Raw genomic sequence first — 115,343 nt, forward strand, 5'->3', positions numbered from 1 at the left:
GTCATCCCGGAAACAACACGCAAGAGCGGGACAGCCCGGAGGAATAATCCGGACCGTCCACAGCGTCCTCGCTGTGTTTTCTTCAAAGGAACCTCGTCTCATGTACGAGACGGGGTATCAACATATCTGGCGTTGACTTTTGGCACGCTGTTGAGTTCTCAAGGAACGGAAGCTTCCTTCGAGACCGTTTCACCGGCCCCTCCGGGCTTTCCCTTCGTTGTGTTCCGACTCTATCAGACGCTTTCCAGTGCCTGACCCCCAGTCAGCGGGGTTTGTCTTTCGGGCTGTTCGGCCCTTCCGACGAGTGAGACTTTAGCGGACTTCGTTCGCTCCGGCCAAATCGGCCGGTCGGGCGAAAGCCTGCCTGCATTCCGTAAAAACACATCACGGGACGACAGCGAGGACGACGGCACAACGGCCGTCGACGCGGTCGAATCGAGATGGGTCCTGCGGGATGGCTGTCCGGGGACCGACCAGAGATCGGCGCTCACGTCGGACAACCCGAAGAACTTTACGCACGCCTGCCGGGTGTGTCAACCCCCGGTGGTCAGGGCCCTCGGCGGGCCTCCCGGGTGGAGGAAAACAGTCAGTCGAGGTCTTCCAGGCGGCCGCCGGCGTCGGGCTGGCTGGTCTCGACACGGCGGAGGAGGCGGATGAGCATGTCGCCGAGGGTGGCGCGTTCGGCCGTGGTGAGGTCCTGGAGGAGTTCGTCCTCGAAGGCCGCGGCCAGGCGCATGGTCTGGAGCCACTTCTCGCGGCCCTCGTCCGTCAGCTCGACGATGACGCGGACGCGGTTGGCCTCGTCCCGTTCGCGGGTGACCAGGCCCTCGGTGACGAGGCGGTCGATGCGGTGGGTCATCGCGGCCGGGGTCAGGCCGAGGCGTTTGGCCAGGTCGCCGGGGCCCAGCTGGTACGGGGTGCCGACAACGACGAGGGCCTTGAGGACCTCCCACTCGGCGTTGCTGATGCCCAGGTCGACGAGCTGCCGGCCGTACGCGACGTTCATCCGGCGGTTGAGCCGGCCCAGGGCGGTGACGACCTTCTCGACCTGGGGGTCGACCTCGGGAAATTCGCGCTGGTAGGCGGCGATCTGGGCGTCGAGGTCCAGTTCCTGGGGTGCCCCGGCGGAGCCTGCGGCTGAGGTCATGCTCCCGAGTATGGCACGAAAGGCTTTGCTCTAAAGCCCTTCGGCATGTACTCTTTAGCTTCGAACTTTAGTCGTCAAGTCTTCGAACCGAAGCCGTACCGATCGGGACCACCCGGAGGGAGAGCCATGACCACCGCCATGGGCGCCGCGCTGCGCCGTATCCAGCTGGGGAACGCCCTGAGCGCGTTCGGGAACGGCTTCACCGTGCCCTTCACCTTCGTGTACGTCTCGCAGGTGCGGGGGCTCGGTGCCGGGGTCGCGGGCGTGGTGCTGGCGGCCTTCGCCGTCGCCGCGCTCTTCGTGCTGCCCCTCACCGGGCGCGCCATCGACCGGCGCGGACCCGTACCGGTCGCCGTCGCGGGCACCGTGCTCGCGGCCGTGGGGTCGCTCGGGCTCGGGCTGTCCGGCAGCGAGGCCGTGGTGATCGCGGCCGCGGGCGCGCTGGGTGCGGGTATCTCCGTGGTGCAGCCCGCGCTCGCCACGATGATCGTCTGGTGCTCGACGCCGGCGACCCGGTCCCGGGCGTTCGCGACACAGTTCTTCCTGGCCAACCTGGGGCTCGGCGTCGGCGGGCTCATGGGCGGGCTGATCGTCGACACCTCGCACCCGTCGTCCTTCATCCGGCTCTTCGCCATCGAGGCGGCGATGTTCCTGGTACTCGGCGCGGTCGTCGCCACCGTGCGGCTGCCGCGTGCCGCCGCGGCGGACGAGCGGGTGCCGGGTGCCTCCGGCGGGGGCTGGCGGGTGCTGCTGCGGCACCGGGCCATGGTGCTGCTGTGCGTGCTCGGCTTCGTGCTGTTCTTCGCGTGCTACGGGCAGTTCGAGTCGGGGCTCTCCGCCTTCGCGGTGACCGTCACGCGGATCTCGCCCGCCATGCTCGGTGTGGCGCTGGCCGCGAACACGGCGGCGATCGTGCTGGCGCAGTTCGTGGTGCTGCGGCTCGTCGAGCGGCGGCGGCGCAGCGCGGTGATCGCGGTCGTCGGCCTGGTCTGGGCCGTGGCCTGGCTGGTCGCCGGGGCGTCCGGGCTGCTGCACGGGCACCACGCGGTGGCCGTCGTGGCGATCATCAGCACGTACGCGCTGTTCGGGCTCGGGGAGGCGATGCTCGCGCCGACTGTGTCGCCGCTCGTCGCCGACCTCGCCCCCGAGGGCATGGTCGGGCGCTACAACGCGGCGTTCGCGCTGGTCAAGCAGTTGGCGCTGGCGATCGGGCCCGCGGTGGGCGGGCTCATCGCGGCGGCGCGGGCGTACGACGTGTACGTGGTGCTGCTCGTGGGGTGCTCGCTCGCCGTCTCGGTGCTCGCCGTGCGGCTGGGCCGCGCGCTCACGGCCGAGCAGGACGCGCCGCACCGCTCCCGCGTGGTGGCCGTCCACCCCGCTTCCGACCCGGCCCCCGAACCGGCCCCGGTGGGCTGACCTTCCTTCTGCGAAGGGGGCACATCAGGGGCGCGTGGGGGTACCTCCCCCCGCGCCCCTGAAAACGCTCGCCCGGCAGGGGCAGGCGCACCCTCCTCACGCCCGGGAGAACGGGTGCCCGGCGGCGCAGCCGCGAGCCCCCTTCGCCTCAGCCCGGGAGGGCGAACTCGCACCACACCGCCTTGCCGCCGCCGGGCGTACGGCGGGAGCCCCAGGACGTGGCGATCGTTGCGATGATCGAGATGCCGCGGCCCGCCTCGTCGGCGGGCTCCGCGCGGCGGCGTCGCGGCAGGTGCTCGTCGCCGTCGGTGACCTCGATCACCAGGCGGCGGTCGGTGCGGCGCAGTCGCAGTCGCATGGGCGGGGTGCCGTGCTTGAGGGAGTTGGCGACGAGTTCGCTCACCGCGAGGACGCCGAGGTCGCGCAGTTCGACGGGGAAGCGCCAGGAGGCGAGGACGCCGGTGGCGAAGGCGCGGGCGCGCGGGGCGGCCTCGATGCCGCCGAGCAGGTCGAGAGAGGCGTTGCGGAAGACCTCGCCGTCGGGGAGGCCGGTGTGGTCGGGGTACTGGAGGACGAGAACGGCTACGTCGTCGTCGTGCTGGCCGGTGACGCCGAGGGCGCGCAGCAGGCGGTCGCAGATGACCTGGGGTGCGCCGGTGGCGCCGGCCAGCGCGCGCATGAGGGTGGTGACGCCGTCCTCGATGTCCTCGCCGCGGCGCTCGATCAGGCCGTCGGTGTACAGGACGGCGGTGCAGCCGGGGCCGAAGGGGACGGTCGCGGAGCTGTGGGTCCAGCCGCCGGTGCCGAGCGGGGGGCCGGTGGGTTCGTCGGTGCGCTCGACCGTGCCGTCGGGGTGGCGGATGAGGAGCGGGAGGTGGCCGGCGCTGGCGTAGGCGAGGCGGCCCTCGCTGGGGTCGTGGACGGCGTAGACGCAGGTGGCGATCTGGGTGGCGTCGATCTCGGCGGCGAGCCCGTCGAGCAGCTGGATGACCTCGTGCGGGGGCAGGTCGAGCCGGGCGTAGGCGCGTACGGCGGTGCGGAGCTGGCCCATGACGGCGGCGGCGCGGACCCCGCGGCCCATGACGTCGCCGATGACGAGGGCGGTGCGGCCGGCGCCGAGGGTGATCACGTCGTACCAGTCGCCGCCGACGGCCGCGTCGGTGCCGCCGGGCTGGTAGGTGGCGGCGAGGCGCAGGTCGTCGGGCTGTTCGAGCTGCTGGGGCAGCAGGCTGCGCTGGAGGGTGACGGCGGTCTCGTGGATGCGCCGCTCGCTCTCGCGAAGGCGTTCGGCGGACTGGACCTGGTCGGTGACGTCGGCGGCGAAGACGAGGACGCCGCGGCGGGCGGGGTCGGGGTCGTCGGCGTGGACGGGGGTGCAGGTGAAGGTGAAGTAACCCTGACGGGTGACGGCGGCGTGGTCCGCCCGGGTGACCTTGCGGGCCTTGACCGTGCGTGGGCGGCCGCTGCGGTGGACCTGGTCCATGAGCGGGAGCAGGCCGAGCTCGGAGAGTTCGGGCAGGGCGTCGCGGGCGGGAGCGCCGGTGGGGCGGGCGCCGAAGACGTCGGTGTAGGCGTCGTTGACGAAGCCGACGGTGTGGTCGGGCCCGTGGGTGACGGCGATGAGCGCGGGCAGCTGGCTGAGCATCGCGGCGACGGCCGCCCCGGCGCCGTCGAGGGCCGCCGGCAGGTCCTGCGCGGCGGCCGGGGTGCCGGGGTGACCTGCTGCGGAGGGGTCGGCGTGGCCGGCCGGGGCGGGGGCGGTCTCGGTGCCGCCTGCCGCGTTGCCCGCCGGTGCGGCAGCGGGGTCGGCGGTCTTGCCGCGGGCCGCCGGGACGGCTCCGCGTCGCTGTGTTCCGGGGAGCCGGGCGCTCCAACGCGTGAGGTTCAAACGTCCGATTCCTCGTATTTGTCACTCTTTGCAGGTGCTGCCGCACGGGTCGTCACCCGTCCAGTGTGGCCGAATGTGGGCCTGCGGGGGAATCGCGCCGTGGTGCGCCTGGCGCGAGCGGGGGCGCTCACGCCCGGGGCGGGTCGCTGTCGCCGCGGGTCGGACCGTCCGGGCCGCCGCCGCGGCCGCCGCCCGGACCCGCGTGACCGCCGGGGGTGTCGCCGTCGCGCCCCGCCGCGTGTTCGAACTCGGCGCGCGGATGCTCCAGCGAGCCGAGCGAGACGATCTCGCGCTTGAAGAGGCCGGACAGGATCCACTCCGCGAGCACCTTGGACTTGCGGTTCGCGGTCGGCACCCGGCTGAGGTGGTAGGCGCGGTGCATCAGCCACGCCGGGTACCCGGTGAAACGGCGCCCGTAGAGCAGGGCGACGCCCTCGTGCAGGCCGAGCGAGGCGACCGAGCCGACGTACTTGTGGCGGTAGTCGGTCAGCGGTTCGCCGCGCAGCTCGGCGGTGATGTTGCGGGCCAGCACCTTCGCCTGGCGGACGGCGTGCTGGGCGTTGGGCGCGCACAGGACGCCCTCGCGGTCGGCGGTGAGGTCGGGGACGGCGGCCGCGTCGCCGGCCGTCCAGGCGCCGGGGCGCGCGGTGACGCGCAGGGTGGCGTCGGCGCGCAGCCGCCCGCGGTCGTCCAGCGGCAGACCGGTCGCGGCGAGCAGCGGCGCGGGTTTGACGCCCGCGGTCCACACCACCGTCCTGGTCGGCAGCCGGGAGCCGTCGGAGAGGACGGCGACGCGGTGCTCGCAGGACTCCAGCCGCGTCTCCAGGCGGATGTCGATGTTGCGGCCGCGCAGCTCCCGTACGGCGTAGCGGCCGAGCTGCTCGCCGACCTCGGGGAGGATGCGGTCGGTGGCCTCGACCAGCACCCACTTCATGTCCTCGGGGCGGACGTTGTGGTAGTAGCGCAGGGCGTAGCGGGCCATGTTCTCCAGCTCGCCGAGCGCCTCCACACCCGCGTAGCCGCCGCCGACGAAGACGAAGGTCAAGGCCGCCTCGCGGACGTCCGCGTCGCGCGTGGAGGAGGCGATGTCGAGCTGTTCGAGCACGTGGTTGCGCAGCCCGATGGCCTCCTCGACGGTCTTGAAGCCGATGCCGTACTCGGCCAGGCCGGGCACCGGCAGGATGCGCGAGATCGAGCCGGGCGCGAGCACGATCTGGTCGTAGCCGATCTCGGTGGCGCCGCCGCCCTCCTCCTCGGTCGCGGGCGTGACGACGGCCGCGACGCGCTTGTCGTGGTCGACCGAGCGGACCTCGCCGGCGATGATCCGGCAGCGGTCCAGGACCCGGCGCAGGGGTACGACGACATGCCGCGGGGAGATCGATCCGGCGGCCGCTTCGGGGAGAAACGGCTGGTAGGTCATGTAGGGCTGGGGTTCGACGACCATGATCTCGGCCTCGTCGTGTTTCAGCCGCAGCTTTCGCTGGAGCTGCAACGCCGTGTACATGCCGACATAACCACCGCCGACCACAAGAATGCGCGGTGTGCTTGCCCTGGCCATGGCCGCCGACTCCGTCGTCATTGCTCCATGACGCAATGGGCGGACGCCGTTTGTCCACAGGGCGGACGGCGCGATTCACCGGAAGCGGCGTCCCCGCAGGCCGGGAGCCCTCGCTCGAGTGGGGTGATCATCGGGCAAACGCCGCAGACGCGGGAAGCCGCCCCGCCCTCGCGCGGAACGATCTCCTGTCCCACGGATCACACCCCCTTCATTCTTGACGCAGCCTCAACTATGTTCGTTTCTCGTAGTGCCGCGCGCTGACGCGCGGGCACGATCTTTAAGGGTGGGGAGTCTCCGGGGGGAGACATTCGGATTACCGGGGGAGACACATATGCATCTCGAGTACGCAAAATTGACATCTGCCGCGGCCGCGGACGGGGGTACGGGCCGGGCGGCACCCCTGCGGGTGGACGCCCAGCGCAACCTGGAGCACGTGCTCCGCGCCGCCCGTGAGGTCTTCGGCGAACTCGGCTACGGGGCACCGATGGAGGATGTCGCCCGGCGCGCCCGCGTCGGGGTCGGCACCGTCTACCGGCGCTTCCCGAGCAAGGACGTCCTCGTCCGGCGGATCGCCGAGGAGGAGACCGCACGGCTGACCGAACAGGCGCGTGCCGCGCTGGGCCAGGAGGAGGAGGCGTGGTCCGCACTGGCCCGCTTCCTGCGCACCTCCGTCGCCTCCGGCGCGGGACGGCTGCTGCCGCCGCAGGTGCTGCGGGTGCAGCCGCACGACAACCCGGAGGACGACGCGGCGCGGGTGCCGCAGCAGCGCGCCCGCTCCGGTGAGGACACGGTCCTCACCGGGGTGCTGCGCGAGCACGCCGCTTCCGCCGCCGCCCCGGCTCCGGTCCCGGCCCCGAGCCCCGCGCCCGTCGCGGGCGACGCGGTCGAGGAGCAGGACGGGATACGCACGCTGCTCGACGTGGTGGGCCAGCTCGTGGAACGGGCCCGCGCCGCGGGCGAGCTGCGGGCGGACGTGTCCGTCGCGGACGTGCTGCTCGTCATCGCGACGGCGGCGCCGTCCCTGCCGGATGCTGCGCAGCAGGCGGCGGCTTCGGCGCGGCTGCTCGACATCCTCCTGGAGGGCCTCCGCTCCCGCTGACCCCTCGCCGGGTGGGCGGTTCGCGCTGCCGCGCGGGGTACGCGTTTCCGGTGCGGCGGCGTGGGGCGAGCGTTGCGCTGCCGCGCGGGGTGCGCGTCTCCGGTGCGGCAGCGCCGTGGGGCGAGCGTTTTCGCTGCCGCGCAAGAGCACTCGTTTTTCAGGGGCGCGTGGGGGTACCTCCCAGGCGGGGCTCTGGGGGAGAACGGAGCGATAAGCCACGACGGTGGCGCGGGTCGTCACCGGCCCGAAGGGGCAGTTCGGTCCGCTCCGGACCACCGGCCGGTGGTGGGCTGAGCGCGCAGTTCCCCGCGCCCCTGGGAGTGCCCCGCGCGGCACGCGCGCGCCCGGAGGGTGCCCCGCACGGCACGCGCGCGCCCGGAGGGTGCCCCGCACGGCACGCGCGCGCCCGGAGGGTGCCCGGCGCGGCACGCGCGCCCCTGGTGGGTGCCCGGCGCGCAAGTGCGGCCTCGCGGGGTGGTGGAGGAACCGTGAACGATCGCCCACGGAAGGGTGGTTCCGTACGGGCCCGGGGCCCGCGGGGTCCCGGTTGTGCCACGCTTGGCCCGTGGATGAGGCCAACGGCGAGACCAGTGCCTCCGCTGCCGCGGAAAGCGGCGAGGAGGCGCCGCGCAGGGTCCCGGGTCAGCGCGACCCGGCGGCGCGTCCGGATCCGGGGTTCGCCGCGCAGCACCCCGCGGCTGACGGCACGTCGGACAACACGCCGGGCGGCGCGAGCGCGGAGTCCGAGCAGCCGGAGCGCTCCGACGCCGAACTCGTCGACCAGGTCCGGGCCGGCCGGGACAGCGCGTACGAGGAGCTCTACCGGCGCCACGCCCAGGCCGTACGCCGGTACGCCCGTACGTGCTGCCGTGACGCGCACACCGCGGAGGACCTGACCGGTGAGGTGTTCGCCCGTACGCTCCAGGCCATCCGGGGCGGCAGCGGGCCGCAGTCGGCGGTGCGCGCGTACCTGCTCACCACGGTGCGGCGGGTCGCCGCGTCGTGGGGCAGCAGCGCGCGGCGCGAGCAGCTCGTCGAGGACTTCGCCGTCTTCGCCGTCACCGCGGAGGGTGCGGGCGGCGGGGCCGTCGCCAGTGAGCCGGCCGCCGATGTGCGGGCCATGCGGGAGGCGGAGCGGTCGCTCGCGATCAAGGCCTTCCGGACGCTGCCCGAGCGCTGGCAGACCGTGCTGTGGCACACCGCCGTGGAGGAGGAGTCGCCCAGCGCCATCGCGCCGCTGCTGGGGCTGACCGCGAACGCCACGGCCGTTCTCGCGCACCGCGCGCGGGAGGGGCTGCGCCAGGCGTATCTGCAGGCGCACGTCAGCTCGGCGCTGACCCGGGCCGGGGACTGCGCGCGGTACGCCGACCGGCTCGGCGCGCACGCGCGCGGCGGCCTGCGGATGCGCGCCGACCGCGAGCTGAACCGCCATCTGAAGGACTGCGAGCGCTGCGCCGCGGCGTCCCTCGAACTCGCCGACCTGAACTCGACGCTCAAGGGGCTGCTGCCGGTCGCGTACATCGGCTGGTTCGCCGCCGTCTACGCCGCCAAGGCCGCGGGGGTCACGGTCGTCGCCGGGGGTGCGGCGGCGGTGGGCGCCGCGGGAGGGGCCGCGGCCGCCGCCGCGGGCTCCGGCTCCGGCGGATCCGCCGCTGCGGGCGGTGCCGCGAGCGAGGGGCTCGGGCTGCCCGCCAAGATCGGCATCGCGGCGGCGGTGGTGGTGGCCGCCGCCGCGACCGCCTTCGCCCTCACCGCGGGCGGCGACGGCAAGCCGAAACCGGAGGCCAGGCCGCCCGTTCCGGCGCCGCCCGCCGCGCCCGCGGCGACGACCCCGCCGCCGCCCTCCCCGGAGCCGCAGCCCAAGCCCGCGCCGAAGCCGCCTCCGCCCCCGGCGCCCGTGTGGACGACCCCGCCGCCGCCGAAGCCCGCCGCGACTCGCCCGGCGCCCCCGCCGCCCGCTCCGCGGCCGACGCACAAGCCGACGCCGAAGCCCTCCGAGCCGACCACGCCGCCGCCCTCCCCCGAGCCGACGGCGGCCCCGGTCGCGTACAAGGTCAACTCGCTGGGGATCAGCGGTCTGCCGGGCACTAAGGACGAGCCCACGATCCGCCTCGGCGGTCTCGCCTCGGGCAGCTGGTGGTGGGACCGCTGGGGGCTCCGCATCGCGGGCACGAGGTACGCGCACGGCATCAGCGTGCACGCGCCCTCGTCCGTGACGATCGACCTCAACCGTACGTGCGTCGCGTACGACGCGATGGCGGGTGTGGACGACCTGGGGCGGGGGCTGCGGTCGGGCGTCCGGTTCGCCGTCGACGGCGACGGCCGACGGCTCTGGACCTCGCCGGTCCTGCACGCCGGTGACCCCGCCGTACCCGTTCACGTCCCGCTCGCCGGCCGTACGACGATCACCCTGACCGTCACCCCGGAGGCTTCGCCGCACGCCCGCACGGGCCTCGCGGACTGGGCGGATTCCGTGCTCACCTGCACGTAGCGCGTCACCGCGCGGGTCGGCGAGCCGGCGGCGAGGCTCAGCTCTCGGAGGGCTCCCCCGGGGCGGGGACCGCGCAGGCGCCGTCGGCGCAGGAGTCGGCGTCCTCCGCGGCGGGGGCGGCGGATTCGCGGGAGATCTGTTCGAGCGCCTGGAGGAAGACGGACGTCTCCTGGCCGCCCTGGACCGCCCACTTGCCCTCGAAGACGAAGGTCGGCACGGCGGTGATGCCGAGCGCGCGGGCCTCGTCGATCTCCGCGAGCACCTCCTTGGTGAGGTCGTCGCCCGCGAGGAAGGCGGTGACGGCGTCGCGGTCGAGTCCGGCGGCGACGGCGGTGTCGGCGAGCTGCGCGCGGTCGCCGATGTCGAGGCCCTCGCCGAAGTGGCCGGCCATGAGCCTGCCCTTCAGTCGGGTCTGGACGTCGGGGCCGTAGGTGTCGAGGGCGAAGCGCAGCAGGCGGTGGGCGAGCAGCGAGTTGTTCTCCAGCACCGTGTCGAAGTCGAAGGTGATGCCCTCGTCGGCGCCGAGCGCCGTGACGCGCGCGTCCATGGCGCGGGCCTGCGGCCCGTACTTCGCCGCGAGCACGTCGTGGTGCGGGCGCGGCTCGTGCGGGGCGGACGGGTCGAGCTGGAACGGCCGGTAGACGACCTCGACGGTGGACGCCTTCGGGAAGGCCGCGAGTGCGCGCTCGAAGCGGGTCTTGCCCACGTAGCACCAGGGGCAGGCGATATCGCTGTAGATCTCGACCTTCACGGCGGTCTTCTCACTTCCGGTGGGGGCTGCGGCCGCGCTCCAGTATTCCTTGAAGCTTCAAGGGCATAAGGCAGCCGCCCGCCGCGGCTATTCCCCGGCGCGGTCCTCGCTGCCGGCGGGACCCGCCGGGCCCACCGGCCCCGCGGGCTCGACCGCGAGGGCGGTGATCAGGTCCGCCGCCGTCTGCGGATCGAGCGCCGCGCCCCGCTCCCGCGCCTCGGCCAGCCGCTCCGGCGGGAGGACGTCGGCCGTACGGGCGGCGATCGCGGCGGCGGTCTCGCGTTCGGGGACGCTGCGCGGCAGCGGGCCCCGTACGGTGTCGGCGGCGGACAGCAGCCGGGCCGCGGAGTACGCGTCACCGGCGGCGGACAGCGCCTCGGCAGCGGCGTCCAGCACCGCCCCGACGACCAGCTCGGTGCCGCCCGCCGCGAGGGCGAGCCGGAGCGCCTGGTCCAGCTCGGTGAGGGCCGCGCGGGGGCGGCCCTCCGCGACGGTGACGCGTCCGGACAGGCCCGCGAGGAGCGCGTGGAAGACCGGCGGCGGGGTGCCGTCGGCGATGTGCCCGGTGGCGAGCCCGCACATCCGGCGGGCCCCGGACACATCGCCCTCCCGGAGCCGCATGACGCCCGCGAGGTAGTGCACATAGGTGCGCGCGTCCCAGACGGTGTAGCGCTCGGCCGCCTCCTCCGCGCGGGCGAGCAGCCGCTTCGCCTCGGCGTCGTCGCCGTCGCGGTGGGCGATCTCGGCCGTCCGGGCGAGCAGGAAGGCGGATTCGGCGAAGGCACCCAGCTCGGAGCCGAGCCGCTGGGCCTCCTCCAGCTCGGCGCGCGCGGCCCGGTAGTCGCCGCGGGCCATCGCGATCTCACCGGCGGCGCCGTGCACCTGGGCGAGGATCCAGCGGTCGTGCAGCCGCCCGGTCAGCTCCGCGAGTTCGGCGCGCCCGGCGTCCGCCTCCGGCAGGCCGCCGGGCGAGTCGACGGCCATGTGGGTGTGCAGCAGCAGCGCTGTCGCCAGCTCCCAGTCGCCGCCGTAGGCGCGGCAGTTGGCGACGACGTCGGCGGCGTTGCGGCGGATCTCCGGGGTGCCGCCGAGCAGTTCCTCCGGGCCGCCGTGCACGACGTACGCGGTGAACGGCCAGATCAGGCCGGGGAAACGGGCCGCGTGCGGGCCGCCGTCCCGGTAGGCGCGCTCCAGGCGCTCGGCGAGGGCGAGCCACTGCGGAGTGGCGAACTGGTCCTCGGACGCCTGGTCGCTCTTGACGAAGAAGAGCACCATCGACGCGTCGGTGCGCTGCCAGTACAGCGGGTCCTCGGGATCCTCGGGCGCGGCCCCGCCGAGCGCGAGCGCGCGGCTGAGCCAGCCGTCCGCCTCGTCGCGGTAGTTGCGCAGCCACCAGAACCAGCCCATGGCCAGCACGATCGCGAGCGCGTCCGGCTCGTCGCCCGCCTCCATCGCGCGGTGCAGCGCCGCCCGGATGTTGTCCAGCTCGGTCTCCAGCACCTCCAGCCAGTGCAGCTGGTCGGCGCCGCGGAGTTGGTCGTCGGCGGCGCGGGCGAGGTCGCGGTAGTACGCGGTGTGCGCGCGGGCGGCGCGCGCCAGCTCGGCGGGGCGCGCGGCGGCGCGTTCGACGGCGTACTCGTGGATGGTCTCCAGCAGCCGGTAGCGGACCTGCGGGCCCTCCCCGGCAGCGCCGTTCCCGTTCTCCGGCTGCCGCAGGTCCGCCACGACCAGGGACTTGTCGACGAGCTGCGCGACCGTCTCCAGCGCGTGCGGGCCGCACACCGCCTCGGCGGCGTCCAGCGTGCAGCCGCCCGCGAAGACGCTCAGCGCGCACAGGGCGCCGCGCTCGCCCTCCGTGAGCAGGTCCCAGCTCCAGTCGACGACCGCGCGCAGCGTCTGCTGGCGCGGCAGCACCGTACGGCTTCCGCTGGTCAGCAGCCGGAAGCGGTCGTCGAGCCGCTGCGCGATCTGCTGCGGGGTGAGCGCCCGCAGCCGGGCGGCGGCCAGCTCGATCGCGAGCGGCAACCCGTCCAGGCGCCGGCAGATCTCCCTCACCGCCTCGTCCTCGGCCGCGCTCGCGCCGGCCGGGGCGCCGTTGCCCGGGGCGCCCTGGGCGTACGGGGCCGCGCCGGGGCGGACGGCGGCGGCACGTTCGGCGAAGAGGCGGTGGGCCGTCGGCAGCGGCAGCGGCTCGACCGGGCGGACCAGCTCGCCGGGAACGCCCAGCGGCTCACGGCTGGTGGCCAGCACCGTGACGGCGGGGCAGGCGGCGAGCAACTCGGCGGTGAGCGTCGCCGCCGCCCCGATCAGATGCTCGCAGTTGTCCAGCACGAGCAGCAGGCGGCGGGACGCGCAGTGCTCCAGCAGCCGCGCCACCGGATCCTCACCGTACGGCTCGGGGCGCATCGGCCCCGCGCCCAGGACATGGGCGTCGCGGCGGCCCAAGGCGTTCAGCACCGCGTACGGGATCGCGGCCGGGTCGTCGAGCGGCGCCAGCTCCGCGAGCCACACGCCGTCCGGGAACCCGGCGGCCGCCGCCTCCGCGGCCTCCTGCGCGAGCCGGGTCTTGCCCGAACCGCCCGAGCCGGTGAGCGTCACGAGGCGGGCGCGGGCGATCTCCGCGCCCAGGTCGCGCAGGTCGGTCTCGCGGCCGACGAAGCTGGTGAGGCGGGCCCGCAGGTTGCCCGCGGGCCGCGGCTGCCCGGCGGTCGCCCGCCGGGGGCCCGGCTCGGGCGGCTCGCCCTGCCGCAGCAGATCCGCGTGCAGGGCGCGCAGCTCCGGGCCCGGATCCGCGCCCAGTACGTCGGCGAGGGTCTCGCGGGCCTCCGCGAAGGCGACGAGGGCGTCCGCGGTCCGGCCCGTGGCGCGCAGCGCGGTGATGAGCTGCACGCGGAAGGCCTCGTCGAGGGGGTAGGCGAGGACGGCCTCGCGCAGTTCGGGCAGTACGTCCGCGGCGCGGCCGAGCGCGAGCTCCGCGTCCACCCGCAAACGCTGGGCGGTACGCCGCAGGGCCTCCGGGCGGGCGGCGGACACCACGCGCTCCGGGAGGTCGGCGAACGCGGGACCGCGCCACAGGGCCAGGCCGCGGGCCAGCACCTCCGACGCGAGCCGCGGATCGCCCGCCGCGAGGGCGTCCTCGGCCTCCCGGACCAGCCGCTCGAACACGAAGAGGTCGACCGCGTCGGGCTCGGCTGCCAGGCGGTAGCCGCCCGGCTCGGACGTCACCGCCTCCCGGCCGAGCGCCTTTCGCAGCCGGGCGACGAGTGCCTGGAGGGCGCCGGTCGCGTCGGCGGGCGGGGCCGCGGCCCACACGTACTCGATGAGAGTGTCCGTCGGGACGGGGCGACCCGGGCTGAGCGCCAGCGCGGCCGCGAGCGCCCGCACGCGCCCGCCGCCCAGCGCGACGGGAACGCCGTCGCCCCGCCTCGCCTCGGTGACTCCCAGCACGTAATAGCGCACTCCCGCATTCTCCCTTCTCTCCCCCGCCCATCCGCCGCGCGCGGCGGTCAGAGAGGGGGCTGCTTGCGCTCCGCACCTGCCCGCGGGGTACGCCGTGGCGGGACGTGCAGCGCCCTCCCCCCATGCTCTAGCCGGGGCGCCCCTGCGGGCCCGGTGCGACGGAGCCCGCGCCCCGACGGGACCGGCGGCGCCCCGCAGGAGCGGCGTGGGGGCACCCCCGGGCGGAGCCTGGGGGAGAACTGCGCGACCAGCCCCCACCCGCAGACGATCCCGGCGCGACAGAGCCCGGCACCCCGGAGGGCCGACCCTGGGCGCCCAGGGGGCCGTCAGCGTCAGGACGGGGCAGCGCCCGCGGGGCGCGGGGGCAGCCGCCTCCAGCGGGAGGCGTGACCGCGCCCGGCACCCCGCAGGGGCTAGCGGGGACGGGGGTCGTCGTCCTCGTGGGGGCCGAGGAGTTCGTCCGCGAGGGTGGGGAGGTCGTCGAGAGGTGTTTCCTCGGCCCAGTCGGGGCGGGGGCGGCGGACCGCGGGGAGTTCGCGGGTGCGCTCGGTCTCGGACGTCTCGGGGCGGAAGAGCCACGGCGGGACGCGGTCCGCCGGGTCGCTGTCCCGTGCCGTACCGGGGACGGGCGGCGGCGGGCCGGGCTCCTGCACCGCGGGGAGCATCGTGGTCGTCTCGTCCGACGACCCCCCACGCTCCGGCTCGTCGCGCTTGGGCCCGTCGCGCTTCGGCTCGTCCCGCTTCGGCTCGTCCCGCACGGCGGGCAGCACCGCGGTCTCGTCCGAACCGGAGTCGGCGCCGCGCTCGGACGGCTCCTGCACCGCGGGCATCACCGTCGTCTCGTCCGACGAGCTGTCGGACCCCTCCGGCTGCTCGGGCGGCACAACCGGCGTGACGACCGTCGTCGCGTCGTCCGGCATGGGCTCGGGCTCGGACTCCAGCTCAGGCTCCGGCTTGCGCTCGGCCTCCGCCGCACGCGCGGCCTCGGCGCGCAGCAGCGCCTCCTCCGCCTTGCGCTGCTTCTCCAGCCGCCGGGCCTCCGCTTCGGCACGCAGCCGGGCCTGCTCCTCGGCGAGCTGCTTCAGCCGGGCCTGCTCGGCCTCGCGCTCGGCTTCCTCCGCGGCGATGCGGGCGGCCTCGGCGGCGGCGAGCCGGTCGGCCTCCTCCTGGCGCCTGCGTGCCTCCTCCGCCTCCTGGGCGGCCTTGCGCTCGGCGATCTCCTGCCGGGCGGCCTCCTCGGCGGCGAGGCGGCGCTCCTCCTCCTCGCGGCGGAGCTTCTCCAACTGCTCGCGGCGCTCGCGCTCCTGCCGCTCCTCCTCGGCCTTGCGCGCAGCCTCCTCTGCGGCGAGGCGCGCGGCCTCCTCCGCGGCCTTGCGCTCGGCTTCGGCGCGGGCCTCGATCTCCTGCTCGGACAGCGGCAGCAGCTCGTCGAGCCGGTGCCGTATGGGGGTGGTGACGGCCTCGGGGTCCTGGCCGGCGTCGAGGACGAGGTAGCGGCCGGGGTCGGCGGCGGCGAGCGTCAGGAATCCGGCGCGGACGCGCTGGTGGAACTCCGGGGGCTCGGACTCCAGCCGGTCGGGCGCCTCCGTGAAGCGCTCGCGGGCGATCTCGGGCGTGACGTCGAGCAGCACGGTGAGGTGCGGGACGAGCCCTTCGGTGGCCCAGCGGTTGATCCGGGCGATCTCGGTGGGCGCGAGGTCGCGCCCGGCGCCCTGGTAGGCGACGGCCGAGTCGATGTAGCGGTCGGAGATGACGACGGCGCCGCGTTCGAGCGCGGGCCGCACGACGGTGTCGATGTGCTCGGCGCGGTCGGCGGCGTAGAGCAGCGCCTCGGTGCGGTGCGAGATGCCGCCGGAGGACACGTCGAGCAGGATCGACCGCAGCCGCTTGCCGACGGCAGTGGCGCCGGGCTCGCGGGTGACGACGACCTCGTGGCCCTTGGCCCGGATCCAGCTCGCGAGCGCTTCGACCTGCGTCGACTTGCCCGCTCCGTCACCGCCCTCGACGGCGATGAAGAAGCCGGTCGCGGCGGGCGCGGTGGCCGGGTCGGCGCCGCGCAGCGCCTCGCGCAGGTCGCGCCGCAGCGGTACGCCGCGGCGGTCGTCGGTCTTGCCGAGCACGAGCGCGGCGACGGGCAGCAGCAGCGCACCGACCAGCATCAGGGTGTAGGCGGCGCCCGCGTGGTCGAAGGTGAAGCGGCCGTTGTCGATGCGGTGCGGGCCGATCGCGGCGGCCAGCAGCGGTGCGCAGATCGCGGCGACGCCGAGCGCGGCGCGCGCGACGGCCTGGAGGTGCTCGGTGGTGCGGGCGCGGCGGCTCTCCTCCGCCTCCAGCTCGACCAGGGTGTGCCCGATGTTGGCGCTGACCCCGGCGGTGAGGCCGGCCAGCAGCGCGAGCAGCAGCATCGTCGTCGGGTCGGGCACGAGGCCGGTGAGCAGCAGGGCGATGCCGGTCAGGCCGATCGCGAGCGGCAGCAGCCGTCGGCGGGACAGGCCCGGCAGGACGCGCGGCGCGAGCCGGATGCCGGCGACCGTGCCCGCGGTCAGCACCAGGACCAGCAGCGCGAAGCCGGTGGGCCCGAAGCCCAGGGCCGCGCCGTGCAGCACCGCCACGGAGACGGCCGCGGCGACGGCGCCGGCGACGGCCGCGGTGGACAGCACCAGCAGCGGCAGCACACCGGTCCGGCCGTTCTCGGCGCCCGCGGGGCCCTTCGGCAGCCGCAGGCCCTCCAGGGGCGAGCGCGGCCGGGCCGCGGTGCCCGAGGGCAGTTCGAGCGCGGACAGCACGGCGATCGACGACGAGAACAGGCCCGCGGCGACGTACGACGACAGCGCGACCTGGTGCAGGTCGAACCAGTTGATGCCGGTCGCGATCAGCGTGTTGACGAGGGTGATGACGACCATGGCCGCGGCCGCGGCCGGCAGCGCGACAAAGCTGGTGCGCAGGTCGAGACGGTGCAGCGTGGCCAGGTGGTCGGGCGCGGGCCGCACCGAGGTGTCCCCCGGCGGCGGCAGCAGCACGGGTGCGGCGCCGTCCTTCGCGACGGCCCACAGCCTTTCGGCCGCGCCGGTGACGAAGACCGTGGCCAGCAGCCAGACGTACGCCTTGCCCGGTGTCCATGTCACCCACAGCGGGGCGATGATGAAGAGGGCGAGGCGTACGCCGTCGGCCCCGATCATCGTCCAGCGGCGGTCGAGCGGACCGCCCTCCGTCGTGGCGGCGGACAGCGGGCCGAGCAGCACCGCGCCGAACAGCAGCGTCGCCACGAGCCGGGCGGCGAAGACGGCGGCGGTCGCGAAGGCGACCCCGCGGTAGCCTCCGCCGAAGGCTCCGACTCCGGCTGCTGCCTGGACCGTCAGCCAGATCAGCACCAGCAGGCCGAGGCGGTCTGCGACCGCGCCGGTCATCTGGGCGTTCCAGAGCTTGCGCAACGGCGGGATCCTGAGCAGCGCGCGGACCGCGCGGTCGCGCGAATCCGCGGCGAGGTCGTCCGCGAACGCGGGCGAGACCTCAGCGGGCTGCGGCTGCGGGGTGGGTGGCGTCATTCCCTCAGCCTATCGCCCCGCCCCTCACCGCCGGGGTCCCCCCGTCACCCCCTGTGGACAACCTCCCGCCGGCACCGCGGGGCGCCTGTTCAAGGCCGCGGTCGTGCCCCCGGTCCGTCCGGCGGCGCGGCCACGGGCCCGCCACCGCCGGGAGGCGGTCACCGGCTACTCCGCGGGCGGCGCGGACTTCTTGGCGGCGGCCTTCTTCGCGGAGGCGGCCGTCTTCTTCGCCGCGGGCGCGGCCTTCTTCGCCGCGGTCTTCTTCGCCGGGGCGGCGGCCTTCTTCTTCGCCGGGGCCTTCTTCTTCGCGGGCCCCTTCGCCCGCTTCTCCGCGAGGAGTTCGTAGCCCCGCTCCGGGGTGATGGTCTCGACGTCGTCGTCGCGGCGCAGTGTCGCGTTGGTCTCGCCGTCGGTCACGTACGGGCCGAAGCGGCCGTCCTTGACGACGACGGGGCGCTCGCTGACCGGGTCGGTGCCGAGTTCCTTGAGCGGCGGCTTCGCGGCGGCGCGGCCGCGCTGCTTGGGCTGGGCGTAGATGGCGAGGGCGTCGTCGAGGGTGATCGTGAAGAGCTGGTCCTCGGTCTCCAGCGAGCGCGAGTCCGTACCGCGCTTGAGGTACGGGCCGTAGCGGCCGTTCTGCGCGGTGATCTCGACGCCGTCGGGGTCGGTGCCGACGACGCGCGGCAGGGACATCAGCCGGAGGGCGTCCTCGAGGGTGACGGTGTCGAGGGACATCGACTTGAAGAGCGACGCGGTGCGCGGCTTGACCGCGTTCTTGCCGGTCTTCGGGGTGTCCTCGGGCAGCACCTCGGTGACGTAGGGGCCGTAGCGGCCGTCCTTGGCGACGATGGGGCGGCCGGTGTGCGGGTCGGTGCCGAGTTCGAAGTCGCCGCTGGGGCGCGCGAAGAGCTCCTGGGCGTATTCGACGCTCAGCTCGTCGGGCGGCAGGTCGTCGGGGACATCGGCGCGGCGGTGGTCGTCCTCGCCGCGCTCGCCCTTCTCGATGTAGGGGCCGTAGCGGCCGACGCGCAGCACGATGCCGTCGCCGACCGGGAAGGAGGAGATCTCCCGGGCGTCGATCGCGCCGAGGTCCTCGACGAGTTCCTTGAGGCCGCCGAGGTGGTCGCCGTCGCCGTTCGCGGCGGAGGCGGCGGGGGCCGCGTCGGGCTCCTCCGTGCCGAAGTAGAAGCGCCGCAGCCACGGCACGGACTCGGCCTCGCCGCGGGCGATGCGGTCGAGGTCGTCCTCCATGGAGGCGGTGAAGTCGTAGTCGACGAGCCAGCCGAAGTGCTTCTCCAGCAGGTTGACGACGGCGAAGGACAGGAACGTCGGGACGAGCGCGGTGCCCTTCTTGAAGACGTAGCCGCGGTCGAGGATCGTGCCGAGGATCGTCGCGTAGGTCGAGGGGCGGCCGATCTCGCGCTCTTCCAGCTCCTTGACCAGCGACGCCTCGGTGTAGCGGGCGGGCGGCTTGGTCGAGTGGCCGTCGGCGTCGATCTGCTCGGCGGTGAGCGCGTCGCCCTCGGTGACCTGCGGCAGGCGGCGCTCGCGGTCGTCGAGTTCGGCGTTGGGGTCGTCGGCGCCTTCGACGTAGGCCTTGAGGAAGCCGTGGAAGGTGATGATCTTGCCGGACGCGCTGAACTCGGCGTCGCGCCCGTCGGTGGAGGTACCGGCGACGCGTACGGTGACGGACTGGCCGACGGCGTCCTTCATCTGCGAGGCGACCGTGCGCATCCAGATCAGCTCGTAGAGCCGGAACTGGTCGCCGGTCAGGCCGGTCTCGGCGGGGGTGCGGAAGCGGTCGCCGGAGGGGCGGATCGCCTCGTGCGCCTCCTGCGCGTTCTTGACCTTGCCGGCGTAGGTGCGCGGCTTGTCGGGCAGGTAGTCGGCGCCGTAGAGCTGGGTGACCTGCGCGCGGGCGGCGGTGACGGCGGTCTCCGACAGCGTGGTGGAGTCCGTACGCATATAGGTGATGAAGCCGTTCTCGTACAGCTTCTGCGCGACCTGCATCGTCGCCTTGGCGCCGAAGCCCAGCTTGCGCGAGGCCTCCTGCTGGAGCGTCGTGGTGCGGAAGGGCGCGTACGGCGAGCGGCGGTAGGGCTTGGACTCGACGCTGCGGACGGCGAAGGGCACGTCGGCGAGGGCGGCGGCCAGGGCGCGGGCGGCGGGCTCGTCCAGTTGGAGGACGGTCGCACCGGGCTTGAGGGCGCCGGTGGAGGCGTCGAAGTCGCGGCCCTGGGCGACGCGGCGGCCGTCGACGGAGACGAGCCGGGCGTTGAGCGTGGACGGGTCGCTCGCGTCACCGGCCCGGCCGGTGGTGAAGACGCCGGTGAGGTCCCAGTACTCGGCGGAGCGGAAGGCGATGCGCTCGCGCTCGCGCTCGACGACGAGCCGGGTGGCGACGGACTGCACGCGGCCGGCCGACAGCCGCGGCATGACCTTCTTCCACAGCACCGGCGAGACCTCGTAGCCGTAGAGGCGGTCGAGGATGCGGCGGGTCTCCTGGGCGTCGACGAGGCGCTTGTTCAGCTCGCGCGGGTTGCGGACCGCGGCCTGGATGGCGTCCTTGGTGATCTCGTGGAAGACCATGCGGTGCACGGGCACCTTGGGCTTGAGGATCTCCTGGAGGTGCCAGGCGATGGCCTCGCCCTCGCGGTCCTCGTCGGTGGCGAGGAAGAGTTCGTCGGAGTCCTTCAGGAGATCCTTGAGCTTCTTGACCTGGGCCTTCTTGTCGGCGTTGACGACGTAGATCGGCTGGAAGTCGCTGTCCACGTTGACGCCGAGCCGCGCCCACGGCTGGCCCTTGTACTCCGCCGGCACCTCGGCGGCCCCGTTGGGCAGGTCGCGGATGTGCCCGACGCTCGCCTCCACGACGTATCCAGGGCCGAGATAGCCCTTGATCGTCTTCGCCTTGGCGGGCGACTCGACGATGACGAGTCGACGGCCGGCCGGTGCGGTCTCGCGGGTCGGGGACAACTTCGCTCTTCTCTCCGGTTCGAAGGGGTGACGCTGCGGAGTGTGACCGTACCTCCCGGTCCCGTGTCAAACGGGAAAAGTCAACAACGCCATCCGAACGGTAACCCGACAAGCGGTCTGTCTGCCGCATGGACGGGTCATGTCAGAGCCGAAGGGGGCGGCGCGGACGCGGCGGGCCGCGGCGCGGGTGGCCGGATGCGTACCTGCGCGGCGGGCGGCCGGAACGGGGCACGGGCGGGGTGCCAGGATGGGTGCCGGGCAGGTGTCCCTGCGGACCGGAGGTGCCGGGGTGGACGGTGGCGGTGTGCGGCGGGCCGTACGGCATCGGGCGGCGGCGCCGCTGGGCGCGCTGGCCGCCGGGACGGCCGCGGCGGCGTATCTCTACCGCACGGATCCGCACCAGCCGGGCCACTGGCTGCCGCGCTGCCCCTTCAACTGGGCCACCGGCCTGCTCTGCCCGCTGTGCGGAGCCACCCGTACGGCGTACGACCTGCTGCACGCCGACCCCGTCCGGGCCTTCCACGACAACGCGCTGCTGCTGCTCTGCACGCCGCTGCTGCTGGCCGCCTTCGGGGGCTGGGCGTGGGCGGCGCTGCGGGGGCGGCAGTGGCGTGTTCGGGTGGGGCCGCGCGGGGCGGCGGCACTGGTGGTGGCGCTGGTGGCGTGGGGGGTCGTACGCAACCTGCGCTGAGCGCACCGGCGTACGCCCCCGCGTTCCGGCGGCGCCCTACCGCCGTGACGGCCTCCCCGCCACGGCTCAAGCGGCCTCCGGACGCGGCGTCAGGGGCTCCGCGTCATGGCGCCGGGGGCTCCGCGCACGGCGTCAGGGGCTCCGCGTCACGGCGTGACGGGCTCCAGGAAGCCCTGCTCGACCAGCATGCGGATCGCGGCGGGCGTGCGGTCCCGCAGCACCACCGGATCCTCGCCCAGCAGTTGGGCGATGGCGTCCACGATGCGCCCGGCCGGCAGCGTCCCGTCGCACACCCCGGCGAAGCCCGCGCCCACGGTGTCCACCTCGGTGGCCCGGCGCATGCCGCGGCCCGAGCGCAGCACGACGTGCTCGGGGTCCTCCGCGCCCGGCATCCCGACCTGCTCCTGCACCACCTCGGGGGCCAGGGTGAAGCGGGCGTCGAGCAGGTCGGCGTCGTCGTGGCGGCGCAGGAAGTCCTGCCGGGCGAACCAGTCCGCGATGTGCGGGCCGAGCGGCTGCTCCACCGGGTGCGGCCATTCCTCGGCGGTGACGGCGGGCCGCTCGGAGCCGGTCTTGCGCAGGGTGATCCAGCCGAAGCCGACGGCACCGACCTTGGCGTGCTCGAAGTCGTCCAGCCAGGCGTCGTAACGGGCCGCGTAGGCCGCCGGGTCGTCGCGGTGGTCGCCCCCGTCGCGCAGCCACAACTCGGCGTACTGCGCGACGTCCTGCACCTCGCGCTGCACGATCCAGGCGTCGCAGCCGCGCGGCACCCACTGGACCAGCCGTTCGCGCCAGTCCTGGCCCTCGATGTGCTGCCAGTTGGCCAGCAGTTGGCACCAGCCGCCGTCGGTGAGGTGGTCGGCGGCCTGCTCCACCAGGGTGCGGCACAGGTCGTCGCCGCCCATTCCGCCGTCCCGGTAGGTGAAGCGTCCGGCGGGGGAGATCACGAAGGGCGGGTTGGAGACGACGAGGTCGTAGCGTTCGTCGCCGACCGGCTCGAAGAGGCTGCCGCGGCGCAGGTCGGGCTGCCGCGCGCCGGAGAGCGCGAGGGTGAGGCGGGCGAAGTGCAGGGCGCGCGGGTTGACGTCGGTGGCCGTGACGCGGGTGGCGTGTCGGGAGGCGTGCAGGGCCTGGACGCCGGAGCCGGTACCCAGGTCCAGGGCGCTGCCCACGGGTTCACGGACGGTCAGCCCGGCGAGGGTGGTGGAGGCGCCGCCGACACCCAGCACCAGGTCGGCGCGGTCCACGCCGGAGCCGCCGGGCCCGCCGGACGTACCGCCGATGCCGCCCGCGCCGCCGACCGCGCAGCCCAGGTCGGAGACGATCCACCAGTCCGCGCCGCCGTCGCCCGCGTAGGGGCGCACATCGGCCGTGGCGCGGATCTCGTCGCCGTCGCGCACCAGCCAGCCGTCCGCGACGTAGCGGTCCAGCCCCGGCAGCGCGACGCGGACGCGGCCGTACGGGGCGGGGCGTTGCAGGAGGAAGAGCCGGACCAGGGTCTCCAGCGGGCTTCCGCCACGGGTGGCGCGCAGCGCGGGGACGGTCTCGGCGCGCGAGAGCGCCGCGTAGCCGACGGCACCCAGCAGGTCGAGGCAGCCGTCGGCGGTGAAGTCGGCGGCGAGCAGGTCGTCGCGCAGAGCGGCTGCGCTGTCGGGGGCGGGGAGGCGGGGCGTCGTCACGAAGGCCATTGTCTCGTCATCGGGCGGCTGCGGGCCACGGGACCGCCGGGTACGGCGGCGGACGTCCGCCTCGTGCGGCCCGCGGCGCCCACAGGCCGTACGGCGGTTACGGCGGTTACGGCGGTTAGGACATGGTCGGTGTCGGGGCCGTGGACGGGGACTGCGGGACGCTCTGGCAGCCGGGCTGCTTGGCCAGCGCCTTGCCCTGGTCGCCCTCGCGCAGCGCGCTGAGCGCCTTGTCGCCGTCGGTCGTCGCCTTCGAGAAGGAGTCCGACACGCCCTGGAGGCCCGTGGCGAACTTGGCCTGATCGGTGGTGTCCAGCCCGTCGACCTGCTTCTTGAGAGCCGCGTACTGCGTGGACAGCCCGCTGAAGGAGGTGACGGCGTTCTGCTGGAAGGTGTCGCCGTTGTCGCCGGGGGCCGGGCCCGCGGCGTCGAAGATGCCGGACAGCGACTTGTAGGCGTCGGAGATCTGCTGGAAGGCCGCGGAGTCGGCGGACTGCACGTCCTGCGGTTTGCCGCCGCTGTCGACCTTGGTCAGCGAGGTGTTGGCGTCGTTGATCTTCTTCGTCTGCGCCGCGGTCTGGTCGCACACGCCCTGCGCCCAGGTGTCGAGCTTCTTGCCCGTGTCGTCGCTGGAGCAGGCCGACAGCGGCGTCAGCGCCAGCAGCACGGCCGCGCCCGACAGCGCGGCGCGGCGTCCGTGGTTCAGCTTCACCGTTCAGGTCCCTTCCGTGGCGTCACGGCCCCGGAACTTACACGGGGAGGGGGTGGTGACCACGAATCCGGCGGGGACTTCGCGCTCATTCGTCCGCAATTCAAGCCGTTCGTAGCAAGACCGGGCACGGTATCGCCGACCTGCCCGTACGGCGGGCGCCCGGCCGGATGCCGGGACCCGCCGCGGGGCTGACGGTGTGGCAGAACTCACGTGGTGCCCGAGGACCTCCGGGCGTGTCGCACGGCCCTTCGGGGGGGCGTGCGGGTGGTGGTGCGTCAGGCCGGGCTCGCCGCGTCCCCCACCCGTTCGGCGCCGCCGCTCCCGGCGCTCCCGGGGCTCGCGTCCATGACGACGCCGCGGCGCCTGGACACGTAGACGGCCCCGACGACGACCACGACCGCGACCGCCGCGACGACGGTCCGCACGGCCGCGTTGGCGTCGACGCCGTAGCTGAACTTGACCACGGCCGGGGCGATGAGCAGCGCGACCAGGTTCATGACCTTCAGCAGCGGGTTGATGGCCGGACCGGCGGTGTCCTTGAACGGATCGCCCACGGTGTCGCCGATGACGGTCGCCGCGTGCGCCTCGCTGCCCTTGCCGCCGTGGTGGCCGTCCTCGACGAGCTTTTTCGCGTTGTCCCACGCGCCACCGGAGTTGGCGAGGAAGACCGCCATCAGGCTGCCCGCGCCGATCGCCCCCGCGAGGTACGACGCGAGCGAGCCGATGCCGAGGCCGAACCCGACCGCGATCGGCGCCAGGACGGCGAGCAGGCCGGGCGTGGCCAGCTCGCGCAGCGCGTCCTTGGTGCAGATGTCGACGACCCGGCCGTACTCGGGGGTCTCCGTGCCGTCCATGATCCCCGGGTGGTCGTGGAACTGCCGCCGCACCTCGTGGACGACCGCGCCCGCGGAGCGGGAGACGGCGCTGATGGCCAGGCCGGAGAAGAGGAAGACGACCGCCGCGCCGAACAGCAGCCCGACCAGGTTGTTCGGCTGCGAGATGTCCAGCGACAGCCAGCGCGCGTCGGACGCGCCCGGATGCGCCTTGCCGACGGCCGTGTCGACGGCCTCCTTGAACGAGCCGAACAGCGCGGTCGCCGCGAGTACGGCGGTGGCGATGGCGATGCCCTTGGTGATGGCCTTGGTGGTGTTGCCGACCGCGTCGAGATCGGTGAGCACCTGCGCGCCCTCGCCGTGGACGTCGCCGGACATCTCGGCGATGCCCTGGGCGTTGTCGGAGACGGGGCCGAAGGTGTCCATGGCGACGATGACGCCGACGGTGGTGAGCAGCCCGGTACCCGCGAGCGCGACCGCGAAGAGCGCGAGCCACACCGAGGTGCCGCCGAGCAGGAAGGCGCCGTAGACCGACAGTCCGATGAGCAGCGCCGAGTAGACCGCGGACTCCAGGCCGAGCGAGATGCCGGAGAGCACCACAGTGGCCGGGCCGGTGAGCGAGGTCTTCCCGACGTCCTGGACCGGGCGCCGGGCGGTCTCGGTGAAGTAGCCGGTGAGCTGCTGGATCAGCGCCGCGAGGACGATGCCGATCACGACGGCGACGAGCGCGAGCACGCGCGGGTCGCCGCCGTGCCCGGTGATGTCCGGGCCCACGCCGTGCAGGTCGGCGTAGGAGGAGGGCAGCGCGGTGTAGACGGCGACGGCGACACCGGCCGTCGAGATGAGCGCGGAGACGAAGAATCCGCGGTTGATCGCCGTCATGCCGCTGCGGTCGGAGCGGCGGGGCGCGACGGCGAAGATGCCGACCATCGCGGTGAGCACGCCGATCGCGGGGATGAGGAGCGGGAAGGCCAGGCCCGCGTCGCCGAAGGCGACCTTGCCGAGGATGAGTGCCGCCACAAGGGTGACGGCGTAGGACTCGAACAGGTCGGCCGCCATGCCGGCGCAGTCCCCGACGTTGTCGCCGACGTTGTCCGCGATCGTGGCGGCGTTGCGCGGGTCGTCCTCCGGGATGCCCTGCTCGACCTTGCCGACCAGGTCGGCGCCCACGTCGGCGGCCTTGGTGAAGATGCCGCCGCCGACGCGCATGAACATCGCGAGCAGCGCGGCGCCGAATCCGAATCCCTCCAGCACCTTGGGGGCGTCGGCCTTGTAGATCAGTACGACCGCGGACGCGCCGAGCAGTCCGAGTCCGACGGTGAACATTCCGACGACGCCGCCCGTGCGGAATGCGATCTTCATGGCCCGGTGCGACACGTCGCGTAAATCGGCGGGCGGTTCTCCGGGTTCCGGGGTCGCCGCTCTCGCCGCCGCGGCGACCCGCACATTGCTGCGTACCGCGAGCCACATTCCGACGTATCCGGTGAGCGCCGAGAATACGGCGCCGACGAGAAAGAAGATCGACCGGCCGATACGTTGCGAGGTGTCGTCCGCGGGCAGCAGCATGAGCAGGAAGAACGCGGCGACGGCGAAGACCGCCAGGGTACGGAACTGCCGTGCCAGGTAGGCGTTGGCACCCTCCTGCACGGCAGCGGCGATCCTCTTCATGGCGTCGGAACCTTCGTCCGACGCGAGCACTTGGCGCACCAGCACCGCGGCGAGTGCCAGGGCCGCGAGTGCGACCACCGCGATGATCCAGACGAGCAGCCGGTTTCCGTCCGTCAGTACCGGTATCGGATCCGCGGCAAGCGTCCGAGGGGTGAATAGCCCCGCCATTCGTCCTCCTTGACGTTTGGCGCATGGGCGTGCGGCTCCTACGGCTCGACAGTCGACAAAGCCGCGACGCTCAGGCGAGCTGAGCACGATGAGCGGATTGTAGGGAGCCGCGAAAGATCAAAAAAGGGTGCGCGTCGGGATCGGTCGGGAATTCCCACCGTAAATGACGCATCCGGCCAATCGGGCGCGTTTTCCGTCCCGCACGGGCGTTACGCGGGTTCCGCGGCGGAGGGGCTTCCGGCGGACGGCCTTACGCGGAGGGGGTCGGCCAGCTCATGCGGATGACTCCGCCGGCGGCGCCCTCGATGACCTCCACGTCGTCGACCAGACCGCTGATCACGGCCAGGCCCATCTCGCCCTCGTCGTCGGCGGCCTCGTCGCCACCGGAGTCCGGCGAGGAGCCGTGGGCGTTGCCCGGCACCTCGTCGGCCACCTCGATGGAGAACGTCTTCTCGTCCTCGTTGAGCATCACCCGCACCGGCGCCTCGACGCCGTTGCTGCGGTGCAGGCCCACGGCCCGGCTGCAGGCCTCGCCCACCGCGAGCCGCACCTCGTCGAGAGCCGCCTCGCCCACCCCCGCCCGGCGCGCCACGGCAGCCGCCACGAGCCGTGCTGTGCGCACATGCTCCGGCTGGGCGCTGAAGAGCAGTTCTACGGTGGGCATGGCCTCCCCCTCGGTTCCATGGGCAGACATCACACGGGCATCACAGGGGTCCGGACGGTGTACCCGTCCGGGACCCCTTCGCTCGGGCGAAGAATCAGTCGGTCGCCGCGACGGCCTCGTCCACCGAGGTGTGGATCGGGAACACCTTGGTCAGGCCGGTGATACGGAAAATCTTCAGGATGCGCTCCTGGTTGCACACCAGACGCAGCGATCCCTCATGCGCGCGCACCCGCTTGAGCCCGCCGACGAGGACGCCCAGTCCGGTGGAGTCGAGGAAGTCGACCCCTTCCATGTCCACGACCAGGTGGTAACTCCCGTCGTTCACGAGCTCCACCAGCTGCTCGCGCAGCTTGGGCGCGGTGTACACATCAATCTCGCCGCCGACCTCGACGATCGTGCGATCGCCGACGGTTCGGGTCGACAGGGACAGGTCCACGGATCCTCCAGCACCTTGCATCGACGCGACTCCCCCAGGGGCCTCCCCACCGAGGAGTAGGAGCCTTCTCCCACCGAAGGTAGGGGAAGGGCCCTCAGCCGCGATGGCATTCAATCACTTCACAGCGGGCCAGCACGACGCCTTCATGCGTTTGTCCGTCGCGCCGGTGACACACTGAGTGCCGATGGCCCAGGATCGTCTTCCGCAGTCGGCGCACGGGCGCCCGTCCCCCCGCACCGCTCTGGAGCGGCTCGCCACGGGGGCGGACAGGGCCGCGCGCATCACCCATACGGAGCACCTGCCCCCGCGGGTCGGACGTCATGCCTCATGGCCGCTCGGCATCCGGCCGGAGGTCGTGGCGGCGGTGGAGGCCGCCGGGATCCGCCTGCCGTGGGAGCACCAGGCCCGGGCGGCCGAGCTGGCGGTGGGCGGCGAGTCGGTGGTCGTGGCCACGGGGACTGCCTCGGGCAAGTCGCTCGGCTATCTCGTGCCGGTGCTCAGCGCCCTGCTGGACGGGGCCGACGCGCCGGGCGCAGGGGGACGGGGCGCGACCGCGCTGTACCTGGCGCCCACCAAGGCGCTGGCCGCCGACCAGCGGCGGGCCGTGGCCGCGCTCGCCGCCCCGCTGGGCACGGCGGTGCGGCCCGCGGTCTACGACGGCGACACGCCCGTCGAGGAGCGCGAGTGGGTCCGGCAGTACGCCACCTACGTGCTCACCAACCCGGACATGCTGCACCGCGGTATCCTCCCCGGGCACGCCCGGTGGTCCTCCTTCCTGCGCCATCTGCGCTATGTCGTGATCGACGAGTGCCACACCTACCGCGGCGTCTTCGGCTCGCACGTCGCCCAGGTGCTGCGCCGGCTGCGGCGGGTGTGCGCCCGCTACGGGGCCGCGCCCGTCTTCCTGCTGGCCTCCGCGACCGCCGCAGACCCGGCGCGCGCGGCCACCCGGCTCACCGGGCTGCCGGTCGCCGAGATCACCGACGACGCCTCGCCGCGCGGCGAACTCGCCTTCGCGCTGTGGGAGCCGCCGCTGACGCACCTGTCCGGCGAGCACGGCGCGCCGGTCCGGCGGACCGCGACCGCGGAATCCGCCGACCTGCTCACCGACCTGGTGCTCCAGGGGGTGCGCACGGTCGCCTTCGTCCGCTCCCGGCGCGGGGCCGAGCTGGTCGCGGTGATCGCCCAGGAGCGGCTCGCCGAGATCGACTCCGCGCTGCCGCGCCGGGTCGCCGCCTACCGCGGCGGCTACCTCCCGGAGGAGCGCCGGGCCCTGGAACGCGATCTGCACTCCGGCCGGCTGCTGGGCCTGGCGTCCACGTCCGCGCTGGAGCTGGGCGTCGACATCTCGGGCCTGGACGCCATCGTGCTGGCCGGCTACCCCGGCACCCGCGCCTCGCTGTGGCAGCAGGCCGGGCGCGCCGGGCGGTCGGGGCAGGGCGCGCTCGCCGTCATGGTCGGCCGCGACGACCCGCTCGACACGTATCTCGTGCACCACCCGGAGGCGATCTTCGAGCAGCCCGTCGAGTCCACGGTGCTGGACCCGGACAACCCCTACGTCCTCGCCCCGCACCTGTGCGCCGCCGCGGCCGAGCTGCCGCTCACCGAGGAGGACCTGCCGCTCTTCGGCCCGGAGGCGCCCGCGCTGCTGCCGCAGCTGGAGCGGCGGGGGCTGCTGCGCCGCCGGGCCACCGGCTGGTACTGGACGCGCCGGGAGCGGGCGGCCGACCTCACCGACATCCGCGGCGCGGGCGGCAAGCCGGTCCAGGTCGTGGAGTCGGCCACCGGGCGGCTGCTGGGCACGGTGGACGCCGCCTCGGCGCACACCGCCGTGCACGACGGCGCCGTCCACCTGCACCAGGGCCGCACCTACGTGGTGGAGCACCTGGACCTGGAGGACTCCGTCGCCCTCGTGACCCGCGCGGACCCGTCCTACTCGACGATGGCCCGCGACACGACGTCCATCCGGGTGCTGTCCACCGATGTGGACGAGCCGTGGGGCGCGGCCCGCATCCACTTCGGGTCGGTGGAGGTCACCCACCAGGTGGTCTCGTACCTGCGCCGACGGCTGGTGACCGGCGAGGTGCTGGGCGAGACCCGGCTCGACCTGCCGCCGCGCACGCTGCGCACGCGGGCCGTCTGGTGGACCGTCACCGACGACCAGCTGGACGCCGCCGGCATCCTCCCGGAGGAGTTGCCCGGCGCGCTGCACGCCGCCGAGCACGCCTCCATCGGCCTCCTCCCGCTCTTCGCCACGTGCGACCGCTGGGACATCGGCGGTGTGTCCGTTCCGCTGCACACCGACACCGGGCTGCCCACCGTCTTCGTCTACGACGGCCACCCGGGCGGTGCGGGCTTCGCCGAGCGCGCCTTCCACACCGCGCGCGGCTGGCTCAGCGCCACCCGTGAGGCCATCGCCGCCTGCGAGTGCGACGCCGGCTGCCCGTCCTGCGTCCAGTCCCCCAAGTGCGGCAACGGCAACGACCCCCTCGACAAGGCCGCCTCCCTCCGCCTCCTGACCTCCCTCCTGTCCTCCGCCCCACCGGACACCCCCACCCCGCAGCCCCCCACGGACGCCCCGGGCGAAGCCTCCGGCAGCGGGGACGGGCCCGCCGCACCCCGCCCCGGGCACACCCCCGAGGCCGAGCCCGGCGGATAGCGCGGTACGCCCGCTGGGGCCTCGGGCACGGAGGGCCCGGCGGGCGTACCGGGCCGAGGACCCGGCGCCAGGGGCGAGGCGGGCGAACGCGCCGGCGCCTGGGCCGCAGGCCGGTGCGCGGGCTCGGCCGACACCGGCGGCGGGCGCGGCAGGCCCCGGAAGCCGGTTCGCGTCCGGGTCGGTGGCCCGCGCGACCGCGGCAGCGCGGAACCGGACGCGAGATCCGCCGGCGCCGGACACACCAGGACCTGCGGGCTCACCCGGCCACGGGGCGGCCAGGAACCCGGCCCGGGCGACACCGGCACCAGCCAGCACGTCCGCGGCGGGTACGCCGGGGCCCGGGAGTGGGTCCGTCTCCGGGGTGGCGGCCGGGCCGGCGCGGGATCGGACGCGGGCTCCGCCGACCTCGGCCACCACGTCGGCGATCTCGCCGGTCACCGCGCAGGCCGTCAGGCGGGCGCCCTGGGCCTCGGCGACCTGCGCGGCCAGTGCGCAGGCGTGCGTCCTGCCGTCCAGGGCGTGGTCGGCCGCCGCGAGGGCGGCGAGGTCCGCGGCCGCGCCCGCCCGGTGGCGCAGGACGACCGCGTGGGCGAGCAGCAGCCCGGCTGCGAAGAGCGTGAGCAGCACGGCCATGATCCCGAGGGACCAGACGGTGGCCGAGCCCCGGTCGCGCTCCTGCGGCGGCGCGGTCACGGTCCCTCACCGCCGCCCACGGAATCCTCGGCGAGCGCGGTGGACTGGGCCCCGAGCGCGACGGGGAAGCGCGGTGGCGGGACGACCACCCGCACGGTCACCATGTCGCCCGCCCGCCGCACGCTGACCCGCGCGCCCTTCGGCGCCGCCTCCCGTGCGGCCCGGAGCACGGCGGCGGGCTCTTCCGACCGGGCCGCCGCCCGTGCCCCGGCCCGTGCCGCGTCCACGCACATGACCTGGGCGGCCGTGGCCATGAGACCCCAGATGAGCGTCCCGGCCACCAGGACCAGCGCGGGCATCGACACCGCGGTCTCCGCGGTCACGTATCCCTGTTCCCCGGCCCGGCGGCGGGCCCTGACCACCCGTCCCGCCCACGGCGGCACGGCACCTGCGGCGCCTTCCCGGCTCGGTCGCCGCCGGGTGGCCACCGGGCCCGGCGGACCCGCGAGCGGCGGCGGAGCGAGCCGCGGACCGGGTGGGGTGCCGCCGTGGCCGCCCGGCCCCGGAACCGTCCCACCCGGCGGCGAGCAGGAGCGCGGGCCCGAGGCCGGGTGCGGCCGCGCGGCCGCACCCGGCTTCGAGGAGGCGTCAGAAGGGCACATGGAGGGCCTTCGTGATCACCCCGGTGAGAGCGGTCCGCACCGGGCCGCTCGTCACGATCTTGTAGAGCACGGCGGCGAAGCCGCACGCGGCGATCGTCCCGACCGCGTACTCCGCCGTGCTCATCCCCGCCTCGGCCGCCGCGCGGCACGCCCGCGCCCGGCGCCTCCACCACGCCGCCGCCCGGCTCCTCCCGTCCGGCCGCGGCCGGACCGCCGTCTGCGAGGGTGACGTCCTGACGATGCTCATTTCCTTTTCCTCCCGTTTTCTGGGCTTCTCCGGGTGATCCCGGACGTGTACGAGGGCGCGCGGAACCACGCCCCCCGCTTATGGGTGACCTGTCGGATCGCGGTCAGGTCAGGGCGCGGCGGGGCCGAGGACCGTGCCCGCCAGGCCGATCACCACCGGGGCCACGCCGACCAGCAGGAAGGCCGGCAGGAAACACAGGCCCAGCGGCGCGGTGGCCAGCACCGCCGCCCGTCTGGCCGCGGCCTGCGCGGTACGGCCCTGCGCCGTGCGCAGCTCGGCGGCGAGGCGGGCCATCTCCGCCACCGGCGCGCTGCCCGTCGTGGACGCCCTGGCCAGGCACCGGCCCAGCTCCCGGGCGGCGGGCCCGCCGCTGACGCCGAAGCGCAGCCAGCACTCCACCGGATCCCCGCCGAACCGCACTTCGGACTGCGCTCGTATCAGCGCGGCCCCCAGCGGGCCGCCGAGACACCCGCCCACCGCGCCCGCCGCCGCACCTGGTGTCGCCCCGGCGGCCAGGCACGCGGCCATCAGGTCCGCGCACAGCGGCAGTTGTCCGGCGCCGGGGTCAGCGGTGGCCGTACGGCGCTCTGCCGTGCGCAGGCGGCCTCGCAGCCACCACCTGGCCGCCAGGGCGGCGGCCGGCCCCGCGAGCACGCCGAGCGGCCCGCCGACGGCCACCCCCGTCACCAGCCCGGCCGCGAGCGCGGCTCCCCACGGCCGCGCCGCACCACCGGCCACGCGGCGCAGACGCCCCGGCTCCACCCGGCGCACCGGCGCGCCGCCTAGCACCGTCACGAGCCGCCTCGCCCTCTTCCGCCGCCCGCGCCCGAGACCGGCGGCCACCGCGCCGCCCGCCGCGACCGCCGCCACCACGGTTGTCCCCAGGCTGTGGACAACCCCGCCGACTCCCACGAGCCCGACCGCGAGGGCATCCGCGCCGCCCGTCCTCCGGGAACGCGCTTCCGCCGGGCGGCGGGGCTCCTCCGGCGGACCGCCGCGGTGTTTCGGTCCCGCCGCCGGGGATTCGGCCGCGCGCATGATCCGCGCCGTCCAGGCGAGCCCTGCCCATTCCAGGGCGCCCCCGGCGAGGAGGCACAGCAGGCCCGCGGGAGTGTGGAGCAGCACCCGGGCGGGATCGGCGCCCAGGCCCGCGCCGAGGACCACGCCGAAGAGCGGGAGCAGCGCGAGCAGCGCCGCGGTGGAGCGGGGCCCGGCCAACTGGGCCCGCAGGTCGTCACGCTGGTCGGCCTCGGCCCGCAGGGCCGCGGCCACCCGGTCCAGCGCGGCGGCCAGTCCGGCACCGCCGTCCACCGCGACCTGCCAGCAGGCGGCCACCGCGGTCAGGCCCTCCGTGCCCGCGGACGGCGTGGCGGCGTCGCGCAGCGCCCGGGGAACGTCACCGCCGAAGCGGGCGGCGGAGAGCAGCAGCCGGGCCGCTCCGGACAGTTCGGGGGTCCGCTGCCACCCGGCGGTTCCGATCGTCTCGCCCAGCGCGGTGTGCGGCGGTCGCCCCGCGCGCAGCTCACCGGCGAGCGCAGCGCACAACGCCGCGACAGCCGCCGCCCCGCGTTCGGCTGCGGCCCGGCGTGCCCGCCTCCGCAGGGCCCGCCCCACGAGCGGCACCGCGGCGATTCCGGCGAGCAACGGCAGCACCGATCGTGCCAGCACCGCCAGCACGACGCCCACCGGCACGCACAGCGCCTCCGGCCCCACCCGCCGGACCACCCGGGAGACCCGCGCACACCGCTCGGGCCCACCACGGGCGTACCTCTCGACGCGCCCTGGCAGCTCCGCGAGCACCGCACGCAGCCACTCCCCCGGCCCCACGCGACCGGCAGCCCGCGCGCCGTCCCCACCGAACACCCGGCGCGCCCGCCGCCGGGCCCCGCCACCCTCCAGCCCCGTGGCCAGCAACGCGGCGGCACACAGCGCCACCGCCCACACCACCTGCCCTTCAACCACCATGACGCACCGCCAACCACGCACCCGCACGCGCCACCGGCAGCCGCGCCTCAGCCCACGAAGCCGTGGCCCACGGAGCCCTCGCCCACTGCCGGGCCGCCTCGCGCAGAGCGGGCGCACGCCCCACCGCACCCGGCACCCACCCGGCCCCCGACCGCCTCACCGCGACCAGCACCCGCAGCCGCACCCCGGCCACACCACCACGCCCGGAAGCCGCCTGACGCACCGCCAACCGCAGCAGCGCACCCAGCGCAGCCACCGCGCCCTGCGCCCGCCACCGCACCGTCACCCGCGTCAGCGCACCCCGCGCGGTCATGACGTGCTCCCGGCGCACAGTGCCGCGAGGCGGGGCCAGCCTGGGCCGCGGGTCAGGGGGGTGGTGGGGCCGTGGAGGGCGGGGAGGGTGGTGACCAGGCCGTCGGCGCCGCGGGTGAGGACGTGGATCTCGGCGACGCGGCGCAGTCCCGTCCTGTCGCGGGCCAGGTGGATCACCACCGAGAGGGCCGCCGCCAGTTGGCTGTGCAGGGCCGCCCGGTCCAGGCCCGCGGTGGAGCCGAGGGCCTCCAGGCGGGCGGGGACGTCGGACGCGGCGTTGGCGTGGACGGTGCCGCAGCCGCCCTCGTGGCCCGTGTTGAGGGCGCTGAGCAGATCCGTCACCTCGGCTCCGCGCACCTCGCCGACCGCCAGCCGGTCGGGCCGCATGCGCAGCGCCTGCCGCACCAGCTCCCGCAGGGTGACCTCACCGGCGCCCTCCTGGTTGGGCGGGCGGGCCTCCAGCCGGACGACGTGCGGGTGGTCGGGGCGCAGTTCGGCGGAATCCTCGGCCAGGACGATGCGCGCTCCGGGATCGACCAGGCCCAGCAGGCAGCTGAGCAGCGTCGTCTTCCCCGAGCCCGTACCGCCGCTGATCATGAAGGACAGCCGTGCGTCGAGCACCGCGCGCAGCACGGCTGCCGTCTCGGCGTCCACGGTGCCGGCGGCGACCAGTTCGGCGAGGGTGAAGGCGCGTGAGCGGACCACGCGCAGGGACAGGCAGGGGGATCCGACGACGACGGGTGGCAGCACCGCGTGCAGCCGGGTGCCGTCCGGGAGCCGGGCGTCGACCCAGGGCCGGGCGTCGTCGAGCCGGCGGCCCGCGGTGGTGGCGAGGCGCTGGGCGAGCCGGCGGACGGCGGCGGTGTCGGGGAAGCGGACGGGGGCGCGCTCCAGGCCCCGGCCGCGGTCGGTCCAGACCTCCTCGGGGCCGTTGACCAGGATGTCGGTGACCTCCGGGTCGGCGAGCAGCGCCTCCAGCGGGCCCGCGCCGACCAGTTCGGAGCGGAGGGCTCCGACGACCCGGAGGACTTCGGTGTCGCCGAGCAGGCGGCCCTGCGCGCGCAGCGCCGCGGCGACCCTGGCGGGTGTCGCCTCGCCGCCGTGCTCGGCCAGGCGGAGGCGTACGGCGTCCAGCAGGGGCGTGGTCATGCCGCCACGCCCCCGTCGTCCGTGAGGGCCGCGGCGAGGAAGGCGGTGCAGAAGCGGGCCAGCGGACCGCGGCCCGAGGACCCCGGGGGCCCGCTGCTGCCGAGGGTGCCGGGGCCGCGCTCGGGGGGCAGTTCGCCGGCCGGCGGCAGCCCGACGAGCCGGGCCGTCTCACGCCCGTCGAGCCCGTCGGCGAAGGGGCCGCGGACCACCACCCGCAGGTCCTTCATGACCATCGTGAAGGCCGAGGCGACCCGGGTGGCCGCGGCGATCGCGCGCAGTTCGGCGGGCACGACCAGCAGGCCGATGTCGATCTGCTGAAGCGTCTCGGCCACCGCGTCGTCCATCCGGCGCGGCAGATCGACGACCACGAGGCCACCGCGCCGCCGGGCGGCGCTGAGCACCGACCGCATGGCGGGGGCCGGGATGACGACGGATTCGCCGCGGTCCCAGCTGAGGACGCTCAGCGCGTCCAGCCGCGGCAGGGACTCCTCCAGGACTGCGCTGTTGACGCGGCCGCGCGAGTTGGCGAGCGCGGGCCAGCGCAGTCCGCGGTTGCGCTCGGCCCCGACGAGGATGTCGAGGCCGCCGCCGAGCGGATCGCCGTCGATGAGCATCGTGCGCCGCCCGGCGCGCGCGGAGGTGACCGCGAGGGCGCACGCCAGGGTGCTCGCGCCGGCGCCGCCGCGGCCGCCGACCACCCCGACGGTCAGGGCGGGCCGCCCGACGCCCTCGACGATGTCGGCGAGCCGGTCGACGAGCCAGGCTTCGGCGTCGGGCAGCAGCAGAACGTGGTCGGCCCCGACGTCGTGGGCGGTGCGCCACACCTCCGCGTCGTCCGGATCCCGCCCGACGAGGAGGACGCCCTTCCGGCGCGGGACCCCGCGGATCCGGGCTGCGGACTCGACGCCGACCAGGACCAGCGGCGCGCCCTCCCAACTCGGCGCGCGCGGTGGCGCCCCGAAGACGACTTCCGGTTCCGAGCCGGCGGCGGCGCACAGCCGTAGCAGATCGTCGAGGAGGCTTTCATCCTCCGTGACAATCAGAGGTCCGGCGCACCCTTCGAGGCCGTCGTGACGCGGTCCGGACGTTGTGGAACCGAACATTTCTCTTCCCCTTCGCTTGCCTTGCGGGGCACCGGTGTGCACCGCCGACATCAGCTTGGGGCGAGAAGTGGGAATTGAGATGATCTTGGTCAGAAACTGTGGACAACTCGACGATTGTGGATAACTCGTCACTCACACAGGTGACTTCACGCCGACTTCACAACGATTACGGACCGTCACGCGTCGTACCCAGGGGAGCCCACCTGTGGACAGAGGAGGCTGGTGTGATCGAGGACGGCGCGGGACCCGGCCGAGAGCGACAGAACGGGTCCGGACATGCGACGACCCCCGCCGGGGGGGAGAGCGGGGGTCGTCCCCACGGTCCGACTCGGGGGGGGGAGGAGCCAGACCGGGTTAGCACGGTCGCGAACGATCCGTGACTTCCATGGTGTACCCGATGGCCTTCGAGAGCAAACCCACGCGCCTGACCTTACGCCGAATGGTGGTTGCCTATGCTCGTCACGTGGAAAACCACCTGCCACCGCGCACCGCGGCCTTCTTCGATCTCGACAAGACCGTGATCGCCAAGTCCAGCACACTCGCCTTCGGGCGGTCCTTCTACCAGGGCGGTCTCATCAACCGGCGGGCGGTTTTGCGCACCGCATATGCCCAGTTCGTGTACCTGGTCGGGGGTGCGGATCACGACCAGATGGAAGGCATGCGCAAATACCTGTCCGATCTGTGCAAGGGATGGAATGTCCAGCAGGTGCGCGAGATCGTCGCCGAGACCCTGCACGACCTCATCGATCCGATCATCTACGACGAGGCGGCCTCGCTCATCGAGGAGCACCACGCCGCCGGGCGTGACGTCGTCATCGTCAGCGCCTCCGGCTCCGAGGTGGTCGAGCCGATCGGCGAGATGCTCGGCGCCGACCACGTCGTGGCCACCCGGATGGTGGTCGAGGACGGGGCCTACAACGGCGAGATCGAGCACTACGTCTACGGCCCGGCGAAGGCGGAGGCGATCGAGGAGCTGGCCCGCTCGCAGGGCTACGACCTGGAGCGCTCCTTCGCCTACAGCGACTCGGTGACCGACATCCCGATGCTGGAGTCGGTCGGCCACCCCTACGCGGTCAACCCCGACCGGGCACTGCGCAAGGAGGCGGTGGCCCGCGGGTGGCCCGCGCTCACCTTCAACCGCCCGGTGCGGCTGAACCAGCGGATCCCCTCCCTGCCCATGCCGTCCGCCCCCGTGCTCGCCGCCGCCGCGGTGGGTGCCGCCGCCGCGACCGCGGGGCTGGTCTGGCTCGCCGCCCGGCGCCGCCGCCCGGCCGTCCTGTCCTGAGACCGCCGGGCCCGGGACCGCGGCACCCTCGGGTCGTCATGTCCTGTTTGTCGGCGATGGCGGGAAAAGTAAAGAAGTGGAGCCGGGGGTTCCACCGGGCCACGGTCGGGGGTAGAAAGGACGTAGCGGCCCGCGAGACCACGGACTTCCGAGAGGAAGACCGCAGTTCACAGCAGTAGGCCCCACGGACCGAGCACGGAAGCCGGGCACCCACGCGCAGCCGACCCGCCAACCGGGCCAGCCGTACCAGGCAGCGGGCGAAGTCCCCGCCCTGATCACGGCAGACATCGCGCACGCACTGGTCACCGGGCCGACGTGCCAGCGGCGGCACCTCAGGGTGCCGCCGCATTGCCGTCCCCGGCGCCGTCCATGTGTCCGGCGTCGGCCTCGGGCGTTGTCAGGCCGCGCCGCGCTGCAGCGCCTCGCAGACGGCGACGCTCTCGCGTACGCCCAGCTCCAGCGCCCGCCCGCAGTGGGCGATCCATTCCGCCATGCCCTCGGCCGTGCCCGAGGCGTAGCCCTCCAGGGCCGCGAGGTAGGCGGCCGCGCCCAGTTCCGCGTAGCCGACCTCCGCCGGGCAGATGGACTTCGGGTCCAGTCCGGTGCCGACCAGGACGATCCGTTCCGCGGCCCGCGCGACGGGCCCGTTGAACGAGCCGAAGGGGCGCAGACTCAGCAGTTCGCCGTGGACGACCGACGCGACGACCAACGCGGGGGCCGATGTTCCCGCGAGCAGCAGCGCGGTGAGGCCGTCCAGCCGCGCGGTGACCTCCGGCGGCTTCGGCAGGTCCAGCTCCGCGGCACCGACCAGGGGTTCGTCCACCGGCTCCCCGGCCAGCCGCGGCCGTCCCACGGCGGTGTCCGCCGCAGCGCCGCCCGCCGCCACCAGGTGCAGCCGGGCCAGCGCTTGCAGGGGCGAGCGCCGCCAGACGCCGAGCAGCTGGCCGGCCTCGGCGGTCAGCCGCAGCGCGGCGCCGACCGTACGGGCCTGCTCGTCCGCGGAGAAGTCGCTGCGGCGGCGCAGCTCCTCCAGCGGCCAGTCGGCGCCGGCCAGGGCGGCGGAGCCGCGCGCACCGCGCAGTGCGGCCTCCGCGGTGACCTCGTCGGACCTGCGCCGCATCACCCGATGGCCGTACACCGCGTCCACTGCCCGGCGCACGGCGTCGACCGCCTCGGGCACGCCCGGCAGGGTGCCGAGGGCGGCGAGCGGGTCGGTCGCCGAGAGTTCCCCGGCGGCGGACTGGGCAGCGTTCGTAGCCATGCCCAAGACCCTACGCACCTCGCGACACGGCAAACGACCACGAACGAGTGGCCTTGCCCACTCCGTTTGGACAACATGCGTAGTCATCCGACTACTCTTGGCGAACATGAAGATCGCTTTCGTCGGGAAGGGCGGCAGCGGCAAGACCACGCTGTCCTCCCTCTTCATCCGCCATCTCGCCGCCTCGCAAGTGCCCGTCGTCGCCGTCGACGCCGACATCAACCAGCACCTCGGCCCGGCGCTCGGCCTCGGCGAGGACGAGGCCGCCGCACTTCCCGCGCTGGGCGCGCACCTGCCGCAGATCAAGGAATACCTGCGCGGCGCCAACCCGCGGATCGCCTCCGCCGAGACGATGATCAAGACGACGCCGCCCGGCCCCGGCTCCCGTCTGCTGCGGCTCACCGGGGACGACGACAACCCCGTCTACGCGGCCTGCGCCCACCCCGTGGCGCTGGACGGCGGCACGGTGCGGCTGATGGTGACGGGTCCCTTCAACGAGTCCGACCTCGGCGTGGCCTGCTACCACTCCAAGGTCGGCGCGGTGGAGCTGTGCCTGAACCACCTCGTCGACGGCCGGGACGAATACCTCGTCGTCGACATGACGGCGGGCAGCGACTCCTTCGCCTCCGGCATGTTCACCCGCTTCGACCTCACCTTCCTGGTCGCCGAACCGACCCGCAAGGGCGTCGCCGTCTACCGGCAGTACCGGGACTACGCACGCGACTACGGCGTCGCGCTCGCCGTGATCGGCAACAAGGTGCAGGGCGCGGACGACCTGGCCTTCCTCCGCGCCGAGGTCGGCGACGACCTGCTGGTGACGGTCGGACACTCGGACTGGGTGCGGGCCATGGAGAAGGGCCGCCCGCCGCGCTTCGAACAGCTTGAGGACGTCAACCGGCGGGCGCTGCACACCATGCACGAGCGGGCGGACGCGGCGTACGAGCGGCGCGACTGGCGGCGCTACACGCAGCAGATGGCACTTTTCCACAGGAAGAACGCGGAGAGCTGGGGAAACTCGAAGACGGGGGCCGACCTCGCGGCGCAGATCGACCCCGGTTTCGTCCTCGACGAGAGCCTGCTGGGGACCGTGCCGGCGGCCGCCCGCGGCGAGTCGCTCAGCGTGCGCCCGGCCTGACGGGCTCGGCGGCACGACCCGCAGAACCCGCCGCGCCCGCAGAACCGGTTGATCCCGCAAGACCGGCTGACCCCGCAGGACCCGCAGGACCCGCGCCCGCCGCCGCGCGGCCTTCCGGCGCGCCCTCCTCCACCGCGCTCGGTGACGGCGTCGGGCGCATCAGCGCGGGCCAGCCGCCCCGCGGGGCCTGCCCGACGTCCAGCCCGCGCAGCCGCTCCAGCACCTTCGGGTCCTGCGCGTCCAGCCAGTCGGCGAGCTGCTTGAAGGACACACACCGCACGTCCGGCTTGCCGCACACGTCCCGGACGGTGTCCTCGACGGCTTTGAGATAGGCCCCGCCGTTCCACGACTCCAGGTGGCTCGCGACGACCAGCGGTGCGCGATTGCCCTCGTAGGCGCGCGTGAAACCGGCCATCAGGCCGTCGTGCATCTGCTCCTGCCATGCGCTGTTCGCCTGCGGATCCTGGGCGCCCGCGACCGGAGTGCCGGACTGGACCGACAGGAATCCCTGGTCGGAGGCGGGCGTCTCGGTGTCCCGGCCGGGTACGGGCACCTCCTGGAGCGGGAAACGCCACAGACCGCCGGACTTCGCGGGCCACACCTGCGGCTGCGGGGTCGGGTCGGCGAGATAGCGGAAGCCCGCCGCCACGGCCGCCGCGGGCAGGCCCGCCGGGTCCGACAGGCACGGCGGGCGGCCGCCGACGACGGCCTTGGCGTAGTCGAAGGGGAGCGGGTCGGCCGCGGACAGGCCGGTGTTCGTCTTCCACCGCCGCGTGAGGTCCGCGGCCTGCCGGATCTCCGCGCCCCACTCCGCTGCGGTCCACCCGCCGGACGCGGTGTCGGGCCCGTCACCACCAGGGCCGTCGGCGCCGCCCGTGCTGCCCGGGGTGTCGACGGCCGCGCCCGCGTCCGGCCCGCAGAAGTGCCCGTTGAAAGAGGTGCCGATCTCGCTGCCGTCCGCCCAGGCGAGGCGCATCTCGCGAACGGTGTCGGCGACGGTCGCCGGGTCGGCCGGGAGGCCGGTGTCGGAGGTGCCGCGCGGGTGCCGGGGCGGGGCGTAGCGGTCCGCGTTCCCGGCGGGGAGCAGGCTGACGCCGCTGACGAAGTACGTCATCGCGGCGCCGTCGCGCTCGCCGAACTCGCGGACGTACGACAGCAGCCGCCGGTCGTCCTGCGCGGCGCCGTCCCAGGAGAAGACGACGAACTGCGGCGGCCGCTCCCCCGCGCCCAGCCGTCGGGCGTCGGGTTGACGCGGCTGGGCGCCGGTGTCTGCCGTGGAGCCGTCGCCGATGAGCCGCAGCACCGGCGGGACCTGGGGCACCCCCTCGAACCCGCGACCTGCCGGACCGTCCAGGCCCGACCCGCCGGACGACGAGCAGGCGGCGGCGCCCAGGGCCAGCACCACGGCGAGCGCGGCGGCGGTGCGCAGCCGCGCGGGGGAACCGCCCCGGACGGCTCCGGCGGCGCGGACGGCACGGACGGCCCGGTCCGCGGGGGCGCGGCGAGCACGGGAAGCGGGGAGCGGCTTGCGTACGGAGTGCATTCGTACCTCGCATCGCGGCAGGGCGTCGGCGTCATGTGGCCACACGCCGACCCACGCTGGCACGCTCACCCTCCGCGCCTGCCCCGCCGGGCCGTTTCATCATTCAAATCACTCGATAGACGTAAAAAAGCTGCCGGGCCAACCTCCGCGCTTCACTCTCCGCATTCGATCCATTACCGTCTTTTTACTGCCTTTTGGCAGTAGTGAGTGATGACACTGCGCCACCGAGTCCCGCCGCCCACCGAAGGAGACGGGAAGTTGAAACTCCGCACCCCGGCCCCGGCCCCCGCCGCGGCCCGCACCCGACCGGCCCGCACCCCCGGCGACCTGCCCGCCTCGATCACCGTCTTCCTCATCGCCGTCCCCCTCTCCCTCGGCATCGCGCTGGCCACCGGCGCGCCGCTCCAGTCCGGCCTGGTCGCCGCGGTCGTCGGCGGCATCGTCGCGGGGAGCCTCGGCGGCGCGCCGCTCCAGGTCAGCGGGGCCGCGACCAGCCTGGTCGTGGTCACCGCCGGGCTCGTGGACCGCTACGGCTGGCGCGCCACCTGCGCCGTCACCGTGCTCGCGGGGCTCGCGCAACTGCTGCTGGGCGTGCTGCGGGTGGCCAGGGCGGCGCTCGCGGTGAGCCCGGCCATCGTGCACGGCATGCTCGCCGGTATCGGCGTGGTCATCGCGGTGGGCCAGCTGCATGTGGTGCTCGGCGGCAGCCCGCAGATCTCGGCGGTCGCCAACATCGCGGCGCTGCCCGGACAGCTGACGGACAGCCATCCCGTCACACCGCTCGTCGGGGCGGTCACCGTCGCCGTGCTGCTGGGCTGGCCGCGGCTGCGCGACCGGCTCGGGGAGCGGGTCGGCGGCCGCGCGGGGAGCGTGCTGGGGTCGGTCCCGGCGCCGCTCGCGGCGGTCGCGGTGGCGACGGCGGCGGCCGCGGGGCTGTCCGTGCCGCGCGTGGAGCTGCCCGCGTGGCAGGCGCCCGGACTGCCGGAGATGCCGGACGGGCCGGTCCTCGGCGTCGTCGCGGTGGTCCTGACGGTGACGCTGGTGGCGAGCATGGAGTCGCTGCTGTCGGCGCTCGCGGTGGACGCCCTGCAGGCCGCCCGGCAGCCCGCGGCGCAGACCCCACCGGTCCGGCTGGACCGCGAGCTGCTGGGGCAGGGCGCGGCCAACGTGGTGTCAGGTCTGCTGGGCGGGCTGCCGATCGCGGGCGGCGCGATGCGCGGCTCGGCGAATGTCGCGGCGGGCGCGCGGACGCGCCGGGCCACGGTGCTGCACGGCGTGTGGGTGCTGGCGTGCGCGGGGCTGGCCGCGGGCGCACTGGAGGCGATCCCGCTGGCCGCGCTGGCGGCGCTGGTGATGCTGGTCGGGGTGCGCATGGTGAGCTTCGCGCACATCCGCCATGTGCGGCGGCACCGCGAATTCCCGGTGTACGCGGCCACGCTGGGCACGGTCGTGGTCCTCGGCGTGCTCCAGGGCGTGGCGGCGGGCATCGCGGTGGCCGTCGTGCTGGCCCTGCGGCGGCTGACGCACACCCGGGTCACCGTCACCGTCGCCGAGGAATATGCCAGGGAAATCAAAGAAAGCCTAAAAAGCGATAAATCAGAAGAAAAAGAAGAAAGCCGGGAAAAGGTGCAGGAGGCGTGTGCGCGGGTACGGGTACGCGTGACAGGGCAGTTGACCTTTCTCGCGGTGTCGCGGCTGACGCGGGCACTCGCGCAGGTACCGGACGGGGCGGAGGTGGCGGTGGAGCTGGACGGGTCGTTCATGGACCACGCGGCCTCCGAGGCGCTGCGCGGCTGGTGCGCGCGGCACCGCGGCCGCGGCGGCCAGGTCGCGCTCGGCGACGGGGCGGGCCGCGCCCTGCGCGAGCCGGCGCCCACCCACGCGTGCCGCCCCTGGACGCCCTGGCGCAACTACCACTGCACGCACCCGGGGCGCCATCAGGCCACCGGCGGCGGCCAGTTGCTCGGCGGGGTCAGCGCCTTCCAGCGCCACACGGCGCCACTGGTACGCGAGGAGCTGGCGCGACTGGCCCGCGAGGGCCAGCGGCCGACCCAGCTCTTCCTCACCTGTGCCGACTCCCGGCTGGTCACGAGCATGATCACCTCCAGCGGGCCGGGCGATCTGTTCACGGTGCGCAATGTGGGCAATCTGCTGCCGCCACCCGGTTCGGACGCCTCCTGCGACTCGGTGGCGGCCGCCGTCGAGTACGCGGTGGAGGTGCTGGAGGTCGGCAGCATCACCGTGTGCGGGCATTCGGGCTGCGGGGCGATGGCGGCGCTGCTGGCCTCGGCCCACGAGCCCGACGCGCAGACCCCGCCGCACGAGCTGCAGGAGCGGCGCGAGCCGGATCAGCCGGATGAGTCCCCTGAGCCGCGCGAGTCCGACGCGCAGACCCCGCTGGCCCGCTGGCTGCGGCACGGGCGTCCGAGTCTGGCCCGGATGGCGCGGGGCCCCGGCGGCGCGGACGGCGGGGCGGCGCTGGCCGACCGCCCGGTCGCGGACGACCACGAGGCGCTCAGCCTGGCCAACGTCGTGCAGCAGCTCGACCACCTGGCAGCGCACCCGGGGGTGGCCCGCCGCATCGCCGACGGGCGGCTCCAGCTGCACGGGATGTACTTCCACGTGGGCGAGGCCCAGGCGTATCTGCTCGATCGCGCCTCTGGCATATTCACCGCAGTACGGCCGGACCCCGCACCTCTTTCGCACGACCCCGCACCCGTGGCGGAGGCCGCGGCCCCGCCGCCCCCGGCAGTACCGCCGACGGCGCCGGAGGGCGACGGCCCGGCGGCGTACGGACTGACCACAAAGGTCTAAACCACTTCCGGGCGAACCCTTGTCAGGGTGCCCCGCGGACTGGTGAGGTAGTGGCGGGACATCTGGGAGACCCTGACAAGGAGCTGGCGTGAGCAGCAATGAGAGCCTGGCCAACCTGCTGAAGGAGGAGCGGCGCTTCGAGCCGCCTGCGGAGCTGGCCGCCGCCGCCAATGTCACCGCGGCGGCGTACGAGCAGGCCGCGGCCGACCGGCTGGGCTTCTGGGCGGAGCAGGCCCGGCGGCTGACCTGGGCGACCGAGCCGACCCAGACGCTGGACTGGTCGAACCCGCCGTTCGCCAAGTGGTTCGCGGACGGCGAGCTGAACGTGGCGTACAACTGCGTCGACCGGCACGTCGAGGCCGGCCACGGCGACCGTATCGCCCTGCACTTCGAGGGCGAGCCGGGCGACAGCCGGGCGATCAGCTACGCCGAACTGAAGGACGAGGTCTGCCGCGCCGCGAACGCGCTGGCGGAGCTGGGCGTGGGCAAGGGCGACCGGGTCGCGGTCTACCTGCCGATGATCCCCGAGGCGGTCGTGGCGATGCTGGCGTGCGCGCGGATCGGCGCGGCCCACTCCGTCGTCTTCGGCGGCTTCTCGGCCGACGCCGTCGCGTCCCGTATCGACGACGCCGACGCCAAGCTGGTCATCACCGCGGACGGCGGTTACCGGCGCGGCAAGCCTTCCGCGCTGAAGCCCGCCATAGACGACGCGGTCGCGCGCACCCCGCAGGTCGAGCACGTGCTGGTGGTCCGCCGCACCGGGCAGGAGGTGGCCTGGACTGCAGGTCGCGACCTGTGGTGGCACGAGGTCACCGGCCGCCAGTCGACCGAGCACACCCCGGAGCCCTTCGAGGCCGAGCACCCGCTGTTCATCCTCTACACCTCGGGCACCACGGGTAAGCCGAAGGGCATCCTGCACACCTCCGGCGGCTACCTGACGCAGGCGAGCTACACCCACCACGCCGTCTTCGACCTCAAGCCCGAGACGGACGTCTACTGGTGCACCGCCGACATCGGCTGGGTCACCGGGCACTCGTACATCGTCTACGGCCCGCTCTCCAACGGCGCCACCCAGGTGATCTACGAGGGCACCCCGGACACCCCGCACCAGGGCCGCTTCTGGGAGATCGTGCAGAAGTACGGTGTGACGATCCTCTACACCGCGCCCACCGCGATCCGCACGTTCATGAAGTGGGGCGACGCGATCCCGGCGAAGTTCGACCTGAGCAGCCTGCGCGTGCTCGGCAGCGTCGGTGAGCCGATCAACCCCGAGGCGTGGGTCTGGTACCGCGAGAACATCGGCGCGGGCAAGACCCCGGTCGTCGACACGTGGTGGCAGACGGAGACGGGCGCGATGATGATCAGCCCGCTGCCCGGCGTCACCGCCGCCAAGCCCGGCTCGGCGCAGACCCCGCTGCCCGGCATCGCCGCCACCGTCGTGGACGACGAGGGCAACGAGGTGCCCGACGGCTCCGGCGGCTATCTGGTGCTGACCGAGCCGTGGCCGTCGATGCTGCGCACCATCTGGGGCGACGACCAGCGCTACCTCGACACCTACTGGTCCCGCTTCCCCGGGCGCTACTTCGCGGGCGACGGCGCCAAGAAGGACGACGACGGCGACATCTGGCTGCTCGGCCGGGTCGACGACGTGATGCTGGTGTCCGGCCACAACATCTCGACGACCGAGGTCGAGTCGGCGCTCGTGTCGCACCCGAAGGTCGCCGAGTCCGCGGTCGTCGGTGCCGCCGACGAGACGACGGGGCAGGCCATCGTCGCCTTCGTGATCCTGCGCGGCTCCGCGGAGGACAGCGCCGAGCTGGTCGCGTCGCTGCGCGACCACGTCGGCAAGACCCTCGGCCCGATCGCCAAGCCCAAGCGCGTCCTGGTGGTCTCCGAGCTGCCGAAGACGCGGTCCGGCAAGATCATGCGCCGCCTGCTGCGGGACGTCGCGGAGAACCGCGAGCTGGGTGACGTCACCACGCTCACCGACTCCTCCGTGATGGACCTGATCCAGACGAAGCTGCCGAGCGCGGCCAGCGAGGACTGACGCTGCCGCTGCCGCCCTGAGGGCGCCCCGCCGATGACCGGCGGGGCGCCCTCCCGCGTTCCCGCGCCCGCCCGCTCCCCCGCGGCCGCCCGCTCCCCCGCGCCCGCCCGCTCCCCCGCCGCCGCACGCACCCGCCACCGCGCCGCTCCCCGGCCCTCCCCGGCTCCACTCCGCCCGCTCCCCGCCGCCCGCCCTCCGGCCGCCCACGCACCCCCGTACGTACCGCCGTACGCGCCCGCCGCGCGCGCCCCCGCGCCCCTCCCGCGCGCACCGCGCCGCTCGCACCACCCCGGGCGCGCGCCCCTCCCCCTTCCGGGCCAGCACAAGGGCCCGCCGTCCGCGGGTCCGGGGCAGGCTGGGAGGGCGACGCGGACCCGCGGACGGGGCAAGCATGCCCCGACGGAGGGTGCCGCCGCTGAGCGCGCCCAGGAGGTCGCCCGTGTCCGAGCCGCGGCGCCGCCGCCCCGCCGTCCTGCTCGGCCGCCTCCCGCTCCCCGAGCGCAACGCCCTCCTCGACGCCCTGCGCGCGGAGACCGTCGGTGGCGTGCTGCTGCTCGCGGCCGCGGCCGCCGCCCTGATCTGGGCGAACATCGCCGGGCACGGCTACGGGACCGCCGTCCACCACCACATCGGCCCCGCGGCCCTCGGCCTGCACCTGTCCGTCGCGCACTGGGCGTCGGACGGCCTGCTCGCCGTCTTCTTCTTCGTCGCCGGCATCGAGCTCAAGCGGGAGCTGGTCACCGGCGAGCTGCGCACCCCCTCCGCCGCCGCCCTCCCCGTCGTCGCGGCGCTGTGCGGCATGGCCGTCCCGGCGGGCGTGTACGCGGTGACCGCCGCGGCGGGCGGCGGCTCGCTGCGCGGCTGGGCGGTGCCGACGGCCACCGACATCGCGTTCGCACTCGGCGTGCTCGCCGTCATCGGCACCGCGCTGCCCGCGGCCCTGCGCGCCTTCCTGCTCACCCTGGCCGTCGTGGACGACCTGTGCGCGATCCTGGTCATCGCGATCTTCTTCACCTCCACCATCAACGTGGCCGCCCTGGTCGGCGCCGCCGCGTGCCTGGTGCTGTTCTGGGTGCTGCTGCACGCCCGGGTACGCGGCTGGTACGTCTACGTGCCGCTCGCCCTGGTGACGTGGGCGCTGACGCTCAACAGCGGGATCCACGCGACCGTCGCGGGCGTGGCCATGGGCCTGATGCTGCGCTGCACCCCACGCCGGGGACCGGGACCGGGGCGAAGGCCGGGTCCGGACGCCGGTACGGACGCGGGTGCCGGTACGGACGCGGGCGTGACCGCGGCCGGGCCCTCGCAGGCCGAGCACGTCGAGCACCTGCTGCGGCCGCTGTCGGCGGGGCTCGCGGTGCCGCTCTTCGCGCTCTTCAACGCCGGTGTCGCGGTGTCGGCGACGGCCCTGTCCGGCGTCTTCACGCGGCCGGAGACGCTGGGCGTCGTGCTCGGTCTGGTGGCGGGCAAGACCGTGGGCATCTTCGGCGGCACCTGGGCCGCCGCCCGCTTCACCCGCGCGACCCTCAACCCCGACCTGACCTGGCCGGACGTCTTCGCGCTGGCCGCGCTCGGCGGTATCGGCTTCACCGTGGCGCTGCTGATCGGCGAGCTGGCCTTCGCGTCCGACCCCGCGCTCACCGCCGAGGTCAAGGCGGCGGTGCTGGTCGGCTCGGTGGTCTCCGCGCTGCTGGCCTCGGTCCTGCTCAAGCTGCGCGACACGACCTACCGGCGGCTGGCGGAGGACGAGGAGCGCGACGAGGACGGCGACGGCGTCCCGGACGTCTACGAGGCGGGCGACCCCGCCTACCACCTCCGGATGGCCGAGATACTGGAGGCGAAGGCCGCCGAGCACCGCAGGCTCGCCCAACTGGCCCGCCACGACAGCGGACCTGACACGATCTGAGGCATGATCGGGACAGCGGACGGTCGAACCGCCACGGAACGGGCCGCTCGACAGTGGACGACACAACGACGGAGGACGACGCGATGAGCGCAGCCCACAACGGTGACAGCCGCAGCATCGGGCAGCTGTTCGCGGCCGCCACGGCGGAGATGAGCGCCCTGGTGCACGACGAGATCGCGCTGGCCAAGGCGGAGCTGCGGGCGGACGCCAAGCGGGTGGCGATCGGCAGCGGCGCGATGGTCGCCGCGCTGGCGCTCGCGCTGTTCTCCGTGCCGATGCTGAGCCTTGCGGCGGCATGGGGCCTGAAGGCGCTCGGCATCACCACCGGCTGGGCGTTCCTGATCGTCTTCGGCGCGTACGTCTTCCTCGCGCTGCTCATCGGAGCGATCGGCGTGCTGCGCTTCAAGGCCGTCAAGAAGCCGGAGCGGTCCATCAACTCGGCCAAGCAGACGGCCGCGGTGCTGCAGAAGGCCAAGCCCCGTCCGCGCGAGCTGGCGGACGGCGCGGCGCTGCGCGGTGGCGCCACCGAATCGTCACGTTCCGGACGCGTGCTGCCCCCCGCGGACGCCCCGGTGAAGGCGAAGATGTGACACGCTCTGGGGCATGAACTCCGCCGAGCGCCCCGCGAATCCGTGGACGATGGGCGGGTCGAGCGCGTCGGTGATCCGGCCGGACGGCCCGTGGACCCACCGTGATGTCGCGGCCAACGGTGCCCGCTTCCACATCGCGGAGGCCGGCGACGGTCCGCTGGTCCTGCTCCTGCACGGCTTCCCGCAGTTCTGGTGGACCTGGCGGCACCAGCTCACCGCACTCGCCGACGCCGGTTTCCGCGCGGTCGCGATGGATCTGCGCGGTGTCGGCGGCAGCGACCGCACCCCGCGCGGCTACGACCCGGGCAACCTCGCCCTCGACGTCACCGGGGTGATCCGCTCGCTGGGCGAGCCGGACGCCGCCGTCGTCGGCCACGACCTGGGCGGGTATCTCGCCTGGACGGCGGCGGCGATGCGGCCCAAGCTCGTACGGCGGCTCGCGGTCGTCTCGATGCCGCACCCGCGCCGCTGGCGCACTGCGATGCTCACTGACCTGCGGCAGAGCCGGGCCGGGGCGTACATCTGGGGCTTCCAGCGGCCGTGGATCCCCGAGCGGCAGCTCGTCGCGGACGGCGCGGCGCTGGTCGGCGAGCTGATCACCCAGTGGTCCGGGCCCTCGCTGCCGGACGAGGGGGCCGTCGAGGTCTACCGGCAGGCGATGCAGATCCCGTCCACCGCGCACTGCTCGATCGAGCCCTACCGGTGGATGGTGCGGTCGATGGCCCGGCCGGACGGCATCCAGTTCAACCGCCGGATGAAGCGGCCGGTCAGGGTGCCGACGCTGCATCTGCACGGCTCCCTGGACCCGGCACTGCGTACCGGCAGTGCGGCGGGCAGCGGGGAGTACGTCGAGGCGCCCTACCGCTGGCGGCTCTTCGACGGGCTCGGGCACTTCCCGCACGAGGAGGACCCGGCGGCCTTCTCCGCCGAGCTGATCAACTGGCTGCGGGACCCCGAACCGGACCGCTGAGCCGCCGCCCGGGAGGCCACCGACACGGTCGTGGCGGTACGTGAGCGCGCGGCATCCGTCCGTGGTTCCGGGGCGCCCGTCCGCGAACCGGGCGCGACACGCCGGGACACGTCCGATACGACAAGCTCATGGTCATTTGGATTGCCGGACGCATAGGCCAACAGGACCACCAAACGGCGATTACGGACCAACGGGGGCGGGCACGTAGCTCGGTATGGGTTGGACGCACGACTACCGTGATGGGTCACGTACTCGCCGAAGCACCCCCGCCGCCGTCAGCAGTACGGCGCCCATGGACCTCTTCCCGCCGGGCGAGGCCCCGCTGGGGATTCCGCACATCCTCCGGCGCCGCGCCCGCTGGGTCGGCGCCCGGCTCCGCCATCCGCGCGGCTGACGGCCGCACGGGCCGGGTGGCGGCGGAGGGACGCCCCCTCCGCCGCCACCCGGCCCCGCACAGCTGTCACAGCGCGCAGCTCTCGCTGTCCACCCGCCGGTCCGCGGTGAGCCCGGCCTTCGCGTCGGGGGCGACCTCGTCGGCGGTCAGCGCGTAGCCGGTGTTGGAGTCGTCCAGCGACTTGGCGAAGACGACACCCGCGACCTTGCCGTCCGGGGTGAGCAGCGGCCCGCCGGAATTGCCCTGCCGGACGGTCGCGTACAGCGAGTAGACGTCGCGGTGGACGGTGCCGCGGTGGTAGATGTCGGGGCCGTTGGCCATGATCCGGTCGCGCACGCGGGCCGCCCGCACGTCGAAGCCGCCGTTCTCCGGGAAGCCGGCCACGATCGCGTCGTCGCGGCTGTGCTCGTCGGTGGTGGCGAAGCGCAGCGCGGGTGCGTCAAGGCCGGGCACGTCCAGCACCGCGATGTCGCGCTGCCAGTCGTAGAGCACCACCTTCGCGTCGTGCAGCCGGCCCTTGCCGCCGACCTGCACGGTCGGCTCGGAGACACCGCCGACGACGTGCGCGTTCGTCATGACCTTGCCCGGCGCGAACACAAAGCCGGAGCCCTCCAGCACCTTGCCGCAGCCCGGGGCGGTGCCGACGACCTTGACGATGCTGCGCCGCGCGGTGGTCACCACCGGGTTGTTGACCAGCGCCGGGTCGGGCGCGGGCACCGAGGTGATCGGCTCGGCGCCGAAGGTGCCGAAGACCTGCGGCAGGCCGTTCTGCGCCAGCGTGGTGCTGAAGTTGTCGAACCATGTGTCGGCCTGCGACGGCATGACCCGCGACACCCCGAGCAGCACCTTCGACGAGCGCACCTCGCGCCCTATCGTCGGCAGCGCGGTGGTGGCCAGCGCACTGCCTATGAGCCACGCCACCAGCAGCATCGCCAGCACGTTGACCAGCGCCCCGCCGCTCGCGTCAACCGCGCGGGCGGGCGACCAGGTGATCTTCGTCCGCAGCTTGTTGCCGAGGTGCGTGGTGAACGCCTGCCCCACCGACGCGCACACGATGACGATCGCGACCGCCGTGACGACCGCGACCGAACCCGGGGTGGCGTCACCGGTCGCCTTGTCCCACAGCAGCGGCAGCAGGTAGATCGCGACGAGGCCACCGCCGACGAAGCCGACGACCGACATGACGCCGACGACGAAGCCCTGCCGGTAGCCGACCACGGCGAACCAGACAGCGGCGAGGATGAGCAGGAAGTCCAGCACGTTCACGAGGGACACGGTCTCATGGCGACCTGAGCGCGCGGGAGCGTACGGAGCAGCAGGGCAGCCGGATTCGGGCACGATCCGCCGCGCCGCGCCCCCGGGCGGGCCGACGGCAGGGCAGCGGCGGGGGCGGGGTCAGCCGAGCGGGCAGCGACAGCGGCGGGGGCGGGAGCGGGGTCAGCCGAGCGGGACGGTCCGCTCCCGGTCCCAGGGGACCTCCCAGCCCGCGTAGTGCAGGATCTTGTCGATCAGACCCGCAGTGAACCCCCACACCAGGGCGTCCTGCACCAGGAAGGCCGGGCCGCGGAAGCCGCTCGGATGGGTGAGCGTCGCACGGTTGGCCGGATCGGTGAGATCGGCGACGGTGGCGCGGAAGACCCGGGCCGTCTCCGCCGGATCGACGACGCCGACCGGGCTGGGCTCGCGCCACCAGCCCAGCACCGGGGTGACGACGAAGCCGCTGACGGGGATGTAGAGGCGCGGCAGGACACCGAAGAGCTGGACACCCGCCGGATCGAGGCCCGTCTCCTCTCGGGCCTCGCGCAGCGCGGCACGCAGCGGGCCCGCGCCCTCCGGGTCGCCGTCCTCCGGATCGAGCGCGCCGCCCGGGAAGGACGGCTGCCCGGCGTGCGAGCGCAGGGCGGCGGAGCGCTCCATGAGCAGCAGATCGGGGCCGTGCGGGGTCTCCGGGCTCTCACCGAAGAGGATGAGCACGGCGGACTGCCGGCCGCCCGAGGCCGGGGGCAGGAAGCGGCTGAGCTGCTCGGGGCGTATCCGCTCCGCCGCGTCCGCGACCGGGGCGAGCCAGCCGGGCAGGCCCTCCCGGCTGACCTGCACGTCCGCCCCCGCGCCCCGGGCCTGGGTCATGAGGCGGCCAGCGGGGGCGCGGGCTGCCCGGGGTAGCCCGGCGGGGGCTTGAGGCGCTGGCCGGGCGCGCCGCCCTTCTCGTACTTGAGCAGCTTCTTCGCCTTCTCCGGATCCATCTCGCCCTCCCCGTACGACGGGCACAGCGGCGCGATGGGGCAGGCGCCGCACGCGGGCTTGCGGGCGTGGCAGATGCGGCGGCCGTGGAAGACGACGCGGTGCGACAGCATCGTCCACTCCGACTTCGGGAAAAGGGCCGCGACGTCCTTCTCGACCTGCTCGGGATCCTCCGACGTCGTCCACCCGAAGCGCCGCGAGAGGCGTCCGAAGTGCGTGTCCACGGTGATGCCGGGCACCCCGAAGGCGTTGCCGAGGACGACGTTGGCGGTCTTGCGGCCGACGCCGGGCAGCTTGACCAGATCCTCTATACGGCCGGGAACCTCCCCGCCGAAATCGTCGCGCAGAGCCGCGGACAGACCTATCACCGAGCGCGTCTTGGCGCGGAAGAAGCCGGTGGGCCGGAGGATCTCCTCCATCTCCACCGGATCGGCCGCGGCCATCGCCTCCGGCGTCGGATAGGCCTCGAACAGCGCGGGCGTCGTCTGGTTCACCCGCAGGTCGGTGGTCTGCGCCGACAGCACGGTGGCGATCAGCAGCTGGAAGGGATTCTCGAAATCCAGCTCCGGATGGGCATACGGATAGACCTCGGCCAGCTCACGGTTGATCCGCCGGGCCTGCCGCACGAGCCCGGTGTGCGTCTGCGCGACCTTCGCCTTCTTCTTGACCGCGGCCGCACCGGCCGGGGCCGGGCTCGCCGCGCCACTCCTCGTCGCCATGCCGCCAGACTACGGGCCGCCACCGACACCCGGCGGTGATCCCCGCGAGCCCGTGCCGCCGGGCGCGGCGCGGGCCGCCGCCGACCGCACGCGGGGCGGCCGACCCGCCGCCGACGGTGTTCGCTGAGAGCGGAAAACAAGGTGCGGGCCCACTCGTTCGGCCGCCGAGGGCGGGGCGGGCGGCCCCCAATCGGCCCCCCGGGGCACTCCTCCGGCCCCTGATAAGACATCCTTGTGATTGATCGCACTGTTTGATACGTCATGCATCATGGGGACAACCCAGCGATGTCGACAAGGAGAGAGCTCGTGGACGACGTTCTGCGCCGTGCCCCGCTTTTCGCGGCGCTCGACGACGAGCAGGCCGCTGAACTGCGCGCCTCCATGACCGAGGTCACGCTCGCGCGTGGCGATTCGCTGTTCCACGAGGGCGACCCCGGGGACCGGCTGTACGTCGTCACCGAAGGCAAGGTGAAGCTGCACCGCACCTCCCCCGACGGCCGCGAGAACATGCTGGCCGTCGTCGGACCCGGTGAGCTGATCGGCGAGCTGTCGCTCTTCGACCCCGGCCCGCGGACGGCGACCGCCACGGCGCTCACCGAGGTCAAGCTGCTGGGCCTCGGCCACGGCGACCTCCAGCCCTGGCTCAACGTCCGGCCCGAGGTCTCCACCGCGCTGCTGCGCGCGGTCGCGCGCCGACTGCGGCGGACCAACGACGTCATGTCCGACCTCGTCTTCTCCGACGTCCCCGGGCGCGTCGCCAAGGCCCTGCTCGACCTCTCCCGCCGCTTCGGCGTCCAGTCGGAAGAGGGCATCCACGTCGTGCACGACCTGACACAGGAGGAGCTGGCCCAGCTCGTGGGCGCGTCGCGCGAGACGGTGAACAAGGCGCTCGCCGACTTCGCCGGCCGCGGGTGGCTCCGCCTGGAGGCCCGCGCGGTGATCCTGCTCGACGTCGAGCGCCTGGCGAAGCGCAGTCGCTGACCGCTGGGGTCGACCCTCGAACGCGCCGGGCGGTGCCTTGCTGTGGCCCTCGCGACCTTCTCGCCATCGTGGCTGGTCGCGCAGTTCCCCGCGCCCCTGAGGTGGTTGCCACCTCGCGTGGCACCGTGCCATTCCCCCAGCGGGGGGTGAGCAGCTCCCCGCGCCCCGGAAGATGCTTGCCCTCGGCCGCCCCGCAGGGGGAACGCGCATGCCGCGTGGCGGGGCACACCAGGGGCGCGGGGAACTGCGTGCTCAGCGCACTGGCGGCGGACGGTCGCGATCGGCACCTCAGGTGGCAACCCGGGGCGTGGGGGCAGCCCGGGGCAACCCCGTGCGTGAAGGGCGCTACCAGGCGAGTTGGTCGAGCTCGTCGGCGACAGCCGACACCGCTGGGCTCGCCGGGTCGATGAGGGGAAAGTGGCCGCGGCCGGGGAGCCACGCCAGCGTGACCTCCTCCCCCGCGGCGGCGGCCGCCTCGGCGTAGGCGCGGCTGACGGCCGGGGGGACCTCGTTGTCAGTGGTGCCGTGCACGATGGTGACGGCGATACCGGTGGGGAGCAGCGCGGCGGGATCGGCGTGCGGGAGCCGGGCGGCGAGGTGGTCGGGGCCGCCGAGCAGCTGGGGCACGGCGTCGGAGCACACGCCCAGCCGGATCGCCGTGGTGAGGTCGGCGATCGGGGCGAGGGCGACGACGCCCCGCAGCGGGGGAGGTGTGTCGGTGTGCCAGGGCGAGTCGGGCGGCAGGACGTGCCGCGCGGCGGCCCACAGCGCGAGGTGGCCGCCCGCGCTGTGCCCGCCGAGCAGGAAGCGCCGCGGGTCCACCGTGTCCGCGCCCAGGGTGCGGAGTGCGAGGGCGGGCAGCGCGTCGACGGCGGCGGCGACGTCGTCGAAGGTCTCGGGCCAGCGCCCGGCCACGGGCGGCTCGGTGCCGTCCTGGGCGCCTTGCGGGGGTGCGCCGCGGCGGTATTCGACCGATGCCACCGCGAAGCCGTGCCGGGCCAGGTGGGCGGCCAGCGGCGAGAGGTGGGCGCGGTCGTAGCGGGCCCGCCAGGCCCCGCCGTGCAGCAGCGCGACCAGGGGCGCGCCCCGCCCGTCCCCGCGTCCCGGGGCGGCCCGGTAGAAGTCGACGACCTGCTCGGGGTGCTCCCCGTACGCGGCGGTGGCGTCCGGGGGGACGGCGGGGTGCGCGAAGGCCGAGGCCTCCTCGGCGGCAGCGGCAGCGGCGGCCGCGGTGGCGGCGGTGGCCACGTCCGGCCGTGGTGCGGCGGGGTTCCGGGCGGTCATCGCTCAGGCCGCCCCGGATGCGGAGATCACGTCGGCCAGCGTACGGGCGGCCCGCAGGGCGTCGGCGTGCCGGGTGTAGAGCGGGGTGAAGCCGAAGCGCAGGATGTCGGGGCGGCGGAAGTCGCCGACGACACCGCGGGCGATCAGCTCGCGCATCACCGTGCCCGCGCCCTCGCAGCGCAGCGAGACCTGGCTGCCGCGTTCGGCGTGGCCCGCGGGGGTCACGGGCTCGACGAGCCGGGGCGGGACGAGGGCGGTGACGCAGCCGAGGAAGAAGTCGGTGAGGGTGAGGCTCTTGGCGCGCACCGCGGCGATGTCGACGCCGTCCCAGGCGTCGAGGGCGGCGTCCAGGGCGAGCAGCGAGAGGATCTCGGGGGTGCCGACGCGGCCACGCGCGGCGCCGTCGGCGGGCTGGTAGCCGGGGGCCATCTCGAAGGGGTCGGCGTGCGAGTTCCAGCCGGGCAGCGGCGAGTCGAAGAGCGGCTGGACGGCGCGGCGGACGTAGAGGTACGCGGGCGAGCCGGGCCCGCCGTTGAGGTATTTGTACGTGCAGCCGACCGCGAAATCGACCTCGGCGGCGTCGAGCCCGACGGGCAGCGCCCCGGCACTGTGGCAGAGGTCCCAGACGGCGAGGGCTCCGGCCTCGTGCAGCGCGGCGGTGATGCCGGGCAGGTCGTAGAGCCGCCCGGTGCGGTAGTCGACGTGGTTGACCAGCGCCGCGGCCGTGCGCTCGTCGGCCGCTTCGGCGATCTCCGCGGGCGGCACGGCCCGTACGGTGCGGCCGGTGAGCCGGGCGGCGGAGGCGGCGATGTAGCCGTCGGTGGGGAAGGTGGTGGCGTCGACGAGGATCTCGGTGCGGCCGGGCCGGGCCATCCGGATCGCGGCGACGAGCGCCTTGAAGACGTTGACGCTGGTCGAGTCGCCGACGACGATCTGGCCGGCGGCGGCGCCGACCAGGGGCGCGATACGGTCGCCGATCCGCTCGGGTGCGGTCCACCAGCCGCTCTCCTCCCACGAGCGGATGCGCAGCTCGCCCCATTCGCGGGTGACGACGTCGCCGAGCCGCGGCAGCACCCCGTGGGGCAGCGCGCCCAGCGAGTTCCCGTCGAGGTAGACGGTGGAGTCGTCGAGGGCGAAGCGGTCGCGTACGGCGGCGAGGGGGTCGGCCGCGTCCAGCTCGGCGGCGCGCGCGGCCAGGTCGTCGGCAGCGGCGGCGTCGGCAGCGGCGGCAGGCGGCGGCGCGGTGGGCTCAGACATGGCTTCGGGCCGTCCACAGCTCGGGGAAGACGTTCTTGGTGGCACGTTTCTCCAGCCAGGCCACCCCCGCGGAGCCGCCGGTGCCGGTCTTGGCGCCCATCGCGCGCCGGGTGGCCACCAGGTGGTCGTTGCGCCACCGCCACACGTATTCGGCGATGTCGGTGAGGGTCTCGCCGAGCCGGATGAGGTCGGTGTCCTGGTCGGAGGCGGCGTAGACGCGCTGCCAGGCGGCCTCGACCTCGGGGTGCGGCTCGTAGTGCACGGTCGGGTCGCGGTCGAGCACGGCCGCGGGGATGCGGTAGCCGCGCCGGTCCAGCAGCCGCAGCGCCTCGTCGTAGAGGCTCGGCTCGGTGAGCGCCTTCTCCAGCTCGCGGTAGGCGCGCGGGGTGCCGCGGTGCGGGACGAGCATGGACGCGGACTTCTCGCCGAGCAGGAATTCCAGCCGCCGGTACATCGCGGACTGGAAGCCGGAGCCCTCGCCGAGCGCGGAGCGGTAGGCGTTGAACTGCCCCGGGGTGAGGTGCGCGATCGGCTTCCAGGAGGCGTTCAGCGACTCCAGCTCGGGCAGGCTACGGTGCAGCGCCGCCATCGCGGCGGGCAGGTCGTCCTGGCGCAGCGCGCGGGCGGCGGTGGTCCACTCGTGCACCAGCAGGGTGAACCACAGCTCCATGACCTGGGTCGTGACCAGGAAGGCCAGCTCGCCGGGCTCGTCGGACAGAGGGTGCTGCAGATGGGTGAGGACGGACGCCTGGACGTAGTCCTCGTACGGTGTGCTGCCCTCGAACGAGAGGTTCGGGGTCGCCGCCTCGTCGGTCGGGTGGTCGGACATGGTGTACCTCCGTGTGCGGGTACCCGGGATCACCGGGCCACGCCGCGATCATCGGCGGTGCGCGCTGATCCGGCAAGGGCAGCCCGTGTCCCGGCGCGCCGCGGCCCCGTCAGGCGACCGGCGGCCCGGAGAGGTAGTGGCCCTGGGAGTCGTACGGCCACTGGTTCGCGACGCAGCCGTGCAGGCCCTTGATCTGCTGCATCATCACCGGGGCGGGCTTGCCGGGGCCGGGGCAGCCCTCGTGGTGGTGGCCGATGCGGTGGCCGACCTCGTGGTTGATGATGAGCGCGCGGTAGCCCGCGATCGGGCCGTCGAACTCGGGTGAGCCGAGCATCCAGCGCTTGAGGTTCACCACGACGGTGGCGCCGACGTCGCAGTTGACCTCGCCGCCGGTGTCCAGGCCCGCGGCGCCGCAGATGCGGTCCACGGTGTCGGGCGTGGCGATCTTGATGACGAAGTCGGCGGGGCCGGAGGAGACCAGCTGGAAGCCGTCGTGGCCGTCGGCGGTCCAGCCGCGCGGGTCGGCGAGGATGACAGCGATCTCGTGCGCGGCGTCGGTCGCGGAGAGCGAGATCCCGCCTTCGACCTCGACCTTGTAGCGGCGGATGGTGCCGTGGCCGGAGGCGCTGCCGGTGGCCCGGGCGACGCTGAAGGTGCCGGTTCCGTGCTTGGGCACCGAGGCAGGGGGCGCGCTCGTGGTCGCCGACACGTGCGGCTTGGGCGCCTTCTTCGAGGCCTTGGGGCTGGTCGTGGTTGTCTCGGGCGAGGTGCTGCGGTCGCCGTTGGCCGAGGTGCCGGAGGTGGGGGGCGTGGTCGTGGTGACGATGCCGGTGTCGAGTGTCGCGCCGCCCTCGGTCGCGCGGGACTTGTGCCACGCGGCGTATCCGGCGGTGGCGCCGACCACCAGTACCACGGCGAGCGCGAGCGGCCCCGCTATGGAGGCGCGCTGTTTGGCACGCCGGCGCCCATGCCGACTCCGCCTGTCCGGTCCTGCCACGGTTCCCCCTGCGAACGGGCAGCTCGGCGGGCCACCGCCGGGCCCCGACCCGGCTCCCTGTGGCGCACCTCGCGCTGCCTGCGGACACGCCCTCATATGTGCGTGCGAACGACAACCAATCGCGCCAACAATCGCACACAGATACGTGGACCGGCCGAGTGCCCCCCATCTGTGGCAGTACCGTCACATTGGCCCCGGCCGTGACCGGGGAGCGAACAGGCGGCGGGGGCGCCGCGGGGGCAGCGGGCGGAACGGGAGCCGGGCCGGGTGGTCGGCCCGGGACGCCGGGGGCTCAGCCCAGGATGTCGGCGGCCGTCGGCGAGCTGTCCCGCAGGAAGGCCGTGCAGCGCTCGTACTCCTCCTGCTCGCCGATCGACCCGGCGGCGCGGGCGAGGGCGTGCAGCGCGCGCAGGAAGCCGCGGTTGGGCTCGTGTTCGAAGGGCACCGGGCCGTGGCCGCGCCAGCCGGCCCGGCGCAGCGCGTCCAGTCCGCGGTGGTAGCCGGTGCGGGCGTAGGCGTAGGACTCGACGACCCGGCCGCCCTCGAACGCCTCGTCGGCGAGCTGCGCCCAGGCCAGCGAGGAGGCCGGGTACTTGGCCGCGACGTCGGCGGGGGCGGTGCCGGAGGCGAGCAGTTCGCGCGGCCCGGGGTCGTCGGGCAGGTGCGTGGGGGCCGGGCCCCCGAGCAGGTTCTCGTGGATTGCCATGGGTTCCAGTCTGCCCGAGCCGCTGCGCGAAGGGACCCCCGGCATGTGCCGGAGGTCCCTGTCGGGCGTCGCCCTCACGGGTACGCGAGGCGCGTACCGGCGGGGGTCACTTGCGCTTGTTGCCCGCGGACCGCAGGTTCTCGGCGGCGACGACGACACGCGCGGCCATGCCGGCCTCGGCGGACTTGCCCCACACGCGCGGGTCGTAGGCCTTCTTGTTGCCGACCTCGCCGTCGACCTTCAGCACACCGTCGTAGTTGGAGAACATGTGTGCGGCGACGGGCCGGGTGAAGGCGTACTGCAGGTCGGTGTCGATGTTCATCTTGACGACACCGTTCTCCAGGGCCTCGTCGATCTCCTCCTGGGTGGAGCCGGAGCCGCCGTGGAAGACGAAGTCGAAGGCGTTGGCCTTGCCGTACTTCTGCGCCACCGCGTCCTGCAGCTCGCGGAGGATCTCCGGGCGCAGCACGACGTTGCCCGGCTTGTAGACGCCGTGCACGTTGCCGAAGGAGGCGGCCAGCAGGTAGCGGCCCTGCTCGCCCAGGCCGACGGCCTCGACGGTGCGGTAGGCGTCGTCGACGGTGGTGTAGAGGCTCTCGTTGATCTCGTGCGAGACGCCGTCCTCCTCACCGCCGGTCGGGGTGATCTCCATCTCCAGGATGATCTTGGCCTTGACCGCCTGGGCCAGCAGCTCCTTGGCGATGGCGAGGTTGTCGTCCAGGGTCTCGGCGGAGCCGTCCCACATGTGCGACTGGAAGAGCGGGTTGCGGCCGGCGGCCACGCGCTCCTGCGAGATGGCCAGCAGCGGGCGGACGTAGCCGTCCAGCTTGTCCTTCGGGCAGTGGTCGGTGTGCAGGGCGACGGTGACCGGGTACTTCTCGGCGACGACGTGCGCGAACTCGGCGAGCGCGACCGCGCCCGTCACCATGTCCTTCTTGTACTGGCCGCCGAGGAACTCCGCGCCGCCCGTGGAGATCTGGATGATGCCGTCGCTCTCCGCCTCGGCCAGGCCGCGCAGCGCGGCGTGCAGCGTCTGCGACGACGTGACGTTGATGGCCGGGTAGGCGAACTTCCCCGCCTTCGCCCGGTCGAGCATGTCGTTGTAGACCTCGGGGGTAGCGATGGGCATCGTTTCCGCTCCTCAGATTCCGCGGGGTGGTGGTGCTAGGCGTGGCGACGTCATCGTCGGCCCTATCTTCCCATTCTCGAACGGATACACCACCTCGGTGCGGGCGGCATCCCCCGCACGCGGCCGGGTGTTTCACGTGAAACACCCCAAGCACGGCGAAACCGCAGGTCACAGCGCTTTCGAGAGGTGTACGCAGCGAGGCTCGGCCGCCGCCGGGCCCTTCACGGGCCGACGGCGGCCGCCGCTCAGTACAGCCCGAGGTCGGCCAGCGAATACACCGCGAGATACGGCAGACCCGTCTCCGTAACCTTCGGCTCGGCGCCGCGGTCGACGATGACGGCGACGGCGACGACCTCGGCGCCCGCCTCGCGCGCCGCCTCGACGGCGGTCAGCGGCGAACCGCCGGTGGTCGAGGTGTCCTCGACGACCAGCACCCGGCGGCCCGCGATGTCCGGGCCCTCGATCCGGCGCTGCATGCCGTGCGCCTTGGTGGCCTTGCGCACCACGAAGGCGTCCAGCCGCTTCCCGCGCGCCGCTGCGGCGTGCAGCATCGCCCCGGCGACCGGGTCCGCGCCGAGCGTCAGCCCGCCCACCGCGTCGTAGTCCAGATCGGCGGTGAGGTCCAGCATCGCCTGGCCGACCAGCGGGGCGGCCTGGCCGTCCAGCGTGATGCGGCGCAGGTCGATGTAGAAGTCGGCCTCGATACCGGAGGAGAGGGTCACCTTGCCGTGCACCACGGCCTTGTCCTGGATCTGCTGCAGCAGTGCACTGCGTACGTCGTCGCTCATGCCGACCAGTATCCGGCCCGCGGACCCGGCCCGTCGCACCGGATCCGGGGTGCGCCGGGCAGGTCAGCCGATGCGGTGCCAGCTCCAGGTGGTGGTGATCTCCAGCGGGTCGATCGGGGTGACCAGGCGCGGCGTGGTGTTGAGGCCGTTCGGCGGGCCGGACTGCGGCTCGACGCACACCGCCTCGGGCTGCTCGTCGTAGACCACGACCCACTGGGCGGGGCTCTGCACCTCCAGGCGCAGCTCGCCGGGCCAGGTGAGCGTCACATCGACGCCGTCGGGCATGCCGAAGCAGTCGTCCCAGGGGCCGGGGCGGGGAGTGACGCGGTTGCCGTTGGGCAGGTGGTTGTCGCCGCGCTCCTCCTGCCAGTCGGCACGGAAGGCCAGCTCGACGTCCTGGCCGCCCTTGCCGAGGTTGCGGTTCCACCAGGGGTGCCAGCCGGCCTGCGCGGGGAAGGAGTCGCCGCCCGGGGCGACCTCGACGCTCAGCGTGAGCTTCACCGAATGCGGGGCCAGCTCCACGGTGTGGGTGACCCGGCCGGGGTAGGGCCAGGGGTCGGTCAGCTCGGTGTGGAACGACGCGGTGGTCTCGGTGGCCGGGGCCGCCTCCTGCCACGCGCGGTGCCGCACGGTGCCGTGAATGGCGTGCGGCGGCGCGTCCACCGGAAGCTGGTGGGTGACGCCGCCGTTGCGGAAGGCCCCGTTCTCGGTGCGGCCGGCCCACGGCACCATAAGAAAGGCGCCGAATCGGTCGCCCTGGCGCAGGAGTTCCGTCCCGGCGACCTTCAGGGAGGCGATCCGGCAGCCGTTCCCGGGCTCCAAGGTCAGTTCGGCGTCGCCCGCCGTCAGCTTCGTCTCATTCTCCACGTCACGAGCCTAGCGGGCGGGCCCTCTGACGTTCACTTATGGTCCCGCAGCCGGGTGGTGCCGCCGAGCTGACGCCCCGTACGCGCCGCGCCCCGGCTCAGCCGCGGCGGCGCAGCGCCCGGCTCACCACCACCGCGGACGCGACGAGCGCCGCCGCGACCGGGGCCGCCCAGCGCAGGGTGGCCGCGGCCGAGGGGCTGTCGGGTGCGGGCACGGGGGCGTAGCGGCCGCGCGGCGGGGCGTGGTCGACCTCCTCGGCGCTGCGCCCGATCATCGTCCGGCGGGCGTGCGCGGCCTCGGCGGGCGGCACGAGGTCGTCGAGCGCGGCGGCGCTCTCCGGGACCTCCACCTCGACCTCGACCAGGTCGAAGTCCTCCAGCTCGGCGCCGCCCGGCACGGGCTCGCCGTCGTCGTCCACGACATCGGCCTTCGGGTCCGCGTCCAGCCCGGCCCCGGGGACGGCCTCCGCGTCGGACGCGCCCGGCTCCTGCTCCTGCTCCGGCTCGGCGCCGTCGGGCGCGTGCGCGGCCAGGTCCGTACAGAACCGGTCCAGCAGCCGCCGTGCGGCCGCCTCCACGAGCGCGGGCTCGAACGTCGTGATCCGCCCCTGGCCCGCCGCCTCGCCCCGCCAGACGACCGTCACCCCGGGCTCGGGCTGCACGGCCGCGACGACGACCAGCTCGGCGGCGACCGTCACACCGCCCCCGCCGCGCACCTCGGTGCCCGCGGCCGTCAGGGTGAAGCCCGGTCCCGTACCGTCCACCGCGACCGTGCCGCGGTAGGTGATCGTGGATCCGCCCACCCGCAGCCGCAGCCGTCCCGCGGCGGCACCGGCGGCGGTGCCCGCGGCCGCCGCGCCGCCCTCGCCCGCGTCAGCGTCCGGCTGCCAGCCGGGCAGGCAGGCCGACACCACCTCCGGCGTGCGCAGGGCCTGCACCATGCGCGCCGTGGTCATCCCCGGAACGAACGACTCATGCTCCATGCGGCGGAGCCTACCCACCCTGCCCGGAGCATGACGCTCCCGCGCCCGGCACTTTCTGCGGGAACCGGACCGCCGGCTCAGCCGGTCGGGACGCGCGGCCGCAGCAGGGTCGAGGGCGGCAGCGCCCTGCTCGGGCGGGTCGGGAGCGGGGCGCGGGCGGCCTGCCGCAGCGCCCGCGGGCTGAGGGTGGACGGTGTGCCGGGCGGCAGCCGCAGGGCGGGCGGCGCGGTGCGGGCGGCGAGCAGGTAGGCCCGGTCCGGCGTACCGGCGGCGGCGGGCGTGAGGGCCGTGCCGGGGACGGCCGCGGGCAGCCAGTACGGCGTGCTGCACAGCCCGACCGCGGTCACGGTCGCCTCGATCGTCCAGAAGGTGTGCGCGGTGCCCGCCGCCGTCCCGGCGTGCACGGCGAGCCGCCCGCCGGGGGCCAGGACGCGGGCGGCGAGCCCGAAGAACTCCTGCGAGTAGAGCTTGGCGCTGGCCGTCGTCCCCGGGTCCGGCAGGTCGGCGACGATCACGTCGTACGGCGTGGTGCGGCCGTGGCGCAGCCAGTCGAAGGGGTCGGCGGTGACGGTGCGCACCCGCGGGTCGGCGAAGGCGTGGCCGTTGACGCGGCTGAGGCCGGGGTCGGTGCGGGCCAGCCGGAGCAGCTCGGCGTCGGGCTGGACGACGGTGACGACGCCGACGTCCGGGTATCGCAGCACCTCGCGCAGGGCCTGGCCGTCGCCGCCGCCGAGCAGCAGCACGCGGGTGCGGGTGCCGTTCATCGCCGGGTGGACGAGGGCCTGGGCGTAGCGGGCGGTGGTGTCGCCGGAGACCCGCAGCCGTCCGTCGAGGTAGAGCCGCAGCGGACGGCCGGGGGTGTCGCCGCCGGTCAGGACGATCTCCTCGACGCCGGTCTGCACGGCGACCCGTACGTCCCCGCCGTACACCTCGCGGCGGGCGGCCCGCTCGAAGGGCCCGGCGACCGCGGCGGCGCCCGCGAGCACCGCAAGGACCAGCACGTTCACCACGAGCAGCCAGCCGCGGGCGCGCCGCGTCAGGTCGGCGCGGAAGAGCCACAGCACGGTCGCGCCGCCGGCCACCGCGTTGACCGCGCCGGTGGCGAGGGCGCCGGTGAGCTGCCCGGCGTGCGGCAGCAGCAGGAACGGGAAGGCGAGCCCGCCGACGAGCGCGCCCACGTAGTCGGCGGCGAAGAGGTCGGCGACCGCGCCGCCCGCGTCCTGCCGCCGTACTCGCTGCACCAGCGTCATCAGCAGCGGCACCTCGGCCCCGGTGAGGACACCGATGGCGAAGGCGCAGCCGACTATGGGCGCGCTCGCGTGCCCGAACCAGGCGAAGAGCGCGTAGAGCGCCATCACCGACAGCCCGCCGATCAGGGCGAGTCCGGTCTCGACGGCGGCGAACGCGGCGGCGGCCCGGGAGCGTAACCGTTTTGCCAGCAACGACCCGCAGCCCATCGCGAAGACCATCACCGACAGGATCACCGACGCCTGGGTGACCGAGTCGCCCAGCAGGGAGGAGGCGAGCGCGACGAGCTCCAGCTCGTAGACCAGCCCGCAGGCGGCGCAGACGAAGACGGCGGTGAGCACCAGCGCCCTCGCCGCCTGGGCCGTCACCGGTAACCGCGGTGCGAGGCGCGGGAGTTCGCTGCGGTGGCGCTGGTCGATCATGAGTGCACGCTATGTCAGTGTGGAGCCGTCGCCGGTCACCCACAGGAGTGCAAAATGGGCGGCCGTGGGCGTGCCGGGGGCATCGTTCGGGTCAGGCCAGCGCGTTCACCCGGGTCCTGGTGGTGACCAGCCGCCCCTCCTGCGGATACGCGTGCCAGGTGCGCCAGCGCACTCCCCCGTCGGCGTACTGCACGAGCATCGCGGTGAACGCGTGCGGGTCGCCCGGGAAGGTCCCGGCGAGTCCGTGCGGGTGGTCGGCGACCAGCGCGAGCAGTTCCTGGGCGCGGCCGGCGAACGAGCCCTGCGAGAGCGTCTCGATGCGCGCGGCGAACTCGTAGTCCCAGGCACCCACCCGGCGGGCCACCCCGAAGGGCAGCGGCGCCTGGCTGCCGGCCATGCAGGCCACGGTCTCCGAGCAGTCACCGCCGTCCGCGTCCACCAGGACCTGGTGGGAGGCGCCCAGCAGGCGTAATTCGACCTTGGCACGCAGCCGGCGGCCGTCCCCGACCTCGACGTTCAGCACGGCGAGCGCGGGTAGCGGGTCTTTGCCGAGACACCACGCGAGGTCGCCCGCGCGGGTGTCGGTGTAGGAGGTTTGCAGGGTGGTGAGCATGGGTCGGCTCCGCAAGCACGCAGTGGAATGTCATGGGCCGGTCGCGCCCGGCAACGGGGCGGGCGCGCATCGGCTCGTGCCCACGTGGGGTCCTGGACCCGGCGACGCGAGGAGCCGGCGAAGCCAGGGAAGGAGCCTGCGCAGCCTCCGGAGGTCCCCGCCGAAGCCCTCGAAATGGGTCCGAGAACTACGGAATCATGAATCACTTGCCACCTTCAGCGTTTTTACCGATCTGTGCGCACTTTCCATCCCTTGGAGCGCCCACGGGGTCACGTGTTCACCCGGATCCACCCTGACGCCCCCGGCCGCCGACCCCCGCGAGTACGTCCAACCCGCCACAGGATCAAGGAACTTGAGGTATGGCGGCACGGCCCGGCGGGCGGCGCCGCAGCGCGCCGCGGGACCCGCCCCGTATCGTCTGGCGCAGGGCGCCACGCGCAGGGCATCACTTCCGAGGACGGTGCGACAGATGAACGCCAGGCCGCTGCTGAACCGCAGGCTGGAAGGCCTCGGGACGACGATCTTCGCCGAGATGTCCGCGCTCGCCGCCGCCACCGGGGCGATCAACCTGGGCCAGGGCTTCCCCGACACCGACGGCCCCGAGGCGGTCCGCGAGGCCGCGGTGCGCGCGCTGCGCGACGGCCGCGGCAACCAGTACCCGCCCGGCGCGGGCGTGCCCGAGCTGCGCACCGCGATCGCCGAGCACCAACGCCGCTTCTACGGCCTGGAGTTCGACCCCGACACCGAGGTCCTGGTCACCGCGGGCGCGACCGAGGCCATCGCGGCGGCGATGCTCGCGCTGCTCGAACCGGGCGACGAGGTCATCGCGTTCGAGCCCTTCTACGACTCCTACGCCGCCTGCGTCGCGATGGCCGGCGGCGTCCGCGTCCCCCTCACCCTGCACGCCCCCGACTTCCGCCCCGACCTCGACGCCCTGCGCGACGCCGTCACCCCCCGCACCCGCCTGCTCCTCCTGAACAGCCCGCACAACCCCACCGGCACGGTCCTCACCCCCGCCGAACTGTCGGCGATCGCCGCCCTCGCCGTCGAACGCGACCTCGTCGTCGTCACCGACGAGGTCTACGAACACCTCACCTTCGACCGAGCCCGCCACACCCCCCTGATCACCCTCCCCGGCATGCGCGACCGCACCGTCTCCATCTCCTCCGCGGGCAAGACCTTCTCCTTCACCGGCTGGAAGGTCGGCTGGGTCACCGGCTCCCCCGCCCTGGTCACCGCCGTCCGCACGGCCAAGCAGTTCCTCACCTACGTCGCCTCCGGCCCCTTCCAGTACGCCGTCGCCGAGGCCCTCGCGCTCCCCGACGCGTACTACGACGCCTTCGCCACCGACCTCCAGGCCAAACGCGACCTCCTGTCCGACGGCCTGCGCGACGCCGGCTTCGACGTCTACACCCCCCAGGGCACGTACTTCGTCACCACCGACATCGCCCCCTTCGGTGAAACCGACGCCCTCACCTTCTGCCGCACCCTCCCCGAACGCGCCGGCGTCGTCGCCGTCCCCAACTCCGTCTTCTACGACCACCCCACCGCCGGCCGCACCCAGGTCCGCTTCGCCTTCTGCAAACGCCCCGAGGTCCTCACCGACGCGGCCCAGCGCCTGCGGAAGGCGTTCGGGGGCTGAGGACCGCTCCTGGCTCTGTCAGTGGGGGGTGGTCTACTCGGATCGTGCTCGAATCTGAGTGGCCATCACCTACCGGAAGTCAGGAGTCCCATGCGCACCAAGCGCATTACGCAGGTCACGGCTGTTGTGTTCGCGACCGGGCTCGCGTCGCTCGGTCTGTCGTCGTCCGCCTCCGCACAGACTGGTTCCACGGCGGTCCCGCTGCCCATAGCCCAGTACGCGCACATGCTGGTCGATCCTGTGCACCAGCACCTGTTCATCAGTGGCGGGACGGGTTCGACCAGCGTGCTGGTCACCGACTACGCGGGGCGGACGGTCGGCACGATCGAGGGTGAGGACGGGGCCGACGGGCTGGCGCTGTCGCCGGACGGGGGCACGGTGTACGCGGCGCTCGGGGACGCGGACGCGATCTCGGCCGTCGACACCGGTACCCTCGCCGAGACCGCCCGCTACGGGACGGGGGCGGGCAGCGATCCGGAGTCGGTGGTGTGGAGCGCCGGCAAGCTCTGGTTCGGCTACGGGAAGGCCGCGCACGGCGGGATCGGGTCCGTCGATCCGGCCGCCGACCCCGCCGTGGTGACCCTCCAGGCCACCGGCGACAGCTGGTACAGCGCACCGCTGCTCGCCGCCACGCCGGGCGGGAAGCTGGTGGCCGGGCAGCCGGGCCTCAGCCCGGCCTCGCTGGCCAGCTACGACGTCTCGGGCGGCAGCGCGCGGACGCTGCACGCGCAGCTCTCCCTGACCTCCCCGACGGTCAGCAGCTTCCTGGCGGACCTGGCGATCACCGCGGACGGCAAGGACGTGATCACCGCGTGCGGCGCGCCGTACGAGCACCAGGTCTTCACGGTCGCCGACCTCAGCCCGGACGGGGCGTACGGCACCGACACCTACCCCGACGCGGTGGCGCTCGGCGCGGACGGCACCGTGTTCGCCGGGTCGGAGAACTACTACGGCGACCAGGTCTTCGTCTTCGCCCCCGGCAACCCGAGCGCGGTCGCGTCCTACCCCGTCGCCCTCGACACCTTCCAGGCGGACGCGGGGCTCGCCGTCACGCCCGACGACAGCACGCTGTTCGCCATCAGCGCCGATCCGTACGGGGCGGACCCCGTGCTGCACGTCATACAGAACCCGGCGCAGGCGGCGGCCGGTCTGACCGTCTCCGGCCCGGCGCGCGTCCACCGGCACGGAAAGGTCACCCTGACCGGTGCGCTCGGCGGCCCGTCGCCGTACACCGGGGGGCAGACGGTGCAGGTCAGCCGGATCGACGCGGCGCACCCGGCGGGCACACCGCTGCCGGCCGTCACGACGGCCGCCGACGGCACGTTCACCGTCACCGACATACCCCAGGCCACCGGAGCCGTCACCTACCAGGTGACCTACGCCGGGGACGCGCACCTGACGGCGGCCACCGCGAGCGCCACCGTCCGGGTCGGCCACTGACCGTCGGCCACTGACCGGGGGGCGACCACTGACCGGGGCCGGCCGCTGACCGGCAACGGCCCGGCCCCGCACACGTCGTCCGTGTGCGGGGCCGGGCCGGGGGACGCGACCGGGCGGGTCAGTCGGTGCCGAACTCCATCGCCGCGCGGTCCAGCAGCGCGTCGTCGGGCTCCGGCTCGCCGCGGGAGGCGATGACCTCGGCGCCGCCCTCGGACAGCTCCGGCATGGTCTCGATCAGGCCGGGCGCGGGCTCCTGCGCCGGGCCGATGGCGAGGCTGCCGGAGCCGACGAGGCCGAGCTGCGCGTACTGCTCCAGCTTGGCGCGGGAGTCGGCGATGTCCAGGTTGCGCATGGTGAGCTGGCCGATCCGGTCCACCGGGCCGAACGCGGAGTCCTCGGTGCGCTCCATGGACAGCTTGTCCGGGTGGTAGCTGAAGGCCGGGCCGGTGGTGTCGAGGACGGAGTAGTCCTCGCCGCGCCGCAGCCGCAGGGTCACCTCGCCGCTGACGGCGGCGCCGACCCAGCGCTGCAGGGACTCGCGGATCATCAGCGCCTGCGGGTCCAGCCAGCGGCCCTCGTACATCAGCCGGCCGAGGCGGCGGCCCTCGGTGTGGTACTGCGCGAGGGTGTCCTCGTTGTGGATCGCGTTGACGAGGCGCTCGTACGCCGCGTGCAGCAGCGCCATGCCCGGGGCCTCGTAGATGCCGCGGCTCTTGGCCTCGATGATCCGGTTCTCGATCTGGTCGGACATGCCCAGGCCGTGCCGCCCGCCGATGGCGTTGACCTCGGACACCAGGTCGACGGGGGTCGCGAAGTCCTTGCCGTTGACGCTGACGGGGCGGCCCTGGTCGAAGCCGATCGTCACGTCCTCGGTGGCGATCTCGACCGACGGGTCCCAGAAGCGGACGCCCATGATCGGGTCGACGGTCTCGACGCCGGTGTTCAGGTGCTCCAGGGTCTTCGCCTCGTGGGTGGCACCCCAGATGTTGGCGTCGGTGGAGTACGCCTTCTCCGTGCTGTCGCGGTAGGGCAGCTCGTGCGCGAGCAGCCACTCCGACATCTCCTTGCGGCCGCCCAGCTCGGTCACGAAGTCCGCGTCCAGCCAGGGCTTGTAGATCCGCAGGTGCGGGTTGGCGAGCAGGCCGTAGCGGTAGAACCGCTCGATGTCGTTGCCCTTGAAGGTCGAGCCGTCGCCCCAGATCTGGACGTCGTCCTCCAGCATCGCCCGCACCAGCATGGTGCCGGTGACGGCACGGCCGAGCGGGGTGGTGTTGAAGTACGCCCGCCCGCCGGAGCGGATGTGGAACGCCCCGCAGGTGAGCGCGGCCAGGCCCTCCTCGACCAGCGCCGCACGGCAGTCGACCAGCCGCGCGACCTCGGCGCCGTAGGCCTTGGCACGGCCGGGCACCGACGCGATGTCGGGCTCGTCGTACTGGCCTATGTCGGCGGTGTAGGTGCACGGGACGGCGCCCTTGTCGCGCATCCACGCGACGGCGACCGACGTGTCGAGGCCACCGGAGAAGGCGATGCCGACGCGCTCGCCGACAGGGAGGGAGGTGAGGACCTTGGACATGGAAATATTATGCACACCAACGCATGCTCATGCAAAGCCCCTTCTGGAGGACCCCTCGCACAGCCGCCCGACCCGGCGCCGGGCCCGGGACGAAGGCCCACCCCGGGCCCGGCGCGAAGGCCCGCCGGCCCGGCCCGGCATGAAGACGCCCGCCCGAATGTTGTATGAACATGTATCTTGCTACGTACTGTCCGTCGAGAGGAGCCCCCCGATGACCGGACTTCCTCACCCCCCGGCGACCACCTCCGACCAGGCAGCCTGGAGTGGCGTCCTCGCCCTCCACGCGTACGTCGAGCGACAGCTCACCCAGGCCCTGCAGCGCCGGCACGGCATAGGGCTCTCGGAATTCCGCGCCCTGGAGTGCCTCGTCGATTCCCCCGCGGGCGAGCTGCGGATGCAGGACCTCGCCGACAAGGTCGGCCTCGGCCAGAGTTCGGTGACGCGCCTGGTGGGGCGGCTGGACAGCGCGGGCTTCGCCGTCCGCGACCTGTGCCCGGACGACAAGCGCGGGGTCTACGCGGTGATCACCGACGCCGGCCGGGAGCGCTACGCCTCGGCCCGCGGCACGTACGGCGAGGTCCTGACCTCGGCCCTGGACACCGCGGACGGCGCCCCCTCCCTGTCCCCCACCGTCCAGGCGCTGCGCGGCGGCGCCTGACCGTCCCGGCGGGCCCCTCACACACGGCCTCGGGCATGTTTCCGGCGTCTCCCCGCCGAGCAAAAGAATGCATGTACAATCAAGTACCAGCCTCGGGCCTTGAGGCCGCCTGCTGAAAGGACCCGCCATGCAGTGGCTCTACCTCGCCGTCGCCGACATCTTCGAGGTCGTCGTCGCCATCGCCGCCGGCAAGGCGGAGGGGTTCAGAAACCGCCGGTGGACGGCGGTGACCCTGGTCAGCGGCGCCATCGGGACGTACCTCCTGAGCCGGGCGCTGCTGACCTTCGACGTCGGCGTCGGCTACGCGGTCTGGACGTCCGTCGCCGGGGTCGGGATCACCCTGCTCGGCGCGGCGCTCTTCAAGCAGCGCCTGGACTGGCGCAAGGCGCTCGGCATCGCCGTCATCATCACCGGCGTCGTCGGCCTCCAGCTCAGCGGCGCCGCGTAACGCTCCCGCCCGCCCCCGCTCCCACCTCCTCCCCCGCTCCCGCACGCGCCCACCCACGAAAGGACCCGGGCTGATGTCCGACACCGGCCGTTCCGCCGCCAACCCCTGGCTCGTCCTCCTCCTGGCGGGAGGGTTCGAGATCGGCTACGCGCTCTCCGTGGGCGGCAGCCACGGCTTCACCCGCGTGCTCTGGTCGCTCGTCGCCGTCGTGTTCTTCCTGCTGACGCTGTGGGCCCTGAGCGTCGCGCTGCGCGCCATCGACGTCGGCATCGGTTACGCGGTCTGGGCCGGCATCGGCTCGGCCGGTGCCGCGCTGCTGGGTCCCGTCTTCTTCGACGAGACCCTCACGACCCCGCAGGCCCTGTGGCTCGGGCTGATCATCGTCGGCGTGGTGTGGCTCAAGCTCGCCGACCGGCCGCGTCCCTCCCGGCAGGCAGTGGCGGCGCCGCAGGAGGTCGGCGCGGACCGCTGAGCCGTACCGGCCACGGCGTTCCGGTCACGGCGTTCCGGTCACGTCTCCGGCAGGACGCCCGCGGCGCGGGCGGCGGTGAGCCAGTCGGGGAACTCACGCAGCAGGCTGTCGTACAGCTCCGTGTCGGAGAGCGCCTTCGGGGTGCTGCCCGCGGCGAAGAAGCCGGCGTTGTCGACGATCCGGCGGCCCGGCACCGGCAGGTCGTCGAGCTTGCGCAGGAAGCGGAACTCGTCGTCGCCGAAGCCCACGAACTGCCAGAAGATCGGCAGCCGTGCGGACACGCACAGCACGTGCTCGGCGGCGGCCTTCGAGGTCGGCGACCCGTCGGTCTGGAAGACCACGAAGGCGGGGTCGGACGCGCCGCTTCGCTCGTAGTGGTCGATGACCTCCTGCATGGCGAGGTGGTAGTTGGTGCGGCCCATGTGGCCCATGGAGTCGTGCAGCGGGCCGATGCGGTCCCGGTAGTCGTCGAGGCCTATCGCGGCCGTGCCGTCCACCTCGGTGGAGAAGAAGACGACCGGCACCACCCCGTCGTCGTCGAGGTGGGCGGCGAGCGCGAGGGTCTGCTCGGCCAGGTGCTGCACGGAGCCGTCCCGGTAGTAGGGCCGCATGCTGCCGGAGCGGTCCAGCACCAGGTAGACGGCCGCCCGCTCGCCGCCGACCCGGTGCTTGTCCAGCGAGACGGCCGCGCTCTTGAAGAGGCTGACGAGCCCCGGGGCGCTCGCGGCGACCTTCTCCAGGCTGACGGCGGGACCGCCGGTTCCGGCCGCGGCGGGGCGGGGGCGCTTGCGGTAGTCGATCCGGGGCGGCTTGCGGTAGTCGATGGCCATGGGCCGGGATTCTCCTCCTGCCCGGCGCCGCCGCGCACGCGGTCGCCCACACAGTCGCGCACACCGTGGCGCACACCGATGACTTCGCGCTCCGCGACCGGTCTGCACTCGTAGGCACGACCTACAGGAGGCGATCATGTTCGAGTCGACGAAGGCGTTCAGCGGCTTCTCGGTGGACGACGTCGAGGCCGCGGCGGCGTTCTACGGCGACACGCTGGGCCTGAAGGTGTCACGGCAGAACGGGCTGCTGACACTGCACATCGCGGGTGGCCGGGACGTCCTGGTCTATCCCAAGCCGGACCACACGCCCGCGACGTTCACCGTCCTCAACTTCCCCGTCCCCGACATCGAGGCGGCCGTGGACGAGCTGGGGCGGCGCGGGGTGCGCCTGGAGCGCTACGAGCAGCTGCCCGCGGACGAGCGGGGGATCTTCCGTGGCGGCGGCCCGCTCATCGCCTGGTTCACCGACCCCGCGGGCAATGTGCTCTCCGTGCTGGAGGAGTCCGACTGAGGTCCCCCGAGGCACCGCGCAGCCGGCGCGGGAGAGCGGAAGAGCCCGGCCGCACGGGGGGCCGGGCTCTTCCGTAGGTGCTCGGAGTGCTGCCGGGAGCTCTGCCCGGAGCGCGGCGAGGGGTCAGTCCTCGGCGCCGCCCTCGGACTCGTCGCCGCCCTCGGCGGCCTCGTCGGTGTCCTTGGCCAGGCCCAGCGTGTCCACGGCCCACTTGTCGAACTCGATCGACGCGCGCACCCAGCTCACCGTGCTGGAGACGAAGTGCTCCAGGCCGACGCCCAGCCCGATCATCAGCTGGGCCTCGCCGACGAGGCGCACCCCGCCGTCGTCGTTGGTGTGGGTGTAGACCTTCGGCCACAGCGTGCGGCGGTTCCAGTCGTCGATGACCTCGTGCAGCTGCGCCTTGTCGTCGACCTCGAACGGACGGTCGTAGAAGGTCCGGACGGCGAAGACCGCCTGCTCGCCCTCGCCACGGAACATGAAGTACGTGCGGAAGTCCTCCCAGGGCGCGACGAGGTCACCCTCCTCGTCGACCAGGTACTTCAGCTCCATCTGGTCGAGCAGCTGCTTGACCAGGTCCTGGTCGGGGATGACCACACCGCTGTTACCAGCGGACGAGGGGTCCGGCTGGCCCCCGAAATCAGGAATCGAGGACGGGTCGATGCTCACCGTGAAGTCCCTTCGTGACGTCTGACTGCCATCCTCCCTCATCCGCACCCCCGGGGGGAAACCCCAGGGGTGCGCGGGCCCGGCGCCGGTCACCGGGCGGCAGCAGCCGTCACCGAGCGGTGCCGGCGGCCGTCGCCCGGCCAGAGCCCGGCTGTCACCCGGCCCTCACCCGGCACCCGGTTACCGCCCGGCCGTCACTTGCCGAGGTCGGGCCCGGTGGAGCCGGTGGCCGCGCCGACGATCAGGCCGTCCGCGGCGCGGTCCACCCGGACCGTCTGCCCGTCCGTGATCTCCCCGGCGAGCAGTTCGCGGGCCAGCGGGTCGCCGATCGCGGTCTGCACCAGGCGGCGCAGCGGCCGGGCGCCGTAGGCCGGGTCGTTGCCCTCCTCGGCCAGCCAGTCCAGCGCCGCGTCGGTGACCTCCAGGTTGAGCCTGCGGTCCTTGAGTCGGGCGGCGAGCCGGTCGGTCTGCAGCCGGGCGATCCTCCGCAGCTCGTCCTTGCTGAGCGCGGAGAAGACCACGGTGTCGTCGAGCCGGTTGAGGAACTCGGGCTTGAAGGACGCCCGCACCGTGGCCAGCACGTTCTCCCGCTTCTGCTCCTCGGTGAGCGCCGGGTCCACCAGGTACTGGCTGCCGAGGTTGGAGGTCAGGATGAGGATCACGTTCCGGAAGTCGACCGTACGGCCCTGGCCGTCGGTGAGCCGCCCGTCGTCCAGCACCTGGAGCAGGACGTCGAAGACCTCCGGATGCGCCTTCTCGACCTCGTCGAGCAGCACCACGCTGTACGGGCGGCGGCGCACCGCCTCGGTGAGCTGGCCGCCCTCCTCGTAGCCGACGTATCCGGGCGGGGCGCCGACGAGCCGCGCGACCGAGTGCTTCTCGCCGTACTCGCTCATGTCGATACGGACCATGGCCCGCTCGTCGTCGAAGAGGAAGTCGGCGAGCGCCTTGGCCAGCTCGGTCTTGCCGACGCCGGTCGGGCCGAGGAAGAGGAAGGAGCCGGTGGGGCGGTCGGGGTCGGCGATGCCGGAGCGGGAGCGGCGCACCGCGTCGGACACCGCGCGCACCGCCTCGCTCTGCCCGATGAGCCGGCGGCCCAGCTCGTCCTCCATCCGCAGCAGCTTCTGCGTCTCGCCCTCCAGCAGCCGGCCCGCGGGGATACCGGTCCAGGCGGCGACGACGTCGGCGATGTCGTCCGGGCCGACCTCCTCCTTGACCATCGTCTCCTGCGCCGCGGCCTCCTGTTCCTCCCGGGTGGCCTCCTCCAGCTCGGCCTCCAGCTTGGGCTTCTCGGCGTAGAGCAGCTTGGAGGCGGTCTCGAAGTCGCCGTCGCGCTGGGCGCGGTCGATCCGGGTGTCGATGTCGTCGAGGTGCTCCTTGAGCTCACCGACCCGGTTGAGGCCCTGCTTCTCCTTCTCCCAGCGGGCGGTCAGGCCGCGCAGCTCCTCCTCGCGGTCGGCGAGGTCCCGGCGCAGCTTGTCCAGCCGCTGTACGGAGGCCGGGTCCGTCTCGTTGCGCAGCGCCATCTCCTCCATGCGCAGCCGGTCGACCGAGCGCTGCAGCTCGTCGATCTCGACGGGCGAGGAGTCGATCTCCATCCGCAGCCGGGACGCGGACTCGTCGACCAGGTCGATGGCCTTGTCCGGCAGGAAGCGCGAGGTGATGTAGCGGTCGGACAGTGTCGCGGCCGCGACCAGCGCGGAGTCGGCGATCTGGACCTTGTGGTGCGCCTCGTAGCGGCCCTTGAGCCCGCGCAGGATCGCGACCGTGTCCTCCACGGTCGGCTCGGCGACCAGCACCTGCTGGAAGCGGCGCTCCAGCGCCGGGTCCTTCTCGATCCGCTCGCGGTACTCGTCCAGCGTCGTCGCGCCGACCATGCGCAGCTCGCCGCGTGCCAGCATCGGCTTGAGCATGTTGCCCGCGTCCATCGCCGAGTCGCCGCCGGCCCCCGTGCCGACGACCGTGTGCAGCTCGTCGATGAAGGTGACGATCTGCCCGTCGCTGTCCTTGATCTCGGCGAGTACGGCCTTCAGCCGCTCCTCGAACTCCCCGCGGTACTTCGCGCCCGCGACCATCGCCCCGAGGTCGAGCGAGACCAGCCGCTTGTTGCGCAGCGACTCGGGCACGTCGCCCTTGACGATGCGCTGCGCCAGGCCCTCGACGACGGCGGTCTTGCCGACGCCGGGCTCACCGATCAGCACCGGGTTGTTCTTCGTCCGCCGGGAGAGCACCTGCACGACCCGGCGGATCTCCTGGTCGCGGCCGATCACCGGATCCAGCCGGCCCTCCCGGGCGGCCGCGGTGAAGTCGGTGCCGTACTTCTCCAGCGCCTTGTAGGTGCCCTCGGGATCCTGGCTGGTCACGCGCTGCCCCCCACGGGCGGTCTCGAAGGCGGCCAGCAGCTTCTTGCCGTCGGCCCCCTGACGGGTGAGCAGCTCGCTGGCCGAGCCGCCCTTGACGGCGATGCCGATGAGCAGGTGCTCGGTGGAAAGGTACGCGTCCCCCAGCTCCTTGGCCCGTTCCGCGGCGTCCGCGATGACCGCCAGCAGATCGCGGTTGGCCTGCGGCGGGGCCACCGTCGAGCCCTGCACCTTCGGCAGCTGCTCGACGAGCTGTGCGGCCTGCGCGCGCAGCCCCGCCGGATCGGCGCCGACGGCGGTCAGCAGGTCCAGCACGTTCTCGTTGTCCGCGCCGCTCAGCAGCGCGAGCAGCAGGTGCGCGGGCGTGAGGTCCGGGTTGCCCTCGGAGACCGCCCGGGTGTTGGCGGCGTTGAGCGCTTCCCGGCTCTTGTTCGTCAGCTCGGCGTCCACGGGGTCGGATCCTCCTCGGGGTGCTTGTTCCATTCTGGCCCGCCCCACGGTCGAGGGCACGCCGACGCTGCGGGCGCGGCTGCGCCGCGGGGCACGCGTCTTCAAGCTGCGACTACGCCGTGGGGCGAGAGTTTTGAGGGGGCGCGGGGAACTGCGCGACAAGCCACCCCCGGGCGGTGGTCCGGATCGGACCGAAGAGACCCTTTGGGTCGGTTTTCGACCCGCGCCCCGGCGGGGGCTGCTCGCGCGGTTCCCCGCGCCCCCTCAAAACGCTCGCCCTACGCAGAGGGCAGCCCGCAGCCCGTGCTCGGCCGGGCGGAGCGAGCCCCTCCGCCAATCGGCGTCGTCAGGCGCCTACGCGCCGTCGCGCTTGGGGCGCCACACCACGAGCGCGCTGGTGTGCTGGACGTCCTGGTAGGGGACGAGATCGCGGCGGTACGAGGCGTGCACCGCCGCCTCGCGCTGCTGGATGAGCGCGGCCGCGCCCTCCACCGTGGCGGTGAGTTCGGCGACGCGCGCCTGGAGCGCGGCGACCTGGTTCTCCAGCTCGATGATGCGCTTGATGCCGGCCAGGTTGATGCCGTCGTCCTGGGAGAGCCGCTGCACCTCGCGCAGCTGCTCGATGTCGCGTGCGGAGTAGCGGCGGCCCCGCCCGGCCGTGCGGTCGGGCGAGACCAGGCCGAGGCGGTCGTACTGCCGCAGGGTCTGCGGGTGCAGCCCGGACAGCTCGGCGGCCACGGAGATGACGTAGACCGGGGTCTCCTCGGTGAGCTGGTACGGGTTGCGCCCGCGCGGGGCACCCCCCGGACCCCGTGGAGTGCGTGCGCCACCGGTGCCGGAGCCGCGCGGGCCCGGCCCCGGACCGTCCGTCCGGCCGTCGATGTTCATCCGTTCACGCTCCCTTTGCCGCCTTGAACAGCTCGGCCCGCGGGTCGAAGTCCGCGGTGGCCTCCCGGTAGGCCTCCAGTGCGTCGAGCGCCTTGCCCTCGCTCGTCTCCGGCACCGCCACCTCGACGGTGACCAGCAGATCGCCGCGCGAGCCGTCCTTGCGGACGGCGCCCTTGCCGCGGGCGCGCAGGGTGCGGCCGTTGGGGGTGCCGGGCGGGAGCTTGAGGGTGACGGGCGGGCCGCCGAGGGTGGGCACCTTGACCTCGCCGCCGAGCGCCGCCTCCGTGAAGCTGACCGGAACGGTCACCGTGAGGTTGGCGTCCTTGCGGCCGAAGACCGGGTGCTTGCCGACGTGCACGACCACGTAGAGGTCGCCCGCCGGGCCGCCGCGCTCGCCGGGGGCGCCCTTGCCGCGCAGCCGGATGCGCTGCCCGTCGGTGACGCCCGCCGGGATGCGGACCTGCATGGTGCGCGAGCTCTTGGCGCGCCCGCTGCCGTGGCAGACCTCGCAGGGGTTCTCCGCGATCAGGCCGCGACCCTTGCAGTCCACGCACGGGTCGGTGAGCGAGAAGCCGCCCCCGCCACCGCGCGAGACCTGGCCGGTGCCGACGCAGGTCGGGCACACCCGGGGGGTGCCGTTCTTGTCGCCGGTGCCGGAGCAGGCCTTGCAGGGGGCCTGCGAGGACATCCGCAGCGGGACCGTGGCCCCGTCGACGGCCTCGGTGAAGCTCAGCGTGACCTCGGACTCGACGTCCTGGCCGCGCCGCGGCTGCACCCGGGTGCCGCCGCCGCGGTTGAAGAGCCCGCCGAAGACGTCCCCGAGCCCGCCGCCGAAGCCGCCGCCCTGGCCCCCGCCGGGGGCCTGGCCGCCGGCGCCGCCGCCGAAGAGGTCGCCCAGGTCGAAGTTGAAGCCGCCGGTGCCGCCCGCGCCCGGGCCGGGGCGGAAGCCGCCGTTCCCGAACAGCGCGCGGCCCTCGTCGTACTCCTTGCGCCGTTTGGTGTCCGAGAGGACGTCGTTGGCCTCGGAGATCTCCTTGAAGCGCTCCTCCGCCTTGGCGTCGCCCTTGTTGGCGTCCGGGTGGAACTCGCGGGCGAGCTTCCGGTACGCCTTCTTGATCTCGGCATCCGTGGCGTCCTTGGGGACGCCGAGGACCTTGTACAGGTCCTTTTCCAGCAGGTCCCTACTGATGCTCATCCCCGGCGTCCCTCCTTCCGGCCGTGAAGGCTCTCTCTACACCGTCAGCCCTGCTCCGGGCCACCGTTCTCCTCGTCGTCCGCCGTGTCCGCCTTCGCGTCCCGGTCGTCCGCCGTCTCGTCGGCGGCCTTCCCGGAGCCCGGCTGCGGTTCGGCGACCGCGACCCGGGCGGGCCGCAGATTGCGCTCACCGAGGCGGTACCCGGGCTGGAGGATCTGCACGCATGTCGTCTGCGTGACATCCGGCGAATAGCTGTGCATCAGGGCCTCGTGCACCAGCGGGTCAAAGGGCTCGCCCTCCTTGCCGAACTGCTGCAGCCCCAGCTTCGCCGCGACCGTCTCCAGCGACTCGGCCACCGACTTGAAGCCGCCGACCAGCTCGCCGTGCTCGCGCGCCCGGCCGATGTCGTCGAGCACCGGGAGCAGCTCGGTGAGCAGGTTGGCCACCGCGATCTCCTTGACGGCGACGCGGTCGCGCTCCACCCTGCGGCGGTAGTTCTGGTACTCGGCCTGCAGGCGCTGGAGGTCCGCGGTGCGCTCGTTGAGCGCGGTGCGCACCTGGTCCAGCTGTGCCCGCAGCGCGGTCAGCTCCTGGGCGTCCCCGCCACCGGCCCCCGGGGCCGCCTCGTCGGCGGTCCCGGAGTCCTTGCCTGCCGCCGAGCCCTTGCCGGGCTTGGCGTCACCGGCCTCGGAAGGGACGTCGGGCTCCGGCTCGAAGCCCTTCGGCTCCTCCGTCACGCGGCACCGTCCCTCTTGTCGTCGTCGACGATCTCGGCGTCCACGACGTCGTCGTCCGCGGCACCGGGCTGCTCGCCCGCGGCCGCGCCGGCACCCGCCTGGGCGGCGCCGTCACCGGGCGCGTTGGCGTAGAGCGCCTGGCCCAGCTTCTGGCTGACGGCGGCGACCTTCTCGGTGGCCTCGCGGATCGACGCGGTGTTGTCGGCGTCGGTCGACTCGTTCTTGAGCTTCTCCTTGAGGTCCGCGATGGCGGCCTCGACCTCGGACTTCACGTCCTCGGGGAGCTTGTCCTTGTTGTCCGCGATGAACTTCTCGGTCTGGTAGGCCAGCTGCTCGCCCTGGTTGCGGGTCTCGGCGGCCTCGCGGCGGCGGTGGTCCTCCTCCGCGTACTGCTCGGCCTCGGACCGCATGCGGTCGACCTCGTCCTTCGGCAGCGAGGAGCCGCCGGTGACGGTCATCCGCTGCTCCTTGCCCGTGCCCAGGTCCTTCGCGCCGACGTGCATGATGCCGTTGGCGTCGATGTCGAAGGTGACCTCGATCTGGGGCATGCCGCGCGGGGCCGGCGGCAGACCGGTCAGCTCGAACATCCCGAGCTTCTTGTTGTACGCGGCGATCTCGCGCTCGCCCTGGTAGACCTGGATCTGCACGGACGGCTGGTTGTCCTCGGCCGTCGTGAAGATCTCCGAGCGCTTGGTCGGGATCGTGGTGTTGCGCTCGATCAGCTTGGTCATGATGCCGCCCTTGGTCTCGATACCGAGGGACAGCGGGGTGACGTCGAGCAGCAGGACGTCCTTGACCTCGCCCTTGAGCACACCGGCCTGGAGGGACGCGCCGATGGCGACGACCTCGTCCGGGTTGACGCCCTTGTTGGCCTCCTTGCCACCGGTCAGCTCGCGCACCAGCTCGGCGACCGCGGGCATACGGGTGGAGCCGCCGACGAGGACGACGTGGTCGATCTCGGACAGCTGGATGCCGGCGTCCTTGATCACGTTGTGGAACGGCGTCTTGCAGCGCTCCAGCAGGTCGCTGGTCAGCTGCTGGAACTGCGCCCGGGTGAGCTTCTCGTCCAGGTGCAGCGGGCCCTCGGCGGACGCCGTGATGTAGGGCAGGTTGATGGACGTCTCGGTCGAGCTGGACAGCTCGATCTTCGCCTTCTCCGCCGCCTCACGCAGGCGCTGGAGGGCCATCTTGTCCTTGCCCAGGTCCACGCCGTGGCCGGACTGGAACTGCTTGACCAGGTAGTCGACGACGCGCTGGTCCCAGTCGTCACCACCGAGGTGGTTGTCGCCGTTGGTGGCCTTGACCTCCACGACGCCGTCGCCGATCTCCAGCAGCGAGACGTCGAAGGTGCCGCCGCCGAGGTCGAAGACCAGGATCGTCTGGTCGTCCTTGTCCAGGCCGTAGGCGAGCGCGGCCGCGGTCGGCTCGTTGACGATGCGCAGTACGTTCAGGCCCGCGATCTCGCCGGCCTCCTTGGTGGCCTGCCGCTCGGAGTCGTTGAAGTACGCCGGCACGGTGATGACCGCGTCGGTGACCTTCTCGCCGAGGTAGGCCTCCGCGTCCCGCTTGAGCTTCTGCAGGATGAAGGCGCTCATCTGCTGCGGGTTGAAGTCCTTGCCGTCCAGGTTGATCTTCCAGTCGGTGCCCATGTGGCGCTTGACCGACCGGACGGTCCTGTCGACGTTGGTGACCGCCTGGCGCTTGGCCACCTCACCGACGAGCACCTCGCCGTTCTTGGCGAAGGCGACGACGGACGGCGTGGTCCTGGCGCCCTCTGCGTTGGTGATGACGGTGGGCTCGCCGCCTTCGAGAACGCTGACGACGGAGTTTGTCGTGCCCAGGTCGATGCCGACCGCACGTGCCATGGTGGATTCCTCCTGCTGACTACTTGAGTGGAACTGACTCAAGGGTGCACGAGGGTCGCGACTATGTCAACAGAGGTGAGTCGAGGCGACTCAACTTAGCCGCGCGGGCCTCGCGCACCCGACCGCCGCAGCAGGGGCGGCTTCGGCCGCAGCAGCGGGGACGGCCCGGCCCGGTGCGGCAGGGCCGCCCGGCACCCGTGCGACGCGCGACACAGATCACCAGTGGTGCGGCTTTATGGGCTCCCCGTTCCCGGGTAACCTCAGCCAGGACCGGATTAAGTTACCGCTTAGTAGAGTGAGCGCCCCTGTACGCGGGTACGAGGACGCCGTCCCTTACGGGTAACCCGTACCCGTTCCTCCCGTTCGTACCGTGCGCAGGCCCGAGGAGCCCTCATGCAACTCGCCGCGATCATCGTGTCGCTGGTCCTCACCGCGGTCGGCGTCGCGCTGTTCAGCCTCGCCGTCGCGCAGATCTACCGGTTCGTCCGGCTGGGCAAGCCCGTGCCGGCCGGCAGCCGCACGAACGACCCCACGGCCCGTACGACCACGATGCTGCGGGAGTTCGTCGGCCACACCCGGATGAACAAGTGGGGCGTCATCGGCGTCGCCCACTGGTTCGTCGCGGTCGGCTTCCTGACGCTGGGCCTGACGATCGTCAACGCCTACGGCCAGCTCTTCAAGGCCGACTGGATGCTGCCGGTGATCGGCGACTGGCTGCCGTACGAGCTGTACACGGAGTTCATCGCCCTGCTCACCACGCTCGGCATCATCACCCTCATCGTGATCCGGCTGCTGAGCCTGCCCTCCCGGGCCGGCCGCAAGTCCCGCTTCGCCGGCTCCACGGCCTGGCAGGCGTACTTCGTCGAGTACGTCATCCTCGTCATCGGCGTGGCGATCCTGACGCTGCGCGGCCTGGAGGGCGCCCTGCACGGCGTGGACGGCTACGAGGCCGGGTACTTCGCCTCGTACCCGCTCGTCGCGGGCTTCCGCGGCCTGAGCACGGACACGCTGCAGAACCTCGTGTACGCCGTCGCCATGGTCAAGCTCGCCGTCACCATGACATGGGCGATCGTGGTCGGCCTCAACACCGACATGTCGGTGGCCTGGCACCGCTTCCTGGCCTTCTTCAACATCTGGTTCAAGCGCAACGCGCACGGCGAGGTCTCGCTGGGCGCCCTGCAGCCCATGACCAGCGAGGGCAAGCCGATCGACTTCGAGGACCCGGGCGAGGACGACGTCTTCGGCGTCTCCAAGGTCGAGGAGTTCTCCTGGAAGGGCATCCTCGACTTCTCCACCTGCACCGAGTGCGGCCGCTGCCAGTCGCAGTGCCCCGCCTGGAACACCGGCAAGCCGCTGTCGCCCAAGCTGCTGATCATGTCGCTGCGCGACCACGCCAACGCCAAGGCCCCCTACCTGCTGGCCGGCGGCGGCAAGAACGCCGAGGGCGAGGAGCGCGCCACACCCGAGCAGCTCGCCGGCGTCCCCGCCGCCGCGCTCGCCGAGGCCGAGCGCCCGCTCATCGGCACCGCCGAGGAGAACGGCGTCATCGACCCCGACGTGCTGTGGTCCTGCACCACGTGCGGCGCGTGCGTCGAGCAGTGCCCGGTCGACATCGAGCACATCGACCACATCATCGACATGCGCCGCTACCAGGTGATGATCGAGTCGTCCTTCCCCTCCGAGGCGGGCACGATGCTCAAGAACCTGGAGAAGAAGGGCAACCCCTGGGGCCTGCCGAAGAAGCAGCGCCTGGCGTGGGTCAAGGAGGTCGACTTCCCCGTGCCCGTGGTGGGCGAGGACGTCGAGGACCTGACCTCGGTCGACTACCTGTACTGGGTCGGCTGCGCGGGCTCCCTGGAGGACCGCGCCAAGAAGACCACCAAGGCCTTCGCCGAACTGCTGCACATGGCGGGCGTCAACTTCGCGATCATGGGCGGCGAGGAGAACTGCACCGGCGACTCGCCGCGCCGCCTCGGCAACGAGTTCCTCTTCCAGCAGCTCGGCACCGAGAACGTCGCGATGCTCAACATGGCCTTCGGCGAGGAGCTGGACGACGACGGCAAGACCGTCGCCGCGAGCCGCAAGCCGCGCTCGTCGAAGAAGATCGTCGCGACCTGCCCGCACTGCTTCAACACCATCGCCAACGAATACCCGCAGCTCGGCGGCGAGTACGAGGTCATCCACCACACGCAGCTGCTGCAGACCCTGGTCGACGAGGGCCGGCTCGTCCCCGTCACCCCCGTCGAGGGCCTCATCACCTACCACGACCCGTGCTACCTGGGCCGGCACAACAAGGTCTACACACCGCCGCGCGAGATCATCGCGAAGGTGCCGGGCCTGCGCAGCGAGGAGATGCACCGCCACAAGGACCGCGGCTTCTGCTGCGGCGCGGGCGGCGCCCGGATGTGGATGGAGGAGCGGATCGGCAAGCGCATCAACAACGAGCGTGTCGACGAGGCGCTGTCCCTCGACCCGGACATCGTCTCGACGGCCTGCCCGTTCTGCCTGGTGATGCTCACCGACTCCGTCAACGGCAAGAAGAACGAGGGCAAGGCGAAGGAGTCCGTGCAGGTCGTGGACGTCGCGCAACTGCTGCTCGACTCCGTCAGGACCGCACCGGCGCCGTCCGCGGCGGCCGCGGGAGCGGACTCCGCCACGGGCTGAGCGGCCGCGCCCGCGCGCGTGTCACAGCTTGGCAGCAAAGGCCGGGCCCAGCTTCCCGCCGGGCCCGGCCTTTCGCGGCAGCGGGTACGTTCGAATCGTGGCTGGATACGAGAACCGCGACCGACGAGGGCAGGACCCGCACGCGGCGGGCTACCCGCCGCCTTCGCCCCCGCCGCCGTCCCGGGCCCGCGGCGGCCGCGGGCAGGGCGCGTACGGGGGGGCTGCGCGCGGCGGGGCTGCCCACGGCGGCGGGGCTCCCTACGGTGGGGCCGCTCAGGGCGGCGCGGCTCACGGTGGGGCTCCCTACGGCGGGGCTCCTTACGGCGGGCCGCAGGGGCCGTATTCCGCGCCGGGCGAGCCGGAGTACTTCGAGCCCGCCCCCGCGTACGACGACGCGCCCGGCCACACGCGGGCGTTCACGATGGGGGAGCCGGCGCAGCTCGCGGACCCGTACGCGTACGGGTCGGGGCAGGGCGGCTACGGGGACGGCCCCGGGCCCGACGGTTACGGGCCCGACGGTTACGGCGCCGACGACAACGTGGCCACCTACCGGGCCGGCCAGAGCGCGGCCCCGCCCGTCGGCCCCCGGCTGCACTGGAAGGAACTGCTCCGCGGCATCGTGCTGCGCCCCGGCCGGACGTTCTGGCAGATGCGCGACCACACGATGTGGGCCCCCGCCCTCACCGTGACCTTCGGCTACGGCCTGCTCGCCGTCTTCGGCTTCGACAGCGCCCGCCACGACGTCCTCGGCGCGACGCTGTCCGCGAGCATCCCGCTCGTGCTCATGACGGCCGTCGCCGTCACCCTGAGCGGCCTGGTGCTCAGCGCGGTCACCACCACGATGGCCCGCCAGCTCGGCGGCGACGGCGCCTGGGCCCCCACGGTGGGCCTGGCCCTCCTCGTCACGGCCGTCACCGACGCCCCGCGCCTGTTCTTCGCCCTCTTCCTGGGCGGCGCCAACAGCTTCGTCCAACTGCTGGGCTGGCTCACCTGGCTGGCCTGCGCGGCCCTCATGACGTCGATGGTCGCGAAATCGCACGACCTGCCGTGGCCGAAGGCGCTGGGCGCGTCGGCGATCCAGCTGATCGCGCTGCTGATGCTCTTCAAACTCCCCCTGATCTAGCGGGAGTTCACACCTGCGTACGGTGGAAGTTCAGGTACGACCGGGAGGCGGTCGGCCCCCGCTGCCCCTGGTAGCGGGAGCCGTACTGCTGCGAGCCGTACGGGAACTCCGCCGGGGAGGTCAGCCGGAACAGGCACAGCTGCCCGATCTTCATCCCCGGCCAGAGCTTGATCGGCAGCGTCGCGACGTTCGACAGCTCCAGCGTCACGTGCCCGGAGAACCCGGGGTCGATGAACCCGGCGGTGGAGTGCGTGAGCAGCCCCAGCCGCCCGAGGCTCGACTTCCCCTCCAGCCGCGAGGCGACGTCGTCCGGCAGCGTGATGACCTCGTACGTCGAGGCCAGCACGAACTCACCGGGATGCAGGATGAAGGCGTCGTCCCCCTCGGGCTCCACCAGCCGCGTCAGATCCGGCTGCTCGACCGCGGGGTCGATGTGGGGGTACCGGTGGTTCTCGAACACCCGGAAGAAGCGGTCCAGCCGCACGTCGATACTCGAGGGCTGCACCATCGACGGTTCGAACGGGTCGACGCGGACGCGCCCGCTGTCGATCTCTTTCCGGATGTCGTTGTCTGAGAGAAGCACAGACCGACCCTAACCCAAGGGGAGGCGACGCCCTCCCCTCACTTCTCCCCGCGCACACCCTCTCCCACCGGCACCGCATGCCGCAGCCGCGCACACCGAGGACACCTCACCAACCGCCCCGGCCCCAACCGCTCAGCCCCCAACTGCTGCAACGGAAACGACCCGGTGGTGAACACATGCCCCTCCGCACAACGAACAGTGCGCTCCATGTAGCCCCTTCCCCAACTCCGCGTGGCCGACAAACCCACACATTAGGGGATCCCCCCGCCCCCACCCCAGAGCCACACACCCCCACCCCAAAACCTACCCCTCCCCCCACCTCCCCCCGCCCCCACGCCCGATGCGGTAGAGTACGGACGGAGCTTCCCCCGGGGACGGCTTTCCAGCGGATGTAGTTTAATGGTAGAACATGAGCTTCCCAAGCTCAGAGCGCGGGTTCGATTCCCGTCATCCGCTCCATTGTTAAGCCCCAGGTCACGGACTTGGGGCTTATTTGTTGTCCAGACCAATTCGAGGGTCGCGTGCCATATCCGTGCCATTGAGCGGCGAATCGCGCGACTTGAATGCGCCGGATGACCGCGACTGACCGCCGGACACCGAGGCTCTCTCGAATAACAAGACGCATTTCCAGTGAGGTGCGTCACGGGTAATTGCGAATAATGCCCCCATTCACCCTTCTACGTCCCCCCGAAGCGATACCGAAGTCCCGGGTGAGAGCGGGCGCACCGCCCACCGACCCCAAGGTCGACGGGCCGTGCCACTGCCGTGCCATAGCGGACCGTTTCGTCACCCCTCCGCTACCGGCCCGGAGTCAACGGGACCAGTGCGATTGGACTGTCTTGCGGGCTGAACCTGTCTGTGCGCCGAAGGCGTCTGCCACCGATCGGGACTTCCCCGCTCGAACGATCGCCGACCAGGCCGCACCGCTCTCCTCTGACTGCGCGCGAGCAGTCAAGTTCGCGTCCCTCGTGCGTTGGCGATAGCTGACCCGGCAGCCGAATCGCCATGGGCCTTTTACCGCGGTCGCGAGGAGCAGTCCTCGGGCATTTCTGCCGTGCCTGGTACCGGGTTCGTCCCATGGGCGCGGGGAGCAGTCCTTGACCTTGCCGAGGGTCCCGCTGACGGCGGGTCCATCCCCGCGGGCGCGGGGAGCAGTCTGACTGGCCTGCGGGTTTTCCACCTGGGCAACCCGTTTCCAACCAACTCCTAAAATTGCGACCAAAGGTGCAAAATATCGCATGCCGCCCACTGTCTCCCCAACGAACAGAGTAGCCACGCCCCACGGCGTGCCACGTCAGCCCGCGCGGGAATGTCGACCGCCCGAAGCCCACCGGCAGCGTCGAAGTCCGCTATCGCCGGCTTGCACCGTTTCTCCGCTGCATCCAAGGAAACGGCGGAGGGTCGAGCCACCGCGGCCATGCAGAGGTGTCGCGGTTCCCGCCCTCTGGTCAATTGATAAGCCCCGGATCGGTGATCCGGGGCTTATCAATCGTGCAATTCAGCTCGGCAGCTACGTCCTCGGGCGTCATCCTCAGCTTCCGCCAGGACGCTCATCCCCGAGCAGCTCGGGCGCCGGCGGGGCGGTGGGATCCTCGTTGGCGACGACAGCCCACACCCGCTTGCCTACACCCTCGCGCTCGCTCACACCCCACTGCGAGCCGGTGAGGGCGTCCACGAGAAGAAGACCCCGTCCGCAGTCCTCGTCCGCGGTCGCCTTCCGGAGTTCCGGCCGGTTGCCGTTGGCGTCGTGGACCTCGATGCGCACACCGCCGGGCGTCCGCTCGTAACGCGTCTCGATCTGGCGTCCGCGAGGAGAGCGGGCGTGCCGGACCGCGTTACCGAAGAGTTCCGAGAGGACCAGCTCGGCCGTTTCCGTGAGGCGGTTCATTCCCCAGGCCGCCAGTTCCTGGCGCAATTCCCGCCGGGCGACTCCCACGCATCGAGCACTGTGGGGCCACCGCCTCACCACGACAGGGACTTCGTCGTCGCTTTCCGCATGCACCATCAGGCCGCTCCCCACTTGGTTTCCGTCGACGTGTCTCCGGAAGACCAAACCGGTCGGACCCTGCTGCGGGCGATGCGTCATGCACACAGAGCGTCCACTCATGCACGTTCCGCATAAGCAGTGCGGAACGCAAGCAGGCCTCAGGTGCCCGGCGCCAACAGCTCCAGCGCCTCCTCCCAGCGGAAGCGGTCCGCGCCGCCGCCCGACTTCGGGGGATGCGGCTCGTAGCTGCTAATCCGTACGCCCATCGCGCGCAGGCGCGACAGGCTCTCGGCGTACGCCGGATGGGCGGCCATCGCGCTGTTCACGTACGGCAGGACGGCGGTCGGGATCCCGAGGCCGTACGCCTCGCACAGGATGCCCAACGCCAACGTGTCCGAGATCCCCGCCGCCCACTTGTTGATCGTGTTGAACGTCGCCGGCGCCACCGCGATCGCGTCCGCGGGCGGCAGCGGGCGAACGTCACCAGGGCGCCGCCACGCCGAACGCACCGGATACCCCGTCCGCGCCTCCACCGCCGCCTCGTCGATGAAGCCCAATCCCAGCGGCGTGGCCACCACGCCCACGCCCCAACCCCGGCCCTGGGCGGCCGAGATGAGCGTCCCCACGTCCGGGGCCACGCCCGCCGCGCACACGACGACGTACAGGAACGGCCTCTCCGGCGAATCACTCACGCGGGCACTCCCAACCGACGGGCGAAGTGGTGCAGTTCCGGCAGCGTACGGCGGCGGTCACGCGCAGCCATGTCGGCCACCAGCTCCAGCACAGCCGGTCGGCGCACGTCCTGGGCGGCGCAGCTCTCGGCGATCCGCAGTGCCTGGTAGCCGTCGGCAAGGCGGCCCTGCTGGCTGTACGCGCGGGCGGCGTCCGTCCAGAGGGCGGCCCGGCGTTCCGGTACCGGGATGTGGCGGCGCATGAGCGGCCGGGCGGCCTGGAGCGCGAGCCCTGCATCGCCGAGGACGACGGACGCGTTCACGGCGTGCAACTCGACGTTGATGGAGCCGAAGTTGGACCACCGGTCGGGCTCGCCGCCCGGCATCAGCTCGGCGATCTCCCGGGCCTCGGTCAGGAAGTCCTTGACGGAGCTGCGGTCGCCGCCCAGGCCTGCCGCCGTCACTCCTCGCAGGAGGAGCATCCCGAGGACGGCGAGATGCCGGGGAGACCGCCGGTCGTACGAGCCGGCCAGCTGGTCCACGGTGTGCCGGACCAGGGTGACCGCCTGGGCGGCGTGACGCTCGCGCGCGAGCAGGTGGGCGTGCAACCGCACGCTGGACGCCAGCACGACCGGGTCGCCGGAACGCTCGGTCTCCGCCATGGCCCGTCCCACGGCCAGCCAGGCGTGGCCGTGATCGCCGCGCTTGAGGAGAAGGCTCACGGAGGTCTGGTACGCGGCGGCCAGCATGCCGGTCGCCTCCGAGGAATGGACAGCGGCGCTGCGGAGGTCGGCGATGAGGGACGGCAGTTGGAGCTCCAGCCGGGCGTAGTCGCACGCGGAGAAGAGGGCCCGCACCCTCGTCATCCTGCTCGCCAGCTCGGGCAGGCTCTCCTCGCCGCTGCGCGGCGGCAGTGCGACGCCTGGAAGGAGCGACTGGACGAGTTCTCCGTACGGAACCGCAGCCGGTGCAGGTGCGGCGAGCGTGGCGACGCCCGCGGCGAGGAAGGCGCGACGGTGCATGTCTTCCATGTTCCCTCGCCCGGCGTTCCCGACGAGGGGAACTGTCGCCAGCCCCAGCGTCTCAGCAGGGATGCGGAGTTCGGCGGCAACAGCCCGCAGCACGCGTAAGTCCTCCGTCCCCCTGCCCTGTTCGAGGCGGCTGATCTTGGACTGGTGATATCCCAGCGCCGCCGCAACGTCGTTCTGGGAGCGCCTCGCGAGCGTGCGCGCGTGGCGCAGGAGCTCACCGATTCTCCGCGCCTCGTCCTGCTCTGCGGCCATGTGCCCGGCTCCCTCCGCCCGTGCAGATCCTCCCCCTGGACAACGAGCGAGAACACCTCGCCCACCCTTCATGCGGGATCTGCATAGCCCATGCGGCACCAGCAGGTCGGATGGAGCGTCCCGGGCGGTCAACGGTTTCGTGGTGAGCCGTACCCGCCCAGGAGGCCCCGCATGGAATCGCAGTACCTCAATCCCCGAGGCACCGCACCGACCACGACCGCCGAGGTCATCGCCATCCGCCCTGGCCCGCCCCTCACCGGCACGGTGACTGTCGACGGCTCGAAGAACGCCGCCCTTCCGCTGCTGGCTGCGGCAGCCGTCCTCCCCTCGCCGGTGCGCCTGAACAATCTCCCCGCGAGCAGCGACGTACACGTCATGATCACGCTCCTCCGCGAGGCCGGCCTCGACGTGGGCGGGTTCCCGGGACAGGACGACGCTGTGCTCGTCGCACCGGCCAGTGCCCGGCGGCCGAATCCCGAACTCCTCAGCGCTGCGGGGCGTATCCGGGCCTCGTACTACCTCGTCCCGGCCCTTCTCGCTCTCTACGGACGCGCTCTCCTGCCCTGGCCCGGCGGGTGCCGCATCGGCGACCGGGGCATGGAGCAGCACTTCCGGGTGTACGAGGCGTACGGCGACCGGTGTTCGAGCCACCACCACGGGTACGAAGTCGCGTTGGGGAGCGTCACCCAGCGCACCGTGTCCGTGGCCCTGCCGTTCCGCTCCCGGGGAGCGACGGTCGCCGCCATCCTTCGGGCGGTCGTCTCCGGATGCGAGTTGCGGCTCGCCAAGCCGAATCTCTCTCCCGAAGTGCGCGGCGTCATCGACGCGTTGGGGACCATCGGCTGGGTTGCCGACGCCCGCCGAGATCTCCTCGTCCTCGTTCCCCCGGTCCGTACGACGGAAGCGTCCGGCGTCTGGTCCGTGCCGGGCGACAAGGTCGAGGCCGGGACCCTCGCCTGCGCGGTCGCCGCCACCGCCGGCACTGCCCGGATCGAGGGCATCCGCAGCTGCGACATCGCTCCCGCCACCGCCCGGCTGCGCCGGGCCGGTGTCGTGGTCACCGAAGAGCCGGACGCACTCATGGTCGACGCCCGGGAGATCGGCACCAAAGGCCGCTCTCTGCATGCCTCCGCGTCCCTGTCCCCGGACGGCCTGGACGCCGACTTCGAACCGTCCCTGCTGGCCTTGGCACTCGGCGTACCCGGGCACCACGCCTTCGCAGACACGATCAACCCCGGCCGCCACGCCAACCTGATCCCCCAACTACGCAGTATGGGCGCGGAGATCGAGGAGATCTCGCCCACGCAGTGCCGGTTCACCGGTCCACAACGGCTGACGGGCGCGGGCGTGGAGACGACCGACATCCGCACCGGAGCCGCCCTCCTCATCGCGGGACTGTCCGCCGACGGCATCACCACCCTCGGCGGCCTCGAACAGCTCCGCCGCGGTCACGCCGAGCTGCCGGGCAAACTCCGGTCGCTCGGGGCGGACATCTGCGAGGTCGCCCCGTGACGCGGCGCCTTCGGCGCGTGCTCGCCACCACCGACTTCCACTCCGCCTTCGACGACGCGGGGCCGCTGCTGACCTACCTGTCGACCGCCCGCCCGGACACCCTCGTCATGGACAGCGGCGACTTCTTCGAGGGCACCGGCTACTACCGCCTCGGTGGCGGCACCCTCGAACGCAGCGCCCTCCTCGGGCTGTACGACGTGATCGCCCCCGGCAACCACGGCTGGCGGCACTACTTCGAGTCCGACCTGCACCGCATCACCGTCTGCGCCAACGCGTACGACGACGAGGGTCGTCGGCTCTTCCGCCAGGTGGACGTACGCCGGGTCGGGGACCGCACGACGGCGGTGACCGGTGTCATCGGCCCTCAAGCGTTCAACGCCGTGCCGTACGCCCAGCGTGTCGGCCAGCGTGTGACCGACCCGGCCCGAGCCCTCCACGAACTCCGGCTCGCGCACCGGGAGGTGGACTCCTGGATCGTGCTCAGCCACTCCGGCTTCGAGGAGGATCTGCGTCTCGCCGACGCCTGCCCGTTCGTCGACGTCATCTTCGCCGGTCACTGCCACGGACCCTGGTACGGCCCCGTCCGCGTCGGCGGCACGTCCGTCGTCAAGGGCTACGAACTCGGCGCCGGGTACGCCTCCGCCGAGCCGTCGGAACACGGCTGGAGAGCGCAGGTCTCCCGTTTCCCGGAGACCGGATCACCCTTCCCGGCGAAACTGGGCGCGCTGCACACACAGATCGTCGCTGCCGCGCGGCAGCTCGCCGTAACGCTGGGCGCGGTGAGGCCTCCGTACCGGCACACCACCCTGGACCGCCGAGCGTTGCTGACCGACGTCGTCAACCGCCTCTGTACGGACGCCACGGCGGACGCGGTGCTCCTCAACGAAACCGCCCTGCGGACCACCCGGCTCGGCGACGTCCTCTCGCGCGGCGGCCTCCTCACCTTCGAGCCGTTCGGCAACCAGCTCGTGCGCGCGGTCGTCCCTCCGGATTTCCAGCAAAGCCCCGACGCTCTTGTCGCCCACCTCACGGCGTACGCGGGCCCGATCGTGGCAGCCCCCCATCCGTTCCCGCGACGCGTCCGGAGCGTCCTGACCACCGGCTACCTCGCCGACGTCCTTGCCACTCCCGCGGAGACGACCGGTCTCCCCCTGGCTCAGGCCGTCCGGCACGCCCTCACCGAAAGGATCGACGGTGATCCTCACCGGCCCTGAGATCGCCGTCGCGGCCGGCGACGGACGCTTACGCATCACGCCGTTCGACCTGGACCAGGTCAACCCGAACAGCTACAACGTCCGGCTCGGAACGACCCTGCTGGTCTACGCCGACGACGTCCTCGACGCTCACCGCCCCAACCACACCCGCCGCATCGAGATCGGCACGGAGGGACACGTACTGGAGCCTGGCCAGCTCTACCTCGGCCACACCGTCGAGCGCGTGGGCTCGGACACCTTCGTCCCGCTGCTCTTCGGCCGCTCCTCGGTCGGCCGCCTAGGCCTGTTCGTGGAGATCACCGCCCCGATCGGCGACATCGGCTTCCACGGCCAGTGGACGCTGATGCTCTCCCCGATCCGGCCGCTGCGGGTGTACCCCGGCATGAAGATCGGGCAGGTCATGTTCTTCGTCGCCGTCGGCCCCATCACTCCGTACGTCGGCAAGTACCAGTCGGCCGAGGGCCCGAAGCCGTCCGCCTACTGGCACGACCTCGTCTCGGCCCCAAGGACCGCGTCGTGATCCTCACCGGAGCCGCCATCGCGGCAGCACACGCAGCAGGCGAGATCACCATCGAGCCCTTCGAGCCGACGCGTCTGTCCCCGAACGCCTACGACTGGCGGCTCGGCGAGACCCTGCACGTCTGCGACGGCTCCCTCGACGCCGCACGGCCGACGGGCACGGCCGAAATCGCCCTGGGGGCGGCCGGGTTCGTCCTCCGGCCGCAGGTCCTCTACCTGGGAGAGACGTACGAGAAGAGCCGCTCGGAGCGGTACGCGCAGCTGCTCAACGGCAATCGCACCATCGGCGCCCTGGGCATCTGGGTCCACGTCTCGGCGCCCCTCGGGCACCAGGGCCACGCGATCCGGTGGACGTTGGAGATCCGCGTGGCCAGGCCGGTCCGCGTCTATCCCGGCATGACCTTCGGCAAGCTCGCTTTCCTCCACACGCTCGGTGCTGCGGCGAGCTATCAGGAGCACGGGCGGAAGTACGCGGCGAGCGAGGGCGCCGAGCCCTCTCGCCTGTACGAGGAGCTTGCAGGAGGCCAGCCGTGATTCCTTCCGTGGTCACTGCCCTCGACCTGCCCTTCCCCAGTCCCGGGGGCAGCGTCGAGCTGTTCCTCGACCTCTACACGGGAGCCAGCCCCCTCATCCCCGCCGCCGCCTTCATGCTGTCGTCCGGCGGACAGCGATCCTCACCACCGTCGGGGTTGACCCTCCTGGACGTCCCCGGCAAGTGCCTGGAAGGCAGGGTGTTCGGCGGCTACGTCGAGAGGCTGCGGTCGGCCGTCACAAGCATCGTTCGGCAGACGGATGTGGGCGCGCTCCACCTCCACCACCTCGCCTTCGGCGCCTCCCCCGCGCTCATCCGGGCAGTGCCCGGAGCCCGCCGGATCGCCCTGGTCCACGGCACGGATCTCCTCTTCGCCGCGAAGTACCCGGAGCAGCACAACGTCCTCCAGTACTGCGCCGCAGCGGCGGACGCGATCGTGGTCCCCACCACGGCGATGGCCGATCGGCTGCTCGCACTCGCCCCGGGAACCGCCCGCCGAAAGATCGAACTCATCCCGTGGGGCATCCCGGACCACCTCCTGTCCGCGGCAATCGGCTCCCGCCCGCGCCGTTCGAGCCACCTGCGGCTGCTCTACGCCGGCCGCCTCACCTCGGAGAAGGGCGTCGAGACGCTCGTCCACTCCCTCGCCTCCGTGCCGGCGGTGGAGCTGAGCGTCGCGGCACCGCCTTCGCAGTTCCACGCCCTGGCTCCGCTGCTGCACCGCCTGGGCGTGCACGTCCGTTACCTCGGGTGGCTCCGTCGTCCACAGCTGTGGAAAGCCTTCGCCGACCACGACGTGCTCGTCATGCCATCGACGACGTTCGAGGCCATGGGTCTGGTCGCCCTCGAAGCCCAGGCCTGCGGGCTGCCCGTCCTTTACCAGCCCGTACCCGGCCTCAGCGAGACCCTGGCCTCCAGCGGCATGGCGACCGACTTCACCAGTCCGACCGCCCTCGTACGGGACCTCACCCGGCTCCGTACGACGCCCGGCCTTCTCGACGCTCTCCGTACGGCGGGCCGCGCGAACGCCGCCCGCTACCCGCTCAGCGCCACGGCCGCCGCCCTGACGCAGCTCGGCTGACCGCCGCCGTGGCACACCGCTCGCCTTCCCGGACCTCACTACGCTGGCCGGAGCGCAACCTCCAGCACGTCGACGGGGAGACCATGACGCTCGACACCGACCGCATCCACCAACTCCTGAACGACGGCGTACGCGACAAGGTCTACCCCGGAGCCGTCTGGGCGGTCGGCGACGCGGACAGCACCACGGCCAGTGGAGCGGTCGGCCTTCTCGATCCCGGCGAGCCGGACGAGCCGATGCGGCTGGACACGGTCTTCGACATCGCCAGCCTGACCAAGATCCTCGCCGTCTGGTCCACCATCGGCACCCTGGTCGAAGCAGGCAAGCTCCCACTCGACGCCCCACTCGGCACCTTCTGGCCCGAGGTCGAGGACCACCCGCTCGGCGCGGTCACAGCCCACCACCTGCTCACCCACACCGCCGGACTCCCCCTCCGCGCCAACCTCCGCAACCTCTACGGCACCGACCCCCAGGACATCCGCGACGGCGTCCTCCACGAAGCCCTCCACCGCCCGCCCGACGAAGCCGTCGAATACACCGACCGCGCCGCCCTCATCCTCGGCTACCTCGCCGAACACCTCAGCGGCCAGCCCCTCGACGCCCTCGCCACCGACCGAATCTGGCGCCCACTCGGCATGACGGAGACCACCTTCGGCCCCCTCACCCCCGAGACGGTGTCCCGCAGCGCCCCGACCGAACTCGACGACGAAACCGGCCACCACCTCAAGGGCACCGCCCACGACTTCTCCGCCCGCCTCCTCGGCGGCGTCTGCGGCATCGCCGGCGTCTTCTCCACCGCCCCCGACCTCGCCACCTTCGCCCGCCACACGCTCAGCCCCACCCCGGTCGCCTTCGGCCCCACCTGGATCGCGAACTCCCTCCGCATCCACACCGGCGCCCTGCTCCCCGCCCGCGGCCTCTTCTGGCACCTCGCCCCCGGCACCACCCCCGAGGCTGACGACATCTGGGTCCACTACGGCTTCACCGGCACGGCACTGTGGATCTCCCCCACCCACCACAAGTGGGCCGTCCTCCTCACGAACAAGCTCTTCCACACCCGCGACCGCGCCCCCCTGACGGACATCCGCAACAGCTTCCGAGGCCTGGCCTTCGTGTAGGCACCACAGCGCGCTCAGACGTCCGTCGTCGTCGCCAGTGCCCAGACGGCGGTCCATCCCCCGCGGACGCGGGGAGCGGCACGGCACCCCCCCGGCTGGCGTCTGCGGCGGGGGTCCATCCCCGCGGGCACGGGGAGCAGGCGGACCGGCTCGCCACCGTCTACAACGAGGTGGGTCCATCCCCGCGGGTGCGGGGAGCAGGCGTACTCGGCGTGGCGGGCCCGGTCCAGGCTGGGTCCATCCCCGCGGGTGCGGGGAGCAGTCTGACTGACCTGCGGGTTTGCTACCGGGTGGACCCGCATGGAACCAACTTTAAAGAAAGCGACAAAAAGGACAGTCCATCCGTGGCATCATCACCCACGTCCCCAACGAACACAGTACGGCTGCCACATGGAACGCCGGGTGACGTCCGCCCAGATGGCTGCAGCGCGGTTGCGTCTTTGGAAGTGGTGTAGCGGGTGGGACCTGATCCGGGGGTTTGTCCCGGCGTCTGGGTTGGTGCCCGCATAGAGAGACGGCCACCGGCTGATCTTCGAAGTGTCTAAAGCCTCGAAGGAGATCAGCACGATGACCGCACCTGACAGTCTGCCCCTGCACGCCCTGACCGAGGACAACCTCGCATCGGCGAGTCCCGACCTGCTGCGCGCGATGGTCAAGACGTTCACCGACGCGCTCATGTCGGCGGAGGCCGACGCGATGTGCAATGCGGAGTACGGGCAGGTCAGCGACGAACGGGTCAACCACCGCAACGGCTATCGCCCGCGAGAGTGGGACACCCGCGCTGGGACCGTCGAGCTCGCGATCCCCAAGCTGCGGTCAGGCAGCTACTTCCCGGCCTGGCTGCTGGAACGTCGCCGCCGGGCCGAGCAGGCCCTCATCAGCGTGGTCGCCACCGCCTACCTCCTGGGCGTCAGCACCCGCCGGGTAGAGAAACTCGCGCAGTCCCTCGGCGTCACCCAGCTGTCGAAGTCGCAGGTCAGCGCGATGGCCAAGCACCTGGACGAGCAGGTCACAGCGTTCCGAAACCGGCCCTTGGACGCAGGTCCGTATGCGTTCGTCTGGGTCGACGCGCTGACGCAGAAGGTCCGCGAAGGTGGTCGGATCGTCAACGTCCACGCTCTGGTTGCGGTCGGTGCCAACGCCGACGGGCACCGCGAGATCCTCGGCCTTGATGTCGCCACTGCCGAGGACGGCGCCGGCTGGCTGGCGTTCCTGCGCTCGCTGACCGCCCGCGGCCTGGGCGGCGTCCAGCTGGTCGTCTCCGACGCCCACACCGGACTCGTGGCCGCGATCGGAGCCGTTCTACCCGGTGCGTCCTGGCAGCGCTGCCGCACCCACTACGCTCGCAACCTGCTCTCCCAGGTCCCGAAATCCGCCCAGCCCTGGGTGGCAACCCTGCTGAGGACCGTGTTCGAGCAGCCCGATGCAGACGCCGTCCAGGCCCAGATGCGACACGTCCTGGACGCTCTGGAGGCCAAGTTCCCCAAGGCCGCCGACCACCTCGACACCGCCCAGGCAGACCTGCTGGCCTTCACCGCGTTCCCCCGCGAGATCTGGCGCCAGATCTGGTCCAACAACCCGCAAGAACGGCTGAACAAGGAGATCCGCCGCCGCACCGACGTGGTCGGGATCTTCCCCGACCGCACCGCCCTGATCCGCCTGGTCGGCGCCGTCCTGGCCGAACAGAACGACTAATGGACCGAAGCCCGCCGCTACATGAGCCGCGACATCCTCGCCAGAGCTCACCACCCGAACGAGTCAGAAAACCACGAGACCACCCTGCCCACCGAACTCACCGCATAGCCTCACAACAAGATCACCGAGTGGCCGTCGATACACCACTCCAGCGGACGTGACCTGCAGCGCTCGCGCAGGCGCTACCCGCACCACTTCCGCACCAGCTCCAGCGGCACGCTGCGGACAGCCACGGCCCAGCACGGGCACGCGGACGCGAGGCGCCGGACAGCACGCGGGCATCTGAACAGCAGGTACCTCGACAGAGCCCCCGTGATTCCCAAGCTCAGAGCGCGGGTTCGATTCCCGTCATCCGCTCCATTGTTAAGCCCCAGGTCAAAGAATCTGGGGCTTTCTCTTGGCTGCAACCACTATTTCCGCTCTGGGGATTCCGGCGTTTCATCAGACAAGCCGCAGGCTGTCCTGATGCCTGCGGAATTACGCCGAAGGCTCGCTACCCAAGGAACGCTCGGCGTTATCAACCAACTCCTTGTACGTAAGCACCTCCACACGATTCACATGGGTATTGAAGATGCGAAGTGCCTCGTTGATCGACTCCTCCGGAACGGAGGGCGGAATCGACGGGTGTCCGATCAGCACCATCGCGCTGGTCCGCCGCGTCTCGATGCCGAGTTCCTCGCGGAGCCGCTGACGGTTCTCGTCCAGGCCGACCAGGTAGTTCACCGCCTGGCCGACAGCGTCGTGCACCTGCGCGGTAGGTACCCACGAACCGCGGTGCCTCTTCACCAGCGGACCGGCCAGGCTCACTGAGCGCTTCAACTCAACGACGTGCAGGGCGCCGTCCCCGCGAATCAGAGGAATGTCGCCTCGTCCCCAGGCACCAACCTGCGGTGGGCAGCCTCACCGACGAATCGCCCGCCGAAGATACAGTGCTGCCCCTCCAACGCGCGCTGAAGCGCGTGCTCGGAAGCCGTGGCGTCCTCGACGACACTGCGCAAAGCTTCCAGACCGGCTGCCCGTCGCTGCAACTCCGCTGCCCTGAGGATCATCTGCCCCTCCGTATCGGCAGCAAGGAGGGCGACCGCTTCAGGCGAGGTGACGATCCGGCGGGCGGCCTCGGTGGGCTCCTCGATGTCCACCCGCTCACGCAGGACGCGTTCCAACCAGGCCGCCGTCTCAGCCCTCCCCGGAGCACCCGGTAGCGCCCCGGGCGGTCCTCAGGCGCGTCGAGGAACCGCGCGTCCGCCGACAGCGAACCGAAGTGCGCGATGAGGGCGTCCACTCCGGCCTCGGGGTGTTGGTCCACGTACTCGCGGCTTGCCTCCGCGACAAAGCGGAAGGCGTTCCACAGCATGTTTCCGACGAATTCCCGCCGGTTCTCATTTCGCGCTCCGTCCTGGAACAGGCGGTATCCCTCGTCGAGGTCAGGCTGGAGGATCCGCCCCTCGGCGTAGTCCAAGGAGTCCTGGACCAGCCGGACGACGTGCCACTCGCCGAGATCGGCCGCACGACTGCGAACCGCCTCCAGCAGCTGAACGAGGACCTGCCCACCTCGGCGATGCCCTCCCTTTCCGCTGTTCATGTGCGCCCGCGCCGATACGAGGGCCGCCTTTACGTCGGGGTGAACAGCCACGTCCAGGACACGCTTCAACTGCAAGTCTAGAGAAAAATCCGATCTGACACTCATGAGACGAGTCTGATCGCCGGGTCTGACAGTTACGGCCCCGAAGCTGCGCGGACGCCAGATCCCCCGGTTGCAACCATGCACAGAGCGACGTTGAGATCTCCGGTCGCCTTCGACCGGCTCGCGGCACGCAGTGCTACAAGGTGCTACCGTGGAGGAATGTCAGCTCAGCCCGAGATCACCCAGCGCGACCTGCGCAGCCGGTCCAAAGAGATCATGGACGCCGTCCAGGGCGGGCAGTCCTTCACCGTCACCCGCGACGGGCACCAGATCGGGGAGTTGATCCCGCTGCGCCGACGCCGGCGGTTCGTTCCGCGCTCCGAGTTCGCCGCGATGTCCCGCGCAGCCTCGGACGTCTCGCTGGAGGCGTTCCGGGCCGACCAGGCCGCCACTGCTGAGCAGGAGACGGACGACCCCTATGGCCGTTGAGTACGCCCAGGGCCTGCTCGATACCAACATCGTGATCCTGCGCAAGTGGATCGACCCCGCGGAACTCCCCGCCGAGGTGGCGATCAGCGCCATCACTCTGGCCGAGCTCTCCGCAGGTCCGCACGAGGTGCGCAGGAACGAAGAGCAGAGCGACTACGACGAGCACGCCGAACGCGGTCGCCGCCTCGACATCCTGCAACGCGCCGAGAACGAGTTCGACCCCATCCCCTTCGACACCGAAGCCGCCCGCATATACGGCAGGGTCTGCGCAGCCGTGATCGGCGCCGGACGCAAACCCCGCCGCCGGGTCGCCGACCTCATGATCGCCGCCATCGCCATCGCCGAAGAACTCCCGCTCTTCACCACCAACCCCGACGACTACAAAGGCCTCGACGGCCTCCTCACCGTCGTACCTGTCACCCGGCCCACCATCCTCCACGACCGGTAGCTATTGCCCGCCGCACCACATCCGCACCACGCACAGCGGCACAGAGCGGTCAACCACGGCCGCCGCCGGGCCCGGTCTCACGAACACTTCAGGACCGCACGGATCCCTGACCAGCACGGATGCCGATGAGGCATCTGTGATTCCCAAGCGCAGGGCGCGGGTTCGATTCCCGTCATCCGCTCCATCGACAAGCCCCAGGCCATTGGTCTGGGGCTTGTTTGTTGTCCGGAGCAATTCCCCAGTCGCGCCCCGCTTGCGCATCGGATGGGTCGTCGCCGCCCGCGTCGCCGCGCTCGGCGCTGAGCATGGCGTCCTTGAGGGTGCGGCCCGGCTGGGTGACGAGGGTGTTCCGGTGTGGCGGAGGTCGTAGAAGGGGCAATTGTCGGGCAGGCCGACCTTCGTACGGGCTTTGCGCCGTTTACGGCCGAAGGTCGACCGGCGCAAGGGCGCACCGCGCTCGCCGACGAAAAGCGGACTCACGGTCTCGGCGACCGCGTCGGCCTGCTCCTTGCCCGCGTCCTCGGTCCGGCAGGGGATGTGGCGGATCAACTCGTCGTCCGTGGCGGTCCTTGGAGCAGGCGATGGCTCTTTGCGACGGTCGTCGCGTCCGTGGCCTTCAGCCGTTCGGCGCAGCCGGCCCGCACCGGCTCCTGGCGTGGTCTCGTCGGGATCGACGCCGACGAAGGTCGGCAGGAGGTGGAGGCGCCGTCCAGGAGCACGAAGCCCTCATGAGTGACGGTGAGCACCATGACCCGCCCGGCACGCCGGCCGGGGAGTGTCTCCCGGCCGGTGTGCCGTGCGCGGAACCCGTGTCAGAACAGGTAGTTGTACGAGTTCCAGCTGGTCCCGATCTGCACCCGGCCCTGGTAGGGGGCGCTGGGGTCGCCGGTGCCCTGGTACAGCCACAGCACGCCCTTGGTGTCACGGGCGATGAGGTCGTTGTGGCCGTCGGCGTTGGTGTCGCCGAGCCCGATCAGCTTGTTGTAGGTGTTCCAGCCGGTGCCGATCTTGGTGCGGGCGGCGAACGGGGCCGCGGAGTTGCCGGTGCCCTTGTAGAGCCACAGCGTGCCGGTCGTGTCGCGGGCGACGATGTCGGCCTTGCCGTCACCGGTGAGGTCGTCGCGTCCGGCGATCTGCGAGTAGGCGCCCCAGCCGGAACCGACCTTGATGCGCGCGGCGAAGGTGCCGCTGGTGTTCGACAGGTACTCCCACAGCACGCCGCTCTTGTCACGGGCCAGCAGGTCGGGGCTCGCCGAGCCACCGATGTTGCCCGGCGTCACGAAGGTGTTGTAGACGTCCCAGCCACTGCCGACCAAGGTGCCTGTGCCGCTCGTCGCGCTCTTGTAGACGCGCAGCTGGGTACCGATCAGGGCGTACGGGTAGACCGTCCCGTCGCCCGCGGGGTCGTTCTTGAACAGTGCGCTCGCGCTGCCCATGCCGGAGCCGACCTTGACCCGGGTCTGGAAGCCGCCGCCGCTCTTGGGCGCGTAGCTCCAGATGTCGCCCGCCGAGTCGCGGCCGTCGATGCTGAACGACCAGGTGTCCTCCGGCGGCGCGGCGGTGAACGCCGTCACGGCCGAGTGCGTACGCTGGGCGGCTTCCGCCTTGCCCGCCGCCCCCTGGCTGGCATTGGCCGTGACCGAGGCGCCGAGCGCGAGGGCCAGCGAACCGGCGGCGACGGTCAGGATTTTGGCCGTGACGCGACGGCCGATGCGCGTGGGGTGCAACTGACGCGTATTCACAAATGATCCCCCTAGATGAGTTGTTCCAGGCCTCACGCGGGCACGGCCCGCGCCTGGAGCGTCCCGAACGCTACCGCCCGCCGCTTCCCCGCGTTCCGAGGAATCGGTCCAAGTTCGTCACAGTCTCGTCCCGACAGCAACGGAGCGACGCGGGCAGCATCGCCGGGAGCCGCGTCGTCCGCCCCCCGGAGCGGGAGGGGAGGCGGACGACAGGGCGGGGGGGCGAGGAGGATCAGAGCACGTAGACGTACGAGGCGCTGTCCCAGGGCATGTCGGCCGTCGGGTTCTGGAAGGTGCCGTCGCCCTTGCCGGCGTAGTAGTACATCTGGCCGGGGAAGCCGCGGCCGAAGTCGTTGCGGCCGTCGCCGTCGATGTCACCGGTGGCGAAAATCTGCTGGTCGGAGGGCCAGCTCGCGCTGAACTTGGTGCGGGTGCCGAAGGAGTTCTTGCCATTGCCGGGGTAGAGCCACAGGCCGCGGGAGGTGTCGCGGGCGAGCATGTCGCTCTTGCCGTCGCCGTTGACGTCGCCGACGGCGACCAGGCTGTTCATGGCGTTCCAGCCGCCGTTGCCGATCTTGACGCGGGTGTTGAACAGGCCCTTGCCGTTGCCGGGGTAGAGCCACAGCACGCCGGTCGTGTCGGCGGCGACCAGGTCGCGGCGGCCGTCGCCGTTGAGGTCGCCGGCGGCCACGATCTGCCGCATGGAGTTCCAGCCCGCACCGACCCGGACCCGCGTGCCGAACGCGCCCTTGCCGTTGCCGGGGTAGAGCCACAGCACGCCGGTGGTGTCGCGGGCGTAGAGGTCCTCTCGGCCGTCGCCGGTGTAGTCGCCGTGGCGGACCAGTTTCGTCATCGCGTTCCAGCCGGAGCCGATGAGCTTGCCGGTGCCGTCGCCGGGCAGATACCAGAGCTTGCCGCCGTAGGCGCGCTCCAGCAGGTCGGGGCGGCGGTTGTTGTCGAGGTCGCCGAACTGCGCGTCAGCCGGCAGCGTCGCCGGCCGCATCCACAGGCGGTCCCAGCTCATGTACTGCGTGCCGTAGCTGAGTTCGAAGTCGGAGTAGGCGATGCGGATGGAGCTGTAGACGTTGTTGAGCTTGCCGTCGAAGATCTGCGTGAGGTCGATGGGGCCGTTGTGCGGGCTGACGTACAGCGCCCCGAGGCCGCCGGTGCCGGAAACGGTGTAGTTGGGGCCGTCGCACATGCTGATGTACAGGCCGGTGTTGTTGACCAGCGACGAGATCGAGTTGTCCCAGGAGCCGAGGGTGGCCTGGCTCGTGGAGTACGTGGTCATGGCGCCGCCGAAGTTGCCGTCCTTGAAGACGCAGAACTTCCCGGCGGGGCAGCGGGAGGAGGGGTCGGCGGACGCGCTCGCCGAGGGCGCCCCGGCGAGTGCGGCGGTGGCCGCCAGCAGGGCGACGGCCCCGAGCGCGGACGCGGTCCTGCGGCGAGGGCGTACGCGGGTCGCGGCGCGGGTCGAGCGGCTGAGCCGCCGCGCGAGGGAGGTGATCAGCATCGGGTTACTCCGGTTCGGGCGGGACCGCGGGCGGGCCGCAGGGCGCGGCGGTCGCGGTCGGGGAGGAAAGAGTCGAGGTGCGGCCCCGGGGCCGCGGTTCGCGGGGCGGCACGCTCAGAAGACGTACTGGGCGTCGCGGGCCCAGCCGCCGTAGACCTGCCCCTTGAGGGTGCCGGCGCCCGTACCGCGGTAGACCCACACGTCGTTGACGGTGTCGTGGGCGACGATGTCGGAGCGGCCGTCGCCGTCGACGTCGCCGGCGCCGTAGATCTCCTGCATGGCGTTCCAGCCGCTCTTGCCGATCAGGGTCCGTGCGCCGAAGGCACCCTTGCCGTTGCCGGGGTAGAGCCACAGCCGGCCGGCGGTGTCGCGGGCCAGCAGGTCGCTCCTGCTGTCACCGTTGAGGTCGCCGGCGCCGACGAGGGCGTTCATGGCGTTCCAGCCGCTCGTCCCGATCTTGACGCGGGTACCGAACAGGCCCTTGCCGTTGCCGGGGTAGAGCCACAGGGCGCCCGCGGTGTCGGCGGCGACCAGGTCGCGGCGGCCGTCGCCGTTGAGGTCGCCGGTCGCCGCCATCTGCCGCATGGAGTTCCAGCCCGCACCGACCCGGGTCCGCGCGGCGAGCGATCCCTTGCCGTTGCCCGGGTAGAACCAGAGCACGCCGGTGCTGTCGCGGGCGAAGACGTCCTCCAGGCTGTCGCCGTTGTAGTCACCGTGCCGCAGCAGCTTCGTCATGGCGTTCCAGCCGCCGCCGATGCGCTGCGGGGCGAGGGACTGTCCCGGCTCGAAGTAGAGCAGGCCGTCCTCGTTGCGCGACATCTGGTCGGCGTAGCCGTCGTTGTCGAGGTCGCCGAACTGCGCAGCGGCCGGAAGACCGGCCGGCCGCTTCTCCTGGACGCTGCCCCAGTAGGTGGCGAAGCGGTCGGTGCTGCAGTCGCTGCCGTTCTCGGAGAACTCCAGCGAGCTGATGGCGTTGTCGAGTTGGGGCGTCGGGCTTTCGTCCAGCGAGTACGTGCCGTCGTAGAGGAGGGTCTGGTCGCCCTCCCACCACTGGTAGTTCGGCTCGGAGTACAGGCACACACCGCTGTCGGTGTAGTTCGCGATCGAGGTGATCCGGTTGTCCCAGCTGCCGAGGGTTGCCCGGTCGCCGGTGATCACGGTCATGGCGCCGGTGCCGCGGGCGCCGTCGAAGGCGCAGAACTGGCCCCAGGTGCAGCGGTCGTAGCCGGTGGCGGCGTGGGCCGGGCCCGCTGCGGTCAGCAGGCCCGCGCCCACGGCCGCGGCGGTGATGAAAGCGCGTACGGAGAAACGCACGTACCCCCCCTAAGAGTGCGATGCGCTGTGCCCGGCAGCGTTTTCGGTGCCGGGAATCGGCATCGTACGCCGCACCGCACCGCGCCGCCGGTGCGATGCGCGGCAGTTGGGTGCCTGTCGGGTGAAAGGCGTTGCGCCCCCTCACGCCCGGCCCGGGCGCCGCGCCGTTCTTCGGGCCTGGGTTCGGTGATGCGGTTCAGGTGGACAGGCGGAACGGGGCGGTAGGGGTGCGGGAGGTGCGAGTCCGTGGGCAGATACCCGCACCTGCACACCGCCGGCGGTTTCCCGATCCGGTAGGGCGCGGCTCAGGCGGCCGAGTGCGGCATTGGTGCGGTCGCGCTGACCCACCGGGACACCGCGGCCCGCGCGGGGCGGGCTCTTGACGCCCCTCGACGAACCCGCATGCGACCCGCGGTCACGTCCCCCACCGTACGAACCATGTCCGTGCCCACCGCACACGACGGGGGCTCGCACCACAACCGCGCCAGCTTGCTCGACCACTCGCCGCTGAGCGACCGTAGACAGATTCTCAGGTGCAGACTCGCAGAGACAGACGCACACCGTGCTCCTGCAAGGCAAAGCGCACCAGTGCGGGATCCACGTTTCCAAGCTCGAAGCACGCTTATAGTTCCCCACCATCGCCTCTCCGACGAGGGCCCAGGTCGGCGGCGTCCGAGGCGCCAGTGGCGACCTGCGGTCAAGTCGGCACGTGAGGCGCGCGCCGCTCAGGTCCGGCATCACGGAGCCGGACCTCTATCCGTGATGACGTCAGCCACCAACGAAGTCGCTCGGCAAGACTGGCCCGAAGATCGAACGTTCAATCGATGTTCGATAATAATTTTACACGAAATCGCCCATTCTTTGTTCCCCCAGCCAACAGCCTCATCGACTCGCTTGACCCCCGCACCGAAAAGAGTGACTATCTGCCTTGCGAAGCCCCCGAGGAAGGACACAATGACCTCCCCGCAAAACAGTGAGAACGAAGAACCCGCCGCACCCCTGTACAGCATGGCCAGATTCGTGGAAACCGTCTGCTCGTGTCCGGGATTCTCAATGAGCCGGCATGGCGACAAGTGGGAGATCCGAACGGAAAGCTCATCGAAATCTTTCTTCGTATCCGAGGTGGTGACCGGCACTCAGTATTTAGAATTCACGCAAAAGCTCTACAAAATGAATTGGCGCCCCGCGCCCCGCCTCTGGTCCGGCGCTCCCTCATTGTCGTTCGAGGACGTCTCTCCGATGGATGCGTGCGAGCTGCTGCTCCGAATCCCGTGGTACCAACGCACCATGGAGGACCGCAAGGTCGAGGAATGGGCGGGCGCGATGCGCCGCAATGAGTGGAGAACCACCCATCAGGGGCTGGCGAGCGACCAGCAGGGGATGCTGTACGACGGACAGCACAGGCTGGCCGCTCAGGTGATCGTGGGGATCACGCTGCGCTATAGCGTGGCGCGTGGCATCGAGGGCGACACCTTCAATGTGGTCGACCGTGGGAAGATGCGCAGCAGCTCGTACACGTTCGCAGCCGCCGGAGAGAAGGACGCCTTCAACCTGTCCGCGGCTCTGCGCCTGCTCTGGATGTGGGAAAACCACCCGCTCGAGAAGTGGAAGAACCGGTATCCGGTGTCGGATGACCAGCTCAAGGCAGTACTGGACCGTCACCCGGGAATCCGACACTCGGTGAAGCGGGGAAAGCCGATCCCGCGCGCGTCGGCACGTGCGACCACTCTCGTTCACTATCTGGCCACCCAGGCGTGCGGATCTCCCGAGGTCCCGGACCAGTGGTACGCTCAGCTGGGCACCGGGGAGAATTTCCAGCGACGCGACCCGGGACTGGTACTGCGCAACTACTTCCTCGGCGGAGAAAATACCGAAAAGGGAAATCGCTCGCCCGTGAGGGGCATGCAATCGGCCATCCAGGTCATGCACCTTTTCGCGACGGCATGGAACAACACATGCACCGGCCAGCAGCGCACTATTGCAAAAGCCTTCGTCAATTACGGTGTACCGGCTCTCAGGAAACCGGGCCCGAACCACCTCTTTCGCTTCCCTATGAAAGATTCGGGAGAACCAGACATGCTGTCCTAGACGGACGCACGTAAGGTACTTCACGCAGAAGCCTCGGGCCGGCGGCCCGGGGCTTCTGCTGTTGCCCGGGCTGTCTCCGGACCCCCGTAGTGACGACACACGATCACCGCGACTGGGCTTCCTGCCTGGTTGATAGCCATGCCGGCCATCAACATTCCTCGGCGCTCGACTCGACGCGAAGCAGTGGGAGCCTCCTTTGTGTGTCCAGCCCGTGGTGGCGTCATGTGCCGCCGGTCGGGGGTTTCCGTGTACGCGGCCGGCCTTGCGGGACTCCTCCGGCGGGCGACCTGCGGGCGCCAAGACCCCCCGAAAGCCCGCGCTGCCGGTACTTGCTCGATCCTGCACAAGTCGGCGTTTCACGCCGGTTATCCAGGTCAGCGTCTCCTGGTCAGAGCAGACCTGAGTGACCCTGGGCCGGATACCGACGTCCGACAGCAGGTGACCCAGCCCGCCGATGACGACCACGTCCAGGCCATCGATGTGGATGCGCTGGGCGACCCCACCGGCTGTGCGGCCAGCGTGGTCGAGGGTTCACCACAGCCCGCCACCCAGCCGCTTCTCCGCCCGGCATTGCGCTACCTACTCCTCCGCCCGCACGAGCCACAACTCCCGCGCCTCATAGAGTGCCTCCACCGCTTGCGGCTCCCTTGTCGGTCGGGTCCAGCGAATCAGCGCTATGTAGACATATTTGAGGACGGCACCTCATAGGGGCAGCGCCTGCAGAAGCGAACGGCTTTGCGGATACGGGCGCCGACCGACTCGACCGCGTTCGTCGAGCAGATGACCTTGCGGATCTCGATCTACGAAGGAAAGAAGGACACAAACTCGACCCAGACGTCCTCCCAGAGCCGGACAACAGCCGGGTACTTTTTCCGAAGGCTTCCTGTAACTCGCCGAACCGCTCGGCGGCGGCTGTGCCGTTCGGCGCCGCGCAGACGGGCTTGAGCGCCTTGGTGGTCTAAGGGCTGTCCCGTAACTGCGGGAGTGCGAGGGCCTGCCCCGGCTTCGCGGACATCAGAGGAAGAGAAGCTCGACGTCCTTCGCGACGCAGAGCCGCAGAACGACCGTCAGCTGTCGGGCCGCGTCGGTGTGTGTCCGAGGGACGTCGACCTCATTCCGCCACTGGTCGACGATCGCCTCGAGGCGGGGCAGGAGCGCAGCGCATTCAGTGGGCGAGAGCTCGCCTCCGCCATCGTCTGGGCGGTCAAGGAGTGGTTCGAGCGAGGTGGAGACATCGCTCCAGGGGCGTTCCCCGCCGAAGCCCCACATCTTGTCGAGATCAAAGCCCTCGGCTCGCGCCAGGTGCCGCCGGAACGCGGCGAAGCCGCTGTAGGACCAGCCGACGTCGGGGCTACTGGTTTCTCCGTCTCCCGGGAACAGAGTCAGGCCCACGTCGTTCTCCCTCGGATCGTCGAATAGGCAAAGGATCGGTCGGGACCAGCGACGTCTGCAACTGAGATGATCCGGCGGTGGTTGGTGTGATCACGGCGTCGGAACCGTCTTGGATACTTCCGTTCGCCGGGCTGAACCCGCGCAACTTCGGCAGGCTTCTGACCGCCCTACGGCGCGAGGGCGCGGACTCGGTCCGCAAGGGCCGTCCGTGGAGCCTTCCGCTGGAGGACCGGGCGCTGCTGGTTGCAGCGTACTGGCGCATAAATCTGACGCTGTGGCAGCTCGCCCCGCTGTTCGGAGTGTCCAAGTCGGCGGCGCACCGGATCATCGATCACCTCGGGCCGATGCCCGCGCTCCAGCCGCGCAAGCGGTTCGCCAAGGGCACGGTGCTCATCGTGGACGGCACCCTGGTCCCCACCCGGGACCACTCCATCGCCGAGCGGTCGAAGAACTACCGGTACTCCACCAACCACCAAGTCGTCATCGACGCCGACACCCGCCTGCTCGTCGTGGTCGGCCGGCCTCTCGCCGGGAACCGCAACGACTGCAAGGCGTGGGAGGAGTCAGGCGCCAAGGCCGCCGTCGGCAAGACCCTCACGATCGCGAACGGCGGCTACCCGGGCACCGGACTCGTCATCCCTCACCGCCGGGAGCGCGGCCAGACCGAGCTACAGGCTTGGAAAGAGGAACACAACAAGTCCCACAAGCAGGTCCGAACCCGCGTCGAGCACGTCTTCGCCCGCATGAAGACCACAAATACCGCTGCCGGCTGCGGAAGCGCGACATCAAACCGGTCATCGCCCGCCGCGGAGTACCCCACGGTTCAATTCGGGGAATCGTCCGCTGGATCGACGGCTTCCGGCGCCTGCGGATCCGGCGGGACATCCGCGACGACAGTCAGCCCTCGGGGGTCCCGATCCGGGTCAACTGCTCTCGCAATCACGCTGATCGGGGCGCTCCCCTGGGTATCCGGGTGCCGCTGTGTCACCCTGTGACCACTTGTGCGACATGAGGGGGCGTGTGTGGGCGAGGGCGACGGGCTCGATCTGACCGACGCGATCGGGCTGCTGCGCCGGCAGCTGGCCGCCGCCCAGCGCGAGGCTGACGGGTCGGACGTCAGGTTCCGGGTCGGGGATGTGACCGTCGAATTCGCCATGCAGCTGACCCGTACCGGTTCCGGCGGCGGCACCTTGCGGTTCGGCGTCGTCGGCGTGGACGGCAAGCGGGAGCGCGCCGAGAGCACCACCCACCGCATCCAGCTCACGCTGCATCCCCGGTCCGCTTCCGGCGGCGACGTGGAGATCGGCGACAGCGACGACTGAGGGCACGGTGTCCCGGGTGCACGGATCCGGCTCAGGGGGTGGCGGTGCGGTTCGAGCGGGTGGTGCAGGTGCGCGGGCGGGACAGCTCGGGTCCCGGGTCGTTCGGGACCGGCTACGTGATCGCGCCCGGCCTCGTCCTGACCGCCGCGCACCTCTTGCGCACCGAGGGGGGCATGGTCCGCACGGCCACCGTCACCATTCCGGCCGACGGTGAACCTGGTCCCTGGGACGCCCGGGTGCTCTGGTTGCGCTACGACACGGGTGTGGACGCGGCCCTGCTCGCGGTGGACGGCCCGGCGGCGACCCGGGCCGCGGGTCCGGAACCTCAGCGGTGGGGCGACCTCGTCACCCGCTCCGCATCCCATCCGGTGGTCTCGTACGGCTATCCGCGCTACCAGCGAATACCAGTGGGGGGCACCACCGGCCCGGCCCGTACGGAGGAGCAGTTCGCCGGCCGCGTCAGCCCCGGCACCGGCGGATCGGCGCACCGCTGGGAACTCCTGAGCAACGACCCGCTGCCCCCCACGGACCGGCAGGGCCAGGGCTGGGCGGGCATGTCCGGCGCCCCGGTGTTCAGCGGCGATCTGCTCCTCGGCGTGGTCCGGAAGGACCGGCGCGCCGAGGCCGGCACCCGGCTCACCGCCACCCGCAGCAGCGAGATCGTCGCCGACGAAGGCTTCCGCGCCGCCCTGCGCACCCGGGTGGCGCGCGGGTGGCGCTCACCGGTCGTCGAGCCGGCCGAACTGGCCCCGCTGCTCGACCCGGCCGCGCCCGAACGCGACCTGCGGTCCCCGGCGATGCTGTTGCGCGCCGACGTGGAGGCCACCCCGTTCCGAGGCCGCGTCCAGGAGTGGGAGAAGCTGCGGGACTGGTGCCTTGCCCCGCAAGAAAGGCGCCCGCGTCCCGGGCCACCGGGCGGGGTGCTGACGGTCCGGGTCCTCACCGGACCCGGTGGTCAGGGAAAGAGCCGTCTGGTGCGGCGGCTCGTGGAGGCCGTGCGCGCGGAGCCTGGCTGGACCGCGGGCCTGCTCCGCAGCGATCTCTCCGACGAGGACCTGCGCGGCGACGGTACCCCGCCGTCCGACGGAACACCCGCCTCGGCGCTACATATCCTCGGCGACTGCGTCCGCGACCTGCTCCTGGTCGTCGACTACGCGGAGTCCAGGCCGCACTGGATACGGCGGCTGATCGACCGGTCCCGCGCGGCGGCCGCGACCGGACGGACCGTCCGCGTGCTGCTCGTGGCCCGCTCGTCCGGCGGATGGCAGTCCGACCCGTACGGCACGGGCGTTGCCACCCACGAGATCCTCGCCTCCGCCCCGACCACCGAACTCGGCCCGCTGGACGTGACATCGGGCGACCGCCGGGAGGCGTTCGCCGCGGCGCTGCGCGGACTTGCCGAGCAGCTGAAGCGCCTCGACGGCTACGCCGAGCACGACTGGGCTGCCCTGGCCGGCGGGCTGAGTATCCCGTCGGACATGTCGGGGCGCCGCTACGCCACTGCCCTGAACGTCCAGATGGAAGCGCTGGTCGCCCTCCTCCAGGCGGGCCCCGCCCCCCTTGACGTCGTGCCCGGCGAAGCGGTCGAGGCGACGCTGCTGCGCCACGAGGAGCGCTACTGGGCGCGCACGCTCGCCACCGACGGGGAGCGCCAGCTGCCGATGTCCCTGATGCGCCGGGTCGTCGCCGCGGCGACGCTGTGCGGTGCCGCCGACGAGGACGAGGCGATGGAGGTCGTGGCCCGGGTGCCGGCCCTCGGCCGGGGGCGGGAATGGGAGGTCGCCGTGGCGCTCCGCCGGCTGTACCCCGGGGCCGGGGACGCCTACTGGGGGATGCTGCAGCCCGACCGGGTGGCGGAGTTCCAGGCTTCGCTCATGGTGGCGGAGGTGCCGGCGCTGCTGCCTGCCCTGATGGCGGGCGGGACGGCCACCCAGCAGGTGCAGGCGCTGACGGTGCTGAGCCGGTCCGTGGTGGCCCATGCCAACGGCGCCCGCACCCGGCAGCGCGATGTCGTCCTCGCGCGGCTCGACGTGCTGCTGGAGCAGCAGGACCTGGCGGCGGAGGTACTGCGCGCCGCTGCGGCCGCGCTTCCGGAGGCCTCCGATGCGCTCACCCGGTTCGCTGTCCGCCTCACCCAGCGGCTGGTCGAGCGCTACCGCGAGTCCGCGGGGCGGGGCGCCGACCGGGACGGGCTCGTCTGGGCCCTGGGGGAATGGGCGAGGCGCAAGGCGCGGACGGGCGACTGGCGTACGGCCGTGGCGGCGGGCGCGGAGGCGCTGGTGATCGCGCGTGCCCGGGCCGCCGACGGGTCCCCCGCGGAGAAGCGGGTGCTGGCCGGTGTGCTGATCCAGCAGTCCTCCGACCAGTGGAACGCGGGTTCCCGTCGGACGTCGCTCGCTCTTGCCGAGGAGGCTGTGGAGCTGTGCCGCGGGCTGTCGCGGAGCGGTCACGACACGGACCGGGAGCTGCTGGCCAAGGCCCTGAACTCGCTGGCGGTGAGTTACGAGGAGGAGGTCCGTCTGCCGGAGGCGGTGGCCATGGCCGAGGAATCGGTCGCCATCCGCCGGGAACTCGCCGGGCGTGACCCGTTCCGCTCTGCCGCACACGCCGTGTCCCTGCGCACCCTCGCCGTCTGCCGGACGAGCTCCGGGCTCCTCAGGGAGGGCCGGATCATCGTGGAGCAGGCCCTGGCCATCGAGCGCAGGCTGGCCACGGAGAACCCGGACGCCCACGCGAACGGCCTGGCCCACACGCTGAACAGGGTGTCCTGGCACTACTGGCGGGAAGGCGTCAGCCCGGTGGGCATGCACGCCACCCTTCAAGAAGCGGTCACCTTGCGAAGGCGGCTCGCCGCCGACAATCCGGACACCTACAACAAGGACCTGGCACTGTCCCTGGTGAACCTGGCCACCGAGCAACCGAACGAGCAGGCGCTGGAGACGCTGGCCGAGGCGCGGGAGCTGTACGACCTCACGCGCGACATCGCCCCCGCGGAGTACAGCTCCCACATGCGGCTCCTGTTCAGCAACCGATCCTGGGTACTGAACGACATGGGCCGCACGGACGAGGCCGTGGACACGGTCCGCGAGGCGCTCCGGTACGGTCGGTCGCTGTACCGGGACAACCCGGTGACCCATGGCGGGAATCTGGCCAACGACCTGCTCAAGGCCGCCCAGTTCCACCAGGGCGCCGGACGCCGGGAGGAGGCGATCTCCCTCATCGAGGAGGAGATCGGCGTCCGGCGCGAACTCGTCCGTCTCCACCCGGCACCGAACGAGGCCGGTCTGGCCGAGGCGCTGCACGACCAGTCCATAGCCCTGGCGGACCACGGCAGACCCGAGGACGCGCTGCGGGCGGCCGACGAAGCGCTGGAGCTGTACGAGCGGCGCTGGAGGGAGGCGCCCGACAAGGAGGCCCTGCCCTACGCGAGCGGGCTGGCCCTCATGGCCTGGCTGAGTGAGACCACCGGCGCGGGAGGCGATCCCGTCCCGCTCAGGAAGCGGGCCGTCGCGCTGCTGCGTCCGCAGGCGCGGTACTCCGGCCAAGCGCGCAGACGGCTTGCGTCGAATCTGCTGCAACTCGCCAACTACGCCGCCGCGGCCGGAGGAATGCGCGCTCTGCTGCGGGGCCTGCCCCTGGCCCGCGAAGCCACCGAACACTACGTCCGTGCGTCGGGGCGAGGTCCTCACCCGGACGATGACGTGACGGAAGCGGCGACCCGCTGGGCGCAGTTGCTGGAGGACTGCGGGCGCAGGTCCGAGGCGCTGGACGTACGCCGCCGGTACGGGCTGCCGCAGGCCTGACGGACGGGCACCGCCGGCCGGCGGAACAGACGTGATCATGCACTTCGACAGGAGAGGACGACATGCCGGACCCGCAGGAGGAACAGGACGCCCCCGTCGGCGGGGGCGCTGTCGCGTCGACGGGAGCGGCGCCGCCGGAGGCCGAGGACGACTCCGGTCTGGTCTTCACCTCGCTGGACAAGTTCTACGACGACTACCTCTCCCAGATCGTGCAGCGCCGTGTGGACGGAGTTCATCTGGCCTGGTGCCCGGACTGGTGGAGGCATCCGGAGGCGCTCGTCCGGATCAGCGCGATGTGGCGCGCCTTCGAGTACCTGCGGGTCGACGCGTCCCTCGGCATGTCCAACTGGTGGCTGCACCACGCCGACCCCCATCTCACCGTGCTGATGCATCCGCTCACCGGTCCCTTCGCGTTCTGCTCCGGGCCCGAAGGGCACACCGAGAAGCTGGGCCCGTTGCCCAGCAACCCGTCACCGCCGGAGATGTGGGATCACCCCGCCCTCTCACTTCACGCCCACGAGCAGGGTGGGGAGGGCACAGGAGTGCCTGATTTCTGAGGGCACGTCTGAGATCGGGTCACGGACACGCTCCGAAGGGAGGCGAGGACGGGACCGGCCCCGGTGCACACCGAGGGGTGGCCGGAAATGATCGGCTCCGCCGGGAGTGGCGTGATCCGTCCGCCCAAGTCACGACATACGGGGTTCGGGAGGCGTGCCGCTGGGCAGGAATTCGCTGCCGCGCCCACCGGGGGCGTGGCCTTGGATCACCATGTGGGGGGACGCCATGCCGACAGGGATCGTCGAGAATTTCAACCCGGTCGCGCTGACCGGAACGATCATGCCGACCGACGGCACACCGGCCCTGCAATTCGTGGCCGCGATGATCGCGCCGGCAACTGTTCTGCACCAGGACGCGCGCGTGGAGTACGACCTGGTCGTGGCCGCCGCGGGACCACAGCCGCACAATATCCGGCTGTTCTGACAGGCGTCGCAGGCGGCGCGGTTCCCGCGGTGTACGACGACGGCCCCGCCGCAGGGCGGGGCCGTCTCGGGGGGGGCGGGGGCTCAGGCAGGTGAGGAGTCGTCGCCGTGGCTGCGGACGATCTCCTTCAGCTTGGCGACGGCGAAGCCCCAGCCCTGCTGGACGGTGGGCTTGGCGGGGACGGCGATCTCGTCGGGGTTGGTGAGGACGTCGAGGAGGACGGGGCCGGGGGTGGCCAGGGCGGTGCGGACGGCGTCGTCGAGGTCCGCGGGGTCGGTGACGCGGATGCCGGTGAGGCCGAGGGCTGTCGCGACGGCGGCGAAGTCGGGGTTGTCCAGCACGGTGCCGAACTCCGGGAGGCCCGACTGCTCCTGCTCCAGCTTGACCATGCCCAGCCTGCGGTTGTCGAAGACGACCAGCGTGACCGGCAGGTCGTACGTCCTGAGCGTCATCAGGTCACCGAGCAGCATGCTCAGGCCACCGTCGCCGCAGAAGGCCACGACCTGGCGGTCACGGTCCAGCATCTGCGCGCCCAGGGCGTGCGGCATGGCGTTGGCCATGGAGCCGAGGTTGTACGAGCCGAGCAGCCGGCGGGTGCCGCGCATCTCGACGAAGCGGGACAGCCAGACGGTCGCCATGCCGGTGTCGGAGGTGAAGACGGCGTCGTCGGCGGCGTGCCGGTCGACCGCGGCGGCCAGGGCCTCGGGGCGGATGCCGTGCTCGTGGTTGTCCAGCGCCGAGCGGACCCGGCCGATGAGGCCCTTGTCGTGGTCGGGGGCGGCCAGCCTGGCCTGCCCCTCGCGCCAGGACGCGAAGTGCGCGACCGCCTTCTCCAGGTGCCCGCGGTCACGGCCCTGCCCGTCACCGGGCGGCGTCGCGGACAGCTCGGCCAGCAGGTCCCGGACGGTCGCGCCCACGTCTCCGACCAGGCCGATCTCGACGGGGACCCGGCGGCCGATGTGGGTCGGTTCGGTGTCCACCTGGACGACGGTCGCGTCCTCGGGGTACCAGTCGCGGTAGGGGAAGTCGGTGCCGAGCAGCAGCAGGGTGTCGGCCTCCTGGAGGCCGGCCGCGGCGGCGGGGTTGCCGATCAGGCCGGTCTGGCCGACCTGGAAGGGGTTGTCGCCCTCGAAGCCCTCCTTGGCCTTCAGGGTGAGGACCATGGGCGCCGCCAGCCGTTCGGCGAGGGCCAGGACCTGGTCGCGGGCGTCCCGGGCGCCGCGGCCGACGAGCAGGGTGACGCGCTCGGACCGGTCGAGCAGGGCGGCCGCGGCGCGGACGGCGTCGGCGTCGGGGCGGGTCGTGGGCGTGGTGAGCGAGAACCGGGTCCGCCGGTCCGCCTCCAGTTCCTTGTCCCCGAGGTCGCCGGGGACGGACAGCACGGCGACGCCCTTGCGCCCGAGCGCGGTGCGGACCGCGGTCTCCAGCAGTTGCGGCAGCTGTTCCGGTGAGGTCACGGTGGCGCGGAAGACGGCGACGTCGGCGAACAGGGCGTCGTTGTCGACCTCCTGGAAGTAGTCGCTGCCCAGCTCGGGCAGCGGCACCTGGCCCGCGATGGCCAGCACCGGAGTGCGGCTCTTGGCCGCGTCGTAGAGGCCGTTGAGCAGGTGCACCGAGCCGGGACCGACCGTCCCCATGCAGACGCCGAGTCCGCCGGTGAGCTGGGACTGCGCGCTCGCGGCGAACGCCGCCGCCTCCTCGTGCCGGCAGCCCACCCACTCCACGCCGTCGGTGGTGCGGATCGCGTCGGTCAGCGGGTTCAGGGCGTCGCCGACCACCCCGAAGACCTGGCCGACGCCGAGTTCGGCCAGGGCGTCCACGATGACACGGGCAACGGTACGGGTCACGGTTCCTCCAGCTCAGGGGCAGGACGTACGGGTCTCAGCGGGCCCAGCGATCTCAGCGCGCTCAGGCGGGCTCAGGCGGTGATGCGGGCTCAGACGGTGAAGCGGTCGGGATCGGCGGCGGACCAGTCGGCCGCC

The 115,343-nt window shown here is 72.6% G+C and carries 88 protein-coding genes, 1 tRNA gene and 5 pseudogenes (1 of these 94 running past the window's edge); 39 read left to right on the forward strand and 55 right to left on the reverse strand.

Features of this window, described 5'->3' with window-relative positions; all coding sequences use genetic code 11:
* Positions 1-586: 586 nt before the first annotated feature.
* A complete protein-coding gene (locus ACH4PY_RS00005) occupies positions 587-1,147 on the reverse strand; it encodes a MarR family winged helix-turn-helix transcriptional regulator (protein WP_398173710.1) in 561 nt (186 codons plus the stop codon).
* 126 nt (positions 1,148-1,273) lie between these two features.
* Between ACH4PY_RS00005 and ACH4PY_RS00010 the strand changes: the two genes are divergently transcribed.
* Positions 1,274-2,563, forward strand: a complete 1,290-nt coding sequence (locus ACH4PY_RS00010; RefSeq protein WP_398173713.1) for an MFS transporter — start codon at positions 1,274-1,276, stop codon at positions 2,561-2,563.
* Between the two features lie 148 nt (positions 2,564-2,711).
* Here ACH4PY_RS00010 and ACH4PY_RS00015 read toward each other — a convergent pair whose 3' ends face one another.
* Positions 2,712-4,451 carry a SpoIIE family protein phosphatase gene (locus ACH4PY_RS00015; RefSeq protein WP_398173716.1) on the reverse strand — a complete coding sequence of 580 codons (1,740 nt, stop codon included), beginning with the start codon at positions 4,449-4,451 and terminating at the stop codon, positions 2,712-2,714.
* 127 nt (positions 4,452-4,578) lie between these two features.
* On the reverse strand, positions 4,579-6,030 hold the full coding sequence (locus ACH4PY_RS00020; RefSeq protein WP_398173719.1) for an NAD(P)/FAD-dependent oxidoreductase: 1,452 nt from the start codon (positions 6,028-6,030) through the stop codon (positions 4,579-4,581).
* A gap of 310 nt (positions 6,031-6,340) precedes the next feature.
* Between ACH4PY_RS00020 and ACH4PY_RS00025 the strand changes: the two genes are divergently transcribed.
* Positions 6,341-7,108, forward strand: a complete 768-nt coding sequence (locus tag ACH4PY_RS00025) for a TetR/AcrR family transcriptional regulator (protein WP_398173722.1) — start codon at positions 6,341-6,343, stop codon at positions 7,106-7,108.
* A 565-nt stretch (positions 7,109-7,673) separates the two neighbouring features.
* Positions 7,674-9,599, forward strand: a complete 1,926-nt coding sequence (locus ACH4PY_RS00030) for a sigma-70 family RNA polymerase sigma factor (protein ID WP_398173725.1) — start codon at positions 7,674-7,676, stop codon at positions 9,597-9,599.
* 37 nt (positions 9,600-9,636) lie between these two features.
* Here ACH4PY_RS00030 and ACH4PY_RS00035 read toward each other — a convergent pair.
* The 4 genes and pseudogenes from ACH4PY_RS00035 to topA form a co-directional block, all read right to left on the reverse strand.
* Positions 9,637-10,359: pseudogene (locus ACH4PY_RS00035) on the reverse strand (DsbA family oxidoreductase); the annotation flags it as partial.
* 78 nt (positions 10,360-10,437) lie between these two features.
* Positions 10,438-13,809, reverse strand: coding sequence for a BTAD domain-containing putative transcriptional regulator (locus ACH4PY_RS00040; protein WP_398173729.1), 3,372 nt, complete (start codon positions 13,807-13,809; stop codon positions 10,438-10,440).
* Between the two features lie 413 nt (positions 13,810-14,222).
* Positions 14,223-17,354 (reverse strand): dTMP kinase, encoded by a 3,132-nt coding sequence (tmk, locus tag ACH4PY_RS00045; protein ID WP_398173732.1) that lies wholly within the window; start codon positions 17,352-17,354, stop codon positions 14,223-14,225.
* 165 nt (positions 17,355-17,519) lie between these two features.
* Positions 17,520-20,330 (reverse strand): type I DNA topoisomerase, encoded by a 2,811-nt coding sequence (gene topA, locus ACH4PY_RS00050; RefSeq protein ID WP_398173735.1) that lies wholly within the window; start codon positions 20,328-20,330, stop codon positions 17,520-17,522.
* 247 nt (positions 20,331-20,577) lie between these two features.
* On the opposite strand from topA, the gene ACH4PY_RS00055 reads away from it, so the two are divergent.
* A complete protein-coding gene (locus ACH4PY_RS00055; protein WP_398173738.1) occupies positions 20,578-21,021 on the forward strand; it encodes a DUF2752 domain-containing protein in 444 nt (147 codons plus the stop codon).
* A 146-nt stretch (positions 21,022-21,167) separates the two neighbouring features.
* On the opposite strand, the gene ACH4PY_RS00060 is transcribed toward ACH4PY_RS00055, so the two are convergent.
* The 5 genes from ACH4PY_RS00060 to bldG all read right to left on the reverse strand — a co-directional run bounded on the left by ACH4PY_RS00060 (position 21,168) and on the right by bldG (position 27,187).
* Positions 21,168-22,709 (reverse strand): methyltransferase, encoded by a 1,542-nt coding sequence (locus ACH4PY_RS00060; protein ID WP_398173741.1) that lies wholly within the window; start codon positions 22,707-22,709, stop codon positions 21,168-21,170.
* A 115-nt stretch (positions 22,710-22,824) separates the two neighbouring features.
* The gene (locus ACH4PY_RS00065; protein WP_398173744.1) at positions 22,825-23,418 is read right to left on the reverse strand and encodes a small secreted protein; all 594 of its coding nucleotides are present in this window, start codon (positions 23,416-23,418) and stop codon (positions 22,825-22,827) included.
* Positions 23,419-23,693: 275 nt separating this feature from the next.
* Positions 23,694-26,087: a sodium-translocating pyrophosphatase gene (locus ACH4PY_RS00070; RefSeq protein WP_398173747.1), complete on the reverse strand. Its 2,394-nt coding sequence runs from the start codon at positions 26,085-26,087 to the stop codon at positions 23,694-23,696.
* Between the two features lie 250 nt (positions 26,088-26,337).
* Positions 26,338-26,751 (reverse strand): ATP-binding protein, encoded by a 414-nt coding sequence (locus ACH4PY_RS00075; RefSeq protein WP_398173750.1) that lies wholly within the window; start codon positions 26,749-26,751, stop codon positions 26,338-26,340.
* Between the two features lie 94 nt (positions 26,752-26,845).
* Positions 26,846-27,187: an anti-sigma factor antagonist BldG gene (gene bldG / locus ACH4PY_RS00080; protein ID WP_031520166.1), complete on the reverse strand. Its 342-nt coding sequence runs from the start codon at positions 27,185-27,187 to the stop codon at positions 26,846-26,848.
* Positions 27,188-27,371: 184 nt separating this feature from the next.
* Between bldG and ACH4PY_RS00085 the strand changes: the two genes are divergently transcribed.
* Positions 27,372-29,846: a DEAD/DEAH box helicase gene (locus ACH4PY_RS00085; RefSeq protein ID WP_398173754.1), complete on the forward strand. Its 2,475-nt coding sequence runs from the start codon at positions 27,372-27,374 to the stop codon at positions 29,844-29,846.
* Between the two features lie 426 nt (positions 29,847-30,272).
* Here ACH4PY_RS00085 and ACH4PY_RS00090 read toward each other — a convergent pair.
* The 6 genes and pseudogenes from ACH4PY_RS00090 to ssd all read right to left on the reverse strand — a co-directional run.
* A pseudogene (locus tag ACH4PY_RS00090) lies at positions 30,273-30,479 on the reverse strand (Rv3654c family TadE-like protein); the annotation flags it as partial.
* A gap of 56 nt (positions 30,480-30,535) precedes the next feature.
* A complete protein-coding gene (locus tag ACH4PY_RS00095; protein ID WP_398173757.1) occupies positions 30,536-30,862 on the reverse strand; it encodes a TadE family type IV pilus minor pilin in 327 nt (108 codons plus the stop codon).
* A 265-nt stretch (positions 30,863-31,127) separates the two neighbouring features.
* Positions 31,128-31,388: a DUF4244 domain-containing protein gene (locus tag ACH4PY_RS00100; protein WP_398173760.1), complete on the reverse strand. Its 261-nt coding sequence runs from the start codon at positions 31,386-31,388 to the stop codon at positions 31,128-31,130.
* A gap of 108 nt (positions 31,389-31,496) precedes the next feature.
* Positions 31,497-33,353 carry a type II secretion system F family protein gene (locus ACH4PY_RS00105; protein WP_398173763.1) on the reverse strand — a complete coding sequence of 619 codons (1,857 nt, stop codon included), beginning with the start codon at positions 33,351-33,353 and terminating at the stop codon, positions 31,497-31,499.
* 309 nt (positions 33,354-33,662) lie between these two features.
* Positions 33,663-34,814: a TadA family conjugal transfer-associated ATPase gene (locus ACH4PY_RS00110; protein WP_398173766.1), complete on the reverse strand. Its 1,152-nt coding sequence runs from the start codon at positions 34,812-34,814 to the stop codon at positions 33,663-33,665.
* Positions 34,811-35,917 carry a septum site-determining protein Ssd gene (gene ssd / locus ACH4PY_RS00115; RefSeq protein WP_398173769.1) on the reverse strand — a complete coding sequence of 369 codons (1,107 nt, stop codon included), beginning with the start codon at positions 35,915-35,917 and terminating at the stop codon, positions 34,811-34,813. Before ssd ends, ACH4PY_RS00110 begins: the two co-directional genes overlap by 4 nt.
* 439 nt (positions 35,918-36,356) lie before the next feature.
* Between ssd and ACH4PY_RS00120 the strand changes: the two genes are divergently transcribed.
* Positions 36,357-37,202, forward strand: a complete 846-nt coding sequence (locus ACH4PY_RS00120) for an HAD family hydrolase (protein ID WP_398173772.1) — start codon at positions 36,357-36,359, stop codon at positions 37,200-37,202.
* Between the two features lie 397 nt (positions 37,203-37,599).
* On the opposite strand, the gene ACH4PY_RS00125 is transcribed toward ACH4PY_RS00120, so the two are convergent.
* A complete protein-coding gene (locus ACH4PY_RS00125) occupies positions 37,600-38,463 on the reverse strand; it encodes an oxidoreductase (RefSeq protein ID WP_398173775.1) in 864 nt (287 codons plus the stop codon).
* Between the two features lie 106 nt (positions 38,464-38,569).
* Between ACH4PY_RS00125 and ACH4PY_RS00130 the strand changes: the two genes are divergently transcribed.
* Positions 38,570-39,598, forward strand: coding sequence for an ATP-binding protein (locus tag ACH4PY_RS00130; RefSeq protein ID WP_398173778.1), 1,029 nt, complete (start codon positions 38,570-38,572; stop codon positions 39,596-39,598).
* Here the strand turns inward: ACH4PY_RS00130 and ACH4PY_RS00135 are convergent.
* The gene (locus ACH4PY_RS00135; protein WP_398173781.1) at positions 39,579-41,141 is read right to left on the reverse strand and encodes a hypothetical protein; all 1,563 of its coding nucleotides are present in this window, start codon (positions 41,139-41,141) and stop codon (positions 39,579-39,581) included. The genes ACH4PY_RS00130 and ACH4PY_RS00135 overlap by 20 nt on opposite strands.
* 210 nt (positions 41,142-41,351) lie before the next feature.
* On the opposite strand from ACH4PY_RS00135, the gene ACH4PY_RS00140 reads away from it, so the two are divergent.
* The 6 genes from ACH4PY_RS00140 (at position 41,352) to ACH4PY_RS00165 (ending at position 49,862) form a co-directional block, all read left to right on the forward strand.
* Positions 41,352-43,955, forward strand: coding sequence for a bifunctional SulP family inorganic anion transporter/carbonic anhydrase (locus ACH4PY_RS00140; RefSeq protein ID WP_398173784.1), 2,604 nt, complete (start codon positions 41,352-41,354; stop codon positions 43,953-43,955).
* An 88-nt stretch (positions 43,956-44,043) separates the two neighbouring features.
* A complete protein-coding gene (gene acs / locus ACH4PY_RS00145; protein ID WP_398173787.1) occupies positions 44,044-46,002 on the forward strand; it encodes an acetate--CoA ligase in 1,959 nt (652 codons plus the stop codon).
* Positions 46,003-46,393: 391 nt separating this feature from the next.
* Positions 46,394-47,908 (forward strand): Na+/H+ antiporter NhaA, encoded by a 1,515-nt coding sequence (gene nhaA, locus ACH4PY_RS00150; protein WP_398173790.1) that lies wholly within the window; start codon positions 46,394-46,396, stop codon positions 47,906-47,908.
* 83 nt (positions 47,909-47,991) lie between these two features.
* The gene (locus tag ACH4PY_RS00155; RefSeq protein WP_398173793.1) at positions 47,992-48,498 is read left to right on the forward strand and encodes a phage holin family protein; all 507 of its coding nucleotides are present in this window, start codon (positions 47,992-47,994) and stop codon (positions 48,496-48,498) included.
* Between the two features lie 13 nt (positions 48,499-48,511).
* Entirely contained in the window at positions 48,512-49,468 is a 957-nt protein-coding gene (locus tag ACH4PY_RS00160; RefSeq protein ID WP_398173796.1) for an alpha/beta fold hydrolase, read from the forward strand.
* A gap of 214 nt (positions 49,469-49,682) precedes the next feature.
* Positions 49,683-49,862 carry a hypothetical protein gene (locus tag ACH4PY_RS00165; protein WP_398173799.1) on the forward strand — a complete coding sequence of 60 codons (180 nt, stop codon included), beginning with the start codon at positions 49,683-49,685 and terminating at the stop codon, positions 49,860-49,862.
* A 66-nt stretch (positions 49,863-49,928) separates the two neighbouring features.
* On the opposite strand, the gene ACH4PY_RS00170 is transcribed toward ACH4PY_RS00165, so the two are convergent.
* From ACH4PY_RS00170 to nth, 3 genes are all read right to left on the reverse strand, one after another.
* Positions 49,929-51,128, reverse strand: a complete 1,200-nt coding sequence (locus ACH4PY_RS00170; protein WP_398175989.1) for a MarP family serine protease — start codon at positions 51,126-51,128, stop codon at positions 49,929-49,931.
* A gap of 171 nt (positions 51,129-51,299) precedes the next feature.
* Positions 51,300-51,989 (reverse strand): NUDIX hydrolase, encoded by a 690-nt coding sequence (locus ACH4PY_RS00175; protein WP_398173802.1) that lies wholly within the window; start codon positions 51,987-51,989, stop codon positions 51,300-51,302.
* Positions 51,986-52,822 carry an endonuclease III gene (nth, locus tag ACH4PY_RS00180; protein ID WP_398173805.1) on the reverse strand — a complete coding sequence of 279 codons (837 nt, stop codon included), beginning with the start codon at positions 52,820-52,822 and terminating at the stop codon, positions 51,986-51,988. The genes ACH4PY_RS00175 and nth overlap by 4 nt, the downstream gene beginning before the upstream one ends.
* Positions 52,823-53,128: 306 nt before the next feature.
* On the opposite strand from nth, the gene ACH4PY_RS00185 reads away from it, so the two are divergent.
* Positions 53,129-53,803, forward strand: coding sequence for a Crp/Fnr family transcriptional regulator (locus tag ACH4PY_RS00185; RefSeq protein ID WP_031520125.1), 675 nt, complete (start codon positions 53,129-53,131; stop codon positions 53,801-53,803).
* A gap of 345 nt (positions 53,804-54,148) precedes the next feature.
* On the opposite strand, the gene ACH4PY_RS00190 is transcribed toward ACH4PY_RS00185, so the two are convergent.
* From ACH4PY_RS00190 to ACH4PY_RS00240, 11 genes are all read right to left on the reverse strand, one after another.
* Positions 54,149-55,087 carry an alpha/beta hydrolase family protein gene (locus ACH4PY_RS00190; protein WP_398173810.1) on the reverse strand — a complete coding sequence of 313 codons (939 nt, stop codon included), beginning with the start codon at positions 55,085-55,087 and terminating at the stop codon, positions 54,149-54,151.
* 3 nt (positions 55,088-55,090) lie between these two features.
* Positions 55,091-56,344 carry a kynureninase gene (gene kynU, locus ACH4PY_RS00195; RefSeq protein WP_398173813.1) on the reverse strand — a complete coding sequence of 418 codons (1,254 nt, stop codon included), beginning with the start codon at positions 56,342-56,344 and terminating at the stop codon, positions 55,091-55,093.
* Positions 56,337-57,173 carry a tryptophan 2,3-dioxygenase family protein gene (locus ACH4PY_RS00200; protein WP_398173816.1) on the reverse strand — a complete coding sequence of 279 codons (837 nt, stop codon included), beginning with the start codon at positions 57,171-57,173 and terminating at the stop codon, positions 56,337-56,339. The genes kynU and ACH4PY_RS00200 overlap by 8 nt, the downstream gene beginning before the upstream one ends.
* A 109-nt stretch (positions 57,174-57,282) precedes the next feature.
* The gene (locus ACH4PY_RS00205) at positions 57,283-58,077 is read right to left on the reverse strand and encodes a DUF3152 domain-containing protein (RefSeq protein WP_398173819.1); all 795 of its coding nucleotides are present in this window, start codon (positions 58,075-58,077) and stop codon (positions 57,283-57,285) included.
* Positions 58,078-58,462: 385 nt separating this feature from the next.
* Positions 58,463-58,876 carry a DUF3151 domain-containing protein gene (locus ACH4PY_RS00210; RefSeq protein ID WP_398173822.1) on the reverse strand — a complete coding sequence of 138 codons (414 nt, stop codon included), beginning with the start codon at positions 58,874-58,876 and terminating at the stop codon, positions 58,463-58,465.
* A 106-nt stretch (positions 58,877-58,982) separates the two neighbouring features.
* Entirely contained in the window at positions 58,983-60,005 is a 1,023-nt protein-coding gene (gene fbaA / locus ACH4PY_RS00215; RefSeq protein WP_398173825.1) for a class II fructose-bisphosphate aldolase, read from the reverse strand.
* Between the two features lie 245 nt (positions 60,006-60,250).
* Positions 60,251-60,793 (reverse strand): orotate phosphoribosyltransferase, encoded by a 543-nt coding sequence (pyrE, locus tag ACH4PY_RS00220; protein WP_398173828.1) that lies wholly within the window; start codon positions 60,791-60,793, stop codon positions 60,251-60,253.
* A 63-nt stretch (positions 60,794-60,856) separates the two neighbouring features.
* Entirely contained in the window at positions 60,857-61,660 is an 804-nt protein-coding gene (locus ACH4PY_RS00225; protein ID WP_398173831.1) for an aldose 1-epimerase, read from the reverse strand.
* Positions 61,661-61,757: 97 nt separating this feature from the next.
* A complete protein-coding gene (locus tag ACH4PY_RS00230; RefSeq protein WP_398173834.1) occupies positions 61,758-62,642 on the reverse strand; it encodes an SRPBCC domain-containing protein in 885 nt (294 codons plus the stop codon).
* Between the two features lie 77 nt (positions 62,643-62,719).
* On the reverse strand, positions 62,720-64,312 hold the full coding sequence (locus tag ACH4PY_RS00235) for a polyamine aminopropyltransferase (RefSeq protein ID WP_398173837.1): 1,593 nt from the start codon (positions 64,310-64,312) through the stop codon (positions 62,720-62,722).
* A 91-nt stretch (positions 64,313-64,403) separates the two neighbouring features.
* A complete protein-coding gene (locus ACH4PY_RS00240; protein ID WP_398173840.1) occupies positions 64,404-64,925 on the reverse strand; it encodes a DUF2617 family protein in 522 nt (173 codons plus the stop codon).
* Between the two features lie 469 nt (positions 64,926-65,394).
* Between ACH4PY_RS00240 and ACH4PY_RS00245 the strand changes: the two genes are divergently transcribed.
* Together ACH4PY_RS00245 and ACH4PY_RS00250 are read left to right on the forward strand one after the other, a co-directional pair.
* A complete protein-coding gene (locus tag ACH4PY_RS00245; protein ID WP_398173843.1) occupies positions 65,395-66,567 on the forward strand; it encodes a pyridoxal phosphate-dependent aminotransferase in 1,173 nt (390 codons plus the stop codon).
* A 90-nt stretch (positions 66,568-66,657) separates the two neighbouring features.
* Positions 66,658-68,007: a YncE family protein gene (locus ACH4PY_RS00250; RefSeq protein WP_398173846.1), complete on the forward strand. Its 1,350-nt coding sequence runs from the start codon at positions 66,658-66,660 to the stop codon at positions 68,005-68,007.
* A 118-nt stretch (positions 68,008-68,125) separates the two neighbouring features.
* Here the strand turns inward: ACH4PY_RS00250 and argG are convergent, their stop codons facing one another.
* The gene (argG, locus tag ACH4PY_RS00255; RefSeq protein ID WP_398173849.1) at positions 68,126-69,580 is read right to left on the reverse strand and encodes an argininosuccinate synthase; all 1,455 of its coding nucleotides are present in this window, start codon (positions 69,578-69,580) and stop codon (positions 68,126-68,128) included.
* A 211-nt stretch (positions 69,581-69,791) separates the two neighbouring features.
* On the opposite strand from argG, the gene ACH4PY_RS00260 reads away from it, so the two are divergent.
* From ACH4PY_RS00260 to ACH4PY_RS00270, 3 genes are all read left to right on the forward strand, one after another.
* Positions 69,792-70,238, forward strand: coding sequence for a MarR family winged helix-turn-helix transcriptional regulator (locus ACH4PY_RS00260; protein ID WP_398173852.1), 447 nt, complete (start codon positions 69,792-69,794; stop codon positions 70,236-70,238).
* 127 nt (positions 70,239-70,365) lie between these two features.
* Complete coding sequence (locus ACH4PY_RS00265; protein ID WP_398173855.1) at positions 70,366-70,686, forward strand: DMT family transporter; 321 nt, start codon at positions 70,366-70,368, stop codon at positions 70,684-70,686.
* Positions 70,687-70,759: 73 nt separating this feature from the next.
* Entirely contained in the window at positions 70,760-71,158 is a 399-nt protein-coding gene (locus ACH4PY_RS00270; protein WP_398173858.1) for a DMT family transporter, read from the forward strand.
* A gap of 38 nt (positions 71,159-71,196) precedes the next feature.
* Here ACH4PY_RS00270 and ACH4PY_RS00275 read toward each other — a convergent pair whose 3' ends face one another.
* Positions 71,197-71,988 (reverse strand): vWA domain-containing protein, encoded by a 792-nt coding sequence (locus ACH4PY_RS00275; RefSeq protein WP_398173861.1) that lies wholly within the window; start codon positions 71,986-71,988, stop codon positions 71,197-71,199.
* A 136-nt stretch (positions 71,989-72,124) separates the two neighbouring features.
* On the opposite strand from ACH4PY_RS00275, the gene ACH4PY_RS00280 reads away from it, so the two are divergent.
* A complete protein-coding gene (locus tag ACH4PY_RS00280; RefSeq protein ID WP_398173865.1) occupies positions 72,125-72,499 on the forward strand; it encodes a VOC family protein in 375 nt (124 codons plus the stop codon).
* Positions 72,500-72,622: 123 nt separating this feature from the next.
* Here the strand turns inward: ACH4PY_RS00280 and ACH4PY_RS00285 are convergent, their stop codons facing one another.
* From ACH4PY_RS00285 to dnaK, 6 genes are all read right to left on the reverse strand, one after another.
* Positions 72,623-73,168, reverse strand: coding sequence for a YbjN domain-containing protein (locus ACH4PY_RS00285; RefSeq protein WP_398173868.1), 546 nt, complete (start codon positions 73,166-73,168; stop codon positions 72,623-72,625).
* Between the two features lie 194 nt (positions 73,169-73,362).
* The gene (gene clpB / locus ACH4PY_RS00290; protein WP_398173871.1) at positions 73,363-75,978 is read right to left on the reverse strand and encodes an ATP-dependent chaperone ClpB; all 2,616 of its coding nucleotides are present in this window, start codon (positions 75,976-75,978) and stop codon (positions 73,363-73,365) included.
* A 354-nt stretch (positions 75,979-76,332) separates the two neighbouring features.
* Positions 76,333-76,866: a heat shock protein transcriptional repressor HspR gene (locus tag ACH4PY_RS00295; RefSeq protein WP_398173874.1), complete on the reverse strand. Its 534-nt coding sequence runs from the start codon at positions 76,864-76,866 to the stop codon at positions 76,333-76,335.
* 4 nt (positions 76,867-76,870) lie between these two features.
* Entirely contained in the window at positions 76,871-78,061 is a 1,191-nt protein-coding gene (gene dnaJ / locus ACH4PY_RS00300; protein WP_398173878.1) for a molecular chaperone DnaJ, read from the reverse strand.
* 44 nt (positions 78,062-78,105) lie between these two features.
* Complete coding sequence (gene grpE / locus ACH4PY_RS00305; RefSeq protein ID WP_398173881.1) at positions 78,106-78,798, reverse strand: nucleotide exchange factor GrpE; 693 nt, start codon at positions 78,796-78,798, stop codon at positions 78,106-78,108.
* Positions 78,795-80,663, reverse strand: coding sequence for a molecular chaperone DnaK (dnaK, locus tag ACH4PY_RS00310; protein ID WP_398173884.1), 1,869 nt, complete (start codon positions 80,661-80,663; stop codon positions 78,795-78,797). Before dnaK ends, grpE begins: the two co-directional genes overlap by 4 nt.
* Positions 80,664-81,056: 393 nt before the next feature.
* Here dnaK and ACH4PY_RS00315 point away from each other — a divergent pair, with 393 nt between their 5' ends.
* Both ACH4PY_RS00315 and ACH4PY_RS00320 read left to right on the forward strand, forming a co-directional pair.
* Positions 81,057-83,327 carry a (Fe-S)-binding protein gene (locus ACH4PY_RS00315; RefSeq protein ID WP_398173887.1) on the forward strand — a complete coding sequence of 757 codons (2,271 nt, stop codon included), beginning with the start codon at positions 81,057-81,059 and terminating at the stop codon, positions 83,325-83,327.
* A gap of 94 nt (positions 83,328-83,421) precedes the next feature.
* A complete protein-coding gene (locus ACH4PY_RS00320; protein ID WP_398175991.1) occupies positions 83,422-84,450 on the forward strand; it encodes a Yip1 family protein in 1,029 nt (342 codons plus the stop codon).
* A 7-nt stretch (positions 84,451-84,457) separates the two neighbouring features.
* Here ACH4PY_RS00320 and dcd (ACH4PY_RS00325) read toward each other — a convergent pair whose 3' ends face one another.
* Positions 84,458-85,033 carry a dCTP deaminase gene (dcd, locus tag ACH4PY_RS00325; protein WP_398173890.1) on the reverse strand — a complete coding sequence of 192 codons (576 nt, stop codon included), beginning with the start codon at positions 85,031-85,033 and terminating at the stop codon, positions 84,458-84,460.
* A gap of 385 nt (positions 85,034-85,418) precedes the next feature.
* On the opposite strand from dcd (ACH4PY_RS00325), the gene ACH4PY_RS00330 reads away from it, so the two are divergent.
* Positions 85,419-85,492: transfer RNA gene (locus ACH4PY_RS00330), tRNA-Gly, on the forward strand.
* A 1,072-nt stretch (positions 85,493-86,564) separates the two neighbouring features.
* Here ACH4PY_RS00330 and ACH4PY_RS00335 read toward each other — a convergent pair.
* From ACH4PY_RS00335 to ACH4PY_RS00345, 3 genes are read right to left on the reverse strand one after another with little or no spacing between them, the layout of a single operon-like run.
* Positions 86,565-87,140 (reverse strand): ATP-binding protein, encoded by a 576-nt coding sequence (locus ACH4PY_RS00335; RefSeq protein WP_398173893.1) that lies wholly within the window; start codon positions 87,138-87,140, stop codon positions 86,565-86,567.
* A gap of 38 nt (positions 87,141-87,178) precedes the next feature.
* A complete protein-coding gene (locus tag ACH4PY_RS00340) occupies positions 87,179-87,712 on the reverse strand; it encodes a flavoprotein (protein WP_398173896.1) in 534 nt (177 codons plus the stop codon).
* Positions 87,709-88,974, reverse strand: coding sequence for a helix-turn-helix domain-containing protein (locus tag ACH4PY_RS00345; protein ID WP_398173899.1), 1,266 nt, complete (start codon positions 88,972-88,974; stop codon positions 87,709-87,711). The genes ACH4PY_RS00340 and ACH4PY_RS00345 overlap by 4 nt, the downstream gene beginning before the upstream one ends.
* A gap of 171 nt (positions 88,975-89,145) precedes the next feature.
* Between ACH4PY_RS00345 and ACH4PY_RS00350 the strand changes: the two genes are divergently transcribed.
* The 7 genes and pseudogenes from ACH4PY_RS00350 to ACH4PY_RS00380 all read left to right on the forward strand — a co-directional run bounded on the left by ACH4PY_RS00350 (position 89,146) and on the right by ACH4PY_RS00380 (position 96,753).
* The gene (locus tag ACH4PY_RS00350; RefSeq protein WP_398173902.1) at positions 89,146-90,486 is read left to right on the forward strand and encodes a UDP-N-acetylglucosamine 1-carboxyvinyltransferase; all 1,341 of its coding nucleotides are present in this window, start codon (positions 89,146-89,148) and stop codon (positions 90,484-90,486) included.
* The gene (locus ACH4PY_RS00355) at positions 90,483-91,700 is read left to right on the forward strand and encodes a metallophosphoesterase (RefSeq protein WP_398173906.1); all 1,218 of its coding nucleotides are present in this window, start codon (positions 90,483-90,485) and stop codon (positions 91,698-91,700) included. The genes ACH4PY_RS00350 and ACH4PY_RS00355 overlap by 4 nt, the downstream gene beginning before the upstream one ends.
* Positions 91,681-92,220 carry a dCTP deaminase gene (gene dcd / locus ACH4PY_RS00360; protein ID WP_398173909.1) on the forward strand — a complete coding sequence of 180 codons (540 nt, stop codon included), beginning with the start codon at positions 91,681-91,683 and terminating at the stop codon, positions 92,218-92,220. The genes ACH4PY_RS00355 and dcd (ACH4PY_RS00360) overlap by 20 nt, the downstream gene beginning before the upstream one ends.
* The gene (locus ACH4PY_RS00365; RefSeq protein WP_398173913.1) at positions 92,217-92,753 is read left to right on the forward strand and encodes a dCTP deaminase domain-containing protein; all 537 of its coding nucleotides are present in this window, start codon (positions 92,217-92,219) and stop codon (positions 92,751-92,753) included. Before dcd (ACH4PY_RS00360) ends, ACH4PY_RS00365 begins: the two co-directional genes overlap by 4 nt.
* Positions 92,750-93,832, forward strand: a complete 1,083-nt coding sequence (locus tag ACH4PY_RS00370; RefSeq protein WP_398173916.1) for a glycosyltransferase family 4 protein — start codon at positions 92,750-92,752, stop codon at positions 93,830-93,832. Before ACH4PY_RS00365 ends, ACH4PY_RS00370 begins: the two co-directional genes overlap by 4 nt.
* An 83-nt stretch (positions 93,833-93,915) precedes the next feature.
* Positions 93,916-94,950: a serine hydrolase domain-containing protein gene (locus tag ACH4PY_RS00375; protein ID WP_398173919.1), complete on the forward strand. Its 1,035-nt coding sequence runs from the start codon at positions 93,916-93,918 to the stop codon at positions 94,948-94,950.
* Between the two features lie 567 nt (positions 94,951-95,517).
* A pseudogene (locus ACH4PY_RS00380) lies at positions 95,518-96,753 on the forward strand (IS256 family transposase).
* Between the two features lie 369 nt (positions 96,754-97,122).
* On the opposite strand, the gene ACH4PY_RS00385 reads toward ACH4PY_RS00380, so the two are convergent.
* Complete coding sequence (locus ACH4PY_RS00385; RefSeq protein ID WP_398173922.1) at positions 97,123-97,452, reverse strand: Shedu anti-phage system protein SduA domain-containing protein; 330 nt, start codon at positions 97,450-97,452, stop codon at positions 97,123-97,125.
* Between the two features lie 44 nt (positions 97,453-97,496).
* A complete protein-coding gene (locus tag ACH4PY_RS00390) occupies positions 97,497-97,784 on the reverse strand; it encodes a hypothetical protein (protein ID WP_398173925.1) in 288 nt (95 codons plus the stop codon).
* Positions 97,785-97,906: 122 nt separating this feature from the next.
* Here ACH4PY_RS00390 and ACH4PY_RS00395 point away from each other — a divergent pair, with 122 nt between their 5' ends.
* The 3 genes from ACH4PY_RS00395 (at position 97,907) to ACH4PY_RS00405 (ending at position 99,206) form a co-directional block, all read left to right on the forward strand.
* The gene (locus ACH4PY_RS00395; RefSeq protein ID WP_398173928.1) at positions 97,907-98,308 is read left to right on the forward strand and encodes a hypothetical protein; all 402 of its coding nucleotides are present in this window, start codon (positions 97,907-97,909) and stop codon (positions 98,306-98,308) included.
* 180 nt (positions 98,309-98,488) lie between these two features.
* Positions 98,489-98,758: a type II toxin-antitoxin system Phd/YefM family antitoxin gene (locus ACH4PY_RS00400; protein WP_398173931.1), complete on the forward strand. Its 270-nt coding sequence runs from the start codon at positions 98,489-98,491 to the stop codon at positions 98,756-98,758.
* Positions 98,748-99,206: a type II toxin-antitoxin system VapC family toxin gene (locus tag ACH4PY_RS00405; RefSeq protein ID WP_398173934.1), complete on the forward strand. Its 459-nt coding sequence runs from the start codon at positions 98,748-98,750 to the stop codon at positions 99,204-99,206. The genes ACH4PY_RS00400 and ACH4PY_RS00405 overlap by 11 nt, the downstream gene beginning before the upstream one ends.
* Before the next feature lie 295 nt (positions 99,207-99,501).
* Here the strand turns inward: ACH4PY_RS00405 and ACH4PY_RS00410 are convergent.
* The 4 genes and pseudogenes from ACH4PY_RS00410 to ACH4PY_RS00425 form a co-directional block, all read right to left on the reverse strand.
* Positions 99,502-99,911: pseudogene (locus tag ACH4PY_RS00410) on the reverse strand (site-specific integrase); the annotation flags it as partial.
* 107 nt (positions 99,912-100,018) lie between these two features.
* Complete coding sequence (locus ACH4PY_RS00415) at positions 100,019-100,933, reverse strand: FG-GAP repeat domain-containing protein (protein ID WP_398173937.1); 915 nt, start codon at positions 100,931-100,933, stop codon at positions 100,019-100,021.
* 247 nt (positions 100,934-101,180) lie between these two features.
* The gene (locus ACH4PY_RS00420; RefSeq protein ID WP_398173940.1) at positions 101,181-102,461 is read right to left on the reverse strand and encodes an FG-GAP-like repeat-containing protein; all 1,281 of its coding nucleotides are present in this window, start codon (positions 102,459-102,461) and stop codon (positions 101,181-101,183) included.
* 114 nt (positions 102,462-102,575) lie between these two features.
* Positions 102,576-103,775 carry an FG-GAP-like repeat-containing protein gene (locus tag ACH4PY_RS00425; protein ID WP_398173943.1) on the reverse strand — a complete coding sequence of 400 codons (1,200 nt, stop codon included), beginning with the start codon at positions 103,773-103,775 and terminating at the stop codon, positions 102,576-102,578.
* A gap of 954 nt (positions 103,776-104,729) precedes the next feature.
* Between ACH4PY_RS00425 and ACH4PY_RS00430 the strand changes: the two genes are divergently transcribed.
* Positions 104,730-105,863 carry a hypothetical protein gene (locus ACH4PY_RS00430; RefSeq protein WP_398173946.1) on the forward strand — a complete coding sequence of 378 codons (1,134 nt, stop codon included), beginning with the start codon at positions 104,730-104,732 and terminating at the stop codon, positions 105,861-105,863.
* Positions 105,864-106,877: 1,014 nt separating this feature from the next.
* Here the strand turns inward: ACH4PY_RS00430 and ACH4PY_RS00435 are convergent.
* Positions 106,878-107,255: a hypothetical protein gene (locus ACH4PY_RS00435; RefSeq protein WP_398173949.1), complete on the reverse strand. Its 378-nt coding sequence runs from the start codon at positions 107,253-107,255 to the stop codon at positions 106,878-106,880.
* 77 nt (positions 107,256-107,332) lie between these two features.
* Here ACH4PY_RS00435 and ACH4PY_RS00440 point away from each other — a divergent pair.
* From ACH4PY_RS00440 to ACH4PY_RS00460, 5 genes and pseudogenes are all read left to right on the forward strand, one after another.
* Positions 107,333-108,028: pseudogene (locus tag ACH4PY_RS00440) on the forward strand (transposase); the annotation flags it as partial.
* Positions 108,029-108,277: 249 nt separating this feature from the next.
* Positions 108,278-108,577, forward strand: coding sequence for a trypco2 family protein (locus ACH4PY_RS00445; RefSeq protein WP_398173952.1), 300 nt, complete (start codon positions 108,278-108,280; stop codon positions 108,575-108,577).
* A gap of 44 nt (positions 108,578-108,621) precedes the next feature.
* Entirely contained in the window at positions 108,622-112,380 is a 3,759-nt protein-coding gene (locus ACH4PY_RS00450) for a trypsin-like peptidase domain-containing protein (protein WP_398173955.1), read from the forward strand.
* A gap of 62 nt (positions 112,381-112,442) precedes the next feature.
* Entirely contained in the window at positions 112,443-112,937 is a 495-nt protein-coding gene (locus tag ACH4PY_RS00455) for a DUF4913 domain-containing protein (protein WP_398173958.1), read from the forward strand.
* 226 nt (positions 112,938-113,163) lie between these two features.
* Positions 113,164-113,361 carry a cold-shock protein gene (locus ACH4PY_RS00460; protein ID WP_398173961.1) on the forward strand — a complete coding sequence of 66 codons (198 nt, stop codon included), beginning with the start codon at positions 113,164-113,166 and terminating at the stop codon, positions 113,359-113,361.
* A gap of 83 nt (positions 113,362-113,444) precedes the next feature.
* Here the strand turns inward: ACH4PY_RS00460 and ACH4PY_RS00465 are convergent, their stop codons facing one another.
* Both ACH4PY_RS00465 and ACH4PY_RS00470 read right to left on the reverse strand, forming a co-directional pair.
* The gene (locus ACH4PY_RS00465; protein WP_398173964.1) at positions 113,445-115,208 is read right to left on the reverse strand and encodes a thiamine pyrophosphate-dependent enzyme; all 1,764 of its coding nucleotides are present in this window, start codon (positions 115,206-115,208) and stop codon (positions 113,445-113,447) included.
* 89 nt (positions 115,209-115,297) lie between these two features.
* Positions 115,298-115,343, reverse strand: the 3' portion of a protein-coding gene (locus ACH4PY_RS00470; RefSeq protein ID WP_398173967.1) for an FMN-binding glutamate synthase family protein. The gene runs 1,538 nt beyond the window's last position; only the last 46 of its 1,584 coding nucleotides appear in the window; its start codon lies beyond the right edge, outside the window — the gene reads right to left on this strand; it ends in the stop codon at positions 115,298-115,300.

Origin of the sequence: Streptomyces sp. NPDC021224 (genome assembly GCF_044332905.1) — a bacterium.
In the GTDB taxonomy this organism is placed as follows: Bacteria; Actinomycetota; Actinomycetes; order Streptomycetales; family Streptomycetaceae; genus Actinacidiphila.

What these genes read in the sequence shown, in the direction of transcription:
- ACH4PY_RS00005 (WP_398173710.1), bottom strand. Translation starts at nt 1,147, where the DNA reads ATGACCTCAGCCGCAGGCTCCGCCGGGGCACCCCAGGAACTGGACCTC.
- ACH4PY_RS00010 (WP_398173713.1), top strand. Translation starts at nt 1,274, where the DNA reads ATGACCACCGCCATGGGCGCCGCGCTGCGCCGTATCCAGCTGGGGAAC.
- ACH4PY_RS00020 (WP_398173719.1), bottom strand. Translation starts at nt 6,030, where the DNA reads ATGACGACGGAGTCGGCGGCCATGGCCAGGGCAAGCACACCGCGCATT.
- ACH4PY_RS00025 (WP_398173722.1), top strand. Translation starts at nt 6,341, where the DNA reads ATGCATCTCGAGTACGCAAAATTGACATCTGCCGCGGCCGCGGACGGG.
- tmk (WP_398173732.1), bottom strand. Translation starts at nt 17,354, where the DNA reads ATGACGCCACCCACCCCGCAGCCGCAGCCCGCTGAGGTCTCGCCCGCG.
- ACH4PY_RS00055 (WP_398173738.1), top strand. Translation starts at nt 20,578, where the DNA reads ATGGGTGCCGGGCAGGTGTCCCTGCGGACCGGAGGTGCCGGGGTGGAC.
- ACH4PY_RS00060 (WP_398173741.1), bottom strand. Translation starts at nt 22,709, where the DNA reads ATGGCCTTCGTGACGACGCCCCGCCTCCCCGCCCCCGACAGCGCAGCC.
- ACH4PY_RS00070 (WP_398173747.1), bottom strand. Translation starts at nt 26,087, where the DNA reads ATGGCGGGGCTATTCACCCCTCGGACGCTTGCCGCGGATCCGATACCG.
- ACH4PY_RS00075 (WP_398173750.1), bottom strand. Translation starts at nt 26,751, where the DNA reads ATGCCCACCGTAGAACTGCTCTTCAGCGCCCAGCCGGAGCATGTGCGC.
- ACH4PY_RS00085 (WP_398173754.1), top strand. Translation starts at nt 27,372, where the DNA reads ATGGCCCAGGATCGTCTTCCGCAGTCGGCGCACGGGCGCCCGTCCCCC.
- ACH4PY_RS00100 (WP_398173760.1), bottom strand. Translation starts at nt 31,388, where the DNA reads ATGAGCATCGTCAGGACGTCACCCTCGCAGACGGCGGTCCGGCCGCGG.
- ACH4PY_RS00105 (WP_398173763.1), bottom strand. Translation starts at nt 33,353, where the DNA reads ATGGTGGTTGAAGGGCAGGTGGTGTGGGCGGTGGCGCTGTGTGCCGCC.
- ACH4PY_RS00110 (WP_398173766.1), bottom strand. Translation starts at nt 34,814, where the DNA reads ATGACCACGCCCCTGCTGGACGCCGTACGCCTCCGCCTGGCCGAGCAC.
- ssd (WP_398173769.1), bottom strand. Translation starts at nt 35,917, where the DNA reads ATGTTCGGTTCCACAACGTCCGGACCGCGTCACGACGGCCTCGAAGGG.
- ACH4PY_RS00120 (WP_398173772.1), top strand. Translation starts at nt 36,357, where the DNA reads ATGGTGGTTGCCTATGCTCGTCACGTGGAAAACCACCTGCCACCGCGC.
- ACH4PY_RS00125 (WP_398173775.1), bottom strand. Translation starts at nt 38,463, where the DNA reads ATGGCTACGAACGCTGCCCAGTCCGCCGCCGGGGAACTCTCGGCGACC.
- ACH4PY_RS00130 (WP_398173778.1), top strand. Translation starts at nt 38,570, where the DNA reads ATGAAGATCGCTTTCGTCGGGAAGGGCGGCAGCGGCAAGACCACGCTG.
- ACH4PY_RS00135 (WP_398173781.1), bottom strand. Translation starts at nt 41,141, where the DNA reads ATGCACTCCGTACGCAAGCCGCTCCCCGCTTCCCGTGCTCGCCGCGCC.
- ACH4PY_RS00140 (WP_398173784.1), top strand. Translation starts at nt 41,352, where the DNA reads ATGACACTGCGCCACCGAGTCCCGCCGCCCACCGAAGGAGACGGGAAG.
- nhaA (WP_398173790.1), top strand. Translation starts at nt 46,394, where the DNA reads ATGCCCCGACGGAGGGTGCCGCCGCTGAGCGCGCCCAGGAGGTCGCCC.
- ACH4PY_RS00155 (WP_398173793.1), top strand. Translation starts at nt 47,992, where the DNA reads ATGAGCGCAGCCCACAACGGTGACAGCCGCAGCATCGGGCAGCTGTTC.
- ACH4PY_RS00160 (WP_398173796.1), top strand. Translation starts at nt 48,512, where the DNA reads ATGAACTCCGCCGAGCGCCCCGCGAATCCGTGGACGATGGGCGGGTCG.
- ACH4PY_RS00165 (WP_398173799.1), top strand. Translation starts at nt 49,683, where the DNA reads ATGGGTTGGACGCACGACTACCGTGATGGGTCACGTACTCGCCGAAGC.
- ACH4PY_RS00175 (WP_398173802.1), bottom strand. Translation starts at nt 51,989, where the DNA reads ATGACCCAGGCCCGGGGCGCGGGGGCGGACGTGCAGGTCAGCCGGGAG.
- nth (WP_398173805.1), bottom strand. Translation starts at nt 52,822, where the DNA reads ATGGCGACGAGGAGTGGCGCGGCGAGCCCGGCCCCGGCCGGTGCGGCC.
- ACH4PY_RS00190 (WP_398173810.1), bottom strand. Translation starts at nt 55,087, where the DNA reads ATGACCGCCCGGAACCCCGCCGCACCACGGCCGGACGTGGCCACCGCC.
- kynU (WP_398173813.1), bottom strand. Translation starts at nt 56,344, where the DNA reads ATGTCTGAGCCCACCGCGCCGCCGCCTGCCGCCGCTGCCGACGCCGCC.
- ACH4PY_RS00200 (WP_398173816.1), bottom strand. Translation starts at nt 57,173, where the DNA reads ATGTCCGACCACCCGACCGACGAGGCGGCGACCCCGAACCTCTCGTTC.
- ACH4PY_RS00210 (WP_398173822.1), bottom strand. Translation starts at nt 58,876, where the DNA reads ATGGCAATCCACGAGAACCTGCTCGGGGGCCCGGCCCCCACGCACCTG.
- fbaA (WP_398173825.1), bottom strand. Translation starts at nt 60,005, where the DNA reads ATGCCCATCGCTACCCCCGAGGTCTACAACGACATGCTCGACCGGGCG.
- pyrE (WP_398173828.1), bottom strand. Translation starts at nt 60,793, where the DNA reads ATGAGCGACGACGTACGCAGTGCACTGCTGCAGCAGATCCAGGACAAG.
- ACH4PY_RS00230 (WP_398173834.1), bottom strand. Translation starts at nt 62,642, where the DNA reads ATGGAGCATGAGTCGTTCGTTCCGGGGATGACCACGGCGCGCATGGTG.
- ACH4PY_RS00235 (WP_398173837.1), bottom strand. Translation starts at nt 64,312, where the DNA reads ATGATCGACCAGCGCCACCGCAGCGAACTCCCGCGCCTCGCACCGCGG.
- ACH4PY_RS00240 (WP_398173840.1), bottom strand. Translation starts at nt 64,925, where the DNA reads ATGCTCACCACCCTGCAAACCTCCTACACCGACACCCGCGCGGGCGAC.
- ACH4PY_RS00245 (WP_398173843.1), top strand. Translation starts at nt 65,395, where the DNA reads ATGAACGCCAGGCCGCTGCTGAACCGCAGGCTGGAAGGCCTCGGGACG.
- ACH4PY_RS00250 (WP_398173846.1), top strand. Translation starts at nt 66,658, where the DNA reads ATGCGCACCAAGCGCATTACGCAGGTCACGGCTGTTGTGTTCGCGACC.
- argG (WP_398173849.1), bottom strand. Translation starts at nt 69,580, where the DNA reads ATGTCCAAGGTCCTCACCTCCCTCCCTGTCGGCGAGCGCGTCGGCATC.
- ACH4PY_RS00260 (WP_398173852.1), top strand. Translation starts at nt 69,792, where the DNA reads ATGACCGGACTTCCTCACCCCCCGGCGACCACCTCCGACCAGGCAGCC.
- ACH4PY_RS00265 (WP_398173855.1), top strand. Translation starts at nt 70,366, where the DNA reads ATGCAGTGGCTCTACCTCGCCGTCGCCGACATCTTCGAGGTCGTCGTC.
- ACH4PY_RS00270 (WP_398173858.1), top strand. Translation starts at nt 70,760, where the DNA reads ATGTCCGACACCGGCCGTTCCGCCGCCAACCCCTGGCTCGTCCTCCTC.
- ACH4PY_RS00275 (WP_398173861.1), bottom strand. Translation starts at nt 71,988, where the DNA reads ATGGCCATCGACTACCGCAAGCCGCCCCGGATCGACTACCGCAAGCGC.
- ACH4PY_RS00280 (WP_398173865.1), top strand. Translation starts at nt 72,125, where the DNA reads ATGTTCGAGTCGACGAAGGCGTTCAGCGGCTTCTCGGTGGACGACGTC.
- ACH4PY_RS00295 (WP_398173874.1), bottom strand. Translation starts at nt 76,866, where the DNA reads ATGAACATCGACGGCCGGACGGACGGTCCGGGGCCGGGCCCGCGCGGC.
- dnaJ (WP_398173878.1), bottom strand. Translation starts at nt 78,061, where the DNA reads ATGAGCATCAGTAGGGACCTGCTGGAAAAGGACCTGTACAAGGTCCTC.
- dnaK (WP_398173884.1), bottom strand. Translation starts at nt 80,663, where the DNA reads ATGGCACGTGCGGTCGGCATCGACCTGGGCACGACAAACTCCGTCGTC.
- ACH4PY_RS00315 (WP_398173887.1), top strand. Translation starts at nt 81,057, where the DNA reads ATGCAACTCGCCGCGATCATCGTGTCGCTGGTCCTCACCGCGGTCGGC.
- ACH4PY_RS00335 (WP_398173893.1), bottom strand. Translation starts at nt 87,140, where the DNA reads ATGAGTGGACGCTCTGTGTGCATGACGCATCGCCCGCAGCAGGGTCCG.
- ACH4PY_RS00345 (WP_398173899.1), bottom strand. Translation starts at nt 88,974, where the DNA reads ATGGCCGCAGAGCAGGACGAGGCGCGGAGAATCGGTGAGCTCCTGCGC.
- ACH4PY_RS00350 (WP_398173902.1), top strand. Translation starts at nt 89,146, where the DNA reads ATGGAATCGCAGTACCTCAATCCCCGAGGCACCGCACCGACCACGACC.
- ACH4PY_RS00375 (WP_398173919.1), top strand. Translation starts at nt 93,916, where the DNA reads ATGACGCTCGACACCGACCGCATCCACCAACTCCTGAACGACGGCGTA.
- ACH4PY_RS00400 (WP_398173931.1), top strand. Translation starts at nt 98,489, where the DNA reads ATGTCAGCTCAGCCCGAGATCACCCAGCGCGACCTGCGCAGCCGGTCC.
- ACH4PY_RS00405 (WP_398173934.1), top strand. Translation starts at nt 98,748, where the DNA reads ATGGCCGTTGAGTACGCCCAGGGCCTGCTCGATACCAACATCGTGATC.
- ACH4PY_RS00420 (WP_398173940.1), bottom strand. Translation starts at nt 102,461, where the DNA reads ATGCTGATCACCTCCCTCGCGCGGCGGCTCAGCCGCTCGACCCGCGCC.
- ACH4PY_RS00430 (WP_398173946.1), top strand. Translation starts at nt 104,730, where the DNA reads ATGACCTCCCCGCAAAACAGTGAGAACGAAGAACCCGCCGCACCCCTG.
- ACH4PY_RS00455 (WP_398173958.1), top strand. Translation starts at nt 112,443, where the DNA reads ATGCCGGACCCGCAGGAGGAACAGGACGCCCCCGTCGGCGGGGGCGCT.
- ACH4PY_RS00460 (WP_398173961.1), top strand. Translation starts at nt 113,164, where the DNA reads ATGCCGACAGGGATCGTCGAGAATTTCAACCCGGTCGCGCTGACCGGA.